The 115,343-nt window shown below is 34.9% G+C and carries 94 protein-coding genes and 1 tRNA gene (2 of these 95 cut by a window edge); 33 read left to right on the forward strand and 62 right to left on the reverse strand.

Annotated elements, in window-relative coordinates:
- From ACRASX_RS09845 to ACRASX_RS09900, 12 genes are all read right to left on the reverse strand, one after another.
- Window positions 1–231, reverse strand: partial view of a hypothetical protein gene (locus tag ACRASX_RS09845; RefSeq protein ID WP_432221078.1) — the start only. Its footprint begins 576 nt before the window's first position; 231 of the gene's 807 nt are visible here — the first part of the coding sequence; its start codon is at window positions 229–231; its stop codon lies beyond the left edge, outside the window.
- Complete coding sequence (locus ACRASX_RS09850) at window positions 231–758, reverse strand: heavy-metal-associated domain-containing protein (RefSeq protein ID WP_432221079.1); 528 nt, start codon at window positions 756–758, stop codon at window positions 231–233. The genes ACRASX_RS09845 and ACRASX_RS09850 overlap by 1 nt, the downstream gene beginning before the upstream one ends.
- A 1-nt stretch (window position 759) precedes the next feature.
- The gene (locus tag ACRASX_RS09855) at window positions 760–1,245 is read right to left on the reverse strand and encodes a TlpA family protein disulfide reductase (protein ID WP_432221080.1); all 486 of its coding nucleotides are present in this window, start codon (window positions 1,243–1,245) and stop codon (window positions 760–762) included.
- Window positions 1,246–1,279: 34 nt separating this feature from the next.
- A complete protein-coding gene (locus ACRASX_RS09860; RefSeq protein ID WP_432221081.1) occupies window positions 1,280–1,639 on the reverse strand; it encodes a heavy-metal-associated domain-containing protein in 360 nt (119 codons plus the stop codon).
- A gap of 157 nt (window positions 1,640–1,796) precedes the next feature.
- Window positions 1,797–2,159 (reverse strand): hypothetical protein, encoded by a 363-nt coding sequence (locus ACRASX_RS09865; RefSeq protein ID WP_066306966.1) that lies wholly within the window; start codon window positions 2,157–2,159, stop codon window positions 1,797–1,799.
- Window positions 2,160–2,287: 128 nt separating this feature from the next.
- On the reverse strand, window positions 2,288–2,782 hold the full coding sequence (locus ACRASX_RS09870; RefSeq protein ID WP_066306964.1) for a 4'-phosphopantetheinyl transferase superfamily protein: 495 nt from the start codon (window positions 2,780–2,782) through the stop codon (window positions 2,288–2,290).
- A complete protein-coding gene (locus tag ACRASX_RS09875) occupies window positions 2,779–3,033 on the reverse strand; it encodes an acyl carrier protein (RefSeq protein ID WP_066306963.1) in 255 nt (84 codons plus the stop codon). Before ACRASX_RS09875 ends, ACRASX_RS09870 begins: the two co-directional genes overlap by 4 nt.
- A complete protein-coding gene (locus tag ACRASX_RS09880) occupies window positions 3,030–4,313 on the reverse strand; it encodes a beta-ketoacyl-[acyl-carrier-protein] synthase family protein (RefSeq protein ID WP_066306962.1) in 1,284 nt (427 codons plus the stop codon). The genes ACRASX_RS09875 and ACRASX_RS09880 overlap by 4 nt, the downstream gene beginning before the upstream one ends.
- Window positions 4,310–4,747 carry a 3-hydroxyacyl-ACP dehydratase FabZ family protein gene (locus ACRASX_RS09885; protein WP_432221082.1) on the reverse strand — a complete coding sequence of 146 codons (438 nt, stop codon included), beginning with the start codon at window positions 4,745–4,747 and terminating at the stop codon, window positions 4,310–4,312. Before ACRASX_RS09885 ends, ACRASX_RS09880 begins: the two co-directional genes overlap by 4 nt.
- 22 nt (window positions 4,748–4,769) lie before the next feature.
- The gene (locus ACRASX_RS09890; RefSeq protein WP_432221083.1) at window positions 4,770–5,822 is read right to left on the reverse strand and encodes a type III polyketide synthase; all 1,053 of its coding nucleotides are present in this window, start codon (window positions 5,820–5,822) and stop codon (window positions 4,770–4,772) included.
- A complete protein-coding gene (locus ACRASX_RS09895; RefSeq protein ID WP_432221084.1) occupies window positions 5,819–6,532 on the reverse strand; it encodes a methyltransferase domain-containing protein in 714 nt (237 codons plus the stop codon). The genes ACRASX_RS09890 and ACRASX_RS09895 overlap by 4 nt, the downstream gene beginning before the upstream one ends.
- On the reverse strand, window positions 6,533–7,660 hold the full coding sequence (locus ACRASX_RS09900; protein WP_432221085.1) for an NAD(P)/FAD-dependent oxidoreductase: 1,128 nt from the start codon (window positions 7,658–7,660) through the stop codon (window positions 6,533–6,535). It abuts the gene before it with no gap.
- Between the two features lie 261 nt (window positions 7,661–7,921).
- Between ACRASX_RS09900 and ACRASX_RS09905 the strand changes: the two genes are divergently transcribed.
- Window positions 7,922–8,266 (forward strand): phosphoribosylpyrophosphate synthetase, encoded by a 345-nt coding sequence (locus ACRASX_RS09905; protein ID WP_432221086.1) that lies wholly within the window; start codon window positions 7,922–7,924, stop codon window positions 8,264–8,266.
- A gap of 84 nt (window positions 8,267–8,350) precedes the next feature.
- Here ACRASX_RS09905 and ACRASX_RS09910 read toward each other — a convergent pair whose 3' ends face one another.
- The 3 genes from ACRASX_RS09910 to ACRASX_RS09920 form a co-directional block, all read right to left on the reverse strand.
- Window positions 8,351–8,731, reverse strand: coding sequence for a response regulator (locus tag ACRASX_RS09910; RefSeq protein WP_432221087.1), 381 nt, complete (start codon window positions 8,729–8,731; stop codon window positions 8,351–8,353).
- A 231-nt stretch (window positions 8,732–8,962) separates the two neighbouring features.
- Window positions 8,963–9,643, reverse strand: coding sequence for an SRPBCC family protein (locus ACRASX_RS09915; protein ID WP_432221088.1), 681 nt, complete (start codon window positions 9,641–9,643; stop codon window positions 8,963–8,965).
- Between the two features lie 85 nt (window positions 9,644–9,728).
- A complete protein-coding gene (locus ACRASX_RS09920; protein WP_432221089.1) occupies window positions 9,729–9,974 on the reverse strand; it encodes a hypothetical protein in 246 nt (81 codons plus the stop codon).
- Between the two features lie 1,097 nt (window positions 9,975–11,071).
- Here ACRASX_RS09920 and ACRASX_RS09925 point away from each other — a divergent pair.
- Window positions 11,072–11,950: an IS3 family transposase gene (locus ACRASX_RS09925; RefSeq protein WP_432221090.1), complete on the forward strand. Its 879-nt coding sequence runs from the start codon at window positions 11,072–11,074 to the stop codon at window positions 11,948–11,950.
- Between the two features lies 1 nt (window position 11,951).
- Here the strand turns inward: ACRASX_RS09925 and ACRASX_RS09930 are convergent, their stop codons facing one another.
- The 17 genes from ACRASX_RS09930 to ACRASX_RS10010 all read right to left on the reverse strand — a co-directional run bounded on the left by ACRASX_RS09930 (window position 11,952) and on the right by ACRASX_RS10010 (window position 31,930).
- Complete coding sequence (locus tag ACRASX_RS09930; protein WP_432221091.1) at window positions 11,952–12,149, reverse strand: heavy-metal-associated domain-containing protein; 198 nt, start codon at window positions 12,147–12,149, stop codon at window positions 11,952–11,954.
- Window positions 12,150–12,358: 209 nt separating this feature from the next.
- The gene (locus ACRASX_RS09935; RefSeq protein WP_432221092.1) at window positions 12,359–14,455 is read right to left on the reverse strand and encodes a copper-translocating P-type ATPase; all 2,097 of its coding nucleotides are present in this window, start codon (window positions 14,453–14,455) and stop codon (window positions 12,359–12,361) included.
- Between the two features lie 753 nt (window positions 14,456–15,208).
- Window positions 15,209–16,051 (reverse strand): restriction endonuclease, encoded by an 843-nt coding sequence (locus tag ACRASX_RS09940; protein WP_432221093.1) that lies wholly within the window; start codon window positions 16,049–16,051, stop codon window positions 15,209–15,211.
- A gap of 160 nt (window positions 16,052–16,211) precedes the next feature.
- On the reverse strand, window positions 16,212–17,273 hold the full coding sequence (locus ACRASX_RS09945; RefSeq protein ID WP_432221094.1) for a class I fructose-bisphosphate aldolase: 1,062 nt from the start codon (window positions 17,271–17,273) through the stop codon (window positions 16,212–16,214).
- A gap of 11 nt (window positions 17,274–17,284) precedes the next feature.
- Window positions 17,285–18,298 (reverse strand): type II glyceraldehyde-3-phosphate dehydrogenase, encoded by a 1,014-nt coding sequence (locus tag ACRASX_RS09950; protein ID WP_432221095.1) that lies wholly within the window; start codon window positions 18,296–18,298, stop codon window positions 17,285–17,287.
- 16 nt (window positions 18,299–18,314) lie between these two features.
- Complete coding sequence (locus ACRASX_RS09955) at window positions 18,315–19,655, reverse strand: APC family permease (RefSeq protein WP_432221096.1); 1,341 nt, start codon at window positions 19,653–19,655, stop codon at window positions 18,315–18,317.
- A 525-nt stretch (window positions 19,656–20,180) separates the two neighbouring features.
- A complete protein-coding gene (locus tag ACRASX_RS09960) occupies window positions 20,181–20,612 on the reverse strand; it encodes a hypothetical protein (RefSeq protein WP_432221097.1) in 432 nt (143 codons plus the stop codon).
- Window positions 20,613–20,836: 224 nt separating this feature from the next.
- The gene (locus ACRASX_RS09965; RefSeq protein WP_066305729.1) at window positions 20,837–21,100 is read right to left on the reverse strand and encodes a heavy-metal-associated domain-containing protein; all 264 of its coding nucleotides are present in this window, start codon (window positions 21,098–21,100) and stop codon (window positions 20,837–20,839) included.
- A gap of 85 nt (window positions 21,101–21,185) precedes the next feature.
- Window positions 21,186–21,701 (reverse strand): helix-turn-helix domain-containing protein, encoded by a 516-nt coding sequence (locus ACRASX_RS09970; protein WP_432221098.1) that lies wholly within the window; start codon window positions 21,699–21,701, stop codon window positions 21,186–21,188.
- A 47-nt stretch (window positions 21,702–21,748) separates the two neighbouring features.
- Window positions 21,749–22,171 (reverse strand): DUF305 domain-containing protein, encoded by a 423-nt coding sequence (locus ACRASX_RS09975; RefSeq protein WP_432221099.1) that lies wholly within the window; start codon window positions 22,169–22,171, stop codon window positions 21,749–21,751.
- A gap of 87 nt (window positions 22,172–22,258) precedes the next feature.
- The gene (locus ACRASX_RS09980) at window positions 22,259–22,708 is read right to left on the reverse strand and encodes a heme-binding domain-containing protein (protein ID WP_432221100.1); all 450 of its coding nucleotides are present in this window, start codon (window positions 22,706–22,708) and stop codon (window positions 22,259–22,261) included.
- The gene (locus ACRASX_RS09985) at window positions 22,709–23,344 is read right to left on the reverse strand and encodes a DUF3347 domain-containing protein (protein ID WP_432221101.1); all 636 of its coding nucleotides are present in this window, start codon (window positions 23,342–23,344) and stop codon (window positions 22,709–22,711) included.
- A gap of 30 nt (window positions 23,345–23,374) precedes the next feature.
- Window positions 23,375–25,150, reverse strand: a complete 1,776-nt coding sequence (locus ACRASX_RS09990) for an efflux RND transporter periplasmic adaptor subunit (RefSeq protein WP_432221102.1) — start codon at window positions 25,148–25,150, stop codon at window positions 23,375–23,377.
- 2 nt (window positions 25,151–25,152) lie between these two features.
- Window positions 25,153–26,352, reverse strand: coding sequence for a TolC family protein (locus ACRASX_RS09995; RefSeq protein WP_432221103.1), 1,200 nt, complete (start codon window positions 26,350–26,352; stop codon window positions 25,153–25,155).
- The gene (locus ACRASX_RS10000) at window positions 26,345–30,169 is read right to left on the reverse strand and encodes an efflux RND transporter permease subunit (RefSeq protein ID WP_432221104.1); all 3,825 of its coding nucleotides are present in this window, start codon (window positions 30,167–30,169) and stop codon (window positions 26,345–26,347) included. Before ACRASX_RS10000 ends, ACRASX_RS09995 begins: the two co-directional genes overlap by 8 nt.
- 369 nt (window positions 30,170–30,538) lie before the next feature.
- Window positions 30,539–31,408 carry a DUF3347 domain-containing protein gene (locus tag ACRASX_RS10005; RefSeq protein WP_066305705.1) on the reverse strand — a complete coding sequence of 290 codons (870 nt, stop codon included), beginning with the start codon at window positions 31,406–31,408 and terminating at the stop codon, window positions 30,539–30,541.
- Between the two features lie 153 nt (window positions 31,409–31,561).
- Window positions 31,562–31,930 (reverse strand): hypothetical protein, encoded by a 369-nt coding sequence (locus ACRASX_RS10010; RefSeq protein ID WP_066305703.1) that lies wholly within the window; start codon window positions 31,928–31,930, stop codon window positions 31,562–31,564.
- A gap of 93 nt (window positions 31,931–32,023) precedes the next feature.
- Here ACRASX_RS10010 and ACRASX_RS10015 point away from each other — a divergent pair, with 93 nt between their 5' ends.
- From ACRASX_RS10015 to ACRASX_RS10125, 23 genes are all read left to right on the forward strand, one after another.
- The gene (locus ACRASX_RS10015) at window positions 32,024–32,206 is read left to right on the forward strand and encodes a hypothetical protein (RefSeq protein WP_432221105.1); all 183 of its coding nucleotides are present in this window, start codon (window positions 32,024–32,026) and stop codon (window positions 32,204–32,206) included.
- A gap of 112 nt (window positions 32,207–32,318) precedes the next feature.
- A complete protein-coding gene (locus tag ACRASX_RS10020) occupies window positions 32,319–33,197 on the forward strand; it encodes an IS3 family transposase (RefSeq protein WP_432221106.1) in 879 nt (292 codons plus the stop codon).
- A 19-nt stretch (window positions 33,198–33,216) separates the two neighbouring features.
- Window positions 33,217–33,441 carry a hypothetical protein gene (locus ACRASX_RS10025; RefSeq protein WP_432221107.1) on the forward strand — a complete coding sequence of 75 codons (225 nt, stop codon included), beginning with the start codon at window positions 33,217–33,219 and terminating at the stop codon, window positions 33,439–33,441.
- A 9-nt stretch (window positions 33,442–33,450) separates the two neighbouring features.
- Complete coding sequence (locus tag ACRASX_RS10030; RefSeq protein ID WP_432221108.1) at window positions 33,451–33,741, forward strand: hypothetical protein; 291 nt, start codon at window positions 33,451–33,453, stop codon at window positions 33,739–33,741.
- Window positions 33,742–34,619: 878 nt separating this feature from the next.
- On the forward strand, window positions 34,620–35,720 hold the full coding sequence (locus ACRASX_RS10035; protein WP_432221109.1) for a GDSL-type esterase/lipase family protein: 1,101 nt from the start codon (window positions 34,620–34,622) through the stop codon (window positions 35,718–35,720).
- A gap of 90 nt (window positions 35,721–35,810) precedes the next feature.
- Complete coding sequence (locus tag ACRASX_RS10040) at window positions 35,811–36,989, forward strand: aldose epimerase family protein (protein WP_432221110.1); 1,179 nt, start codon at window positions 35,811–35,813, stop codon at window positions 36,987–36,989.
- Between the two features lie 442 nt (window positions 36,990–37,431).
- Window positions 37,432–40,548: a SusC/RagA family TonB-linked outer membrane protein gene (locus ACRASX_RS10045; RefSeq protein WP_432221111.1), complete on the forward strand. Its 3,117-nt coding sequence runs from the start codon at window positions 37,432–37,434 to the stop codon at window positions 40,546–40,548.
- Between the two features lie 12 nt (window positions 40,549–40,560).
- Window positions 40,561–42,105, forward strand: coding sequence for a RagB/SusD family nutrient uptake outer membrane protein (locus tag ACRASX_RS10050; RefSeq protein ID WP_432221112.1), 1,545 nt, complete (start codon window positions 40,561–40,563; stop codon window positions 42,103–42,105).
- A gap of 315 nt (window positions 42,106–42,420) precedes the next feature.
- Entirely contained in the window at window positions 42,421–45,207 is a 2,787-nt protein-coding gene (locus ACRASX_RS10055; RefSeq protein WP_432221113.1) for a TIM-barrel domain-containing protein, read from the forward strand.
- Between the two features lie 94 nt (window positions 45,208–45,301).
- Window positions 45,302–46,633: a glycoside hydrolase 5 family protein gene (locus ACRASX_RS10060; protein WP_432221114.1), complete on the forward strand. Its 1,332-nt coding sequence runs from the start codon at window positions 45,302–45,304 to the stop codon at window positions 46,631–46,633.
- A gap of 34 nt (window positions 46,634–46,667) precedes the next feature.
- Window positions 46,668–48,473 (forward strand): glycoside hydrolase family 2 protein, encoded by a 1,806-nt coding sequence (locus ACRASX_RS10065; RefSeq protein WP_432221115.1) that lies wholly within the window; start codon window positions 46,668–46,670, stop codon window positions 48,471–48,473.
- A 40-nt stretch (window positions 48,474–48,513) separates the two neighbouring features.
- A complete protein-coding gene (locus tag ACRASX_RS10070) occupies window positions 48,514–50,094 on the forward strand; it encodes a glycoside hydrolase family 28 protein (protein WP_432221116.1) in 1,581 nt (526 codons plus the stop codon).
- A 68-nt stretch (window positions 50,095–50,162) separates the two neighbouring features.
- On the forward strand, window positions 50,163–51,527 hold the full coding sequence (locus tag ACRASX_RS10075) for a glycosyl hydrolase (protein ID WP_432221117.1): 1,365 nt from the start codon (window positions 50,163–50,165) through the stop codon (window positions 51,525–51,527).
- Window positions 51,528–51,939: 412 nt separating this feature from the next.
- A complete protein-coding gene (locus ACRASX_RS10080) occupies window positions 51,940–53,721 on the forward strand; it encodes a metallophosphoesterase (RefSeq protein WP_432221118.1) in 1,782 nt (593 codons plus the stop codon).
- A 48-nt stretch (window positions 53,722–53,769) separates the two neighbouring features.
- Window positions 53,770–56,070 (forward strand): GH92 family glycosyl hydrolase, encoded by a 2,301-nt coding sequence (locus tag ACRASX_RS10085; protein ID WP_432221119.1) that lies wholly within the window; start codon window positions 53,770–53,772, stop codon window positions 56,068–56,070.
- A gap of 52 nt (window positions 56,071–56,122) precedes the next feature.
- Window positions 56,123–57,568: a family 43 glycosylhydrolase gene (locus ACRASX_RS10090; RefSeq protein WP_432221120.1), complete on the forward strand. Its 1,446-nt coding sequence runs from the start codon at window positions 56,123–56,125 to the stop codon at window positions 57,566–57,568.
- Window positions 57,569–58,361: 793 nt separating this feature from the next.
- Window positions 58,362–61,517 (forward strand): SusC/RagA family TonB-linked outer membrane protein, encoded by a 3,156-nt coding sequence (locus ACRASX_RS10095; RefSeq protein WP_432221121.1) that lies wholly within the window; start codon window positions 58,362–58,364, stop codon window positions 61,515–61,517.
- A gap of 10 nt (window positions 61,518–61,527) precedes the next feature.
- Window positions 61,528–63,213, forward strand: a complete 1,686-nt coding sequence (locus ACRASX_RS10100; protein WP_432221122.1) for a RagB/SusD family nutrient uptake outer membrane protein — start codon at window positions 61,528–61,530, stop codon at window positions 63,211–63,213.
- Between the two features lie 22 nt (window positions 63,214–63,235).
- Window positions 63,236–64,387 (forward strand): glycan-binding surface protein, encoded by a 1,152-nt coding sequence (locus ACRASX_RS10105; RefSeq protein ID WP_432221123.1) that lies wholly within the window; start codon window positions 63,236–63,238, stop codon window positions 64,385–64,387.
- Between the two features lie 25 nt (window positions 64,388–64,412).
- A complete protein-coding gene (locus tag ACRASX_RS10110) occupies window positions 64,413–65,942 on the forward strand; it encodes a hypothetical protein (protein ID WP_432221124.1) in 1,530 nt (509 codons plus the stop codon).
- Between the two features lie 81 nt (window positions 65,943–66,023).
- The gene (locus tag ACRASX_RS10115) at window positions 66,024–67,124 is read left to right on the forward strand and encodes a glycoside hydrolase family 26 protein (protein WP_432221125.1); all 1,101 of its coding nucleotides are present in this window, start codon (window positions 66,024–66,026) and stop codon (window positions 67,122–67,124) included.
- A gap of 257 nt (window positions 67,125–67,381) precedes the next feature.
- Entirely contained in the window at window positions 67,382–69,313 is a 1,932-nt protein-coding gene (locus ACRASX_RS10120; protein ID WP_432221126.1) for a sialate O-acetylesterase, read from the forward strand.
- Between the two features lie 103 nt (window positions 69,314–69,416).
- Window positions 69,417–70,982, forward strand: coding sequence for a glycosyl hydrolase (locus tag ACRASX_RS10125; protein ID WP_432221127.1), 1,566 nt, complete (start codon window positions 69,417–69,419; stop codon window positions 70,980–70,982).
- Window positions 70,983–71,253: 271 nt separating this feature from the next.
- Here the strand turns inward: ACRASX_RS10125 and ACRASX_RS10130 are convergent, their stop codons facing one another.
- The 5 genes from ACRASX_RS10130 to ACRASX_RS10150 form a co-directional block, all read right to left on the reverse strand.
- Entirely contained in the window at window positions 71,254–72,399 is a 1,146-nt protein-coding gene (locus ACRASX_RS10130) for a glycoside hydrolase family 26 protein (RefSeq protein WP_432221128.1), read from the reverse strand.
- A gap of 190 nt (window positions 72,400–72,589) precedes the next feature.
- Entirely contained in the window at window positions 72,590–73,876 is a 1,287-nt protein-coding gene (locus ACRASX_RS10135) for a glycoside hydrolase 5 family protein (protein ID WP_432221129.1), read from the reverse strand.
- A gap of 5 nt (window positions 73,877–73,881) precedes the next feature.
- Window positions 73,882–75,072 carry an AGE family epimerase/isomerase gene (locus ACRASX_RS10140; RefSeq protein ID WP_432221130.1) on the reverse strand — a complete coding sequence of 397 codons (1,191 nt, stop codon included), beginning with the start codon at window positions 75,070–75,072 and terminating at the stop codon, window positions 73,882–73,884.
- Window positions 75,073–75,080: 8 nt separating this feature from the next.
- A complete protein-coding gene (locus ACRASX_RS10145) occupies window positions 75,081–76,271 on the reverse strand; it encodes a glycoside hydrolase family 130 protein (protein ID WP_432221131.1) in 1,191 nt (396 codons plus the stop codon).
- A 25-nt stretch (window positions 76,272–76,296) separates the two neighbouring features.
- Window positions 76,297–77,688, reverse strand: a complete 1,392-nt coding sequence (locus ACRASX_RS10150; RefSeq protein ID WP_432221132.1) for an MFS transporter — start codon at window positions 77,686–77,688, stop codon at window positions 76,297–76,299.
- Window positions 77,689–78,007: 319 nt separating this feature from the next.
- Between ACRASX_RS10150 and ACRASX_RS10155 the strand changes: the two genes are divergently transcribed.
- Entirely contained in the window at window positions 78,008–78,886 is an 879-nt protein-coding gene (locus tag ACRASX_RS10155) for an AraC family transcriptional regulator (RefSeq protein WP_432221133.1), read from the forward strand.
- A 246-nt stretch (window positions 78,887–79,132) separates the two neighbouring features.
- Here ACRASX_RS10155 and ACRASX_RS10160 read toward each other — a convergent pair.
- From ACRASX_RS10160 to ACRASX_RS10205, 10 genes are all read right to left on the reverse strand, one after another.
- A tRNA-Arg gene (locus ACRASX_RS10160) sits at window positions 79,133–79,206 on the reverse strand.
- Between the two features lie 204 nt (window positions 79,207–79,410).
- On the reverse strand, window positions 79,411–80,532 hold the full coding sequence (locus ACRASX_RS10165) for an ABC transporter permease (protein ID WP_432221134.1): 1,122 nt from the start codon (window positions 80,530–80,532) through the stop codon (window positions 79,411–79,413).
- Complete coding sequence (locus ACRASX_RS10170; RefSeq protein WP_432221135.1) at window positions 80,529–81,635, reverse strand: ABC transporter permease; 1,107 nt, start codon at window positions 81,633–81,635, stop codon at window positions 80,529–80,531. The genes ACRASX_RS10165 and ACRASX_RS10170 overlap by 4 nt, the downstream gene beginning before the upstream one ends.
- An 11-nt stretch (window positions 81,636–81,646) precedes the next feature.
- Complete coding sequence (locus ACRASX_RS10175; RefSeq protein WP_432221136.1) at window positions 81,647–82,393, reverse strand: ABC transporter ATP-binding protein; 747 nt, start codon at window positions 82,391–82,393, stop codon at window positions 81,647–81,649.
- Between the two features lies 1 nt (window position 82,394).
- Window positions 82,395–83,312 (reverse strand): ABC transporter ATP-binding protein, encoded by a 918-nt coding sequence (locus ACRASX_RS10180; protein ID WP_432221137.1) that lies wholly within the window; start codon window positions 83,310–83,312, stop codon window positions 82,395–82,397.
- A 4-nt stretch (window positions 83,313–83,316) separates the two neighbouring features.
- A complete protein-coding gene (locus ACRASX_RS10185) occupies window positions 83,317–84,207 on the reverse strand; it encodes an HlyD family secretion protein (protein WP_432221138.1) in 891 nt (296 codons plus the stop codon).
- 11 nt (window positions 84,208–84,218) lie between these two features.
- Window positions 84,219–85,478: a TolC family protein gene (locus ACRASX_RS10190; protein WP_432221139.1), complete on the reverse strand. Its 1,260-nt coding sequence runs from the start codon at window positions 85,476–85,478 to the stop codon at window positions 84,219–84,221.
- A 26-nt stretch (window positions 85,479–85,504) separates the two neighbouring features.
- On the reverse strand, window positions 85,505–86,113 hold the full coding sequence (locus ACRASX_RS10195; RefSeq protein WP_432221140.1) for a TetR/AcrR family transcriptional regulator: 609 nt from the start codon (window positions 86,111–86,113) through the stop codon (window positions 85,505–85,507).
- Between the two features lie 301 nt (window positions 86,114–86,414).
- Window positions 86,415–87,080, reverse strand: a complete 666-nt coding sequence (locus ACRASX_RS10200) for a bifunctional 4-hydroxy-2-oxoglutarate aldolase/2-dehydro-3-deoxy-phosphogluconate aldolase (RefSeq protein ID WP_432221141.1) — start codon at window positions 87,078–87,080, stop codon at window positions 86,415–86,417.
- Window positions 87,081–87,090: 10 nt separating this feature from the next.
- Window positions 87,091–88,113, reverse strand: a complete 1,023-nt coding sequence (locus tag ACRASX_RS10205) for a PfkB family carbohydrate kinase (RefSeq protein WP_432221142.1) — start codon at window positions 88,111–88,113, stop codon at window positions 87,091–87,093.
- 179 nt (window positions 88,114–88,292) lie between these two features.
- Here ACRASX_RS10205 and ACRASX_RS10210 point away from each other — a divergent pair, with 179 nt between their 5' ends.
- Entirely contained in the window at window positions 88,293–89,324 is a 1,032-nt protein-coding gene (locus ACRASX_RS10210) for a LacI family DNA-binding transcriptional regulator (RefSeq protein WP_432221143.1), read from the forward strand.
- 403 nt (window positions 89,325–89,727) lie between these two features.
- Here ACRASX_RS10210 and fumC read toward each other — a convergent pair whose 3' ends face one another.
- Window positions 89,728–91,113 carry a class II fumarate hydratase gene (gene fumC / locus ACRASX_RS10215; protein WP_432221144.1) on the reverse strand — a complete coding sequence of 462 codons (1,386 nt, stop codon included), beginning with the start codon at window positions 91,111–91,113 and terminating at the stop codon, window positions 89,728–89,730.
- Window positions 91,114–91,369: 256 nt separating this feature from the next.
- On the opposite strand from fumC, the gene ACRASX_RS10220 reads away from it, so the two are divergent.
- Entirely contained in the window at window positions 91,370–91,543 is a 174-nt protein-coding gene (locus ACRASX_RS10220) for a hypothetical protein (RefSeq protein WP_157492641.1), read from the forward strand.
- Window positions 91,544–91,613: 70 nt separating this feature from the next.
- On the opposite strand, the gene ACRASX_RS10225 is transcribed toward ACRASX_RS10220, so the two are convergent.
- The gene (locus tag ACRASX_RS10225) at window positions 91,614–94,100 is read right to left on the reverse strand and encodes a TonB-dependent receptor domain-containing protein (protein ID WP_432221145.1); all 2,487 of its coding nucleotides are present in this window, start codon (window positions 94,098–94,100) and stop codon (window positions 91,614–91,616) included.
- Between the two features lie 94 nt (window positions 94,101–94,194).
- The gene (arsC, locus tag ACRASX_RS10230) at window positions 94,195–94,539 is read right to left on the reverse strand and encodes an arsenate reductase (glutaredoxin) (protein WP_432221146.1); all 345 of its coding nucleotides are present in this window, start codon (window positions 94,537–94,539) and stop codon (window positions 94,195–94,197) included.
- 358 nt (window positions 94,540–94,897) lie between these two features.
- Between arsC and ACRASX_RS10235 the strand changes: the two genes are divergently transcribed.
- Together ACRASX_RS10235 and ACRASX_RS10240 are read left to right on the forward strand one after the other, a co-directional pair.
- Window positions 94,898–95,815 carry a CPBP family intramembrane glutamic endopeptidase gene (locus ACRASX_RS10235; protein WP_432221147.1) on the forward strand — a complete coding sequence of 306 codons (918 nt, stop codon included), beginning with the start codon at window positions 94,898–94,900 and terminating at the stop codon, window positions 95,813–95,815.
- A gap of 25 nt (window positions 95,816–95,840) precedes the next feature.
- Window positions 95,841–96,896 carry an AMP-binding protein gene (locus tag ACRASX_RS10240; protein WP_066308695.1) on the forward strand — a complete coding sequence of 352 codons (1,056 nt, stop codon included), beginning with the start codon at window positions 95,841–95,843 and terminating at the stop codon, window positions 96,894–96,896.
- A gap of 222 nt (window positions 96,897–97,118) precedes the next feature.
- Here ACRASX_RS10240 and ACRASX_RS10245 read toward each other — a convergent pair whose 3' ends face one another.
- The 9 genes from ACRASX_RS10245 to dinB form a co-directional block, all read right to left on the reverse strand.
- The gene (locus ACRASX_RS10245) at window positions 97,119–98,096 is read right to left on the reverse strand and encodes a DUF438 domain-containing protein (protein ID WP_432221148.1); all 978 of its coding nucleotides are present in this window, start codon (window positions 98,094–98,096) and stop codon (window positions 97,119–97,121) included.
- 275 nt (window positions 98,097–98,371) lie between these two features.
- Window positions 98,372–100,792 (reverse strand): multicopper oxidase domain-containing protein, encoded by a 2,421-nt coding sequence (locus ACRASX_RS10250; RefSeq protein ID WP_432221149.1) that lies wholly within the window; start codon window positions 100,790–100,792, stop codon window positions 98,372–98,374.
- 6 nt (window positions 100,793–100,798) lie between these two features.
- On the reverse strand, window positions 100,799–103,306 hold the full coding sequence (locus ACRASX_RS10255) for a heavy metal translocating P-type ATPase (protein ID WP_432221150.1): 2,508 nt from the start codon (window positions 103,304–103,306) through the stop codon (window positions 100,799–100,801).
- A 194-nt stretch (window positions 103,307–103,500) separates the two neighbouring features.
- Window positions 103,501–104,061 carry a helix-turn-helix domain-containing protein gene (locus ACRASX_RS10260; RefSeq protein ID WP_432221151.1) on the reverse strand — a complete coding sequence of 187 codons (561 nt, stop codon included), beginning with the start codon at window positions 104,059–104,061 and terminating at the stop codon, window positions 103,501–103,503.
- Between the two features lie 135 nt (window positions 104,062–104,196).
- Window positions 104,197–105,027: a DUF3347 domain-containing protein gene (locus ACRASX_RS10265; protein ID WP_432221152.1), complete on the reverse strand. Its 831-nt coding sequence runs from the start codon at window positions 105,025–105,027 to the stop codon at window positions 104,197–104,199.
- A 94-nt stretch (window positions 105,028–105,121) separates the two neighbouring features.
- A complete protein-coding gene (locus ACRASX_RS10270; protein ID WP_066308678.1) occupies window positions 105,122–105,589 on the reverse strand; it encodes a DUF1810 domain-containing protein in 468 nt (155 codons plus the stop codon).
- Between the two features lie 314 nt (window positions 105,590–105,903).
- Window positions 105,904–106,545, reverse strand: coding sequence for an alpha-ketoglutarate-dependent dioxygenase AlkB family protein (locus ACRASX_RS10275; protein ID WP_432221153.1), 642 nt, complete (start codon window positions 106,543–106,545; stop codon window positions 105,904–105,906).
- A gap of 71 nt (window positions 106,546–106,616) precedes the next feature.
- Entirely contained in the window at window positions 106,617–109,673 is a 3,057-nt protein-coding gene (locus tag ACRASX_RS10280) for a DNA polymerase III subunit alpha (RefSeq protein WP_432221154.1), read from the reverse strand.
- Window positions 109,674–109,688: 15 nt separating this feature from the next.
- Complete coding sequence (gene dinB / locus ACRASX_RS10285) at window positions 109,689–110,870, reverse strand: DNA polymerase IV (protein ID WP_432221155.1); 1,182 nt, start codon at window positions 110,868–110,870, stop codon at window positions 109,689–109,691.
- Window positions 110,871–110,956: 86 nt separating this feature from the next.
- Between dinB and ACRASX_RS10290 the strand changes: the two genes are divergently transcribed.
- Window positions 110,957–111,733: an XRE family transcriptional regulator gene (locus tag ACRASX_RS10290; RefSeq protein WP_066308665.1), complete on the forward strand. Its 777-nt coding sequence runs from the start codon at window positions 110,957–110,959 to the stop codon at window positions 111,731–111,733.
- On the opposite strand, the gene ACRASX_RS10295 is transcribed toward ACRASX_RS10290, so the two are convergent.
- The gene (locus ACRASX_RS10295; protein ID WP_432221156.1) at window positions 111,734–112,495 is read right to left on the reverse strand and encodes a phosphatase PAP2 family protein; all 762 of its coding nucleotides are present in this window, start codon (window positions 112,493–112,495) and stop codon (window positions 111,734–111,736) included.
- 167 nt (window positions 112,496–112,662) lie between these two features.
- A complete protein-coding gene (locus tag ACRASX_RS10300) occupies window positions 112,663–113,535 on the reverse strand; it encodes a lysophospholipid acyltransferase family protein (RefSeq protein WP_066308654.1) in 873 nt (290 codons plus the stop codon).
- A 111-nt stretch (window positions 113,536–113,646) separates the two neighbouring features.
- Here ACRASX_RS10300 and ACRASX_RS10305 point away from each other — a divergent pair, with 111 nt between their 5' ends.
- Complete coding sequence (locus ACRASX_RS10305; RefSeq protein WP_432221157.1) at window positions 113,647–114,285, forward strand: rhomboid family intramembrane serine protease; 639 nt, start codon at window positions 113,647–113,649, stop codon at window positions 114,283–114,285.
- A 50-nt stretch (window positions 114,286–114,335) separates the two neighbouring features.
- Window positions 114,336–115,025: an SIMPL domain-containing protein gene (locus tag ACRASX_RS10310; protein ID WP_432221158.1), complete on the forward strand. Its 690-nt coding sequence runs from the start codon at window positions 114,336–114,338 to the stop codon at window positions 115,023–115,025.
- Window positions 115,026–115,337: 312 nt separating this feature from the next.
- On the opposite strand, the gene hutI is transcribed toward ACRASX_RS10310, so the two are convergent.
- Window positions 115,338–115,343, reverse strand: partial view of an imidazolonepropionase gene (hutI, locus tag ACRASX_RS10315; RefSeq protein ID WP_432221159.1) — the end only. It continues 1,230 nt past the right edge of the window; 6 of the gene's 1,236 nt are visible here — the last part of the coding sequence; the start codon falls outside the window, past its right edge — the gene reads right to left on this strand; its stop codon occupies window positions 115,338–115,340.

Raw genomic sequence — 115,343 nt, forward strand, 5'->3', positions numbered from 1 at the left:
AAAATAGGAAGAAGCGCGAACCATTACATTTTTGTTGATTCCCCAAGTAACTTCTGGCGCTACACTGTAAGTACTACCACCATTTACTTTATTTTTCAATAAAGACTGACCAAGACGCGCTCCAATAGAACCTGCGGGAGCATTACTGGCAGGTTCTGTCATTACAAACAGCTCTTGTGCGTCTATTTGCAGTGAAATAAACAGTATAAAAACGACTGATAAATACCTCATTATTTAATAGATTTTAAATGGTAATCATTTTCGTTTTCGACATTGTATGTATCTTTTTTAGCATAGGTTTTAGCTAATTTTTTATATTCTTTTTGAGTTACAAAACCTTTGTCTAAAACTTGGTACGAAGCTTCCGTAGACGTAATAGGATTTTTAGCATCGATAAAGATAAAAGTTCCAGCATCCGTTTTTACCGAATTATTTTGAATTTTAGAAGGATCTGTTTTCATAGTTACTACCATTGAACCCACAAAAAAGCCTGCTTTTTCGACTGCGTTTTTTAATACTTTAGGCTGCAATACTGTATTTTTTTTAAAGTAGACAGTAAAGGTATTTGTGTTTAAATCGGTGCCTACACTATCAACTTCAGTTATTGATTTTAACTGCTTGTTTATTGCGTTAGAGCACATCGAGCAGGTTAATCCTGTCGCAATGATCTCTGCTTTATTGATTTGTGCATACGATTGGAAGCTTGTTAAGACAACTAAGAGCGTTAATGTTAAGAATTTTATATTTGAGAATTTCATATTAATTATTTTTTTTGATTTGTGCAATGATTTCAACTTCGGTTGGATTGAGAGCTATCAGTGTTCCTGATGCATCAAAAAGGTACGCTGCAGGCAAGGCATCTACGCCAAAAAGTACTGCAGATTTCGAGTCAAATCCATTATTGTCAATTAATTGCGTGTTTTTTAGTTTGTCTTTTTCAATGGCTTTTAGCCATTTGGCTTGATCAGTATCGATCGATATACCTACAATTTCAAATTTTTCAGATTTATAGTTGTCGTAGATTTTTACTAAATTTTTATTTGCTAATCGACAAGGACCACACCAAGAAGCCCAAAAATCTACCAAGACCACTTTCCCTGTAAAGGAATTTAGTTTGACTGTACTATTTTTGTCATTTTGTAATTGAAGATCGGGTAATTGGTCTCCTATCTTCAATTGTGCATTTGCCAATGAAAAGCTAAATAGGAGAACCAATACCGCAAAACTATTTTTTATTGAAAACATAAAGTGTTACTTTTAAATGAAAGAAAAAACGGAATTATTTATCCGTTTCTGTGGCAGGCTCTCTATCGTATTGACAACATCCTGGCAATTTGTTATAGGCAGTAGTTGGCGCTGTAAATTTTTCATTATCATACCCAACATTAGCTACTCGTTTTAAAATTTCATCTAAAGTTGTTTTTTTAGAATCGTAAGTAACCGTAGCAATTTTCGAGTCTACGTCCCAAGTTAAATTTGCTGTTTTATTGTTCGCAGCCGTTTCGATGGTCTTTTTGCACATGCCGCAGTTGCCATTGATTTTTACACTTTCAGTAACATTATTTTTGCTTTGTGCGTTAGTTAAAGTAACAGATAGCAATAGTGTTATTGCCATCAATAATTTATATATTGATTTCATTTTATTTAAATTTAGGTATGAATTGATCCGATTGAACAAGCGCAAAAATAGTATAGTAAACTAATTTTGAAATTGAAACGGATGTATTATTAAGTGATTTTTTTTGCCTAGGTCAGGCATGAATTTGACGCTTTTACAGCAGTCAATGAAATAAATTCTAGCTCAATTTAGGTGGAAGCCAGATCGAATGAAAATCAGAAGAAGCTCCGATTTCTGTATAATAATAATTTGCAGTAGTTTCTGGAAAATCAAAGAGAGATTTATTCTCTTCCTGAAAATTGAAGACCATAGTGAAACCAGAATAAACAACAGGACAAGCACAAGAAGCTCCTGAGCAACTGCTGTCACAATTGTGATTGGTTTCCTTAGATTGCTTTTCGCTACAACATGATTTTCCAGAATCAGTTGATTCCTTTTGACAACAATCCATTACAACCTTACTTTTGTGCGCAAAAGATTGCGTTGGTCCCAAAATCAGACCAAAAGTGAGAATTAATAATATGTAGATGTTTTTTGTCATTTCAATTGCAAAGTTACTATTGTATTTTATTGTTTGTCGTTAATTTTATTATAAAATAGATATTAAATAAATACTAAATCACATTTAGATACTAATTTCGCAAGGGGGCTCTTTGAAAGTTGAATCATCTAGTTGCAAATTACAACCACTTTTTCAAACTTACCATGATGACTAATAGAAACATCCTGAAGAATAGCGGTGGATAAATAAGGAATACCATATTTATCTTTGATGATGTTTTTGTTTTCAATTTCAATTATATTATTTAAATCTTTTAAATAACTGACTGCAATAGTATGAATCACATCATTCATGACCGTCGATTTGGTGTAATACATAGTGCCGAAACAAAGTACTCTCCCCGTTTTAGTAGTAACATTATCTGAAAGGAGACAGCACTCTAGCTTTGTTGGAATAAATGCTCGAATCGTTGTTTGTCGGTTGTAAATTTTATATGCTGCTTCTTTCATACTCCAAAGCAGCCAAACCGTGATTTCAGGCGTGGTACTTTGTGCAATGAGCAACTGTTCATTTGCAGTAAATATTTTTTGTAAAAAACCTTTGCGTTGCCAGTTGCTTTCTTTCCGTGCTTGTACAATATCTACAATATCGTTTCCGATCACTTTGCCGCCAATTTAGTTTCAATAATTGCTACAGATCGTTTTACATCTAGCATTTGTTCCATATCGGTATTATCTATAACGACATCAAAAGCTTCCTCAATATCCAATATAATATCAACAAGGTTTGCTGAATTAATGTTGAGATCGTTTATAAAATCGGTGTCTTCCGTTAGGTTATCATAAGCTTCTATATTGGTAGTGTAGGGCTTTATAATAACTTTTAATTTAGCAATTAGGTCTTCTTTATTCATCTTAGTTCAGTTTCAAATTTTTTAAATATAATACACGCATTTACATCACCAAAACCAAAGCTTGCTTTGGCAATAATGTTTAAATCGATGTTCTTAGTCTTTATTGGTACTCGAGATGCATCTATTAAAGCAGTAATTTCTGGATGAAGATCATCGCAATTTAAGTTGCCAAATAAAAATCCTTCATGCAATTGCAATACAGTTGCCACACTTTCTATACTTCCTGCAGCACTAAGACAGTGGCCCGTCATGCTTTTTAAGGAGTTTATATAAGGAAAGTCAAGACCGCTTCTGTTTAGTGCTTTGGTCCAATTCTCAATCTCCAGCCCGTCTTTTGTTGTAGCAGTTAGATGTCCGTTTATTGCATCAATAGCATCTGCTTCGATACCAGAACTTTGTAGTGCCTGAGTAATGCAACGCTGAACGGCAACACTATTAGGGGCAGTCATACTTCCGCTGCCACGTTGTCCGCCAGAATTTACATGACCACCAAGTATTTCAGCATAAATTGTAGCACCCCGTTTTAAGGCGCTATCCAAATCCTCTATAACTAATGCACCAGCTCCGCTTCCAGGAACAAAACCTGCCGCAGTAGTACTCATTGGGCGAGAGCCTTGTTCCGGATGATCATTGTATTTGGAACTGCAAACTCGCAACGCATCAAAACCAGCCCAAATATACGGTCCGCTATCGCCAGTACTTCCAGCTAATATTCGTTGGGCTTGACCTGATTGTATGCGATCATAAGCCATCATTATAGCTTCGGTGCCCGTTGCACAAGCCGATGAATTGGTAGTTACTTGATTGCCCAATCCTAGTTTACCGCCGAGATAGGCACTAATTCCGCTGTTCATAGTTTGTGCAACGACAGTACTGCCCAATCGTCGCGTTTGCAAATCGTCTATTTTATAAATGCTTTCGCGAAATTTATCAATTCCCGAAGTTCCAGAGCCAAAGATAGTTCCGCTTTCCCAATCGGGGTCAATATTATGCCCTATAGGCAAACCACTGTTCTTCCAAGCTTCCATACCCGCAATAACACCATATAAAATTCCAGTGCTGTTAAAACCTCTAAGTTCTAAATCTGTAAAATAGTTTGATTTGATATCCTCAGTTATTTCAGGTTTACCAGCAATCTGGCAAGAAAACTGTAATTCTTGTAATTGCGAATCATGTCTGATGCCTGAAATACCATTTTTTAGGGCATGAGTAAACGCAGAGACACCGACCCCGTTAGGAGCAGCAACACCTAGTCCTGTAATTACAACTCTTTTACTCATAATTTTGTGGTTATCATTCCTGATAAAACCCCTTTACAAACTTCTTGTCCGGCTTCATTTTTCATCACTACATCGCATTTTAATTTTCCAAATCTAAAAAATGTCTTTTGTGAGGTTACTGTAACTTTTTCTTTCGGATATACGGGTTTTAAAAACTGCACATCGGCTGAAGTAAAAGCGATAACAGTATTTTGTTTTAGGTTATTATTGAGTAAATAAATACCCAAGCAAACCATTCCGATTTGTGCCATTGTTTCGGTTAAAATTACTCCCGGTGTTACCGGATTGTCCTTGAAGTGACCTTTGTAAAAATCTAAATTTTCATCAAAAGTGTAGGTTCCTGTAACTCCGTTTTCATCAGCATGCAGCAACTCATCTACAAATAAAAAGGGTTTGCTGTACGGCAGTTGTTTTAAAATATTGTTTAAATTCATATTACTATTAAGTTTAAGAGTACTACCATTGTAGTAACACACGTTGCGCCGAAAATCCCGGTCCAAAACTAAGCATTAGTCCTTTTTCTCCTGGCTTCGGTTTTTTATCTATAATTTGTTCTAAAACGTATAAGACGGTAGCGCTCGACATATTACCGTATTGCTTCAGTACTTCTTTGGTATCGTCTATGTTTTTCCCTAAACCCGAAAAAAGTGCTTCTACAGTAGTGACAATTTTTTTTCCTCCAGGGTGAAATATCATATGATCAATATCTGCGATTTCTAGATTATTTTTTTGAAGAAATGGATGAATAATATCTCCAAAATTGGAAGCAATTGTGTCGGGAACTTCGATGTCTAAAATCATTTGCAAACCAGTATTGGTAAGCTTAAATCCCATCATATGTTCGGCATCATAAAAATGATACATTTGTTCGTCAACTATTTCTGGCCCTTGATCCTCATTGTGTGAAGACAGTAAGCAACAAGCAGCGCCGTCACCAAAAATGGCCGCGCTAACAATATTCGGCATCGAAAAATCATTGAGTTGAAAAGTTGCCGTGGGGGATTCTACTGCAATTACTGCTGCACGTTTACCGGGATTGGCTTTCAAAAAGTTTTTAGCATATATAATTCCGGATATTCCTGCCGCACAACCCATTTCAGTTACCGGAAGACGCACAATGTCTTGTCGCAATTTCATTTTATTGATTAGGTAAGCATCTAACGAGGGAATCATTATGCCCGTGCAACTTACGGTAATGATATAATCAATAGATTGTGGTTCCCATCCTGATTTAGCAAGCGCTTTTTCTAACACCTGTTCGCCCAAAATAATAACCTCACGACTGTAAATGTCATTTTTATCTTCAAAAGAAGTGGCTGTAAAAACTTCAGCTGGATCCATTATAGAATAGCGTTTGTCTACCGCAGCTCCTTCAAAAATTTTCTTTACTTTTTTTATAAATCGTTCGTCTTGGTCCTGCAGCCATACGTTAAGCAATGGAAGTATATCGGCCGTTGTGCGCGAATATTGGGGTAGTTGCTTTGCAACTGTAACTATTTTTACACTCATATTTTACTAATTATCCATTGGTATCGAAAAGCCCATTTCCAATTTATGGTATCGTTTTTTAAATTTAATTTTTTAGAAAAATCTACGAGTTCTTGTTTTTTAAACCCTCGTAATATCGATACTAATCCGTCTTCGCGAGACATTTTGTTAAGGCTAAAAAGAGTACAGATCACTCCGAAAAGTCGATACGCTGCTTTACTTCGATGCAAATCATTTATCACAATTCCGATCGTAGCATTCTTATTAAAGGTAGTAATTATATTTAATATTTGATCGTTTGTAAAATGGTGCAGCGTAAGCGTACACAAAACAATGTCGTATTTTACAGTGCTAAAATTCTCGCCAAATATATCAACACAACTGTATTCAATATTGGAATACTCAGTAGATAATTTTTTAGCATAATTTATGGTAAAGGCATTGGCGTCGATACCAATGAGTTTAAAAGTAAGATTGTTTTTTTTAGCGTAATTCGCGAGCACACGTAACATATCCCCATTGCCGCAACCTACATCTGCGATAGTTATCGTCTTTGTAGTATCGGCTTTTTTTAAAAGGTGTCGAACGCCATTGACGGTGAGTTTGTTACCGCCTAATAATTGGTTGATGCCTGCAATTTTATCTAAAGCATCACGCAACTCTTCGCCTTGCAGCGAAAAGTCATCCATAATTTCGGTTTCTTGTGTTCTGTATTTAGTGTTTATATTCATTTAATCAATTGCTATTGGTTTGCCGTGCGTTTGTTTAATTAACAATGGAAGTAGTTTTGGAATAGTAGCCACTGTACTAATTATAATAGCAGTTATCGCTTTATTGCGCAAGATCTTTGCTAAAATTCGGCCCATAAACAAGCGTTTCCCAAACTGTTTTTTCCATAATTTGGTATAGCTGTTTTCCAATTCTTCGCGTGAATTAATTGTGCTATTATAAAAGTCTAAAACCAATTCGGACGCGATCTTAGAACTATGTATTGCCATAGCCATACCATTGCCGCATAAAGGATGAATGAGACCTGCAGTATCGCCAATCATTAAAATGTGGTTTTCTACAGGTGATTTTTTTTCAAAACAAATCTGACTTATGGTAAGTGGCTTATCAAAGAGTAGTGTTGCGTTTTCAAAAACTGATTTTAATTCTTTGTTTTTGAAAAGTACATTCTGTTGAAAATCATCAATGTTTTTATATTTTTTGAAAGAGGCATAATCGGCCAGATAACAGATGTTTATCGCATTATTTTCGACTTTCGAAATACCGCAGTAGCCACCATCAAAGTTATGAAGCGCTACCAAATCATCAGGGAAGTCACCCGAAAAGTGCGCTTTAACGGCCAGCCAAGGCGATTTTTTTGCGATAAAATCACGAGATAAAACCTGATCGATGTTCGAGCGCTTGCCGTAAGCGCCTAAAACTAATTTTGTTTCTATAATTTGGCTCGAAACTGTAACGCTAAACCTATCGGCGCCAAAAGTAACATTGCTAACTGTTTCTTTAATCACTCTGCAACCGTTAGCAAGCGCCTTTTGATATAAAAAATGATCCAGTGTAAAGCGACTGATACCAAAACCGCCCAAGGGTAGTTGAGCTTTGGCCGCTTGACCGCTTCTAGACGTAAATCTAAAGTTTTTTATATTAGTTGGTTGCAATTTTGCGATGTCAATATCAAGCCATTGTAAATAAGGTAAGATTTCATTCGAAATATACTCGCCACAGACTTTATGACGGGGATAATCTGATTTTTCGATCAGGGTTACTTTCAATCCTTTTTTGGATAAATGTATTGCCGCTGTTAGTCCAGCCAAGCCACCACCAATTAGTACCACATCAGGATTTGTTTCCATATACTGCAATTTAGGTATAAAATCTGAGATACGTTACGCGATATAAAAATTGATTTTGACCCTAATGTCATTGTAAAAAAGACTATTTGTTTTAGGTTTTTGAAAGTTCAGAAAATAGCTGCTTGATTAATTACTAAATTATGAAATTAAAAAGGGTAGAAGCAAAATAACGAAGTATACTTCGGAAATTAGAAATTAGTATATCTAATTGAGAATTCAAAATGAAACCTCTTATCCAATTTAAAGCCTTATCTTTAAGAAATGAAACAAGATAATTTAAAAGAAAGTTTTGGAACTTTATCTGAAACTATTAATGGGTTAATCCGTGCGGGTTATATTCATGATTTTAATATTCAAGAAGAATGTTTGGTATGCCGTCAAAATAATGTAACGCTAGCTCCCGAGGATTTTCAAATTGATAAAGTATATCGTTTTGAAGGTGCTTCTAATCCAGACGACCAATCTATTTTATATGCTATTTCTTCGCCACATTTTGAACTTAAAGGAACTTTAGTAAATGGCTATGGTATTTCTTCTGATGCAGCAACGTCTAAAATCATAGAGCGATTAGAAACGAATACAACTACCAAACCATTAATTGACTAAAATAGCTCTAGCGAGAAGACTTAATCATACTGAAGAAAATATTAATAATTCTTCTAGCAGCTCGAGTTTAATTATTGACTTGATCTAATAAATCTCTAGTACGCGTTTTAGCATTTTAATTAAATCATTAAAATCACCGGGTTTAGTTAAATATTCTTTTACATCAATTTTTTTAGTTTGATGATGCGCAGCCAAAGGAGAAGTAGAAAATAAAATCACAGGAATTTTTTGGACATTTTCATGTTTTTTAATTTCTTCTAAAAGAGTAGGTCCGTCCATAGTGGGCATATTGATGTCCAAAAATATTAAGTCGGGTTGCAATTCATTTGAAAGCAATTTACGTAATGCCTCTAGTGGATTGTGCTGTGCAGTATATTTCGCTGGTGAAATGGATTCTAGCGCTTCTTTAAAAAACTCGCAATCGTCATAATCGTCATCTATTTGTAAGATATTAGCGTACTTCATGCTGCATATTTTTAATTTTATGTATTTCGCGACTAATAAGTTAAATTGACAAGTACGAAATTTTGTAGCACAAATGTAATAAATTTATTTCATTTTATAAAATTACCATTAAACATTACATATTTACCACTTATTGTTGTTTTGACATTGCGATTACAATTATTCTAAATAAAAAAAGTCTTCATAAGGTTAAATTTATGAAGACTTTGATGTAACCGTGTTTTAGTATCCTTAATGTTGACCAGACTCCATATACGATTTTAAATTCTCAATGTCATCTTGTACCATTTTTTCAAAAATCGGATTTAAAAGTTTGGCCCCCTGTTCGCCAGCTATTCCTAGCGGTGCTTTATACGATATAGTAACATCAATTTCAGTTGCTTGTCCGATTGGTTTAAAGCCAACCTTTCCAAAATTCTCAATGGTAGAACCTGGAAGAGATTTCCAGCTTAAAAATTTATCTTTTTCATCTTTTACGATCTCCGCTTTCCAAGTTACTGTTCCTACTCCAAAAGGTCCTTTGGCTGTCCATTCAGATCTTTTAGTATCAATTGCAGTTACAGACTCTAAATGATTCATGAATTTTGGTAAATTTTCTAAATTGCGCCAAAAAGCGTAGACTTGTAAAATAGGACGATTCACTATTCCTGTCACTCTAATATTGACATTAGAAGTAGACGTGTTTTTATAAGCATCGACTGCTTGGTAAACTGGGCAATATCCAGTTAGTCCTCTTACTAGCATCGATCCAGCCAATGTGGTTTTTGCAGTGCTTTTATCTTTTTTTGACAAAATTTTATACAAAAAGTAAGCTCCCCCAGCCACCATTAAAATTCGTTCTGTCGTGGAAATATTTTTTTTTGGCAGTATACTTTGTAGTGAAAATCCCGATTTGTGTGTAGTTGCTTCCATAATTCGTTTATTAAATTAAAATAATTGTAAATCTGTATTGTTTTCTAATAACTCAGCGTTATTAAAATTTATATTGAATTTTTGCCTAGTGGTTATTAAGAGAATCTTGGTTGTTGTTGTGTTGAATTTCTTGAAGGTATTTAAAATCGAACTCTTCTTTAAGATCTTGACTTGCGTAAGAAGAGGTCTCTTTTGATTGATTGTCCTCTTTTGTAAAATGATGCTCAATCTCCAAAATTGAACTATTAGAATTGGAAGAACTAGCATTATTAGTGTGGTCTATTTCATTTCCTTTATCTGTGATGCTATCGTCATATTTTGAGGTTTCCATGGCATATAAAATTATAATTGTCTACTATAAAATTAGCTAAAGAACACCGCAATTTATTATACGATCCTGGAGGTTAATTACATAATTGTGTTGTAATAAAAAGAGAGGAAAATTTGTGCGGCTTAGAAATAGAAATAAAATTCAAACTGCTGCACGTTTTAAAAATTACTTTTATAATTTTTTATATGAAATCGTTCGAATTCAGATAAATCTTAAAAATAAATTTCTTTTTACAGCGCTACTCTTTATTTCAACAACGTCTAAAGCAAATGATCTTGCGAATAGAAAGGCCTTATATCAGATTGGGCTAGAGTAGAACATTAAAAAAAATGGAAATGTAGTTTTGATCGGTTCAGCTTCTTCTATAACTTTTGAATTTACAGATATATTCAAACTGTTAAACATCAACATATTGAATTTTTATAACATTAAAAATGAAGCATAAAAAAAGCCCAATTCGAAAGAATTGAGCTTTTGCTTTTGTGACCCCAAAAGGACAAATTACGCACCTTTTTATGGAGGATTTAAAGCTATTGGCTTATTTTATGTAGTTACTATCTTTCATTGGCTTTATGAATTTGGTTTGGATGTCTTGTTGGGGATTCATCTGTTTTTCGGAATGTGAATTAGTCAATGAAAAATTTGTACGTACTAATTAAAAAATCATAAAAGGTCAAGAAATAACCTTAAATGTAATCCGTAAAATTTAAGAGAAAGTTTTTAATTAAGTGATGATAGAACAAATGTATCAGAACTGGCAAGAGAGGTGGAAATAACAAGTCCCCAATTACATACAGACCGCAAAAGTTCGAGGAATTTGGAGAAGGAAGTTTTCTAGGGAAAGGAAATTTAAAACTCAATCCCGAGCAAGAAAAAATCCACGAAATGGAGAAAAGACTCAAGGATTCCGAGTTAGAACGTGATATATTAAAAAAACAATCAGCATTTTTTCCAAGAGCGGTCGATGATTTATAGTTTTATTAAAAACAATGAACAAGTATTTATCATTGAATAAATGTGCAAAGTCTTACAAGTGAGCTGCGACATTATTACCGGTGGAAAAAACAAGCAATCAGCATTTTTTCCATGAGCGGTCGATGATTTATAGTTTCATTAAAAACAATGAACAAGTATTCCCGATTGAAAAAATGTGCAAAGTTCTACAAGTGAGTAGTGGAAGTTATTACCGATGGAAAAAACAATCAATTACCGCAAGACGACAGCTAAAAATTATTATAAAAGAACGGATAACATTGATTTATTTTGCAGCGAAACAAAGATATGGAAGTTCTAGAATAAAATTGGAATTACAGCATTTAGGTTATAAAGTTTCACGAATTACAGTTGCAAAATATATGAAAGAACTTGGCTTGCGAAGTAAATTAAGCAAAAGGTTCAAAGTTACAACCAACTCAAATCATAATCATTTAGTTGTCGAAAATGTATTAAATAGAGAGTTTATTGTAAAAATGCCTTCAAAAGTTTGGGTTTCGGATATTACTTATATCCAAACTAAAGAGGGGTTTGTATACCTGACCACTATTATGAATTTATACGACAGAAAAATTATTGGTTGGAGTTTAAGTGACGCAATGAATACAGAAGAAACTACGCTTGGAGCTTGGAAAATGGCGGTTAAAAACCGAGATGTCGATGAAGGTTTGATTTTTCATTCTGACAGAGGTGTCCAATATGCCAGTAAAAAGTTTGTAAATGTTCTTGATTCCTATAAAAAAATAACCCGCAGTATGAGTCGTAAAGGAAATTGCTGGGATAATGCTGTGGCGGAAAGCTTCTTCAAATCTTTGAAAACGGAATTGATTTATGGGAACAAACTGATTTCTAAAGAACAAATGAAACTGGAGATCTTTGAATACATTGAAATTTGGTACAATAGAAAAAGGAGACACTCTGCTTTGAATTATGCAACTATTGAAGAATTTAACAATCAAATTAATTACAAAAATGTAGCTTAACTTATACTGCAAGTTTTATTTGCATATCCACTTTTTGTAAAACAGAAAGTTCTACGTGTTTAGACATTGTTAATATTGCTTGTTTATCGTCTTTAGAAATTTGTACTTCTGTTATATTTTCAACTTTGGATAAATCTTCCTTAACTTTTGCTTCACAACCTGAACAGGTCATTCCATCAAGATGGTATGTGTGTTTCATATTTTTGTGATACAAATTTCGACAACTTGTACTTAAATAGTTTGCATAATTATGATGATGATTTGTGCATTTTTGTAAAGTAATGTATCCGTTTCCCTATATTTCAATTAAATTTTTTTAAATCAAAAGACGTGAAAAAATGTGTTGTTCGGCGATACGTCAATCGTTGATTTACTTTCTACTAATCGAACTACATTCAGGTATCTAATTTACCTTTTATTAATTTGCTTCTTAAGTAATTGTGCATTTATGGCAACGATAATAGTACTCAAACTCATAAATACGGCACCAATTGCAGGACCTAATACAAATCCAGAAGAATATAAAACACCCGCTGCTAATGGAATTGCAACAACATTATAGCCCGTTGCCCATATAAGATTTTGTATCATTTTTTTATAAGTCGCTTTACCGAACAAAATTAAATTGGCAATATCTTGGGGATTACTATTTACTAAAATAATATCAGCGGTTTCAGCAGCTACATCTGTTCCAGAACCTACGGCAATACCTACATTTGCTTGTGCTAATGCGGGTGCATCATTAACACCGTCACCTGTCATTGCAACAAATTCTCCTTCGTCTTGTAGTTTTTTTACAATTTCTACCTTTTGATGCGGTAATACTTCTGAAAAATAACCATCAAGACCCAGTTTATCGCTAACCGCTTTTGCCGTTATTTCATTATCTCCAGTTGCCATTAGTACTTTGATGTTGTTTTCCTTGAATATCTTGATTGCTTCGGCCGATTCAGGTCTTATTTCATCCGCAAGTGCAATATATCCTGCTAGTTTTCCATCCACTAGGAGGAAAACCACCGTTTCTGCTGCGTCACTAAAAGCATCGTCGGGAATCGCTATTTTTTCGTCCCTTAAATAACCAGGACTTACCACTTTAATTTGCTTACTTTCTACGGTAGCTTCAACGCCTTTACCTGTAATTGCTTTAAAGTTTTGCAGGTCTGGAATTTGTATTTTATCTTCTTTGACCTTTTTAATTATTCCTACAGCAATTGGATGTTCTGAGCTTTGTTCTAGGGCACTTGAAAGTCTTAAAATTTCTTCGGATGAATAAACAGCATCGATAGATTCAATTCGGATAACTCCGAAATCCCCTTTGGTTAATGTACCTGTTTTATCAAATAATAGAACGGATATTTTTCGTGACTCTTCAAATGCTGTTCTGTTGCGGATTAATAATCCATTTTGGGCAGAGACAGCGGTAGAAATTGCTACTACAAGTGGAATGGCAAGACCAAGTGCATGAGGACATGCAATAACCATTACCGTCACCATTCGTTCTAATGCATAGACGAAAGGAAAGCCTAAAAGTAGCCAAACTGCTAACGTTCCGAAACCGATTGCCAATGCAATATACGTCAGCCACTTTGCTGCTTTATCTGAAAGATTCTGCATTTTGGACTTGGTCTTTTGCGCGTCCTCCACCATTGTAATAACTTTGTTGAGGTAGCTGTCTTTTCCTGTATGCTCCACCTTTACTTTTATACTGCCGTTCCCGTTTACTGAACCGCCAATAACTTTATCGTTCTCTTCTTTTTTTACAGGTTTGGATTCACCCGTAAGCATAGATTCATTTAAGTAGCTTGAGCCTTCTACGATAATTCCGTCCGCGGGAACTTTCTCTCCCGGCTTTACTAAAATCACATCATCTTTTAGCAAATCTTCGAGAGAAATATCTTCAATAGTTCCATCTTTTACTCTGTGTGCTTCGGCAGGCATCATACTAACTAGAAGCTGTAATGCTTTCGAAGCGCCTAATACACTTTTCATCTCTATCCAATGCCCCACAAGCATTATCGCAATCAGTGTCGCTAGTTCCCAGAAAAAATCGACACCGGGCAATCCAAAAACAGTTGCAGAACTATAAAAATAGGCGACACTAATTGCCATGGCGATTAAAGTCATCATTCCAGGAGCTCCATCCTTAATTTCAGAAACAAAACCTTTTAGGAAAGGCCAACCGCCATAAAAATATACGATTGACGAAAGCGCAAATAGTATGTAGGGATTTCCTGGTAGAAGTATGGTATAGCCTAGAAATCCTTGAATCATCGGAGAAAAAAACAGAATAGGAATAGCGAGTATTGCTGTAATCCAAAATCGTTTTTTAAAATCCTCAATCATCATTTTATGATGGTCATGTCCTTCCATTCCCATGGGTACACTTCTATGGTCCATTTTTGAGTGGTCCATGGTAGCATGTTCCTCTTTGGTCATTTTCATTTTTGAAAGATCAATTTTAGGATGGTCTGTTTCTTTATTCTCGTGTTCTTTATGATTTTGCATAGTTTAATTTTAGGTATTGTTATTTTTATATCACATTATTCATAATTAAGTTTGACAGCTTATCGTGATTTTTTTGGTGTGTTTTATCTTTTTATAAATTATATTTTACTCTTTTTAAAGGAACAACAACAATTGGAAAACCTAAATCGTTATAAACATCGATTATCAAATGGTGAATCTTTATTTTCTGTTGTTCCATAGTGTTTTGTAAAAGATAGTTTATCTATAACAAAAAATTTTTTGTAAGAGGTTTCTTTTATTGCGTTTGTTAATTTTTCATCACAATCTAGTTTTAAAAATTGATAATAGTAAATTACATGGAATAGCTCTATCCATAAAAACAATGTCTTTTGTTTTAATTGAAGCTTCTCCTTCAACTTGCCTATCTAAAATTTCTAATTGAAATTTTCTTTTATTGTTTCAAATGTCTGCAATTGTATGTCCTTTTTTATGCCAAGAATCTATGTAATGTCTGGCATGATCTATTGTATGCTAATTTGTGGAGTAAATTAATTACCGTGCTTTTTCCAGTACTTGGACCTCCTGCAATAACATACCAATTATTGTTAATAGTACTTGAATTCTTATTCATCATCATCTTAAATATTCTTTATAATAATATTTTTTCAATACTATTTATTTCAGGTAAACCATATCATCGCAAGGTTTTAATTATTACTTTTTATTAAACATTTGCAATAACATTTTTCCATAAATGTTAAAAAATTAGTTATTTTTCAGTTGACACTACATTTAAGGGTTACTACATAATTCTGCTGAATCATCTATTATTTTTTTATGCCTCTCTTTTGGTATGCCAATTTGGTCTAGAATATTTGGATTTTCATAAATTTCCTTACAAAGCACAATACCTTTGTCTAATAACTTCGCCTTTTCGGGTTTTGTAAGAGTTGTTAAGGCGGTTAATGGATGTAGCCCTGATTTGTCTATTCGCTCCTTGAGTCCATTTCCTTTTGGGTAATCCCAACCTGCCAGACCTAAACCTACACAAGTTCCATATTGAATTGCATCACTGGTAAATCTAGTGTTTGTGTAAACCCAACCTTTATGTAATTTTAGATTATGTCCGGGTTGTTTTTTCCATTCCATTTCAACATCAATAAATCTAGATTGGATATAAAGAGGAATTTTCACATTGCAAACATTTTGCTGATCTTGATGGTATTTACATTCTATCATATAATGATTATTATCCTTTTGTGCTATGACATCTATTTCATGCTGAACACAATTGCCTTTAACAATGATACCAACTTCTGCTTTAAATCCTTCGTGGGACAATAATTTTCCTATTAATTTTTCGAAAGGAAAACCAGAAGGTCCTAATTCCATTAGTGCTTTTTTTAGATTATATCTTGAAGCACTAACTCTAGATTTACTTTTTAGCATTTTATAGGTCATCTTATAGATTTGCTTGGTGGTCATGCCTTCTTTTAAAGTGCTCTGAATTTCATCCGTGATTTCAAGAATAACGGTTTCATTGGCGTCGGCGCGTCTTAATGAATTTTTCAACTTCTCTAAATCGAATGCTTCAATTGCTCCAGAGTATTTTACAATATTGATTTTGTTTTTCATTTTGACATATGTTTTACTTTTACTGATAGTGGGAATGATTGCGAGTACTAATTAGATGTAAAAAGTGCATTTCATAATACTATTATTAAAACCACTTCTATACCAATTTTCTGATTTTGTGATCTATCCAAAAAAAACGTTAGCAGTGCTGTATTCATGTTTAAGCTACTGTTATTTTCTGTTCCAAATAAACACTTTGTATCGTATTCAATAAAGCAACACCTTCATTAAAAGGCCTTTGAAATGCTTTTCGACCTAAAATTAAACCAGAACCACCGGCTCTTTTATTGATTACGGCTGTTGTAACGGCTTCCATTAAATCAGATTCACCATTTGAACCACCTCCAGAATTAATTAATCCTATTTTGCCCATATAACAGTTAGCTACTTGTAAACGGCACAAATCAATTGGGTGGTTAGTAGTCAATGTTTCATACATTTCGTCGTCATATTTACCAAAGTCAATATTTTTAAATCCAAAATTATTAGTGGGTAATTTTTGTTTGATAATATCTGCTTGAATAGTTACTCCCAAGTGATTGGCTTGAGCAGTTAAATCTGCCGCAGCATGATAATCAACACCGTCTTTTTTAAAGGAATCATTTCGAAGATAACACCATAAAATAGTTGCCATTCCTAAATTGTGAGCTTCTTCAAATGCTTCTGCAATTTCTTTGATTTGTCGGTCACTTTCGGCAGAACCGAAATAAATGGTAGCACCTACGGCAACAGCTCCCATATTCCAAGCAGATTTTACTTTGCCAAATAATGTTTGGTCGTATTTATTGGGATAAGTAAGCAATTCATTATGGTTAATCTTAACAATGAAGGGGATTTTATGAGCATATTTTCTTGCGTTCAAACCCAAAACGCCAAAAGTAGAAGCTACTGCATTACAACCTCCTTCAATAGCTAGTTTTATTATATTTTTGGGGTCAAAATAAGCCGGATTTTTATAGAATGAAAATGCGGCACTATGTTCGATTCCTTGGTCAACAGGCAGTATGCTTAAGTATCCAGTGCCGCCAAGATTTCCATGATTATATAATTGAGAAAGGCTTCGAAGTACTTGGGGATTTCTATTACTATCTACAAATACCTTGTCAAGACTATTTTTACTTGGTGTTTGCAATTGGTCTTTTGTGATTTTCTCGCAAACGTAATCCAAATAATAAGCTGCTTTTTCTCCTAAAATTTCCGATATGTTTTTTTCTATTTTCATTTTAAAAGTATTTAATGAATCCCTAAACTGTGATTTGTTTTGGCAATGGATTTATCGGCATCCATTTCAATTCCGGTAAGTGCTCTAATGGCATCAATAGTTTCCGGTATTACAATAGCTTGGTTATCGACCACATAAGCATAGAATAATTCATCTCCTACAACTTTTAACATATCTTCCCAAAGTGCCACTTCATACATATCACCCCAAGGTCTGCCCATATCCAGAAACATTTCCTTGATGGTATTGTTTGAGACTAAACCTTCGTCGTATTGAATGAGTTTAATACGAGTAGATTTCTTAAAAGTTGCAATTACTTCTTCCTTTGTGGTTTGTTTTTTCAATTTTACATTCCAATAATGCATGTGACTCAAGGTTTCTGGTACTTTTATAGCTGAAGTAATGACATCCAAATCAGGATCAACACTTTTTGCATCTGGACCTTGATGGCTTGGAATATCTCTTTCGGGAACCATCGTATTCATTGTTCCACCTAAATGACTTTCCCAAGGATCAGTAGCTCTTCTTAAAAGTGTACCTCTGGCATATTCTAACAAACCTGCTTTTTTTAAGGCAGTTAATGTTCGTAAGATAGATGTAGTATTGCAGGAAACAACTCTTGTAGCATTTAGATTTAGTGCTGATTTATAATTGTTTTCGGCACTAAAAGAATGACCTGTTGTTTCGTGTTTTTCGCCACCTTGAACAATAAATTTGAGACCTAAATCTGTATAGATTTTTATATTTTGAGCGGCTATGTTTTTTGGTGTACAATCCACTACTAAATCTACATTTTTCAGAAGGTCTTGCATACTTCCTTTTACTGGAATAGCTGCTTTTTTCATTTCCTTTTCGGCTTCGGATGTGGCATAATAGATGTCATATCCTTTTCGTACGGCATTTTGAATACGCCAATCACTAATGATGTCGCATACTCCCGAAAGATTCATATCGTCTTGCTTTTGAATGGCATCTGCTACTCGTTTGCCTATAACTCCATATCCTATAACTGCGATATTTTTCATGTGATTTTATTTTAAATTATTTATTATTAGTTTCCATTCCCATCTGCATATCTCCATCTTCATCTGTGTGCGAATTCATAAAGAAACGTTCCGAAACTATCATTAGGATAATTGCAATTGCTGCAACAATCAGTACCAAAGGATCGCTTATGTATTTGACATAAAGAAATGCTGAAAGAACCACAACGTCCATAACAATTGCCATTAACGGAATAATTGGAAGGAAATCTACCTCTTTTTTAAGGTGACGGAAAAGCCCCCAATGGATTGCAATGTCCATAATAAGATAAAAAATAACTCCAATAGATGCGATTCTGGTTAAGTCGAACGAGATGGTTAGTAGAATTGCGAGAGATACCGTGAAAATGAGTGCTGGATTTTTAAAATTCCCAAGTTTTTTTAAAGAGGGAACTTGTTTCATAGTACTCAACATTCCCAATAAGCGAGAGGATGAAAATACACTTGCAATCACACCTGAGAAGGTGGCAACAATTGCGATAGCTACGGTAATCCAAATACCCCATTTTCCAAAAACAGGTTCTGCGGCTGCCGCTAAAGCGTAATCTTTTGCTTTGATAATTTCAGGTATGCTTAATCCCCCTGCGACAGCAAGTGCTAAAGCAACATAAATAACAGTACAGATAAGTATCGATGCTATTATAGACCTTCCAAGATTTTTGTGTGGATTATCAATATCTCCACCTTGATTTGTTATAGTTGTGAACCCTTTATAGGCAAGAATTGCTAATGCTAATGAAGCTACAAAACCAATTCCAATGGGTAATTCTTCAGCATTTTTTGGAATGTAATTTCCAGTAATATCTGCAAAGCCTGAAATTAGTAAACCGGCAATTGCAAGTAATGCGATACCAAGTACTTTTATGATTGCTGTAAAAGTAGCTGTTGTTTCAATGACTTTATTTCCTAAAATATTCACTATAAATACAATGACTAAAAGAAACACGCCTAGAATGGAAGCATAAGTGGCAAAACGCTCTGGGAATAACCGAAGCGTGTAAGCCCCAAATGTACCCGCTACTAAACTCTGGGAAACCACCATTGAGACATACATCAATAATGAAAACACGCCTGTTATAGTTCCTGGGCCGTAGGATTTATTTAAAAATTTTACAACACCGCCTGAAGAAGGGAACGCATTTGAGAACTTAACGTACGAGTAAGAACTAAAACATACGACAATGGCACCTGCAATAAAAGCAATAGGAAATAAATCGCCCACTAGCTCTGCAATTTGTCCCATAAGTACGAATATTCCAGCGCCAATCATCGCGCCTGTTCCAAGAGAGATTGAACCTATTAATGAAAGCTTATTATTTGTATTGATATGGTTTCTCATAGTAAACTAATTTTTAACGTAATTCGCTGTCACTATAAAAACCAATAGCTCATTTAAAAAAAAAGCTTAATATTAAAGAAAACTTCTTTTAACGGTCATTTATTCTGAGGATATTGGTTGATTCTAAACGGTTTGTATCGCTATAGTAAAAGATAATTGCTACTTTGATCTACTGTTACAAATGAAATCATAAAGCATAAAAATTAAAGAGTCATTCAATTAAAACACCAGGAAATTCGAGATAATTAATTTTTAACTACCATATCTAGTATGGTTTTATATTAGTATCCGCGGTTACAATGTTTTTTGACTCTTCATAATCTTCTTTAGTTATTTCACCATTTGCGAAACGTCTTGTCAAAATGTCTAGTAGACGATCTTTCTTTTTTCTTTCTCCGGGAATACCCCAAGGAGTTGCAAAAATCCATATTAGAAACAACATCCAAACAATCCACCATATTTAGTGCCTTCCACCAAAATGTCTTTTGTAATCATGTATAACTTCAAGTTCTATTTTGTCATTACTTAATGATGTTCCGCATGGTCTGCTTTTGTTGTTCCCTCACTAGTTTTCATATTATCCATATTCTGCATGTTCATTCCTTTTTCTCCCATCATTTTTGTGCAGGATTCCATACAATCTTTGCTCATCATTCCTTTTTCGTTCATCATTTTCATCATTGTACCCATCTTCTTTCCGTCGTTCATCATTCCGTTCATCATGGAATGCATCATTGTACTGTCTTTCATCATCATTTGCATGCCCTCTTCTAGCATCATGGTGCTTTGCATATTCGTTCTGAATTCTGTCCGATATTCCAGGTTTTCTGCAATGATTTTTATGATTTCGCTTCGGGTCGCATCGTTCTGAATCATTGATTTGACGTCGTTCTTTTGACTGCAACTGTTCAAGCCCAATAGGCCGAATACAGCTAAAATAAGTGCTAAATTTTTCATATTATTTGCGTTTTATTAAAGATTACTGCTTGTTTTACGATAAAATTTTTAATTAAAAAATCCGTCAATTTATCAGAAGCGTTGTCGGTTGCTCCTAATTAGATGCATTACGTAACACGAACACTAGTAATAATTAGTGTTCGTGGACATAGTTTTTTATACAATTACTATTTCTAAAAAGTACAATTGTCATTATATCTTGTCTGAAAAGATAATTAGTGCCCTTAACAGCACGATTTTTTTGTGGATTTCTCTTGCGTCTGCGGTTTTGCATCTGAGGGACTTGCTACAGATATTGCGTAATTTCCTGCTTTTGTTAAAGCTTCTTGAAGTAGTTCGGTTGGAATATGATTTTCCATTGTAATTGTTGCAGTTGGTGGGATCAAAGACACTGTTGCCATAATTCCATCAATTGTATTTAAAGCTTTCTCAACAGTTGTACGACATCCATTGCAGCTCATTCCGGTAATTTGATAAGAATGTATCATTTTTATTTTGTTTAATATTAATACCTCAAATATCCGAATGAACTAAGTAATAATGTTGGTTAATATTATCTTTATTTAGTATAATTTACAGATTCTCAATTGGTTCGCGTAATTTAATTTTCAATTTTTTAAAATCTGTTGCTGTTAAACCGGTTACTTTTTTGAATTGTTTACTTAAATGAGCAACACTGCTGTAGTTCAACTGATCAGCAATTTCGCTTAATGAAAGTTCATCGTAGATTAATAATTCTTTTGCACGTTCTATCTTTTGCGCTATCAAATAATGCTCAATGGTTATACCATTCGCTTCTGTAAAGAGATTACTTAAATAGTGGTAATTCTGGTTCAGTTGGCTACTAATGTGATTCGATAAGTTTACTTTTAAAACTGCTTCCGAATGGTGCACTAACTCCAAAATAATCGTTTTTATTTTCTCGATAGTTTGGCTTCTTTTGTCATCTAAAAATTCTAAACCGATTAATTCTAAATTTTTAATCAATTCTTCTTTCTTGTCCTCTATGCAATTTTCTTGAATTGTAATTTCACCTAATTCAATAGAAGTAGGATGAAGCCCAAGTTTTTCTAACTCGAGCTTCACCATAATTTTACAGCGGTTGCAAACCATGTTTTTTATAAAAATTTTCACTGTTATTCTTTGTTTTCTAATCGGTTTATCATTTGTTTCATTTGCTCAATTTCCTTTTCTTGTGCAATGATAATGTCATTGGCTAATTTTTTGAGTTCAGGGTCTTTAAAATCTACATTGCTACTCGTCATAATTGCTGATGAGTGATGCGGAATCATTGCTTTCATATATTGAATGTCTGTAATAAAAGTTTGGGTTCTCAACAGATATAAAGTTCCAGTAAAGGAAATCGCTGCGAAGACTATTATTCCATAGTTCGTTTTATGATTTGGATACATTTTCCACATAAATAACAACATAGTTATTGCCATAGCAGCTATCATTAAAGTAGTCATGTAAAACCGAGTAATACTATTGAATACATGGCTAAATGCTTCAAGATTTAAAAACATGACCGAATACATGATTACGAATGAAACAGCCATTATTACGGCAAATTTCACGTACGGGTTTTCTTTGTGTGCTGGTTATTTTCTTGCATAGTTTTATATTTTAAGTAAGGTTAATTCATATTAATTTATAATCATTTTATTCATCCATTCTATAACTTCCGTCTTTTGTTGCGGACTGAGCTTTGCATCTTGATGCAGTATGGTATAAGATGAAAGAGGCATTTCGTTATCTTCAATTTGACTTACAATTGATTTTAGTTTGCTTTTTTTCCTTCGGTCAGAATAGGTGTCCCATTCGCTAAAGTTTAGTTCTGCTTTGCCTTCCTCAATATGGCTTTCTAAAAACCAAGCTGCCGGTTGGACTTTATTATACCACGGATAATAAGTGTTGTTACTGTGACAGTCGTAGCAGGAGGTTTGCAGGATATTGGAAATGTTTTGAGGAGCAGCGTTAACTACAATAAAATCAGTAGTAGGCACACTAGTACTTTGGTTGCGTTTTGTGGGAATAAACTGGATTCCCACAAACACAACCACTAAAATCAGTAAGATGATTTTAAAAATTTTCATTTAGTTAATTTGCTTTTTCACACTACCACAGGTTAGCATTTTTGAACCATAGTACGGGTTTTTAATTTCTTTTACTTCACTTAACCAAAGCGCACCTTTGTTGTTATTTGCCATTGGACAAAAATCTTGATATATCACTTTGTCTGTTCCAAGAAGTGCTACTAAATCTGTGATGTCAGTACTTAAACCTTCAAAATGTTCTCTTTGGTGGTCGATATCACTTTTTACAATATGTTCTGCATGTTCTTTCGCACTTTCTTGAATTTCTATGTATTCTTTATGTGCTTCTTTTGATAGTTTTGACATATCAAATTTCGACAGTGCAGCTAAAAGAGCGTTTCCACCTTTGGCTGTGTTCGCTTTACTATCTGCAACTAAACCATTTTTGATTTCAAAATAAGCATCTAAAACCGCTGCTGTTTCCCCATTTTTAGTACTGTTTTGGGTAATTTCTCTTTCAGGTGAGGCTGTACCTGCTGAATGGTCGTGTCCTTCGTGTGATTCCGTGTGCATTCCTGCATCCTGCATTGTGTGTTCCACATTCTCATGCGTTTCACTCTCTTGTGTTTTATTCTCTTTACAAGAAATTGTTGTAGTGATTAACGCTACTGCTAAAATTCCGATTACTTTTTTCATGATATTAAAATTTATTGATTACTAATTTATTTATTTAATTGTTTCTTTTATTTCTCCACATTTTAGCATGGATGCACCAAAATACGGGTTTACTACTTTATTTTCTTTGCTCAACCAATTGGCTCCTTTATCGCTATTTGCCATAGGGCAAAACTGAACATAAGCGGTTTCGGTTAATGGATTGAACGCTTTTGTCATCGCTATCATTACATTTGAGATAGGTTCAAAAGGCATTCTTAATTCTTTTATGTCTTTAGAATGTGTAGCATGTAATGTATTTTTTTTAAGTTCTGTCTGGTAACTCATCCATACGTTGTGCGATTCTCCTTTAAAGACGCTCATGTTTATTTTGTCTAACGATTTTTGAAATTCTAATAGCGCTTTTTTAGCGGTATTAAAATCATCTTTAGTCAACGCATCTTTGAAGTCAAAATAGTTTTTATATAAAGGTTGCAGACTTTTTTTAGCTTCTGCATTAATAGCGGTTTTGTCGTCTTTTAAAACCACTTTTTTATCATCACTCATAGTGTTTGTTGTGCTACTGTTGTTTTTTCCTGTACTTCCTGAACCGCTTTCAAGATTCATCATGCTTGGTTTTCCTGCTAACTGTGCGGCTGCATCTACATTGAAAGTTCCATTAGCCACTATTTCTTCTCCAATTTCTAAACCTTCTTCTATGATGTAGTCGTTTCCTAGTAAAGGTCCTAAAGTGACTTCTCTTAATTTGAAAGAAATTCCGTTTTCAGATTCATTTTTTATGTAAACGATAGAGCGTTTCCCCGTCCACATTACAGCGGTCTTGGGTACACTAATAGTTGATTTTTTACTATCTACTTTTGTTTTTACCGTTCCGGATACGAACATTTCAGGTTTGAACTTTAGTCCACTGTTGGCTACTTCAATTCGTGCTTTGGCAACTCGTGTTGTTGGGTTTATAAATGGGTCGATGAAAGCAATTGTTCCTGAAAAAGATTCTCCTGGGAAAGAAGCTATTGTATAGTTTACCGTATTACCTTTTTTAATTAATCCCATATCGGATTCATATATTTCAAAACGCACCCATACTTTTGATAAATCTGCGACTTCATATAAAGTTTGTCCTTTTTCAAGGTAATCGCCTAATTCTACATTTTTTTTGATGATGTAGCCCGAAACATCGGCATAAATAGGAAATTGGTCTTGTTTTTTGCCTGTTGAAATGATTTTGTTGATGGTAGCGTCTGATACTTTCCAATTTTTTAATTTCATTTTCACCGATTCCAACAACTGCGGTTGAATGTCTTTGACACTATATGCCTCAATTAATTCTTGTTGTGCACTTGCTAATTCAGGCGAATAGATATACGCTACGATTTGTCCTTTTTTAACGTATTCGCCAACGAATGAAACAAGGATTCTTTCGATTCGACCGGGAATATGTGAAGACTGACTGTAAAGTGTTTTTTCGTTTACTTCAATTTTACCATTTAGGGCAATTTCTTTAATGCCGTCCGTATTTCCGACTTTGTAAGTGGATATACCTGCAATAATCATTGCTGATTCTGACATGCTGATGGCATCTGGGTCAGCTGCCTCAGTATCGGACTCTAATGGTATCAAATCCATACCACATATTGGGCAATCTCCGGGTTCAGGTTGTCTAATTTGTGGATGCATCGAACACGTCCAAACCTCGGCTTTAGCGCTTACTTCTGTTGTTTGTTCTTCTTTTTCTGTATCACTACCGCTGAAGAACAAAGCGCCTAAAATAAACCCAATCACTAAAGTAATTAAAGCTACTATTTTTGTTTTTTTATCTATGTTCATGATTAAAATTGTTTTGCTGTTAAATAATCCAATTCAGCTAATTTGATGTAAAAAGTACTTGTACTTGACAGCTGCATTTTTTGATACTTCAATAATTCTTGTTGCATCCGCAAGACTTCTTCAAAATCTTTGTTTGAATTGCTGTAATAGGAGAACATCAAGTTTAAACTTTTAGAGAGTGTTGTTACTTGCCCTTCATATAATTTAAGTAAATCACGTTCTTTCTCTAATTCAAAAACAAGTTTGTAGTACGTCCCATTCAGTTTGTTTTCACTGGCTTCTTTTTGAAAAGAATAGCTTTCTTGCATTAATTTAGCTTCGCTCACTGCTGCATTATACTTCTTTCTAAAAATGGGTAAACTGACCGTTAACATTGGCATAATCATGTCTTTTCCTTCATTATTCATACCGCTACCCATAAAAACGTATTCTACTCCAATACCAAAATTTGGTAAACCTTGTTTTCTGGCTATTTCAATTCCTACTTCTGAAGCTCGCTTTTTCAATTCCAACTCTTGCAGCAGCGGGTTTGTCGCGATAGATTCCTTGCGGTATCCAAGAGGTAATTCAATCACATTGAGTTCTTGCGCCATTTCGATTTTTTCATCATACTTTCTGTTGAGTATGCTGTTGAGCCATGATTTAAGAGCAGGTTCTTGTTTGTTTAAAATTTCCAAATTAGTTTGCGATTCCTTAATCATAATATCTACCCGCAAAACATCCACTAATCCTGTAGTTCCATTTTGAAATTTTGCATTAGCAATATTCTTGTAGGATTCTAAAATCTTAATGTTTTCTTGCTCGATGTTTTTCATTTTATTTAGTTCGTACAAAGGATAGTAAACAGTCGCGACTTGATAAAACAACTGGCTTTTTGAGTTCAAAAAAGCTTGGTATTTACTTTCTGCCAATAAGGTTGAAGCATTTTTCTGCGCTTTTAAAGTGCCAAACCAAGGAAACATTTGTGACAAGGTCAGTCGCATGTTTTCAGGAGATGCTGGTGAAACGAGATACTCCATTGTAAGACTTGGGTCAGGTAAGGCGCTTACTTGTGTCACTTTTTGCAGTGAAGCCTCAAACTCTTTGTACTTTGCTTTTAGTTCCGGATTATTTTCCGACGCAATGGTATAAAATTCATTGATAGATTGCGCTTTAACGTTGAAAGCAATAAGTAGCAGTGGTATAATTAGTATTTTACGCATTTCTTTTTTCTTTATTTTTAATAACCGTTTCTCTCCAATACGCCTGTAACACCGGCACTACAAACATGGTCATGATTTGAATGGTCATACCACCGAATGTTGGAATTGCCATGGGTATCATAATGTCAGAACCTTTACCTGTTGAGGTTAAGACTGGAAGTAGGGCAATAATCGTTGTCGCTGCAGTCATTACTGCAGGTCGCACTCGCATTTTACCGGCTTCAACAACGGCGTTACGCACTTCTGTTACCGTTTGTGGATTTTTTTCTTCAAAAACTTGATGAATATAAGAACCCATAATTACACCATCATCTGTTGCAATTCCGAATAATGCAATAAAACCAACCCATACCGCGACACTTAAATTGATGGGATGCATTTGAAATAAATCGCGCATGTTGACGTCTGCAACTGCAAAATTCATAAACCAATCCTGACCGTAGAGCCACAGCATTATAAAACCACCTGCAAAAGCCACAAATACGCCCGAAAAGTGAATGGAAGAAGCGATGATTGTTTTGAACTGGAAATACAGCAATAGGAAAATCACACCTAAACAGATTGGTATTACAATAGAAAGCCTTTTCATTGCACGAATTTGGTTCTCATACGTTCCTGAAAATTTGTAGTTAATCCCTTGAGGAACTTTTAATGCACCCGAATCAATTTTAGCTTGTATTGCTTTTTGTGCATCATTTACAACATCCACTTCTGCATAGCCATCGTTTTTATCAAACAGTACAAATCCTACTAAAAAAGTGTCTTCACTTTTGATGGCTTGTGGTCCTTTTTTGTATTCAAATTGTACCAATTGTCCTAAAGGAATTTGTGCACCTGTAGGAGTAGCTACTAAAATTTTACCCAAAGCTTCTGGACTGTCTCTTAATTCTCGTGGATAACGGACTCTTATTGGATAGCGTTCTCGTCCTTCAACTGTAGAAGCTATTTTCATTCCTCCAATAGCTGTTTCTATGGTTTGCTGGATATCTTCTACATTCAAGCCAAACCGAGCAATTTTTTCGCGGTCGATGTTCAGATGTAAATAAGGTTTTCCTACAATTCTATCTGCAAATACGGCTTCTCTCTTAACGGATGGAACTTCCTTAATAATGGATTCGAGTCGCAATCCAAACTCTTCAATGGTTTTTAAATCTGGACCAAAAACTTTTATCCCCATGGGAGCTCGCATTCCCGTTTGAAGCATTACTAAACGCGTTTCAATAGGTTGCAGTTTTGGAGCGGATGTCACTCCTGGAATTTTTGACGCTTTTACAATTTCATTCCAAATATCATCTGGAGATTTAATGATGTCACGCCAATTTCGATAGAACGTGCCGTCGTCATCTTGGATTAGATTTTTAATTGTAATGGCTTGTTTTAAAGCTTCATCATGCGTCAAACTGTCTCCCGATTTAGTAATAAATCGATTGTCATCGTCTGTTTTGAATCGCATTCGATGGCCTTTATCATCCAAAATATATTCAGGCTTGTAATTGATAATATTCTCATACATAGAAATCGGTGCGGGGTCTAATGCACTTTCCACACGACCTAATTTACCAACAGCCATATCCACTTCGGGAATATGATTTAGAATCATATCGAGTTGGCCAACTACCTTTCTATTTTGTTCCACACCGGCATGTGGCATTGAGGTGGGCATTAATAAATAACTTCCCTCATTCAAAGTTGGCATAAATTCAGAACCTATTCCTGGAAAGGCATGCGAAGGTGTCGACCAAATTTTAGTGTTTCTAATATTGAATCCTAATTTATCAAAACCTTTTGCCACCACTCCAAATGTGCTGTCAAAACCTATCCATATTATAATTCCAAACAGTAATGTAACTAGTGGAAGCATCAAGAATTTTCCTTTGTTTTCAAGACACCATCTTAATACAGGTTCATAATACTTAACAATCGCCAATAGTGCAGAAAGAATAATTCCTAAAAGTACAATTACAAATAGATAATTCCCTATTACACTAATTTGTGGGCCTAAAGGCATCCATTCTTGTGTTAGAAAGAAGGAAATAATGAACAGGACGAGTACTAAATTAAAATGTTTAGTGTAGGACTGATATTTTTGAGGTATTCTGTGATTAAAGAGGTCATAAATACCCATCAAAGTCAGGGCTAGTGGAAGCCAAATCTTAAAGTAGATACTTAATAATATTCCAATGGAAATGAATACGTATCCCCAAAAACGTTTTACTCTTTTTTTATCGAAATCAATTCCAAAAATATAGTTTGCTAAAGAAGGAAGTACTACTAAACCCAAAACAAAAGCACCCAACAACGCGAACGTTTTAGTAAATGCTAAAGGTCTAAATAATTTTCCTTCGGCAGATTCCATCATAAAGACAGGAATAAAACTGACTACTGTTGTGGCTAAAGCAGTTGTAATTGCCGAAACAACTTCGGTAGTGGCTTCATAGATTACCTGCATTAATTTTGCACCACTGACCCCTTTGTTTTCTGGCATCTCTAGGTGCCTAATTATATTTTCAACAAATATAATTCCAACATCAACCATTACTCCAATAGCAATCGCAATTCCTGAAAGCGCAACTACATTGGCATCCACACCAGCATAGCGCATCACTATAAAGGTTAATAGTACACCAACGGGAAGAAGACTTGAAATAATTAAAGAAGCTCTTAAATTAAAAACCAAAAGTAAAACAACTATTATACTGATTAAAACTTCGTGTGAAAGAGCAGTTTCTAACGTGCCAATTGTTTCGTGGATTAATTCTGTACGGTCGTAAAAGGGAATAATAGTGAGTTGACTTACGACACCATTTGCTAAAGTTTTTTTCGGCAATCCGGATGCTATTTCGCTAATTTTTGTTTTGACACCATTAATTACCTCTAATGGATTAGAACCGTAACGTGCAATTACAACACCTCCAACAGCTTCAGCACCACCTTTGTCTAAAATACCTCTTCTCGTTTCTGGGCCTAATGCAACTACACCAATATCTTTAATACGAATAGGCACATTATCTTTCACAGCTACGACTGCTAATTCAATGTCTTCTACCTTTTTGACATACCCTAAACCTCTGACTAAATATTCGGCTTGGTTAATTTCAATTGTTTTTGCACCAACATCTTTGTTTGATTTTTGGACGGCGGTCATTACCTGCATCAAACTTATATTGTAGGCTTTCAATGCATCTGGATTCACATCTACTTGATATTCTTTAACAAATCCACCAATTGATGCGACTTCAGAAACACCTTTCACGGCATTTATACCATATTTTATATAGAAATCCTGTGCCGTTCTAATTTCTTGCAAATCCCAACCACCGGTTGGATTCCCGTCTTTATCTCGACCTTCAACAGTGTACCAGTATACTTGCCCTAAAGCAGTTGCATCTGGACCTAACGATGGTTTTACATTTTCAGGTAAAAGGCTACTAGGTAGTGAGTTTAGTTTTTCAAGTATTCTAGAGCGTGACCAATAAAATTCGATGTCGTCGTCGAATATGATATAAATGCTGGAGAAACCAAAAATAGAATTACTTCGAACCGACTTTACGCCTGGAATGCCCAGCATATAAGTGGCCAAAGGATACGATATTTGGTCTTCGATATCTTGCGGAGAACGACCTTGCCATTGCGTAAACACAATTTGTTGATTTTCTCCAATGTCTGGAATTGCATCAACAGACACTGGGTCAGATGGGATAAATGGAATGTTCCATTTAAAAGGAGCCGTGGCAATACCCCATACAATTACAACTGCAAGAATCAACACAGTTACTAATCTGTTTTCTAGGAAATATTTTATTATTTTATTTAACATATACTTTGTGTTAAAAGCCTACTTATAGGACCTTATTTATGATTACTGTAACTAAACTTAAAATGTCTTTTGTAATAGTAAAGCAGTTCGGCATTACGATTCAAAACAATGAATATCATTAGTAGTAGTAGGCTTTAGACCATATTATTTTGAGTACAGTTTTTGTTGAATTATTTTCACGACTTAGTAATTAATTCATTTCTGCGCTCTTCCTATGGAGAATGGTTAGTCTTATGAGTACTTCCACACTGATGCATTACTTTGTATGGATTTATAATCTCTGTCACGTTGCTTATCCAATAATCCGTTTTACCATTACCATGCAGTTCACAATACTCATACTATTGGTTTTGGTTAGTGCCAAAAGTTTTAATTAATTATAGTTTCTACTGTCTTACCACAGCTTATCATTTGTGAGCCGTAATATGGGTTTTTGATATTGTTTTCTTTGCTTAACCAATTGGCTCCTTTTCCTCCATTTGCCATCGGACAAAATTGATAATAAACTGGAGTTTCATATTTGGAAACTTTTATTAAACTGTACATGTTTTTTGATAGAGAGAGGAACAATGTTCTTTGTTTTTTGATGTCCTGTGTTTCAGAAATACCCTTGGAATCGACCTTTAAATCTTTCAACACTTGCATAAAAGCCATGTGAACATCCATTGATAGCGCGTCCATTTTTACATCACTTAAGGAAGTTAGTATCACTTTTGAAGCATTTGAAGCAGTTTTGCTGTCCGTATTCGTTAATGCATCTTTCAATAAGAAGTAATTGTCGAAAGTTGCCGTTAATGGACTCACTATTTGTTGTTCAGAAGTTGTTGCGCCAGTGTGGTTAGAATGCGCATTTTGGTTCATATCCATTTTAGGTTCTACCACTGTAACTTTAGTTTTGGCCGCTCGGTCGTATTGACAACAACCGTGAAGTGTGTTGTAAGCTGAATCAGGCGCAAGAAATTTTTCACTGTCGTAACCTGCTAGAGCGATACGTTTTAGTATTTCATCTGGATTTGTTTTTTGCGAATCATAAGTTAAAACAGCCAGTTTAGTGTCTTTATTCCAATCCACTTTGGCTACTTTATTAATGTTACCTGCTTTTTCTATTGTGGATTTACACATATCGCAGTTTCCAAATATTTTAGTGGTTTCAGTTTGTGCATTTTTAATTTGCGCATTAGAAATTGTGGCTGACAACAATAGGATTATTGCTGTCACCATTTTTTTTAGTGAGTTCATTGTGAAAATAATTTGAAGTTGAAACAGGCTAGAGCTTAACTAAATAATAGCAATGACGCCAATATTTAATAATTTTAAAAAGCTGAGAAAAAAATGATTTTAAAGGATGATTTGCTTTAATTTTGACGCACTATTGGCTGTCAAAGATTAGATTTATCCTATTTTAGGAATAAGCCAGATTGAAGAGTAACCAGCAGAAGTGAAGGATACTGATTGATGAAATTTTTGTTTTTCAGTAGAAAAATTAAAAATATCATCTTGAATTTCAAATTGTACTGCAGATGTAATTCCAATGTTTACGGAGGTGCTACTACATAAAGCGTGTCCACATTTACCATTACAACCGTTGTGATTTTTACCGTTTGAATGAGAATTATTATCGCAACAATCTTTCTTTTCAATTGAAGACGACATCTCTTTATCGCAGGATTTTTTTGAGGAATTATTTTCACAAGCAATAGTTGAAGTTGGCATCAGTAAGAAGCCAAATAGAACTATTAATAAAATGTGAAATTTTTTCATTTGGAGTTTATATTAATCAAAAGTAATAAAATTTTATCGGACATGCTAACTTAGCCTACACAGAAAGTTAAGAAATAATCTTAATTTTAGCCTATGGAAGAAGTCCGCAAAATTTATGACAAAGCTTTTAAAGAAAAAGCCGTTCAATTGAGTTATGAGAGAACAAATGTATCAGAACTGGCAAGAGAGGTGGAAATAACAAGTCCCCAATTACATACAGACCGCAAAAGTTCGAGGAATTTGGAGAAGGAAGTTTTCCTGGGAAAGGAAATTTAAAACTCACTCCCGAGCAAGAAAAAATCCACGAATTGGAGAAAAGACTCAAAGATGCCGAGTTAGAACGTGATATATTAAAAAAAGCAATCGGCATTTTTTCCATGAGCGGTCGATGATTTATAGTTTCATTAAAAACAATGAACAAGTATACCCGATTAAAAAAATGTGCAAAGTTCTACAAGTGAGTAGTGGAAGTTATTACCGATGGAAAAAACAATCAATTACCGCAAGACGACAGCTAAAAATTATTATAAAAGAACAGATAACATTGATTTATTTTGCAGCGAAACAAAGATATGGAAGTCCTAGAATAACATTGGAATTACAGCATTTAGGTTATAAAGTTTCACGCATTACAGTTGCAAAATATATGAAAGAACTTGGCTTGCGAAGTAAATTAAGCAAAAAGTTCAAAGTTACAACCAACTCAAATCATAATTATTTAGTTGTCGAAAATGTATTAAATAGAGAGTTTATTGTAAAAATGCCTTCAAAAGTTTGGGTTTCGGATATTACTTATATCCAAACTAAAGAGGGGTTTGTATACCTGACCACTATTATGGATTTATACGACAGAAAAATTATTGGTTGGAGTTTAATTCACCCAATGAATACAGAAGAAACTACGCTTGGAGCTTGGAAAATGGCGGTTAAAAACCGAGATGTCGATGAAGGTTTGATTTTTCATTCTGACAGAGGTGTCCAATATGCCAGTAAAAAGTTTGTAAATGTTCTTGATTCCTATAAAAAAATAACCCGCAGTATGAGTCGTAAAGGAAATTGCTGGGATAATGCTGTGGCGAAAAGCTTCTTCAAATCTTTGAAAACGGAATTGATTTATGGGAACAAACTGATTTCTAAAGAACAAATGAAACTGGAGATCTTTGAATACATTGAAATTTGGTGCGATAGAAAAAGGAGACACTCTGCTTTGAATTATGCAACTATTGAAGAATTTAACAATCAAATTAATTACAAAAATGTAGCTTAACTTATACTGCAGGTTTTATTTGCATATCCAGTATCTTATAGAAAATAATCTCGAGCAGCTAGAAAGTGATTTAAAAGAACTAAAACCCTTTGAGCGTATCAAAGTAATTTTAGAGTTAAGTAAGTTCGTACTGCCTACCTTGAAAGCGGTAGAGTTTAAAGGAGAAGAAAGCGAAAACGGATTTAAACCAATTAGCATAAACATAAATATGCCTAATATTCCTGATATTGGAAACAGAAAATAAATATGCCTAATGATGACAATTAATAATATTGAAGAGCTTAAAGATTTTGTACTAAACTCAAAAGTAAGTTTAAAAGACAAAATAGAAATTGTAAACCTTTGTTTAAATGTTATTATAATCGGTAGTATTGAAAGCAAAAAGGAACTTATTATGCTGGTAGATAAAAATAAAAACAATAAAGATAAATTGATTGTTTTAGGCAAAGGAATTAACCCTTTGGATCGAGAGTTGATTTATAGCGAAATGAAGAATCAGCCCGAAATAAAAAGGATATTTGATGAATTAGAAAAGTACTATTAAACCTTTCAATTGAGAGGTTTTTTTATGCTTCAAAACCTGATAATACAAAAATAATATAAATACTAAAACAAAAAATCCTTAAAACGCTGATAATCAACGATATTAGGGATTTAAAAAGTGACCCCAAAAGGACAAATCACGCACCTTTTTATGGAGGATTTAAAGCTATTGGCTTATTATATGTAGTTACTATCTTTCATTGGCTTTATGAATTTGGTTTGGATGTCTTGTTGGGGTTAAAATTTTAAAAACGTTAATTCTTTTAATTTCGATTTTTATAGAGCGTTTAAAAAATGAGTTTTATGAAACTTAAATTTGGTAGATTTTAAAATCGGATTAAAATAACAATAAACAATTATATCTGGTTCTGTCGTGACTAGTAATAACTACATAACAAGAGTAATAAAACATTAATAAAATTAGTTCTAATACTGCCGCTATTAAAGTCTATAATAAGCTTTCTTCCTCAAAGATTATAATCCGACAGTGTAAATATCTCAACACTGTTTTTAGAAAAGGATCATCGTTTTATCAAGTGGCATATAAAAAACGCTTTAGGCTTTAGAAGTTTTGAATCGGACGAACGAATCTTGAGAGGAATTAAAGTTGTGCATGTACTTAGAAAGAATCAGATGGTTAGACCAGGGATCAGTATGATTAAATCATTCTGTGAATTGGTGGCCTAACTTTTAAATTACTTCAATTCTTATATTTGATTCTGACAGATGCGACAGAACCTAATATCCCTATTGTAATCGTTAATCGTTAAATCTACCAAAAATGAGGCTTTTTTATCACAGTTTGATATAATACTATTGCTTTACATTGCAGAAAGAAAATAGATTTGTATAAACAGTTATCAATTAAAATAAATTCAGATGAATCTTAAAAATAAAATTCTCTTTATAGCGCTACTCTTTATCTCAATATCGTCTACAGCAAATGATGTTAGTAAGAAAACGACTTTGTATCAGTATTGGGGTAGAGTAGAACATTTAGAAAATGGAAATGTAGTTTTGATTGGTGCATCTTCTTCTATAACTTTTGAATTCTCAGATGAAAATATCGAAGTTTTTTTGCAAAGTGGCAACGGCAGCGAACATCGTAATTATGTTTCTTTTGAATTGGATGGTGTTAATTTAGGTCGGTTTGTGATACAAAAAGATGGCGTAAATACTATTCCAATAAAAACAACAAAGAAACAAGCTGTTCATCGATTGACGATTTATAAAGCTACCGAAGCGTCAAGTGGTGCGATAGTCTTTTCGGGAACAACGGCACATCTAAAAAAATTTAAAGCTCAAAAAAAGAAGAAAGTCGAATTTATAGGAGATTCAATCACCTGCGGATTTGGAAATGATGCTTCATTATATCCGTGTGGTGAAGGCGAGTGGTACGATCAACACAATGCTTATATGTCTTACGGTCCGCAATTGGCTAGAGATTTGGATTTTGATTATGTGTTGAGTTCTGTTTCTGGAATCGGAATCTATCGCAACTGGAATGAAGAGCAGGAAAACGAAGCAGTAATGTCCGACGTTTACGAAAATTTGCATTTAAATAAAGACAAATCAAAACCATATAATTTTGATTTTCAGCCTGATCTCGTAAGTATATGTTTGGGAACAAATGATTTATCAGATGGAGATGGGAAAAAAGAAAGACGTCCTTTTAATGAAGACAAGTTCGTAAATAATTACATTGAATTTATTAAAACGGTGTATGTTCATGCTCCTAAAAGTCGAATAGTTTTGCTAAATAGTCCGATGATTTCGGGTGATCGTAATGCGATTTTAGTTCGTTGCTTAAACCGTGTCGCAGCTGCTTTTGCAAACGATAAAAAGCATTTACCTATTGCAGTGCATTTATTTACAGAAATGAAACCTGGTGGTTGCGGCTCTCATCCTACTATTGCTGATGATACCGTAATGGCAAATCAACTTACGGCTGTTTTTAAAGAATTGCTACATAAAAAGTAAAGAGTTCTTTCTTGAGTTACAATTCGCAAATATCTTCGAACTACAAAATAAACCATGTTCCATTACGGTACTATTTAAATGTATAAGACAATGAAAAAATTCCAATTAATTCATATTATTTTTTTAGGACTGTTTGTATTAACCGCTTGTCAAAAAAAACAAAAAGAACACGAAGTACACACAAATACTGTCCCAAATCAAACTAATACTATGAAAGTAAGTTCTCTTGATCCAACAAATTTTAAAGAAAAAATTAATGGTAAAGAAGTTAATCTGTATTGGATAAAAAATAAAAATATTCAAGCTGCTTTTACAAATTATGGAGGTCGCTTAGTGAGTTTATATGTAAAAAATAAAAATAACGAATTTGTCGATGTTGTTGTTGGTTTTAAAAGTAACAAGGAATACCAAGAATCTACAGAGCCTTATTTTGGCGCCACAATTGGTCGGGTGGGAAATCGCATTGCAAAAGGAAAATTTACTTTAAACATTGTAGAATATACCATTCCTATTAATAATGGGGAGAATAGTTTGCATGGAGGAACGAAAGGATATCAAGATGTAGTCTGGACTGCGAGTCAGCCCGACGCGCAAACTCTTGTTTTAACTTATCTTTCTCCAGACATGGAGATGGGTTTTCCTGGTAATTTACAGGTAAAAGTTACGTATAGTGTAACAAACGACTCAGAATTAAGGATGGAATATCAAGCTACAACAGATAAGACTACAGTTGTAAATCTTACTAACCACGCCTTTTTTAATTTGAATGGAGAAGGAAGTGGAACAATACTAAACCACATGGTACAATTTAATGCAAAAGAATACACGCCAGTTGATTCGGGTTTAATTCCGACAGGTAAGATAGAATCGGTGATAGGAACTCCGTTCGATTTTATAAAACCACATACTATTGGGGAACGAATTTTAGAAAAAAACAACCAACTGGAAAATGGAGGAGGTTACGATCATAATTTTGTATTAAGCAGTACTAGAAATAATAACATGAATCATGTTGGCTCTATAACTGGAGACTTATCAAAAATAGTACTGAATGTATTTACCGAAGAACCAGGTTTTCAGTTCTATAGTGGAAATTTTATGCAAGGCAAGAATACGTTTAAATCTGGTTCAAAAGATGAGTACAGAACTGCCTTTGCTCTAGAGACTCAGCATTTTCCTGATGCACCAAATCAGCCAAATTTCCCCTCAATAGTGCTGAGAAAAGGCGATTTGTACCGCAGTACTTCAGTTTATAAATTTTCTTTATAGTTTTTCTTCTTTAATTATAAAAACAACTGCTAGGCTAACCTTACAAAATTAAATAAAACCTTTTCTTAAATTCAACTTACCTATTTAAGGTGTCAAACAATGAGAAGCATTCTTTTTCGAATGCTTTTTAATAAAAAAATCTATAACTTATTAGTTGAATCGTTTCTAAATTAGAACGTTACAGAAATTTGCTCAAATTCATTCTTATGTGCTTTTCGTACCTTAGAAATGGTTTTTTTAACATATAAAGGAAAAATTGTATCGGTAACTGACAAAATTTGATTACACACAACACGAGATTCCTGCTTAAATTTGAATTTCGCTATTCTTTCTGTTTTATTTCAATTATTAATAATTTTTATAATGTTTTTTTACATTAATTTTAATATTTGACCAGTTTAGAATAAATGAGCACTAATAACATAACTTTTAAAACCAAACTATGAAAAACAATTTATTTAGAAATTTCCTGCTAATGGGAGTTTTTTTACTCTGTGGCTTTGCTCAAGCACAAAGTATAACGGGAACAGTTTCCGAAACACTGGGACCTTTACCAGGTGCTAGTATATTGGTAAAAGGAACAAATAATAGTACGCAAACCGACTTTGATGGTAGATATAATTTAAGTAATGTGTCAAAAGATGCAGTGTTAGTTATCACCTACATCGGATTTGTAAAGCAAGAGGTTGCAGTGAGTGGAAGAGCAACAATCAATGTAGTATTAAAAGAAGATGCTCAATCTTTAGATGAAGTTGTTGTAGTGGCTTATGGAACTTCGACAAAGAAAGATTTAACAGGTTCGGTTGCAACTATAAAATCAGAACAATTAACTAGTTTTCCAAGTACGACGGTCGATCAGGCATTACAAGGAAAGACTGCAGGAGTTCAAGTTACCCAAAATTCTGGTGCACCTGGAGCTTCTATGTCGGTTAATATTAGAGGTATTGGTTCTTTTGGGAACACGACACCACTTTATGTAATTGATGGTTTTCCTACGCAAGATATATCGTTTTTAAACCCAAATGATATTGCATCGATAACTGTTTTAAAAGATGCTTCTGCTTCTGCTTTATACGGAGTTAGAGCTAGTAATGGTGTAGTGATTATAGAAACAAGAGGTGGTACAAGAAATAATATGGTTGTTTCTGTAGATACTTGGACTGGAGTTCGTGCAAGTCCAAAAAATATTGAAATGCTTAATGTGCAAGAATTTGCAAACTACGCGACACAAATTGGTACGGCTCAAGGTAAAGCATTGTTGCCAGAATGGAGCAATCCTAGCGCATTGCGCAATGTAGATTGGCAAGATTATGCATTTAAAAGTGCGCTAAGTCAAAGTGTAAATGTAAGTGTTCGTGGCGGAAGTGATAAAATGCGCGCTGCTTTTACTGCTGGACTTTTAGATCAAGACGGAATTGCTTTGGCATCATCGTACAAACGTTATAATGTTGGTTTGAATATGGATGCTGATATTACTGATAAATTCAAAGTAAAAACAGATTTAAAATATATTTACAGCGAACAGTTTCAAAACTTAACTCCTGGTTATTATAATTTATTGAAAGTTTTTGCTAATGTACCGTATTTATCAGGTTCTACAGATACAAATGTTCCGTACGATGGAAGAGGAAATTATGGTGCTTTTACAAATTCAGAATTAATTGCTCCAAGCTCAAATGTTTTGGCGGGTGCTTTGCGTCCTGACAATGATAATGGAAAAAATGTAGTATTAGGAAACTTTAGTGCAGAGTACGATATTATTCCTGGGTTAAGTGCAAAAGCTAATTTAAGTTTTCAATCGCAAAATTATGCAGGTTGGAATTTTGCTCCAAGCTATTTTGCAACCACTAACGACAAAAATCCAACGGCTTCTTATAGCATTACTCAAAATACTTCAAATGAATACATTGCTGAAGGAATTTTAGACTATAATAAATTATTTGGAAAACATAAAGTAGGCGTGTTGGCAGGTATTTCATCGCAACAAACAAAATTTAAATCGGTTTACGTAAATGGTCGTGGATTTTTAAATAACGAAATTCGTGACATGTCGCAAGCGGCTACAATTACCGATAGAAGTGGAACTTCGGGAACGAGTACCTTGGCTAGTACATTTGCTAGATTGAATTACAGTTACAACAATAAATATTATGTAACAGCAACGGTTAGACGTGATGGTGTTGGAGATCGCTTTGGTGCAAATAATTTGTACGGAGTTTTTCCATCGTTTGCTGGAGGCTGGAATATAGACGAAGAAGAGTTTATGAAAAATAGCGGTTTCAATGTGCTTAAGCTACGTGGTAGTTGGGGTGAAACAGGTAGTTTTTTAGGAATTGGACCTTTTGAATATTTAGGAAATTACAACAATGGAACAAGTAATGATGATGCAGGTTATGTTTTTGGAGGTAATTTAGCTCAAGGTTTACAACCTGTTTCTTTGGCTAATCCTGACTTAAAATGGGAAACACAAATTCAAACCAACATTGGAATTGATATTGAAGTCCTAAACAAAAGATTGTATTTGACAGCAGATTGGTTTAATAAAGAAGCTTCTGATTTCTTATTTCAACAAGCAATTCCTTCACAAACTGGATTTACTACTAAATCTATTAATGGTGGAAATGTAACCAATAAAGGAATTGAATTGATTGTAGGTTACCGTAAAACAGAAGGCGAATTTACGTGGGATGTTTCGGCTAATTTTACTAAAATCAAAAATAATATTCAAGAATTGGTAGGAAGCAATCCGTACGTAATTTTTGACACTGACTTTGCTCCAGGATTTGTAGACAACTGGCAAGGGGTAACTCGTTCGTATGTTGGTAATAATGTGGGTACTTTTTACGGATACAGAGCAGAAGGGATATTTCAAACAAAAGGAGAAATTGATGCATTAAATGCGGCGGCTCCTGGAGGTTTATATCAAGCGGCGGGAACAGCGCCTGGTGATAGAAAATTTAGAGACTTAAATGGTGATAAAAAAATTACAGGAGAAGATAGAGAAATAATCGGTAGCCCTTTTCCAGATTTTTACGGAGGAGTAAACTTTACAGCACAATACAAAGGTTTTGATTTGGGTATTGAACTTTACGGAAGTTATGGTAATGATATCTTAAATTTTGCTCGTGTAGAATTAGAAACTTTTGGAGGGTACGGACTTACAAATGCGTATAGTAACATTAGTAAAGAGTACAGAAACCAAGCGTGGACACCAGAAAACAAGTCAAACACTTATTCTCGCGCAGTAATCGAAGATGTAAACAAAAACAACCGTGTATCTGATCATTATGTAGAAGATGGTTCTTATTTACGTTTAAGAAACATTAAATTAGGATACAGTTTGCCAAGTGAGTTTATTGCAAATGTTGGCTTAACTGCAGCAAAGTTTTACATCAGTAGTCAAAACCCATTTACGCTTACAAAATATACAGGTTGGGATCCTGAAATTGGTGAAGTTAGAGACAATAACGGAAAAGTGGGGGTTCAAGCAAGAGGAATTGATAATGGAGCTTATCCAATAACGAAGTCATTTACTTTAGGTGTTAATCTACAATTTTAAAAAATTAAAATCATGAAAATTAAAATAAGTAAAAATAAAATAGGGATGGTGGTTGCGTCACTGTCTGCAATTTTCGTGTTGGGTTGTTCAGACGAATTTCTCCAAGATGAAAAAAAAGACGGTCTTACCGATAAAGTAGTATACAGTTCTCCAGAAACAATTATCGCTGTTGTAAACGGTATTTACGATACTTTTCAAGCAGATCAATCCGAGTATATTGTAAAAGGAGTCTTTTATCCAGCGAACTTTTTAACGCAAGATTACATCAACGTTGGTGCTGATACCTTTTTTGAAACTTTTGAGATACCAACGACTTTTGGCGCTTTTAATAAGATGTGGATTCAAAATTACAGAGGAATCGGACGTGCAAATACAGCACTTGCCAATATTGATCCAGCCATTAAAGCAGGAAATATTGACTCAGAATTAGGGAATCGCTTAAAAGGAGAATGCTACGCAATTAGAGGAATTTTATATTCTCTTTCTGCTACAAATTTTGGAGGTATACCTTTAGTATTAGAACCTGCTGGAGGAAAAACAGATGCTTTTGCACCAAGAAATACACAAGATGAGGTTTTTGCTCAAATTGTATTAGACATGGAAGAAGCAGTTAAAGTATTGCCTTGGGAATATGATGCAGCCAACAAAGGGCGTGTGACCAAAGGAACCGCTTATGCTTATATGGGAAGTGCTTATATGTGGTTGAAGAAATACGATAAAGCAATCGAAGCCTTTGAAGCCATGAATGGACATTATCAATTAGAGCAAAACTTTCTTGATATTTTTGCGTACAAAAACAAAAACGGAAAAGAATCAATATTTGAAATTCAATTGTATGATGAAAGTGGAGATTTAAGTTGGGGACGTAATGATAATGTATCTAACATTCAGTCATTTTGTATGCCAAACGAAATTAATGGTGGTGGTTATGCAGGTGCTTCAAAAGCATATTATGATTCATTTGAAGGTGGAGATTTAAGAAAAAGTGCTTCTGTTATAGGACCTGGAGAATCACACCCAGATCCATTAATAAAAATTTCCGACTATCCTAAAATTAAATCTAATTATGGCGGTATGAATACCGTTGGTACCGTTGCTAAGCCGTGGGTTGGTGCTGACGGATTACCAGGAAGACAAGGATATTATAACGTAAAAACATGGAGAAATCCAAACACAGATGGTTGGGGAGGTCCAAATATATTTAGTGGTGCCAATATTATCATCTTACGATATGGAGAAGTTTTATTAGGATTGGCAGAATCGTATCACAAAGTAGGTAACGATGCTAAAGCAATGGCAATAGTAAAAGAAATTCGTAAAAGAGCAGGGCTTACTGCAGTACCAACTGGTAATATGATCGATGTAATTATTGCAGAATACCGTCATGAATTGTCTGGTGAATATTCACTTTGGGGGCTTTTAAGAAGAAGTGGCGAGCAAGTGCGTTACTTAAAAGAAGAGTACAATGTGTCGATTCCTGCAGGAAAAGATTTAATGCCTATTCCGCAAGAGCAGTTAGATTTAAATCCAAACTTGGTTCAAAATCCAGGTTATTAACGATAAGTTTGTTTAGTAAGTTAGTTCCTAAAAAGGGGTTGTCAACAGTAGGCAATCCCTTTTTTTTGTCTCGTACCTATCTGAAGACGAGATTATAAATGGAGTAGACGCGACTTTAAAAGAAGTTTTCAGGTCCATTTTTCTTATAAAGACAAAGATTTTAATGTAAAATAAAATTTAGCATTAGGGATTGATAAAATAGTACCACGCTTAATCGAAATCAAACTATATTTTTACGAATTACTAATTGCCTGTTTGTAGTGATTCTGTTATAAATTGGCTTTTAAATTTTATTAATACCAAAAAAACTCTTCCATGATTACGATTTACAAAAGAAAAGTCTTATTTGCTAGTTTTGCTTTGTTGCTTGTTTTTTTTAGTTGTTCAAAAATTACCACCTACAAAAAAAACGGAAACTACGTTACCTATCCAACAGCAAACGGTCAATTACAAATAGTTGTTTGTAATGAAAACATCATGCAAGTAAAATATACACTTGCAGATAAGTTTGATACTAAAAAAAGCTTAATACTAGACGACAATGCCTTTACTCCAACTGCATTTGATGTAACAGAGACTAGTGATGAAATTACAATTGCAACAAAAAAGATAAAAGCAAAAATAAATAAAGCCACAGCTGCGGTATCTTTTTTTGACGAAAATAATAAAGCGATTCTTAAAGAAGTAGCCACTGGTGGAAAGAAAATTGAACCAAATAGTTTTGAAGGATTTCAAACACATTCGGTTAGTCAAAAATTTGAGTCACCAGACAACGAAGCACTTTATGGATTGGGTCAGCATCAAGATCGATTGTTAAATTTAAAAGGACGCGATTTAGATTTGTATCAGCATAATACAGAAGTATATATGCCTTTTTTTATGTCAACAAGTGGATATGGTTTATTATGGAATAATTATGCACACACGAAGTTTGGAGATCCAGATGAAATTAAAGCAATTCCTGCGAATAATTTATTGGCTTCAGATCAAAAAGAAGGCGGTTTAGATGTAGTCTTTTATAGTGACAATGCCTTTAAAGAAAAAATAAATACCGAAGATTCAAAAACAAATACACTTGCAATTAAGAAAGAGAATCCCGTACAATCAGCACGATACTCTGGTTATTTGGTAGCTGAGAAATCGGGTGAGCATGCGTTTTACAGTTATGCAGATGGAACCTTCAGATTAAAAGTAAATGGTTCTTTGGTTTTAGACAATTGGGCTCCTTATGCGAACGCACGTGATATGGGACTTATTCAATTAGAAAAAGGAAAAAAATATAAAATTGAAATCGAGTGGGAGCGCTTTCATAAAAACAACTCTTTTCAATTAAAGTGGAGAGAGCCTCATCCTACTTCCGAAACGTCTTTATGGTCGGCTTCGGGTAACGAAATTAATTATTTTGTTATTGCGGGTAAAAGTATGGATACCTTAATATCGGGTTACAGAACTTTAACTGGAAAAGCAACACTTTTACCAAAATGGGCAATGGGCCTTTGGCAAAGTAAAGAACGCTACAAAACACAAGATGAAGTGTTAAATGTGGTGCGTGAATATCGAAAAAGACAAGTTCCGCTGGACATTATTGTACAAGATTGGCAGTATTGGAAAACTCATCAATGGGGATCGGCGACTTTCGAGCCAGCTCGTTTTCCTAATCCAACCGCAATGATCGATACCTTGCACAAAGAATTAAATACTAAATTTATTATTTCTGTCTGGGGTAAATTTTACCGAGATAGCGATAATTTCAGAGAATTACATAAAGCCGGATTTTTATATCCTAAGCCACTTGAAGAAGGGCTTGTTGATTTTTTACAATTCAATTTTTCATATTATGATGCTTTTAATCCTGAGGCTCGAAAAATGTATTGGAAACAGCTTAATGAAAAGTTATATGCTAAAGGTGTAGACGGTTGGTGGATGGATGCCGCTGAACCAGAAATGCCAGATCATGATGCAACACCAGATAATATGGCGCATTTTATGAATCCGACTTACGAAGGTCCTGGATTTGCAAATCTAAACGCTTTTCCTTTACAGCATAGTAAAGGTGTTTTTGAAGGGCAGATGGAAGTTGACCCCGATAAGCGATTGGCTATTTTAACGCGCTCATCTTTTGCTGGTCAACAAAAATATTCAACAATTGTTTGGTCTGGAGATATAGCTGGAGAGTGGAATAATTTAAAAGCGTCAATTCCTGCTGGTTTAAGTTTCTCCATGTCAGGTATTCCGTATTGGACAACCGATACAGGCGGATTTTGGGTAAAATACAAAGGCGGAAATCAAAATCCAGAATACCGCGAATTGTTTACAAGATGGTATCAGTTTAGTGCATTTTGTCCCATATTTAGAGTTCACGGTTCCGATACACCGCGAGAAATATGGTTTTTTGGAGATGAAAAATCAGATACATATCAAACACAGTTAAAGTTTAATAAATTACGTTATCGTTTGATGCCCTATATTTATACGTTAAATGGAATGCTTAATACCCACGATTACACCATGATGCGTGCGTTGGTAATGGATTTTGCAAATGACACAAAAGTACATGATATTAAGGACCAGTACATGTTTGGACCTTCGTTTATGGCTTGCCCAGTTACCGATTATAAAGCAACTAAAAGAGATGTTTACTTACCGAAAGAAACCAAATGGGTTGATTTCTGGACAGGAAAAACCTTTGATGGTGGACAAACAATTAGCACGGTTGCTCCATTAAATGAAATGCCTTTGTACCTAAAAGCAGGTTCTATCGTTCCGTTTGGTCCTGATGTACAATATGCTTTAGAAAAACCAGCAGATACAATTGAACTTCGAGTGTACACTGGTGCAGACGGTTCGTTTTCTTTGTATGAAGATGAAAATACCAACAACAATTATTTAAAAGGAAAATCAAGTTCGATTCCGTTTCAGTGGAATGAAACTACTCAAACCTTGACTATTGCTAAACGAATTGGTTCATTTGACGGAATGCTAAAACAAAGAACTTTCAATATTGTTTTTGTAAATGAAACGAATGGAAAAGGAAGTTTAGTGAGTTCAAAAATTGACAAAAAAGTAACCTATTTAGGAGAAGAGATTCAAATTAAAAAATAACCTACTGAAATAATTTTTGACTGAAAGTTGTGGTTAAGCTTAAACCTTCAGCATAAAATTTCATCACAATCATAAAAATTATAAATACTTCACTATGAAAATAAGAGTAATTAAAAGCACTTTACTAATAACGTTTTGTTCGTTGTTCTTGACCTGTCAATCGCAACAAGAATTTGTAAAAGTAAAAGATACTAATTTTACAATTGACGGTAAAACCCATCATTTTGTGGGTGCTAATTTTTGGTTTGGTGCCTATTTAGGAGCTGATACTGATTATGGAAATAGACCGCGTTTAATTCGAGAATTAGATCAATTAAAAAAGAATGGAATAACCAATTTACGTGTCGTTGCAGCTTCTGAAGAATCGGATTATGGACTTCCTTTAAGTCCGCCTTTCCAATATAAAAACGGAACCTATAATGAAAAGCTGTTAGAAGGTCTTGATTTTTTACTTGATGAAATGGGCAAGCGAGATATGCACGCCGTGATGGTTTTAAATAACAACTGGGATTGGTCTGGCGGAATGGGGCAATATGTTTCGTGGATTAATAAAACGCCTGTTATTGACCCTTCGGTAAATAAAAACGAAACTTGGAATGATTATTTAAAAGAAGCAGGTAAATTTTATGAGTTGCAAGAAGCACAAGATATTTACAGAAAGTACATTAAAATGATCGTAAATCGTACCAATACTTTTTCAAAAAAAATGTACAACAACGATCCTGCAATTATGTCATGGCAATTGGCAAATGAACCACGTCCTTCTGTTGATGGCGATCCTGAGGGAAAAATGAAAATTTTTACCAAATGGGTTGATGGAACAGCAGCTTATATCAAGTCAATGGCACCTAAGCAATTGGTCTCAACTGGTAGTGAAGGAAGTCAAGGAACATTAAATAGTTTAGAGTTTACCTATCGAGCGCACAGTGGTAAAAACATCGATTACGTCACTTTTCACATGTGGCCAAAAAACTGGGCTTGGTACAAAGCAGAAGCACCAGATATGGAGAATGCGAAGAAAAAAACAGTTGCCTACTTTGATGAACATTTGGCACTTGCAAAAAAACTAAATAAACCAATTGTTATGGAAGAATTTGGTTTTGTGAGAGACGGTGAGAAATTTTCGCCTGATAGTCCAACTACTGCAAGAGATGAATACTACACATTTGTGCTGGACCTTTTAAAAAATTCTGTAAAAAATAATGGAACTCTTGGAGGTCTTAACTTTTGGGGATGGGGCGGAGAAGGTCGTGGTCAACAAAAGGACTATATGTGGAAAAAAGGAGATATTTCCTTTACTGCAGATCCATACAGTGAAGCGCAAGGATTAAATTCTATTTATAATACAGACAAAAGCACCATAGAGCTAATTAATAAAAGCGCAAAAGAGATTCAAGAATTATCTAGAAAATCAGATCAGAAATAAAGCTAATACAAACCAAAATATTAAATTATTTACCATGACCAAACAGCTCTTTACATTTTTAGCACTTTTTGTACTGTTGCCTGTCGTAGCACAATGGAAACCGGCTGGCGATAAAATTAAAACGGACTGGGGTGTGAAAATTGATCCTACAAAAGTTTTACAAGAATATCCAAGACCTAACATGGCGCGTACAGAATGGAAAAATTTAAATGGTTTATGGGATTACGCAATTACGAATGTAGGTGAAGTACCGACTCAATTTTCAGCTAAGATTTTGGTGCCATTTGCGGTCGAGTCAAGTTTATCTGGAGTAATGAAAGAAGTGGGTTATAAAAAAGAATTATGGTATAATACTACGTTCTCTGTACCCAATAACTGGAATGGCAAAGATGTTTTATTGCACTTTGGCGCTGTAGACTGGAAGACTGAAATTTGGATAAATGATATTAAAGTAGGAACTCACACGGGAGGATTTACACCTTTTTCATTTAATATTACGCCTTTTTTAAACAAAGGAGATCAAAAAATTACGGTAAAAGTTTGGGATCCAACAACTGAAGGCCCGCAACCAAGAGGAAAGCAAGCTACAAAACCAGAAAGTATTTGGTACACTCCTGTAACCGGAATTTGGCAAACGGTTTGGTTAGAACCAGTGGCAGAAAAACACATAGAATCTATTAAAAGCATTCCTAATATTGATTCGAATACTTTAAAAATTTCGGCAGATGTAGTGAATGCTTCATATGGTGATATCATTGAAGTAACTGTTTTAGAAAAAGGCAAAGTGATTGCGACTGCAAAAGTGGTGGCTACAGAATTTGTAGATATTGCAATACCGAATGCTAAATTATGGTCTCCAGAATCACCTTATTTATATCAAACCACTATCAAATTAATTAGTAATGGAAAAGTTTCTGATGAAGTAAAAAGTTATTTTGCCATGCGAAAAATTTCGACCAAAAGAGACTCAAATGGTATTGTGCGTTTGCAATTAAATAACCAAGATTATTTTCAGTTTGGTCCTTTAGATCAAGGTTGGTGGCCTGACGGATTGTATACAGCACCTTCAGATGAGGCTCTAAAATATGATATTATAAAAACAAAAGAGCTTGGATTTAATATGATTCGCAAACATATAAAAGTGGAGCCGGCACGCTGGTATACGCATTGTGATGAATTAGGAATTTTGGTTTGGCAAGATATGCCGAGCGGTGATGGACAAACGAATTGGCAAGGAAGAGGTTATTTTAATGGTTCTGAGTTTCAACGTTCGGCAGAGTCGGAGGCGATCTATAGAAAAGAATGGAAGGAGATTATGGACTATCTGTATTCGTATCCAAGCATTGCAGTTTGGGTGCCGTTTAACGAAGCTTGGGGACAATTTAAAACCGAAGAAATCGCTGATTGGACCAAAGCATACGATCCGAGTAGATTGGTAAATCCTGCAAGTGGAGGAAATCATTACAGAACAGGAGATATGTTAGACTTGCACAATTATCCCGGACCTAGTTTAGGAATGTATGATGCAGATCGCGCTACTGTTTTGGGAGAATATGGCGGAATTGGCTATGCAATTGAAGGTCATTTATGGAATACCGATAAAAATTGGGGTTACATTCAATTTAAAAGTTCAAAAGAGACGACCGATGAGTATGTAAAATATGCAAATGAATTAAAGAAAATGGTTAAAGCAGGTTTTTCTGCAGCCGTATACACACAAACAACAGATGTGGAAGGTGAAGTGAACGGATTTATGACGTACGATCGAAAAATTGATAAAATGAATTTTCCAGAAGTACAAAAGATTAACAAAGAGGTAATTGGTGTTTTAAAACAGTAACTGTTTGTAGAAGATCTTTTTAATTTTTAAAATAATAAGTATGAATTGTATTAAAATAATACTGTTTACAATTTTGGCAATGGTATTTTCATTTTCAAATGCTACGGCTAGCAATTTTAATAGTGAGCCGCCAGCCAAAAAAGAATTTAATATTTTAAAATATGGTGCTATTTCTGACGGAAAGACCTTAAATACCAAAGCAATTCAACGCGCGATCAATGCCGCAAATAACGTTAAGTCGGGCGGAACAGTTGTTTTTCCAAAAGGGAATTTTTTAAGTGGAAGTATTGAGATGAAAAGTAATGTTGATTTGTACTTTTCTGAAGGAGCAGTCTTGCTAGGGAGTACTGATCCAAATCAATACATGGCGATGGACAGCAAAGGAAGACCACATTCACCCAAAAACGACGATAATTCGCAACTCGCTTTGCTATTGGCAAGCAAAGCAAACAATATTAAAATTTATGGAAAAGGAACAATCGACGGTCAAGGGCGCGCACTGGCCTTAAATATTGATAGTTTGCACCATGCAGGTATTAAAATCGATCCCAATTATGGCTATCAAGTCATGCGTCCCAATGAAACGGTTCGTCCCAAATTGTTTCGTTTTTCACAATGCAATCAAGTAAAAATTGAAGGTTTAAACATCCAGAGCAGTGCCAGTTGGGGACTTTCTTTTGAGCTTTGTGATGATTTAATAATTGATAAAATTAAATTAACAAATCGTGCGTATTGGAACAACGACGGTATGGATATTACCGACTGTACCAATGTCAAAATAACCAATTGTGAGGTGGATTCTGCAGATGATGGAATTTGTCTAAAATCTTATTATCCAGGTTATGCAAACGATAATATTTACATTGCCAATTGTACCATTCGATCAAGTGCCAGCGCCATAAAATTTGGAACGGCATCTTATGGCGGTTTTAAAAATGTTACCATCGAGAATATTCAAATTTTTGACACTTTTCGTTCTGCGATCGCTATTGAATCTGTGGATGGCGGAATTATCGAGAATATCAAAGTGCAAAATATTACGGCAAAGAATACGGGAAATGCCATATTTATTCGCCTAGGACACCGTGGTGGGGACAAACCAGGAAGTATTAAAAATGTGCTAATTAAAGACATGAAAGTCGAAGTTCCGTTTGGACGTCCCGACATTGATTATGATTTACGAGGTCCAGAAGTTCCTTATTTTCACAATCCTTTTCCGGCTTCTATTACAGGTATTCCAGAGCATTATGTTGAAAATGTGGTGATAGAAAATCTTCAAGTAACGCATCCCGGAAGAGCTTCGAAAGGAATGGCTTACGTATCACTTAGTCGTTTAGAACAGGTTCCTGAAAAAATAAAAAATTATCCTGAGTTTGATATGTTTGGCGAATTGCCAGCATGGGCTTTTTATGTACGTCATGCAAGAGGCCTAGCATTCAAAAATGTTACTCTTAAATTAGAAAATCCTGATTTTCGTCCTGCTTTTATCTTTGATGATGTCGATGGTTTAAAAATGCATCTGATGGAGTTGCCTAAGTCGAACAAGAAAGAGATAATTTTAAATAATTCAAAAAACATAGAAATGGATAATGATGCAAATTCTGTAAAAATGGAATTGTAATTGCACCTCTTCTTAAAAGTATTTTCTTTCCATTTTAAATAGTTTACAACATTTATAATTTTAGAATTGTGTTTATAAAAAAGACCACTGTATTATTTTTCGTCTTTGCAATGCTGATTTTTCAAGGTTGTAAGACTGCTGAATTATCCTCTTCGAAAGCAAAAGTTAATGAGAGTCAAACCCTTGCTCATTATTTAAAAAACCTACAATATTCTGAAGACGGTAAACATTTATTTGGACACGAAAGCACAATTATGATGGGTGTTGGCGGTGATAAAGACTGGGAACTAAAGAATAGCACCGAAATAGGAAACACGATTGCAGATCAAAAATCAGATGTGAAAGAAATTACGGGGCAACTTCCGGCTATTATGGGGTATGATGCGTTCAAATTAATTTTAGATGTTACTGATGGTCCGAATCGGATGGAAGAAGTAAAAGGCAGTGTAAAGGCACTAAAAATCTATAGAGATAATGGCGGATTACTAGCATTCAATTGGCACATGCAACCTGTATTATTACCTAGTTATAAGGAAAGAGCCTATCGCATGGATGAGTTTAATAACAATCCGCACATTGAATTAATGAAGAAAGAACAGCCTTTTTATCATATTGCCAATGGCTTTGAATCGAAAGATAAATGGTGGACGGCGTATGAAACACAAAGACTTAAACCAATGGCAGAGCGATTAAAATGCATATCTGCAGATGGATCGGGAATTATTTTTAGACCTTTTCATGAAGCAGATGGCGATTGGTTTTGGTGGGGACTTAAATATCTGCAAGGCGATCAACCACTGAACGGTAAAGAAGCATTAATGAAAGTTTTTGTTGAAACGGCGCGGTATTTAAAACAAGAACTTCCTGGGATATTGATCGCATTTTCAACCGATAAATTAGATCATGTAAGTCACGAAAATGCGAAGAATGAGAATGAAATCGCCGACAGGTATAAGGACGAATTTAACACTTATTTACCAAAAAATCGAACTGATTTGGCTTTGATAGATATGTACGGAATGGATTTGTATACCAGTAAAGACAATCCTTTAGAAAGTTTAGATCGGTGCAGAATAAAATTGCAAGGGTTATCATTACTTGCCAAGGAACATGATAAAATAGCAGCTATTACAGAAGCGGGAAATCGAGGCCTTCCCTCTGAAGAAGATGAGAGACAACCAACCATTAATTATTACAATGATTATTTGTCCTCTTGGATATCTGACAAGAACGTTCATGTAGCTTTGGTTGTAATTTGGCAAAATTGGAGTAATAATAGAGATAGAAAAGCTTTGGATCCCGATGATGGATACTTTATTCCCATTTATAAAACCTCGGCTGCAGGAAAGGATTTTATTAATTATGTCGATAAGAAGCAGACAATTATGTTGCCTAATTTTAAAGCAGCATTCAATCAATATAAAAAACCTTAAAGTTTATTTGGAGAGCCAATTGCATCTCAAAACATTTAGATTTTCTTAGAAATAAATAGTAGTAAAATCATTTAAAGATATTCTCTGTAGTCTTCTACTGCTTTCTTTTTTTAGTCAATCGATTGCGCAGAAAAATAAAGATTTAAGACTCCTTATTGAAAAATAAAATTCATTTGTTTGAATTCAAAAGTACCGATAGGTTTACCATTCAAAATTCAAAAAATCTAAGAGGATTGCAATTTATTGAAACAGTATCATGTTAACGATGCATACATGATTTTTTTGCTGTATTCAACCAACTTTGCAACCGACTGGAATGGAGCACATGATAGAAAACCCATTAAGAAGTAATTGTGGAATGGTGTTTCAAAAAATAGAATTGCCGCCTAGTAATTTTAAAATTTAAAAAAAAATGAAAATAATAGTAAAAATATTTTTCATCATCTCTTTAAGCTTAGCTCTCAATAGAGCCAATGCTCAAATACAAGTAACTAAAAAGGAAATAAATAATAGTGACAGTATTTTGCGTTTTGCCATTGTAAGTGATCGAACTGGCGGAATGGAAGCCGACATTTTTGATAAAGCCATTGATAAACTCAATTTGATGCAACCGGAGTTTGTAATTTCTGTTGGCGATTTAATTGACGGTTATACCGAAGACCCAAAAATTTGGAATGCGCAGTGGGATGAGTTTGATAGTATGGTCAATCGTTTGGATATGCCTTTTTATTACGTTCCGGGAAATCATGATGTCAGTAACGAATTGCTAACGGATGTTTGGAGAAAACGTCATGGCAAGGATTATTATTCCTTCGTTTATAAAAATGTACTTTTTATTTCTTTGAATACCGATGAGATAAAAAATGGAGGGATAAGCGACCAGCAAATTGATTATGTAGTAAATAGTTTGAAAGACAACCAGGCTGTAAAATGGACCTTATTATTCATGCATAGACCGCTTTGGTCGTATGGAGACCAAGCAGGTTATGAATCTATAGAAAAGGCCCTTATTGGTAGAAAATACACCGTTTTTTCTGGACATCATCACAATTACCAATATCAAGTAAAAAATGGTATGGATCATTATGTATTGGCAACGACAGGTGGCGGAAGCTGGAGACGTGGTGCTGATGTTGGCGAATTTGATCACATTACATGGGTCACCATCAAAGACAAAGAACCCGAAGTTGCACTTATTGATGTGAATGGTATTTATGATAAAAATCTAATTCTTCCAACCGATTATGAGGATATCGAAAGTTTGCGACGTGGCAATTGGTTGAATATTGAGCCTGTGATTAGTGAATTAGAAAATTTTACAGCAACAAAAATAAATGTTTTGGTTAAAAATGAAATGAAACGTCCTATGATTATTTCGGGAGAACTATCAGAAAAGGAAGGTATTGTTTTTGAACCAAATACTATTTTAGAAAAAATAGCTGCTGGTCAACATAAAATTATACAATTTAATGCTAAAAGTGCATCAGGCAAACCGATTGCTGTAGCTGACATAAATAATAATCCGATCAACTTAGAATTGAAAGCAGGATTTGAAAGAAAAGAAAGAAATAATATCAGTTTGGCTGCTTCCAAAAGACTTTTTATGGATTGGAAACATCCACTAAAAAATACTACTGCGCCAATTACGATTGATGGTAAAGTAGCCGATTGGAAAAAAGAAGATTTAATAGATGTAACGAATCCACAATTTTTATTAGAAGATTGGGATTGGAAGAATTCTGATGATGGTCAATTTTCGTTCAATGTCGTTACAGATAAAACACATCTTTATGTAATTGTTCAATTTAAAGATAATCTTATCATATCCAACACAAAAAAATTAGAGGCGCTGCAAGATAAATTTTATGTCCATTTAAATACTAAACCAAATGCAAAGGAATATTATCAATTGGAATTTGCTGCTGGAGATAAAATAAATACTCCACTGATGAATGCTGAAGCAAAAAAAATTAAAGGTTTGAAAGCAGCCATTACAAAAAGTGCAGCGGGAGAAGTTTTAGAAATTTCTATTCCATTAGAGAGTATTGATGCTGTTACGGCAGATAGTATTCGAGTAAACATTGGTATTATGGATCATGATCGACCTGAAAACACAAAACCATCTGTAATTTGGTGGCGACCAATGTGGGACAGCAAGAGTACGTTTGACAATTCAGGTACTTTTTATAAATAAAACTATATAATACCACACTTTATAATATTGAAAATTAAATTTTAAAAAATGAAAAAAATAGTCTTATCCTTACTTATCATTCTCAGTACAGGTATTATTTCTGCACAGAAAAAACCAGCTGATTACGTGAATGTTTTTGCAGGAACTTCCAATTCAAGATGGATGCTTTTTCCAGGACCGAGCCAGCCTTTCGGAATGGTAAAATTGAGTCCAGACAACCAAGGAAATGTATGGAATGCGGGTTACGAATATTCGGTAAATAGTATTTCAGGTTTTAGTCATTTACATGGATACAGTTTGTCAGGGGTAAGTTATATGCCCTTTGTAGGTGATTTGTATTTTGGAGAAGAATACGCTAAATTATTTCCTGGGCCGCCAGACGGACCGTTTGGTCATATGTGGACCGCAGGATATCGTTCTCGTTACGAGAAAGAAAGCGAAAAAGGAAGTGCAGGATATTATTCGGTGCATTTAACGGATGCAAAATCTACCGTAGAATTGACAGCGACAGATCGTTGTGGAATGATTCGTACTACGTTTCCAAAATCGGATAAAAGTGCATTATTATTAGATTTTAATCCTCCAACAGAAGAATCTTCAGAAATTGTTGATGTTAAATTTTCTAAAGTTAGCGCTACTGTTATTCAAGGTTCTATCACTTTTAAAAATGGAAATACAGATGAAACTATCGTTCATTTTCAGTCACAATTTAGTAAGCCCGTAAAAAGTATTGACAGTTGGCAATATGGCAAATATACAGGTGATCAAACCAATTACGGAACCGATTGGAGAAGAAAAGCTAAAATAGAAAAAAACGTTACTTCTTTTAACGGAAAAGGACAATGTGGTGTTATTATGCATTTTGAAACTGCCGAAGGCGAGCAAGTGATTACTTCGACAGGACTTTCGTTTGTAAGTGTAGAAAATGCTGGTTTAAATTTAAAAACGGAACTAGGAGCGCTTAACTATGATTTTGATAAGGTAGTAGCGAACTCAAAACAAGTTTGGAATGATCTTTTGAGTCACGTAGAAGTAAAAGGAAAAGAAGAAGATGTAGAAAAGTTTTATACCAACTTCTATCGCTCCTTTACAGGAAAAAATTTGATGAGCGATGTAAACGGTGAATATGTTGACATGTGCGAAAAAGTGCAAAAAGTACAAGCACCTGCTGATGCGGTCTATAGCAGCGATGCAATGTGGGGAACTCAATGGAACCTTACACCATTATGGACATTAGTAGCGCCAAAATATGCCAACTCGTTTGCCAACTCGCTTATCGAACTGCAACGAGTGGGAGGCTGGATTCCACAGTCACCAGTAGGACTGGAATATGCTTTGGTCATGGCGGCACAGCATCAAAATTCTTTGTTGATTAGTGCGTATCAAAAAGGAATTGCGGAGTTTGATCCTAACAAAGTCTACGAAATGATCAAACATGATTATACCACTCCAGGCGAGAAACACCCTTGTGGGGGATTTGTTGGAAATATCTATTTGAAAGAATATATGGAATATGGGTACGTTCCCGAAGAAACAGGAACTACGTCACATACTATGGAATATGCCTTTGATGATTGGTGTATGTCTGAATTTGCCACGGCATTGAACAAAAAGAAAGATGCCAAATACTTTTTGAATCGTTCTAAAAATTATGAAAATATTTTTGACAAAGAAATAGGATATATTAGAAGAAAGCATAAAGACGGAACTTGGTATGCTGATTCAAATCCGCTTACAATGGGAACTGAAGGCGGATGGAACGGTAAAGGTTTTATGGAAGGAAATGCTTGGCAATATACTTGGTTTGTACCTCAAGATTTGCCAAATCTTGTAAAGTTAATCGGTAAAGACGAATTCAATCGTCGTCTAGAAGAAGGTTTTGAAAAAGGCTATGTTGATTTGACCAATCAACCGAATTTAGAGGCTCCATTTTTATTCAATTATTCAGGAAAACCTTGGTTAACACAAAAATATTCTAGAATGGTAGCCAATAAATATTACAGTACTTCTCCCTATACAGCTTGGTTGGGTGAAGAAGATGAAGGACAAATGGGTGCTTTATATTGCTTGTTTTCGATGGGAATTTTCGAAATGAAAAGTGGCGCTTCTGTAAAACCATATTATGATATTAGTACACCAGTTTTTGACGAAATAAAAATTAATTTGGATAAAAAATATTATTCAGGTGGCACTTTTACGATCAAAACGGTAAATAACAAATCTGAGAATGATTATATTCAATCTATGTCGTTAAATGGTAAAAAGTTTGAAGGATTCCAATTGCTTCACAAAGATGTTGTGAAAGGTGGAGAACTTCACATTCAACTCGGACCTTTACCAAAAAAATAATAAGGTTTGAGCAATGATTTCTCATCGATTTACAATTTAAAAAACTACTATTATGATTAAAAAAACAGCTCTAATTTTGATTGTTTTATTTTGGAGTATTCCAAAAATATACAGTCAATATCCAAACAATACGACCTTACAAAATTGGGTTGTAAAAGACTCTGCTTATAATGCTCCTAAAAATGCCAATCCTGTTTTAGCGGGTTATTTTGCTGATCCAACAATAATTGAAGACAATGGGATTTTTTATATGTATGCGACAAGTGATATGAAATCATGGGATTCTATCACTAAAATGGCAGTTTGGAGTTCTACCGATTTAAAGAATTGGACATGCTCTTATCTCAATTGGCCTTTACGTGAAGAAATTAAAAGTGATACAGGTAAACAAGATGGTGTTTGGGCACCAAGTGTGGTAAAAGGGGGTGACGGAAAATTCTATATGTATATAACCATTGGTCGCGAAATATATGTTGGTGTTGCCAATCATCCATTAGGACCGTGGAAAAATGGACGTAAGGATAACACGCCATTAATAAGACATAAAGAATTTTATTATGTGGAGACAATTGATGCCGAATGTTTTATTGATGATGATGGACAAGCCTATTTGTATTGGGGTTCTTCGGACTCAGGGATGAGTATCGAGGGCAGATGTCTTGCCGTAAAATTAAATAAAGACATGGTTTCATTCAGTGACAAACCAGTAGATGTAACACCTCCGTATTTTTTTGAAGCACCTTATATGCTTAAAAAAGATGGAACGTATTATTTTATGTATTCTTTTGGAAAAACATGGGATCAAACGTATCAAGTTCGTTATGCAACAGGAAAAACTCCTTTTGGACCGTGGACCGAAGGAATGGTTAGACCACTTTTGATTGGGAACGAAGCAACTAAAAGAATTACTTCTACTGGGCATCATACCATGTTTAAGTATAAAGATAAAAATTACATTGTTTATCACGCTTTTAATACTTTAAACAACTATGATGTTTCGGCAAAATTGAGACAAGTTTCAATAGATGAGTTAATTATTACTCCTGATGGCGAAATGCAGCATGTAATTGCAACACACAAAGGAACTTTGCCACCAGTACAAGATAAAAATAAAAATTTAGCCTTTGGTGCAAAAGTAGCAACTTCTTCAGACCTTGATGAAGTATGTAAAGCCAGTTATGTTAATGATGAAAACAATGGTACACTTTGGATTTCAAAAGAAAAAGAAGCAGCATGGGTGTCATTGGATTTTGGAAAAGAAATCAGTTTTAGCAAAGTCGAAATTTATTTTGAATACCCAATATATCCGTACAGCTACACCATTGAAGTGTCGAATGATGGAAAAACTTGGAAAATGGTAGACAATCAAATTACTAATGTCAAAATTGGTTCCCCAATGGTAATAGATAAAAAGTCAAAAGCCAAGTTTCTTCGCGTCAATTTAAAAGATAATAAGTCTGCCGAGCGGTTGGGCATTTGGGAAATAAAAGTGTATTAAAGCAATATTTTAGTTGAGATTTGTTAGAACTTAGCTCGATTTATAATTATGTGGTTTGCTGCAAATAAATAAAATTATTGCGACAGCAAAATCCATAAAAACGGATACTTATTAAAAGTATTAAATCATTCCATCTAAATTTTATTTACAATATAGTACGGTTGCTTTTCGTAAAAGCAACCGTACTTTTTTTTGAGTATACCTCATCTCAAAATATTTTTTTTCAGGTAGTAATGCGCAAATCCGTTGCGAAGTCTTTTAAAAATGTTCATTTATAAATTTTGAAGCAATGAGTAGAAAATTTAAAGTTGATAAAATAGTATTATAAATTAAAGTTCAAATAAGAAGATTTTAGTTTTAGTATACTTTTTTTAAGCGAATTTATAATACGTCGCTATTACTTTTTAAAGAGACGCTATTTTTAATTATTTAATAATTTATGCAAATTTTTTTATTACCCATAAAAAAAATCAATTAAACTTTTAAGGCCGGCAAATTACTTTACAACTCTATTTTTTACCTCTTTTTTAAAACGGTACGTTTTTTTTGTGCAAGGTTATAGTTTTAGATAAGAGAATGACAAAATAGTACTATAGGTAAATATGTTTATGCTGTAGTTTTAACAAATAATTAATACCAAACTCAAAAACCAATTAATGAAAGAAAACTAACCAAAACAAACGGAAAAGAGAATAGTAAATCAGCGCTCAATGTTGCTACTAATCTACTTTAATCGTTAGGTGGATTTTAAAATTTTCCACAAAACGAAATGACTAATAAAAAACCAAACCTTATGAAAAAATTTTTATTTACCAGCCTATTTTGGCTTTTACTTGTCCCAGCAGCGTTTGCCCAGCAGCAAATATCTGGTACAGTTACAGATGACCTTTCTGGAGAACCACTTCCGGGCGTTAATATTCGTCTAGACGGAAGCAGAGAAGCAGTCATGACCGACTTTAATGGAGGATTTTCTATTACTGCAACCAAATCATCGGTTCTCTCTTTTTCTTATATTGGTTACAAGACCAAAAAAGTTACGGTTGCTGATGATAAAACATTAAATGTTGCATTAACCTCTGAATCAGAATCACTTCAAGAAATTGTAGTTACGGGTTATACTAAAGTTCGAAAAACGGACTTGACCAGTGCACAATCTACAATTTCGGCTAAAGGAATAAGCGAAACAATAAATACCACGGTAGAGCAAGCCATACAAGGTAGAGCGGCTGGTGTATTAGTAACTCAAAATTCTGGAGAGCCCGGTGGAGCTATTTCAGTAAATATTAGAGGTATTAGTTCGCTTAACGGATCCAATCAGCCTTTATATGTAATTGATGGAGTTCAAATAGCTGTACAAGAATTTTCTGGAGGAAGAGCGATTTCTTTAAGTCCTTTGTCTGGTTTAAATCCGGCAGATATTGAGACGATGAATATCTTGCAAGGACCATCTGCAACTGCTTTGTACGGTTCTAGAGGAACGAATGGTGTAATTGTTATTACTACTAAAAGAGGTAAAGCAGGAAAAGTAAAAATAGGATACAATTATACGTATTCTTTACAAGCTCCTCCAAAAAATATTAATGTAATGAACTTAAGACAGTACGCGCAAATTGTAGGCGAGTACCACGATATTGCTGGAGGAAAAATACCTCTAGAATTTTTGGATCCTTCAATTTTAGGTGACGGTACCGATTGGCAAAAAGAGTTGTATCGCTTGGCACCATTGACGAAACACGAAATGAACATAAGTGGAGGTAGCGAAAATACAACCTATTACTTGTCTGGTGAATACTTTAAGCAAGAAGGTATCTCGCAAGGGTCTAATTTCGACCGTTATGCAATGCGCTTAAATTTAGACAATAAAGCAAATGACTGGTTAAGTTTAGGAGCTAATGTGAGTTTTAACCAAACGCTAAATGAGCAATCTGCTTCTTCAGAATCGGTAATTAGAAATGCAACACGATTGAGTCCTAATATTCCAGTTAAAAATTTCGACGGAACGTATGGCGGAGGAAGCACAGATCCTACGTCTCCAGAAAGATACAGTGCCCCTAACCCAATTGCTATGGCAAATTTAAACACCAACGAAACGTTGAATAGACAATTTCTTGGAGGTTTAAATTTAAAAATAGACATCATAGAAGGTCTTGCTTTTAAGACGTCAATGAATACCAACATTAATTACGGTAGTGGAACTTATTTTTTGCCTAAATATAAATTTGGCGTAAGCGAACGAATTAATTCGCAATTGACTAAAGTCGAAAATAATTCGACGTACTGGAAATTTGATCAGTTTTTAAATTACGATAAAAGTTTTGGTGACCATAATGTAACGGCTATTTTTGGTCATGAAGCACAAAGTGGCGCCTGGAAAAATTTGGAAGGAATTAGACAAGATTTTCCGATTGATATTATTGATTTAAATGTAGGAGATGTGAAAACATCTATTGCAAACGGTGGTCAAAATGACTGGTCGTTAGAATCGTATTTAGGAAGTGCTAGTTACAATTACAAAAACAAATATTTTATTCAAGGAGCTATAAGAGCCGATGGATCTTCAAACTTTGGTCCAGAAAATAAATGGGGTTATTTTCCGTCAGCGTCAGCGGCATGGAGAGTTACCGAAGAATCATTTTTTGATGTAAAAGCGATCAGTGAGCTTAAGTTTCGTTTCGAAACCGGTGTGACAGGAAGCAATGGTCCAGGAGGAGTTATTTATGGAGCATTGAACAGTGGGCCAACTTCTTGGGGAACTGGATTTTTACCGGGTAAATATGCAAATCCTAACTTAAAATGGGAAGAAACAACTACGAATAATATCGGTATTAATATTGGTTTGTTTAATAATAGAATCACGCTAGAAGCAGATTACTTTGACAAACAAACGGATAATTTAATTATGGATTTACCATTGCCATTGTATTACGGTGTTGATGGTGCTGGTAGAATGAGTCCGCCAACGGTTAATATTGGAGCATTGTCTAATAAAGGTTGGAGCATTGCTTTAAACACAATTAATATTAAAAATAGTGAGTTCTCTTGGTCCACCAATTTTAATATTTCGCATTTTGATGCAAAAATTAAAAAATTCTATACTAAATCAGCAATTGTGGATCGTTTTAATCGTGAGTTCGGAGAATGGACACAGCGCTCAGTTGTGGGAGGAACGCCTTGGCAATTTTATGGTTATATAGAAGAAGGTTTGTTTCAATCACTTGATGAAATTAACAATAGTGCTTTGCCTGTTGATAATAAAGGAGATGAATTGGCGGTTGAAAAAGAAAAAGGAATCTGGGTTGGCGATGTGAAATATAGAGATATTAGCGGACCAGATGGAGTGCCAGATGGTATAATTGATGAAAGAGATCAAACCTTTATTGGTAATCCGTACCCAAAATTATTTGGAGGTATGACAAATACTTTTACATATAAAGGATTTACGTTAGGAATTTTATTAACGGGTTCTTACGGTAACGATGTGTACAATTATTCGAAACTGGTTAACTCAAATCCAAACAACATCAATATTGGAAGAAATTTACTTGTTGATGCGTTGGATTATGCAAAGGTTATAGACGATGGCGCCGGAAATCCAATTTTGGCAAATCCAGGAACAAATGTAGCTCGAATTTCAAATTCTTTAAATGGTAACTACAACAGGCAAACTAGTAAATGGGTAGAAGACGGTTCATATATCCGACTTAAAAATATTTCTTTGAATTACGATTTTGGATCAAAAATATTAAAAGATTTAAAAATTATTCAAGGGTTTAGAGTTGGAGTAGGCGTACAAAATATTGCCACTTTTACCAAATACAGCGGTTACGATCCTGAAGTTGGTTCGTACGTAGGAAACGCATCATATCAAGGATCTCAACCAATCGGTTTTGATTATGGACGCTATCCAATAACACCGATGTACTCATTTAACTTAGGACTTAACTTTTAAAAATAGCGAGATGAAAAATATATATAAAATTTGTTTTACAGTATCCAGTCTGTTTTTACTTGCACTTACAAGTTGTACCGATGACTTTTTAGAAAGACCTCCGTTGGATGTACCGGTGGATGCGAATTTCTACAAAACAGATCAGCAAGTTTTAGCTGGTTCGGCGTTATTGTACAACCAAGTTTGGTTTCAGTACAACTCAAATGCATCATGGAGTCTAGGAGATTTTAGAGGTGGGTCAGCAGTGTCATTGTACAACCACAAAGACATGGTTCGTTTTAATACAACTGCCAATACACAAGTGAATTACGATACTTGGAAGGCCTTTTTTAACGTAATTGCTCAAAGTAATACATTTATTGTTAACGTTCAAAAATATGCCGGACCAGATGTTAATCCTACTTTAATTAAGCAAACCGTTGCTGAAGCACGATTTATGAGAGCTGCAGCTTATAGTATGTTGACGATGAATTACGGTGCAGTACCTATTATTACCAATAATTTTACTTTGGTTGGAGACACTACTCAAGTTCGTAATACATCAGAAAGTGTATGGAAATTTATAACCAAAGACCTGCGTGCCGCAGCCGAAGATTTACCAGAAGCTGGACTACAAAAAGGAAGAGTAAGTAAATGGGCTGCCGAAGGAATGTTAGCCAGAACCTATTTAACTAGAGCGGGAATTGGTAAGACAGAAGGTTCGCGCAATCAAGTGTTTTTAGATTCAACTAAATACTATGCAGATCGCGTAATCAACCAAAGTGGTGCCAAGTTACAGCCTAAATATGCTGATTTATTTTTAACTAAAAATGAAAATAATTCTGAATCACTTTTTGCGTTGCAATGGGTATTTACAGGAAAATGGAGTTCAAGTACCAATACAACTGTTTCAGATCTAGCCTACAGTCCTTCGATTGCAAATGGAGATGGTTTTGGAGGAGATTTTACAGCGAGTTGGTGGATGCTTAGCAAATATGAAGGCATTGAGAAAGTTTCAGGAGAACCAAGCATTATGAAAGGGCGTACTATTGATCAACGTCTAAAAGCAAGTTATATGCTGCCGGGAGCTCATTATCCAGAAATAACCCAGACTTTAGAAACGGGAGATCAAGAATTGCGATTTCCGTATAACTCAGGAGATAAAATTAGTTACGCCTCTATTAAGAAATATGTAGTGGGTAAAACCCAAGACAATGATGGCTTAGCAGCATATCAAAGTTACGAGATAAATACGTACATGTTGCGTTTTGCCGAAATGTACTTGTTGTATGCAGAGGCTGCATTAGGTAATCAAACGAGCACGTCCGATGCAAAAGCGATGTCTTATTTTAATATGGTGCACACCAGAGCGGGATTAAATGCAGTTACAGATCCATTAACCTGGCAAAAAATATTTGACGAAAGAATTATCGAGTTTTCAATGGAAGGACAATCGTGGTATGACTTAGTTCGTCTGCACTATTACAATCCTCAAAAAGCGTATGATATTATTAGTAATCAAGATAGAGCAGCTTTTTATATTACACCAGACCGAATTCCAGATCCTAATTCATGGACGTTTACAAAAACTTCTTATGAAACGGTACGTAATTATCCAGCCAATGCGGGTAACTTCTTAATTCCTATTCCAGCAACTGAGTTGAGCCAAGCGCCTAATTTACGCAAACAGCCAGTAGATTATTATGCTGGAAAATAATTCCAATCTAAAAAAAGTAAGTATGAAAAATATAATAAAAACAACAATCGCTTTTTTAGTTATTCTTACGGCCACCATGGTTTCGTGTTCGTCTGAAGAAGCTGCAGTAAGCAGATCGCCTTACATTAGTTATGTACGTGTAACAGATCCAGTTTCTTCTGATTCCTTAATTGCATCAGCAGGACAAGGACAATTATTAGCTTTAATAGGAGGAAATTTGGCAAACACAGTCGAAGTTTGGTTTAACAACCGACAATCTTATCTTAAGCCTACTTTGGTGAGCAATAATTCAATTATTACCAACGTACCAAATAAAATTCCGACCGAAATTAATAACGAAATTAGATTGGTAGATAAATTTGGAGGCGTTTATACCTACAATTTTAAAGTAGATATTGGCAAACCATATCTAAAAGAAATGTTGAGCGAATACGTTCAGGTGGGTAAAATTGCTACTATAAAAGGAGATTACTTTTATGCACCTCTTACGGTTACTTTTACAGGAGGCGTATCGGTTAACCTAACTAGTATTGAAGATGAGAAAATTTTAAATGTAGAAGTTCCTGCAGGAGCGATGCCTGGACCAATAACGGTTACTAGCAATTTTGGTTCTACAATTTCAGATTTCTGGTTCCGTGACAATCGTAATATTTTTGTTAGTAGCGATCCTTTTAAGGGATATAGCGGCGCAGAATACGTGGTAACTACTCCGGGTTCTGATGCTCCAGTAGCAATTAACGGAAACTACATTCGCATCAACAAGGCGATTGGAGATTTTCAATGGACTCCTTTTGCCGAAGGTTCTCCACAAGATTTTGGTGCCGAAGGTAAAGCGATTCCTGATGCGGCGATTTTACATCCGGAAGATTATTATTTGAAATTTGAAATTAACACTCAGAAACCGTTTAACAACAATGGTATTAAACTGCAGGTTGCCATGGCAGACGGCATCGTTGCTGATAATCTTGCGTACTTTTGGAACCCTCCTTTTGATACTAAAGGTAAATGGGAAACAGTTGTCATTTCTTTTGATGAGGTTTTAAAGAAAATAACGCCAAAGGTAAGTGCACAAGGATATTTTGTTCGCTTATTAGTTCACGGTAAGGGTTCATTAGATGCAGATATGTCTTTTGATAATTTTAGAGTAGTACCAAAAAACTTGAATTTGAACTAATTAATTTTATCTAAAATAAAGAAACATGAAAAAATTAAATAAAAATAGTACCCTATTTATGGTAGTGGTTTTACTCATGACTGTAGTCTTTTTTGCTTCTTGCAGCAGTGATGATTCTAATGCAACAAGTGATGAAGTAACACTTTTAAGTTTTGGACCATCGGGTCAATTGCATGGTGCGAAAATCGAATTTATAGGTCATAATCTTGATCGTGTAACTTCGATAAAATTAGAAGGTGCTGAGGTTGCCAAAGCTAATTTTATAAGACAAAGCAGTGAGAAAATTGAATTGATCATTCCGATCGAAACTGTAGAAGGCAAAGCCATTTTAGTTTATGATGGAGGAGAAATTGTATCTAAAACAATTATAAGTTTTGATGTGCCTTTCATGATAAGCACTATCACACCCCAAGCAAAACCGGGTGAAAACATTACAATTACCGGAGAATATTTGAATTGGGTAAAATCCATAGTTTTTGCAGATGGTATTGAAGTTATCGAATTTGTCAGTAAAACGATGAATCAGTTGGTTGTAACAGTACCTTCGGATGCAAGAACAGGACCGATTCAAATTATTGGTGGAGGTACAGAATCGTACATGTTTAAATCTGAAAGTGATATAAAAATAACACTTCCAATGGTAACTTCGCTAAGTCCAGAAGCAGTTAAGCATACGGAAATGTTAACCATTTTGGGAACCGATTTAAATTTAGTAAAAAGCATACAGTTTGCAAACAGTGACGCAAGTGCTGCTTTCGAGAGTCAGTCTGCTACTAAAATTGTGGTAAAAGTACCCGTTATGGCAAAAGATGGTACACTTAAAATTACAGCATTTTCTGGCGTTGCTACAGAAACAGTACAAACAGTCAAAATTATTTTGCCTGTAATTACTAAGGCAGCACCGCAAGCGATTAGTGTAGGAGCAGAGTGGACACTCACAGGAACAGATTTGGACTTGGTGAAAGAAGTAATTATTCCTGGAGCTGCTGCTCCGACTACAGTTTTTGTAAGCCAATCGGCCACTAAAATTGTATTAAAAGTCCCAGAAGGTTCTTTTAATGGCGCGATTAAATTAAAAACGATCAATGGCTTTTTGATTGAAACGACCACCAAAATTGAAATTGCGGGTTTAACTGATATTCCTTTAGCGCGTGTCATTTTTGATGATGCGTACAAAAACGGATTCGGAGACTGGAGCTGGAACGAAAAAGCAATTCTATATACTACAGAAGTTAAAGAAGGCTCAAAATCGCTCCGTAAAAATTTCGCTAAAGATGGTTTGCGTTTTGGTGGTGGTAAAGTTTCAACCGAAGGAATGACTGAACTGGTGTTTTCTATTTATGGAGGAGAAGGACTCGCAAGTGATGGTAAATTAAGTGTCATGATTAACGAAAAATGGGGCATAACATCCGTTACAATTAAAACAGGACAGTGGACAGAGTTTGTTATTCCGTTATCAAGTCTTAAAGACCTTCCAAAACCAAATGAAATCAATGACTTAGCTTTTCAAAATGATTCGGGCTATATCATCATTGATAAAGTAGGTTTGAGATAATTAATTATTTAATAAAAATACATGAAGAAGAAAAGCAATACAAACGCTTTTCTTCTTTATCATTTTAAAATTTTATGTAAAATGAAGAATTTTAGTGTGTTGATTCTTGCAATTGTGCTTTTCGCATCTTGCAAAGACAAAAAAAGTGATGCAGTTTCTAATGAGTTGGCTCAAGCCGATGTGCTTTTAGAAAATTTAAAAAGCTTAACAAAAAAAGGAGTTTTATTTGGTCATCAAGACGACTTAGCGTACGGAAATGGTTGGGCTTACGAAGACGGTAATTCAGATGTTAAACGTGTTGTTGGCGATTATCCTGCAGTTTACGGCTGGGATTTAGGCCATATCGAATTAGGTGATACCATCAATCTTGATGGAGTTCCATTTAGTAAAATGAAGCAGTACGCTCTTGAAGTATACAAAAGAGGTGGAATTAATACATTCAGTTGGCACGGTACAAGCCCGTACAACAGAAAAACGGCTTGGGACACCACAGCAACGATCAAACACTTGCTAAAAGAGCCAAAATTTATGGCAGAATACCATAAGGACTTAGATAAGGTTGCAGAATTTTTAATTAGTTTAAAAGATGAAAATGGCAACACGATTCCAGTAATTTATCGCCCATTGCACGAACTAACAGGAAGCTGGTTTTGGTGGGGTAAAAAACAAACAAGTCCAGAAGATTTCAAGAAATTTTGGTGTCTTACTTTAGATTACTTAAAAAGTAAAGGAGTTACAAATGCTTTGTACGCCTTTTCAACTTCTGAAGTTAAAACTAAAGGAGAGTTTTTAGAGCGCTATCCAGGAGATCGTTATGTTGATATTATTGGTGTAGATGCCTATCACATGAGTTCTGTAGACGGAGCAACTTTTTCTCAAGGATTAAAAAAGACTTTAGCCATATTAAATGAAGTGGGTAAGGAACACAACAAATTAATGGCGTTAACTGAAATTGGTAGCGAGCAAATTCCTGATCCAAAATGGTGGACAGAAGTATTGTTTCCAACTATTGAAGAGGCAAATTTATCGTATGTTTTATTATGGAGAAACGGTCGACCAGACCATTATTACGTGCCGTATCCAGGACAAACTAGCGCCAAGGATTTTGAAGAATTTTATAAAAATCCGAAAGTATTATTTCAGAAAGAATTAACCGCCGAAAAAATTTACCAAAAGAAATAAGCGATTATGTGTTTGCAGCTGATTTGAAAGGATGCAGCATTTCATGCAGTTTATATTCAAACCACGAAAAATTCGAGAAAGCTATCCAACAGTTTATCGCTGGATTAGTTGAAATTAAATGATGGTGATACCCTTTCTTTTCAAAAAAGATAAAAACCAATATCAATGGAGAGCTTCTAAAAAAAGATAAGCTACGCTCGAACTTTCCTGCAAAATTATGAATCAAAAGATTTACCTGAAGTAAAAAATAACACAACATGAAACGACTTCTTCTCACAATTGTCATCCTTTGTTTTCTCACACCAAAACTAAGTAGCGCCGCTATAAAATTACCCAATCTAGTAAGTGATTATATGGTGTTGCAACGCGATGTTAAAATTCCTATTTGGGGTTGGGCGGATGTAGGAGAAAATGTTACGGTACAATTTTTAGGCGCCAAATATGAAACTAAAACAGGAAAAGATGGTAAATGGAAGTTAGAATTAAAGGCAGTTCCAGCTGGTGGACCTTTTGTTATGACGTTGGAAGGCAAGAATAAAATTACGTTGAATAACATTTTAATTGGCGATGTTTTTTTGGCAAGTGGCCAATCCAATATGGAATTTACGAACAACTCTTTAGAAAATAGTACTTCAGAGATTAGTAAAGCCCATTTTCCAAACATTCATTATTTTAAAGTTCCTATAAATGTGTCAAACACTGCAGTAGAGGATGTTGAAGGAAAATGGACTGCTGTAAGTCCAGAAAGTGCTGGAAATTTTTCGGCAGTCGCTTATTTCTTTGCGAAAGATTTATATCAAAAAAATAAAATTCCGATAGGAGTGATCGTATCATCATGGGGCGGTTCTAGTGCAGAAGGATGGACAGATCCAGAATCTTTACAACAGTTTCCAGAATTTAAAGAAGCTGTAGCCGATTTAAAAACGGGTAAGGATTGGCATAAAAGTTATATTGAGTACCAGAATAATATTAAGGCTTTTAAACAAAGCAATCGAGGAGTTGAATTGGGCGTGAACTTAAACCAGTATGCAGACGAAAGCTGGAGTATTACCGATTTTCCGTTTGAATTACAGAAAGTCGGCAGAGGTGATAAATATGGCAATTCGATTTGGTTTCGAAAAAAAATAGAACTGGATTCTAGCTTTGCTACAGAACAAATTTCATCTCTTTTTTTGGGAAAATTGAATGTTGATGTAAAGGTGTATGTAAATGGTACTGAAATTACAAACAGAGAAAATTCAGACGAAGGCACTACTTTTTTAATTCCTAAATATGTTTTAAAAAAAGGAAGCAATCAAATCGCAATTAAATTTTTTCAAATGTGGAGTGGCTTTATTGGCATGCCAGGGCAAGTAATTACTCTTAAAAACGAACTAGGTTTTAAAAAAGAGATTGTTGGCGATTGGAAATTTAATACTACAATTGAAAAAGAAACTCCAGCTCACATTTCCTTTAATTCTGTTCCAAGTACAATTTATAGCGCGATGATTGCTCCTTTGATTCCATATCCTTTGAAAGGAATTATTTGGTACCAAGGAGAATCAAATGCAGACAAACCCGAGCAATATCGTTCACTTTTTCCTGCGATGATAAAAGGTTGGCGTTCTAAGTGGAAATCAGAAATTCCGTTTCTTTTTGTACAGCTTGCCAACTACATGGAAAACCAAAAACAACCTGCTGATTATCAGTGGGCTGCTTTACGAGAAGCACAGAGTTTAGCCTTGCAATTGCCTAAAACAGGTATGGCAGTTACCATAGACATTGGCGATGTACATGACATTCATCCAAAAAACAAAAAGGATGTTGGTCAAAGATTAGCTTTAGCTGCTCAAAAAGTAATTTACAATGATCCAAAGATCATTTATTCTGGTCCGACTTTTTATAAAAAGCATATTGAAAATAATCAAATTAAAATAGAATTTAAGAATATCGGATCAGGTTTGCTGGTAAAAGATGACAAGCAAGAAGTAAAAGGTTTTGCGATTGCCGGAGAAGATAAAGTGTTTTATTGGGCAAAAGGCATTCAAAAAGGAAACACACTGCTTTTATATAGCGAAAGCGTAAAAAATCCAACGGAAGTTCGATACAATTGGGCCAACAGTCCAGACGGAAATATTTACAATAAAGAAGGTCTGCCTGCTGCGCCTTTTCGAACAGATAATTATCCGCTACATTTCGAAAAAAAGTAAAGACGCAATAGATTGATTAGAAATTGCTGGGCTTAAAATGTTCTTTTTTCCGAATGAATTGGCTGATTTAATTTTAATATAGACCAAACTAAATAACAAAGAAATGAAAAATTATTTAAAATCTTTAGGATTGTGTGCTGCCTTATTGGTGTTCTACAATTGTTCATCAAGTGGAGATGAACCTGTTGCACCGCCTGCAACGCAAAAAGCAATGGCTAGTATTGTTGCCACACTTGCAACGGCGATGGAGCCTGCGACAAATGGAGAGTTTACACTTAAATTATCTAAATCGGTTGCGACAGAAACAATTTTAAATTTAAAATTATCGGGTACTGCTAAAAATGGGGAAGATTATAAACTAATTGGAAGTACAATACTGATTCCAGCCAAAAGTACTTTAGTTGTGCTTCCGATAGAAATTTTAGCAGATCAAATTGTCGAAGGAGACGAGACGGTTGTAGCAACTATTAGCATCGATAATAATGCGAATGTTTTGCTTGGTACTGAAACCTCAGCAGTTATTACCATTAAAGATGGTGCTATCATTGTAGACTTAAAACCGGGAGAAACGAGATCGTATATGGTAGATAAAAATGCTACCGATGAGACCGTTGCTCTTTTTTATAATCTCAAAAAAATAGCAAAAACTTCTTTTATTTTAGGACAGCAAGATGCTATGATCAGTAACTATCAAACTGCTACTCCTGGAAATACAGATATTAAAAAGATTACTGGAAATGATCCTGGTTTAAACGGATTAGATTTTATGTTTATAACGGATGATCAAAATACGGGTGAAGAAGGAAATTGGTATTATGGTCAAGAAAAAATGATTATCGAAGGGGCAGTTAGAGCATATGATCGCGGAATGATCAACACCTTTAGCTGGCACATTAGAGAACCTTATGAAGGAAAAGTTTTTTCTACAGAAACAATGTCAGCAACTATCAAAAGTAAGGCTTTTAAAAGCATCTTGGTAGGCGGCGAGAATCATGAATATTACAAAAAGAAATTAGATAAAGTAGGTCAAGTTTTTAAAAATTTAAAAGGCTCTGATGGAAAATTGATTCCAGTAATTTTTAGACCATGGCACGAATTTGATGGGAATTGGTTTTGGTGGGGAGCAGCTTATTGTACACCAGCAGAATTTAAACAAAACTATCAATTTACGGTTACCTATTTGCGTGATGTTTTAGGAGTTAAGAATTTATTATTTGCTTTTTCTCCTGATCAAGGATGGAATTCTGAAAGTGAATATTTAAGTAGATATCCGGGAGATGCTTTTGTTGATGTATTAGGTTTTGATGATTATGAAGATTTTAAAAATAAAGGAGAATCAGGAGTTAATAATGCAAATAAAAAATTGCAAATCATTTCTAAATTAGCAAAAGAACGCGTTAAAATTGCTGCTTTAACGGAGACAGGATACATAATAAAACCTTCGGCACCTGCGACCTTTATTAGCAATTTATACACTAATAATTATTACAGAGCAATGACTGATAATAATATTGAGATTTCATATATGGCTTTCTGGAACAATGGTAGCGATTCCTATTCTACCCCAATTTCTAGTAGTCCGTATGAAAATGATTTTGTGCAATTTACTAGAAAGGACAAGGTTGTTTTACTAAACAAACTACCTAATATGTATAAACTACCGCAATAACGCAGATCAGTAATTAATTTTAAAAAGCCATTTCGTTTAGCGAAATGGCTTTTTTATTATGTCATCAATTAGGATTTTTTTCTACGATGTTTAAGCGACTTCTAGCACTTTTTATGAGAAATGAAACTAGTTGTAGCACTGATTTTACGCTATTTAAAAGTAGTTAATTTAGTGTCAAATGTATTTATGTTTTAAAGTTTCGTCATAAAAAAAACTTTATTGAAACGCATTTCAATAAAGTTTTAGTTTAAAAAATAATGATAGAAAAATTCTATTTGGAATCTTTTTTTAGCGCGTTGCTTTTTGCTGTAGTCCACTTTGATTGGTCATACATATTTCGTTTAGCTGCTTCTGGTTGCATTAAAATGGTCGAACTATTTACAAAGTTGTTCAATCCTTTTTTAGCTTCTTCTGAGCTCGCTCCATGCGCAACATACGGTGGGTTTCCCCAAGGTTGATTAATCCACGTTAACATCCACGCAATTTTGAAAGCGCGATCACTAGCCTGAATTTTTTCATCTATGTCTGACCACCAGTTTGGCTTTTGATCTGGACTGGTGATGCGATTACCTACTTCTGAAAATACAGGAATTTTATCATGTTTTAATGAGAAGTCACTCATTTCTTCCAACTGACTTACCATGTCATCAAAAGATCTGTAGCCTTCATTTCCTTGGTCGTACATATCTACTCCAACTACATCAACATATTTATCTCCTGGATAATATTTTTCTGTAAACGGCAAATTTGGCGACCATTCCCACAAAACATTATTAGTTCTCGCATTTACATAATCTACTGTAAACTGATACATTTTTATGTACGATTCAGCTCCACCATCTGCTTTGCTACCCCACCAAAACCAATTGCCGTTCATTTCGTGAAAAGGACGAAAAACAATAGGCATATTTAAGTCGTTGATAATCTTAATTGCTTTGTCCAATTCGGCTTTTAACCAAGTAACTTCGCCATTGCTATCATTCTGCTCACCAATATTATACATCAACAATTTATCTGATTCTTCAAATAGGGTAGAAGCATGATTTTTACTGTGCATGTGATAGTCGAATGTAATTACACAACCCAATTCGTAGGCTCTTTTTACAGCTTTGGTATGTCTTTCAACTTCCTCGGCGGTCTTCTGATTGTAATAGTCAAAGTCCTGCCCCAAAACAGCTGGGTGCTGCCCGGTGACCGTCTTTACATCCGATACATTTGGATCATCAAAATTGTTTTCGGGCCAACGGTAGCTATTAAAAAATTCTTGACCAAAAAGGACTTCTTTAGAGTCCCATGCTATTTCTTTTAAATTACCGTAAAGATTTTTTACTTTTTGAGTGGCCTTTGGATTAACTTGAGAGTTTGTTATTGTTGACAATGCTATGGCCGTAAACGATAATAGTATTTTATTTTTCATCTTTTAAATTAATTAGTTAGTTTTGTTTGCTACAGAAAATATAGACATGAATACTCATTAAAAAAAAATGATGGAGTTAAAAACGCCATCATTTTTTAGTTTGAATTTTTATCTATCGTCAATAGCTTGTATGAGTCGCTGTTGCTTTTGAAACTCTTAAAGAACGTTGGTCTGTGGGAGTAATTTTACACTATTTTTTAAGGAAATCATTGTGCTTTTTAATGATTTTTAAAGTAGAGGTATCACCCGAAAAAACGGAGTTAAAGCCTTGTGGCTCTTGTGGTGGATCTGTAGTTAAAGGATCTCCAGGATTCCATTTTCCTTCGGGATTAACAGCTTTTCCTTCTCCGCCAAATCCCCAAAAGTTTGCTCCTTGTAAGGGTCCATTATTATTTTTGCTTTCTAAAACTCTGCTAAAAACATAATCGTAAAAAATATCTCTGTATTTAACAGCTGTACCTACGGTTAATTTTTCGTGGTCTCTTGGCAAACCAAACTCTTCCACAATAATTGGTCGGTTGAGCGTAGTAGCAACTTCAATGTGCTCATCAATATATTTCTTAGCATTTTCTAGTGCCACAGGCATTGTTTTTTCAGCATCATTAGCATCAAACCATCTCCAGTTTTTTGGCCAGATGTGCATGGTTAAATAATCGATATTAGGATTTAAATGACTTTTCTCAAATACGTCAATACTGTCATTAGAGCCCGCTTTTCCTTCAGAACCTGTAGAAACTAAATGATTAGGATCTAAAGTTTTAATTAAATCTACAATAGTATTTATCCAAGTATTAAATTTAACTTCATTTTTTTGAGATAAGGGACGCGGTTCGTTTGCAACTTGCCAAGCCATAATAGTATTATCGTCGATATATTTTTTATTAGTATACGTATTTGTTCTTGCAATAATAAAACGAACGTAGTTGTTCAATGATTCCATGCAAGGCTCGCAGCTATGAAACTGTTCGGTATAGTTCATGAATTCAGACCATTTCACTCCATTGACATTGGGCACAGGAACGACGCCTTTTCCATTCCATTCTAGATATTGTGCTAATCCGCCGGACCATTCCCAGTTATTAGTTAAGTATAATACGGCGTACATTTTACGTTTGCCCATTTCTGCCAATAAAAAGTCTAAACCGTCAAGTAAGTCTTCGTCATATTTTCCTTCCTCGTATTGTAGCGCTGGACGAGCAGTCATATCATATTTTCCACCTTCTGCACCTACTAAAATTCGCAAATTATCAATGCCGTTTTTTTGCATTAAATCCAATTCACGAAGCAATCTTTTACGATCGCCTATTTTTTTAGAAGCCAGCATACTTCCGTACCAATAATTGGTTCCAATGTAAGCGTATTGTTTATCTCCCTTATAAAATTGAGTACCTTTTACCGTGATTTTTTCTTGTGCTTGACAAGAAATCATGATTGATAGTAAAAAAAGTCCACTTAATTTAAGCAATCCGTTTTTCATAATTTTTAATTTTTTATACGATTAATTAATTCGAGACAGGCTCGACTATTATGATACGGACATTTCCAGAAGCCCGCTTTGTCTTTTTTGATAAGCGAGTAGTCGCCGTTTATTCCCCAAAACCATTCTCCGTTTTTAGCGTCTAAAATATATTTTTTAATGAAATTCCAATTATTCAGAACAAGGTCTAGGTATTTTTGGTCATTAGTTAATTGATACGCATTGTAAAAACCGATCAAGGCTTCTGCTTGAACCCACCAATGTTTCTCTGCAATTAATTCGTTAGCTTCTGGATCAAATTCATACCATAAGCCACCATCAGTATCAATTCCTTCTTGGGTCGCCTCTGCCATTTTAAGGGCATGTTGCGTATAGGATTTAATTAGCTCTTTATTTTCAGTAATTTCGGAACATTGCAGCAAAAGCCACGCTGCTTCTATATCATGGCCGTATGAAATAACATCTGGTTTCTCGATCCAATTTTCATCAAAAAACAAATGTAAGTGACCCGTTTCTCTGTTGATAAAATGGGTTTCGATTGTGTTTAATAGTTCGACGGTGTCATTTCTAAGCGTCTCATCTTGCCAGACTTGGTACAAATTTGCATACGCTTCTACAATATGCAAATGAGTGTTCATGGTTTTTTTCTCGTTGGCATCTTTATCGCTCAAACGCAAGTCGTCTATGGGTTGCCAATCTCTTGTAAAAGCTTCCAGATAACCGCTGTTTATTGGATCATAACTGTATTTTTGAATTTTTAAATACAAATTTTTAGCAATGGATAATGCTTTTTCATTTGAACTAATCTTATAATATTCAGATAGTCCATAAATGGCAAACGCCAAGGCGTATATCTGATTTTTGGTATCTTTTGGACTGCAATCGGCATTGATACTCCAAAATAAACCGCCAAATTCTGCGTCATAAAAATAAGTTGACAGAAACTCAAAAGCTCGAGTGGCTAGTTCTTTGTGTTCTTTGTTATTGGTAGTCTGAAAAGCAGCTGAAAAGGTCCACAAAATACGAGCATGTAAAACAGAACCTTTTTCGGTTGCAAACAACTGGTTTTCGTCAGCATCGATTTGACCTATAAAGCCTCCATTTTTAGTATCAATGGTTTTTGTCGACCAATACTTTAATATGGAATTAAGTTCAAGTGATAGTTCTGATTTTAGTTGTATGGTTTTTTCTGACACAGTTATAATTATATAGCGTTATTTTTTTCAATTAAATTGATGATGGTCTGAACTGATCCAGCCGAAGTAAAAGTGTCTTCGGGTGCACTTGTCACGTAATCTAGTAATTGCTTAACAGAAGAAACGGCGACGTGCATTCTGGTATCTGATGACGCATAATAAATAAATACTTTTCCGTCATTGTCTACAATCCATCCATTCGAAAACAAGACATTCGAGACATCTCCAACTCTTTCAATTTCTTCAGGGGCCATAAAGTGCCCAGCAGGAACGTGAGTTACTTTTGTAATGTCTTTTAAATCAGTCATAAACATATACAAAGTGTAACGCAATCCAGCAGCAGTATTTCGAACACCGTGCGCTAGGTGCAACCAACCTTTATCTGTTTTAATTGGAGCAGGACCTAGCCCATTTTTTAGCTCATAAATAGTATGATATTGTTTGCTGAAAATAATTTTTTCTTCATTAACCACAGGGTTTGTCATATCTTCAATATACCCCAAACCAATTCCACCACCGTTACCTACATCGATAAAACCATCTTGTGGACGTGTATATAGTGCATATTTTCCGTTTACAAACTCTGGATGTAATACCACATTACGCTGCTGTCCAGTTTTCGAAATTAAATCGGGCAATCGTTCCCACTGTACCAAATCTTTCGAACGTACAATTCCGGCATTTGCAATTGCGGCACTAGTATCGCCTTTTGGTGCGTTTGGATCTTTGCGTTCGGTACAAAAAATACCGTAAATCCATCCATCTTCATGCTGAATCAAACGCATGTCGTACACGTTGGTATCGGGTTCGTTAGTTTGCGGAATCACACATGGCTTTTCCCAGAATTTAAAATTATCTATTCCGTTTGGACTTTCAGCAATCGCAAAAAATGATTTTCTGTCAATTCCTTCTACTCTTACGGCAAGAATATATTTGTCTTTCCATTTTAAAGCTCCAGCGTTAAAAGTGGCATTTATGCCAATTCGTTCTTCAAAAAACGGATTAGTAGTTTGATTAAAATCAAAACGCCAATCTAAAGGAATGTGACTTGCAGTGATCACGGGGTTAGTGTAACGCTCAAAGATTCCGTTTCCTACACATTTTTGCGGAGAATTTTTTTGCTCAACAAGTGCTGTGTGCTCTTTTTCTAATGCGACTTTTCTATCATGAAAAGCGGTTGTAGTAGTCATTGTTGTCATATCAATTGATTTCTATATCTCTTAATTAATTTGTTTGATTTCTTCTTTCATTTAGATCCTGCTCGATTACTTGTAGTTTTTCTTCGGATAAAGGATAAAATAAAATGAATAATACTGAAAATACTGCAGCAATTGCAGGTAATATGCTAAGCATAAGTTGAATACCGTTTTGAGTAAAAGCGCTTTGTTCTACATTGGCTTGAAAACCATAATAAGCTAAAAGCCAGCCTGTTCCAGCACCACCAATAGTCCAGCCAAATTTTTGTGACATCGATGAAGCCGAGAAAACCAAACCAGTTGCTCGTCGGCCTTGCTTCCATTCAGAATAATCGGCGCTATCGGCATACATAGACCAAATAAGCGGGAATATACTACCGGCACAAATGCTTATTAAAACCTGAAAAATCATAATTAGCATTACATCTTGTCTTCCAAAAAAGTAGAAAATCACACTTAGTATTGCCGCAAGTACCATCGCTACAAAAAAGGTTTTTTTCTTTCCAATTTTGTTTGCAATTGGGGTGGCAATAATTACTCCGATGATGTTTGCTGCTTGACCTAAAACCAAGTATATTGATGTAGGTGTCATGTGAAAATCGCTTCCAAATAAGTTGAAATCAAAATTTTCAGCACTATTGATAAAATATTTAAAGTAGTAAATTGCCGCACCATCTCGTATCGAATTAAATACTAATGCTGCGATTCCTGCTCCCAATAAAATCCACCATGGTTTGTTTGCTAATAAATCTTTTAAATCTTGTTTTAAGTTATTTTCTTCGTTTGCAATTGGTTTAACTCGTTCTTTTGTGAAGAAAAAACAGCCCCAAAAAAATACAGTTGTTATTACTCCAAAAATACTTATTGCAGCTAACCACCCTGTTTTCGAATTAAGACTTCCGCCAAAATAAGTAACCAAAGGTTCGATAAGCCAAAGCGCTAATAGACTTCCTCCAAATGCAAATACCATTCGGTACGATGAAAGCGTGTTTCTTTCCTTTCGATCCGAAGACATAACTCCTAATAATGATGCATAAGGCACGTTAATCAAAGAATAAATCATCATCATAGCAGAATAGGTGATGTAGGCATAAATGATTTTTCCTTTTTCATCAAAATCAGGAGTATAAAAAGTAAGCACTCCAATAATGGCAAATGGAATAGCAGTCCACAAAAGATACGGTCTAAATTTTCCCCATTTTGTTTTGGTACGATCGGCAATAATACCCACCACAGGATCAAAACATGAATCCCAAATACGTGTAATTAAAAACATTGTACCTACAACAGCCGGCGCTAGGCCAAAAACGTCTGTGTAAAAAAACAAAAGATACATGCTAAATATTTTCCAAAACATTGAAGATGCAGCATCTCCAAGACCGTAGCCAATTTTTTCTTTTAATGTAATTTTGTTTTCCATTTTTTAATTTTTGGGTTTTAAGCAGGTTGGTATTTTATTTTGATTGAAGCTCTATAAAAGAGATAAAAATTGCAATAATATTTTTTTGTCAAAATTCAGTCATGTACATTATAAACGGCTATACTTTGTTAAAAATCAATATTAACTTTTTAACATTTCTTTTATTATTGTCATTTTTTTTACGAGACTAGTAATTAAATTCTTTATACTTTAAGTTTTCAAAGATAATAGTATGTTAGTTTAGCGATTAATATTAAATTATCAATTATATATCATATTATTGCAAAACGTATACTTTCATTAATAAAATAATTATAAGATGACTAAATCTGAGAATTTTTACCGAGAAATTGCACCACTTTCTTCTGAAGATAGTTTTTTGGTTTTTGATCGAATAAAAGATAGTTTTGATTTTCCGGTGCACTATCATCCTGAGTTCGAAATAAATTTTATCTTAAATGCAAAAGGAGTAAAGCGAGTAGTAGGAGATCATATTGATGAGATTGGCGAAATTGAACTAGTTCTTATCGGCCCAAATTTGTACCACGGTTGGCAACTTCATAAATGTAAGAGCGAAAAAGTTCATGAAATAACGATTCAATTTCATAATGATCTATTTCCAGAAAAATTGCTGTCGCGCCGAATCTTGGCACCAATTAATGAAATGTTTAATCGTTCGATTCATGGAATTTTGTTCTCTGAGAAAACAGCACAAGACTTAATGCCACGCTTGATCAAACTGTCTAAGATGGACGGAATGGATTACTTTTTAGAAATTACTTCCATTCTATACGATTTAGCCATTTCAAGAAATCAGCAATTACTGTCAAGCTACACTGTAGATTATGATAAGTTTGAAGATTATGATAAAATGAAAATAATCTACGAATACGTTCAAGAGAATTTTTCTGAAAAAATTACGCTCGAAGACATATCTAAAATAGCCAACATGTCTACTATTTCTTTCAATCGATTTATCAAAAAACGAACTGGTAAAACGTTAGTTAATTACTTAAATGAAATTCGTATAGGTTATGCTGCGCGCTGGTTGGTAGAAAACGACATGAGTATTTCTGAAGTAGCATACAAGTCTGGATTTAATAATATTGCTAATTTTAATAGAACATTCAAATCCATTAAAAAATGTACGCCAAGTCAGTACAAAGAGGAGTTTTTTGGAGTGAAAAGAATTTTATAGCATTATATTTTTATTTAAAACTCTAATCAGAATTTTTAGATATTGTTTTAATAAAGAAGCCTATAAAGTCCGCTTAAGAAGTTTTTTAATTGAATATTTAAAATTTATTTTCTATGCGGTTTGAATCCGGTCAAGTCACCCTAACAAGACAAACAAACTACGTGTATTTATAGGTTTAAATTTATAAATTATACGGAAAAGGCATAAAAAAATCCCATTTCGTAATGAAATGGGATTTTAGTTTTGTGACCTTGACTGGATTCAAACCAGTAACCTCTTGAGCCGTAATCAAGTGCGCTATTCAGTTGCGCCACAAGGCCTTAATGCGGGTGCAAATATAGGGATAATTATGTGATTTCAAAGAATAAATTTGAATTATTATCAAAAAAGTTACGCTTTTTTTATATTGATTTGAAAGTCAGTATTTTGTATAAATGAATTTTCTGGTAATTATTTTATTTTTAAGATCCTTTACGCGTGAAACCATCTTATACTAATATGTTTGGTAATTACGTGCGTTTTTTTTAATTGGTCTTTTTGTAATTTAAAACGGCCCAAGTATTAAAAAAGAGTGCAAAACAAAACATAATTAAAAAATGTTTCTTTAAGTCAGCAAATTGACTTCCTTTAAGAACAACCATTCGCATTACTTCGATAAAGTAAGTTACTGGATTTAAATTTGCAATTATCTTAGCCCATTCAGGCATACTTTCGATAGGCGTAAACAAGCCACCCATTAACATAAATACCATCATACAAAAAAAAGCGAGTGACATGGCTTGTTGCTGCGTTTCAGAATAGGTTGAGATTAAAAGACCAATTCCTAAAATATCGACTAAAAATACTGCCAAATATCCGTATAGTAACAACACACTGCCCAGCGGAACAATGCCGTAAATGAGACGAGCGACGATAAATAGACCAACGGTAAAAACCACGTTTCCAATGATCCAAAACGGAATTAATTTTCCTAGAATAAAGTAGATTTTCTTGATTGGTGTAACGTTTATTTGCTCAATGGTGCCAATCTCTTTTTCTTTTACAATGTTTAGCGCGCACATATAAACCGCAATCATCGTTACCAAGGTCGCGAGGATTCCCGGAACCATAAAATAACTGTAGTTCAATAATGGGTTGTACCAATTGGATGGCACAATTTCTATAATTTGCGTGTTTGAAGGTATCGATTGTTGTCGCCAGTCCAAACGAATTTCAGCATTAAAGTCTGCAATAATTCGGGCCAAATATGCGCCGCCCAAATTGGCTTTGGTTCCGTTGATCGCATTGACCGCAATGAATAATTTTTGACTTCCTTCTCGACTCAACTCTTTTTCGAAATTTTTTGGTATTTCTAAAATTAAATCGGCTTTGTCACTTTCAATTTGCTCAAAAGCACCGTTGAATGAATTGCCGTAATCAGACAATACAAAATAGCCTGAAGCCGTTATTTTATTTATTAGTTTTTGAGAATAAGTCGAATGCTCGTGATCAACAATAGCAATATTGATGTTCTTAATTTCGTAATCTGCCGCCAAAGGCATCACCAAAAGCTGAATGATAGGCGCCAAAAAAATCATCGGTAATAAGGCTTTATCCCGAAAAATTTGTTTGAATTCTTTTTGCAATAAAAAAAACAATACTCTCATTCTAGTCTGATTTTAAATTTTTTAAAACTCACAAATAATAAAAACACCGTCATGCCGATCAAGATCAATGTTTCTTTCCATATCGCCGTAATTCCCAATCCCTTAATCATAATCGATTTTACGATGATGTAATACCATTTGGACGGAATTATATTGGTCATAAACTGCAAAGGCAGTGGCATATTCTCGATAGGAAACATAAAACCAGTCAATAGCATCGTCGGAATTAACATGCCCATCAGCGAAATAAGCATCGCCGACTGTTGCGAATTGGTCAAAGTCGAAATTAGCAATCCGAGTGACAAGGCGCACAGTATAAATAAGCTACTTTCAAAGATCAATAAAATAATGCTGCCGTTGATGGGCATTTCTAGCAAGTAAACGCTCATTATTAAAATGATAATCAAGTTTAAAACGGATAATAGAAAATAAGGCACCGCTTTTGAAATTATAATCAAAAATGGATTGAGCGGAGAAACGAGTAAAACTTCCATAGTGCCCATTTCTTTTTCGCGAACTATAGAAACAGAAGTCATCAATACGCAAACCAACAACAATACTAATGCCATCACGCCAGGAACAAAATTAGGAGCACCTTTTAATTCCGGATTGTACAACATGCGCATTTCTGGAATGATTTGAAACGGTATTTTCTGATTCGAATTAATCTCTTGCTGATAATTGATAATTATTTGCGAAGCGTAATTGGTTAAAGCGGTTGCTGTATTTGGGTCAGAAGCGTCAGCAATGATCTGAATTTGTGCTTTATTGAGATGCGATAAATCCCTGTTGAAGTTGGCTGGAAAAATAATGGCTAATTTAATCTCACCGGTTTTAAAGGCATCTTCAACCTCCCGGTGCGACATTATTGATTGTTCCACAATAAAGCTCGAATTGGCTGCGAGTTTGTTAGTTATGGCTCGCGAAGCCACATCATTTGCATAATCGCAAACTACAATTTTAGAATTTTTAATTTCGTTGGTTAAGGCAAATCCAAACAGTGTAATCATGGTGATTGGCAATCCAAAAAGCATGATCAATGTTTTGCTGTCCCGAAAAACGTGGTGAAATTCTTTTTTTATAAAAATAATAAACTCTTTCATATCGCTATTATTTAATCGGCTTTTCGTTGTGCGCCTCTGGCAAGTTCAAAAAAAACATCGTCCATTGACGTCGCATTGTATTCTTTTTTTAAATTTTCTGGCGTGTCAAGCGCAACAATTACTCCATCTACCATCATCGAAATCCGGTTGCAATATTCAGCTTCATCCATATAGTGCGTGGTTACAAAAACGGTTATCCCACGATCTGCCGCTTCATAAATTAAATCCCAAAACTGCCGTCTAGTTACTGGATCTACGCCGCCAGTGGGTTCGTCTAAAAACACAATTTGAGGCTCGTGCAATATCGCTACCGAAAAAGCCAATTTCTGTTTCCAACCCAACGGTAATTCGCGTACGAGTTTTTTAGATTCAGAGGTTAGACCTAATTTTGCAATTAATTCTTTACTTTTTTCTCTAATTTGTTTGAACGACAGACCATATATTCCACCAAAAAATCGAATATTTTCTATCACGGTCAAATCTTCATAAAGCGAAAATTTCTGACTCATGTAGCCAATGTTTTTTTTAATTGATTCGGTTTCTTTATAAATATCAAATCCTGCAATAGTAGCTTGACCAGACGAAGGCTTAGATAAGCCACAAAGCATTCTAATCGCCGTTGTTTTTCCCGCACCATTTGCACCCAAAAACCCAAAAATTTCGCCTTTGTAAACATCAAAACTAATTTCATTTGTAGCAATAAAATCACCAAAGCGTTTGGTCAGTTTTTCAGTATGCAGTACAACTTCGTTTGTCATTTTACGCTTGCATTAGTTTGATGAAACAATCTTCGATAGTTGGTTCAATTTGTTTTATTTCAATTGAATTGTAATCACTTCTTTCTAAATGCTGCCTTAATATTTCAACATTATTTAGCGCTTCATTCTTAAAAATAACATGATGAAATTCACCAAACGAATAGCAACTTAGAACTATTTCGTGTGCCTTTAACTCTTTTAACAAAGCACTCATTTGAGAACCTTTTACGGCAAATATTTCTTCAGAAAATTGTTTAATAATAGTATTGGGCGTGTCAATCGACATTATTTTTCCAGATTGTAGTAATGCAATTCGGTCGCATAATGTCGCTTCGTCCATGTAAGGCGTCGACACCAATATGGTAATTCCTTGTTGCTTCAAACGTTGCAACATTTCCCAGAATTCCTTCCTAGAAACTGCATCAACGCCTGTGGTTGGTTCATCCAGAAATAAAACAGTTGGCTTATGAATTAAAGCGCAACACAGGGCTAATTTTTGCTTCATTCCGCCTGATAAATTGCCGGCCCGTCGGTGTTTGAAAGGTGCTATTTGGACGTATATTTCTTCAATTAATTCATAATTTTCTTCAATTGAAGTATTGAAAATAGTAGCAAAAAATTTTAAATTCTCTTCGACGGTGAGATCTTGATACAAAGAGAATTTCCCTGGCATGTAACCGACTCTTTTTCTAATTTCTTTGTAATCTGTAGTAGTATCTAATCCATTGATAGTTGCTGATCCATGATCTGGAAGTAATAAAGTTGTTAAGATTCTAAAAATGCTTGTTTTGCCGGCACCATCTGGACCAATTAGTCCAAAAAGCTCTCCTTTTTTTACAGAAAAAGAAACCGAATCAACCGCTAGAACCGATTGCTTGTTGTACGTTTTTGTAATGCCATTTACAATTACATCATCCATGGGATTAAAATTTAATTTCGCCGTACATACCAATTTTATAGCGCCCGTCATTTTTTACTTTGACTTTAATGGCATAAACTAAATTCGCCCTTTCATTTTTGGTTTGAATGGTTTTTGGCGTAAACTCTGCCTTGTCATTTATCCAAATAATTTTGCCTTCGGTTTGATGAAACCCACCATTTCCATCGTCCGTGCTCACCGTTACTACTTGATTCAATTTTACGATAGGAAGTTGGTTGCCAGTTATGTAAACGCGCAAGATAATGGTGGATAGATCGGCTATTTTGTACAACTGTTTTCCAGGAGTGGCCATTTCATTTACCTCGGTATATTTGCTCAAAACGGTACCATTTACTTCATTAATAATTTGGCACTTTTGCAGTTGGTCATTCAGTTGATCAATCTGAATGCGCAGCGGGTTTGCATCTTGATCCATTCCGCTTCTCGTTATGTTCAAAGTCGATTTTTGGGCTTCAATTTGCTTGTTAATAACTGAAATTATTGCTTTGCTGTCATCTACTTGTTTGGCAGTTGCTGCGCCAGCTTCATACAAATTGGCAACCCTGTTTTTTTCGTATACCGCAGTTCTCAGCTGCTCGTTATAAGCTGCCAATTGCGCATTAATATTTGGTTTTTTTTCTAATAAGGCGGAAATCTGCTTTTGAAGTTGTACTTTTTTCAAGTATAATTGTGTGCTGTCAATAAACCCAATATATTGGTTTACTTTTAATTCTTGTCCTTCTTCCAACTGTAATTCTTTGATAACGCCAGTCGCTTGCGCTGAGATTATAGTTTCTTCGGCCTCAAATGTTCCCGAAGCATCAAATTCTGGCGCGTTGTTTTTACAACTCGTTACAAGGACAAAAAATATAATAAGAGAAAATAACTTTTTCATTGCATTTGGATTTAGTTTCCAGTTAAATTTTGAATTTCATGTTGAGTAGCAATCAGCTGTACTTCATGTATTTTCAGTGCTTGCTTGGCTTGTGTTTCTGCGTTTTTCTCAATTAGATAAGTTGTTGCAGTTGCAATTCCGTTGTCTAATTCTACCGCAGCTACTTTTGAAATGCTGTTTCTTAAAAGAACAATTTGCTTGTCTTTTTCAATCATTTCAGTTAATTGAGAAACAGTCGCATCCAAGCTTAGTTTTTGCGCTTGCAGGTTTGTCGTCAATACTTTTTTTTGCACTTCAATGCTTTCTGTCGCATACTCAGTTGTTTTTTTATCTTTATTTAAGGTGTAAAAACTAGAAATATCCCAATTGACGCGCGCTCCCACAATATAAAAAGTGTCAAAGTCGTCATTGAGCATATTAAGTCCTGGTCTTCCGTAACCGCCTTGACCAAACAAACTGAGCTTTGGTAATGTGCCATTTGTGGATAACTGTTCTTTTTTATTTAAGCTGTTTTTCTGAATTTCATAATTTTGAAATTCTAATCTTTTTGAAAAATCGTTTTCGATTGCATTTATTGCGGCAGGCGTTTCTAAGTCGGTATTGTCATTAATTTCAAGTCCAGAAAATAATGAAATTACTGCTAAAGCCGCTTTTTTATTGTAGTGATTCTGAATTAAATTTTGATCTAGTTTTAGCAGTTCCACTTTCAAAATATCGATTTGACTTTGCCTTACTGTGCCAAATTTCAGTCCCGCTTCTTGTACTTTAATGCGTTCGCTAATTTCTGCTTTACTGGTTTCTAAAACGCTTGCATTCTCTTGTGCTAACAATGCAGTAAAGAAAAATTTTTGGGTTTGAAGTCGAATCTTCCTGATTTCAATTTCAACTGCATTTGTATTTACTTGCATTGACAACTCTTGCATGTCGTTTTTAATATTGGTCATTCCGCCATCGTACAACGTCTGATTCAGATCAAGATATGCTTTGTATTGGTCTTTGCTAATGGGACTCATTCCGAAACCAGCTACGCCCGAATTAAAAGAAGTTACATCAGATTGGTAAGAAGCCTGCCCTTTTACCGAAATTTGCGGCAACCATTGTGCATTGTTGCGGGTTATGGCAATCGAATTAATTTCTTTTTCAATGTCTTTTTGTTTCAATAAAGGATAATTTTTATTGACGTTTGCCAGACAGGTTTGTAAATCAAGTTGCTGTGCAGTAGCGTTAAAAGCAAGGTTGAAAAGGAATACAATTGTTATTATTTTTCTCATAATTGAAAGTGCTTCAATAATAAATATTATCTTTTTAAACCGTTTAATAAAAGTCGTACAACCTCTGTTTTTCGTTCTTCAATTAGTCTTAGGAATTCTTGTTCTTCGACATGCGAAATAAAGATTAGTAAAGGCTTGGCCAAAAAAGGAAAGGCACAAAGAGAAATTGTGTGTATGTAGATCTGCATCGGGTCAATGTCTACAATATTTCCAGCCTTTATCTCTGCTCTAACGTGATTTAAAAATGGATCGATATTGGGCACATTTCCTTCTAATAATTCGGTAAAAAAAGCAGGACCCAAATTGTTCATTTCAGAAATAGCGAACTGCGGTATAAAAGGATTTTCTATACCAAGATCGATGTAAGTAGCAACGAAACTTTTTATCTTATCATCAAAGCTCAAACCGCTATTTAAAATACTAAGCATGTTTGGCAATGCTTGTTTGATAATGGATTTGGCTATTTTTTGATACAGTATATGTTTGCTTCGAAAATAATAATTCAAAACCGTTCTGCTAATTCCTGCGGCATCTGCAATCTCTTGCATTTTAGCGCGCTCGTATCCTTTTTCTATAAAAACAGAAAACGCGGCTGTACTTATTTGCTCTTCAATCGATTTTGTATTTGTTTTCATAAACGTCTGACGTTAATGTCAGACGCAAATGTCAGCAATTTATTTAGAATGACAAAATGATGCGTAAATTTCTTTGTAGATTGTTGTTAGAGTTTATTAAATCGTTGCGTAAAGAATCTTTTCGCCATAGATTGAAAGGATTAAAAGGATCTTTTTAGAGAATATATAAGCTGTGAGAATCATTTTAATCTGTGGTTATTTGTTTTAATTGATTTTCTATTCCAGCGTATTAACTGCACTGCTTTTAGACAAAAAAAAATCCTCATAAAGAGGATTTTTAACTACAAATTCAATAAATAAATTATTTAAACTTGGCAATAATATCATAAACTTCTTTCACTTTTTGAGTCAATGCACTGTAATTTTTTTGAGCGATAATTTCTTTAGTAATCAATTGCGAACCCATACCTACGCAAGTAACACCAGCAGTGAACCACTCTTTCAAATTTTCTTCAGTCGGATTTACGCCGCCTGTCGGCATAATTGATGTCCATGGTTGCGGACCTTTAATGCCTTTTACAAAATCTGGACCATATAAATCGCCCGGAAAAAGTTTAACAATTTCACAACCCAGTTCCTCAGCTTTTGCAATTTCAGTTAAGGTTCCGCAACCTGACGACCACAACACTTTTCTTCGATTGCATACAATAGCAATATCTTCTCTTAAAACAGGTGTCACGATAAAGTTAGCACCTAATTGCATATATAAAGAAGCCGCAGCAGCATCGGTTACAGAACCAACTCCCATAATCATTCCGGGTAATTCTTTGATGGCATATTTCGTTAATTCGCCAAATATTTCGTGCGCAAAATCACCGCGCGATGTAAATTCCATTAAACGTGAGCCACCATCGTAACACGCTTTTAAAATGTTTTTACTTAATTCAATATCATTGCTGTAAAACAACGGAATCATTCCGCTATCTTTCATTGCTTGCGCTACTTCTATTCGTGTAAATTGTGCCATTTTTTATTTTTTAACGTGATACTTTTCCTGAAAAATCACCTCCAATTAATTTTTCAATTTCCTCCTTGGTCACTAAATTATAATCTCCCGAAATAGTATGTTTCAAGCAACAAGCTGCCACCGCAAAATTTAGTGCGCGTTGCTCGTTTAGTGGTTTTTCATTCAATCCATAAATTAATCCACCCATAAAAGCATCGCCGCTGCCTACGCGATCAACTACCGGAGTTACCTCTTGGGCCTCAGCATTATATAGTTTTTTTCCATCGTATAAAATACCCCCAATGCGCTGATGTGAAGCGCTCAAGGAATAACGCAATGTAGTCGCTGCGTATTTTAAGTTAGGACAATGCACAAAAAGAGCTTGATATAATTGAGGTAAAGAGTCTAAATTTGAATAATCTGGATTTACATCGGGCAAACCTAACATAAAATTAGCGGTAGTGAGATCACCGAGAATTACAGTACTATATTGTAGCATTTTCGGCATTATTTCATTCGGATTTTTACCGTATTTCCATAATTTAGAGCGGTAATTTAAGTCGGTTGAAATGGTAATTCCCATCTCATGTGCTATCTCAATTGCTTCCAAACAGGCTTCTGCTGTAGATTCAGATAGGGCGGGAGTGATGCCGCTCCAATGAAACCAAGAGGCTTCTTTTAAGATTGTTTTCCAATCGAACATTCCTTTTTGCAACGTGGCCATGGAACTATTGGCACGGTCGTAAACGATATTACTTGCACGCGTACTCGTTCCTGTTTCGAGAAAATAAATTCCCATTCGATCCCCTTCTAATAATACATTGATGTGGCTCACATTTAATTTTCGCATTTCTTTTATCGCACAATTTCCAATTTCATTATCCGGAATTCGCGTCACATATTCGATGTTCATTCCATAATTTGCCAAAGAAACTGCCACGTTAAATTCGCCACCACCATAAGTTGCCTTGAAGGAGTCTGCTTGAGAAAATCGCAAATGTCTTTCTGTCGAAAGGCGGAGTAATATTTCTCCAAATGTGACTATTTTTTTCATTTTATTTCAATTTCAAATTTGTACTTGGCTTTATCGATACATCGTTTCAAAAAAAGAAAGAATTTATTAATTCTCTTCAATTAAATTGCAATGCTGTAATCACTTTATTTTGAATTGCTTAAATTTTTAAAAAAAAGAAATTACATTTGTTCCATCGATTGAACAAATGTAAAAAATAATTGGAAAAAAAGAAGAAAACAACTATAAAAGATATTGCAAACTTGTTAGGAATAACTCCTTCTGCAGTTTCTAAAGCCTTAAGTAACCACCCAAGAATAAGCGATAAAACAAAATTAGCAGTTCAAGAAGCGGTGGTATCTCTTAATTATCAACCCAATTATTTGTCTAGCGCGTTACGAAAAGGGAAAAGCAACTTGGTTGGTTTAATTGTACCTCGCGTTAATACTCATTTTTATGCATCGGTTATCGAGAACATCGAAGCCGTTTTAAATTTGAGTGGTTATAATGTAATTATGGCGCAAACCAATGAATCGTATGATAAAGAATGTAAAAGTATTAATGCGCTGCTCAATATTCAAGTTGACGGTATCATAGCTTCAATAGCTAATGAAACTGTAGATTTTAGTTATTATGAAAAGATAAAAGAAAATGGTGTCCCATTAGTACTTTTTGATCGTGGAGAAAATGATTTGGAGGTAGATTATGTTGGTATTGATGATTATCACTGCAGTTATATCATCATCGAACATTTAGTAAAACAAGGATACAAGCAAATTGCGCACATAACTGGCCCCAGTCACACCCGAATTTATAACAATAGAATTAGAGGTTTTAAGGACGCACTGCAAAAATTTAATTTGTCTTTTGAACCCGATTTAATTATTGAAAGTAATTTACAAATTGAAGATGGTAGACGCATAATGACCGATTTATTGAAGAGAGACAATAGGCCAGATGCTGTTTATGCTGCCAGCGATAATGCGGCTTTAGGCGCCTTGCAAGTTTTGTTAGAGAATGGAATAAAAGTGCCAGAAGAAATAGCATTGGTTGGTTTTGGCAACGAGCCTTTCAGTTCGATTATGAGGCCTTCTATTTCGACTATTAATCAGTTCAGCGCCGAAATAGGGAAACAAGCTGCTTTGGCTTTTTTGGATCGAATTAATTTTCCAGAGAAAAAAGTAACGCTGAATAAAATTATTCTGGAAGCGGAGTTTTTAATTCGTAATTCTTCGCTACGGAAAGTTTTTTAAGAGTATTGGCTTAAAGCTTTAAAGTTTCAGAGGGATAAAGCTTCAAAGTTTAGAGCAGTAAACTTTTCTATTTCTTGCTAGGTTTTTTTTAATCTTGTGCGTATAAAATATAGATTGAGAAAAATAATGTTACGCAGTTCTAGCAAATTTCACAGAATTATCTTAGCATACTTAAAACTAGTTTAGCTTATCTCTAAAACTGAAATACGAACAAGTCTAAAAATGCTTGCACTGTTGTTAGAAAACTTATTTATTCAATCTTTTAGTCGGCTTAATCTACGTTATAAATTAGTTCTCGTGGATTAAAAATTAAAGATTTTTTATTTTATCTATAAATGTAATACCTGCAAGGTTTATAAAAACCTTGCAGGATTGTTGTAGTTCATTTTTAGAGAAGGTGTTTCTAAACCATATCTTCGGGTTTTACCCATTCGTCAAATTGTTCTGCTGTTACGTAACCCAAACGAACGGCTTCTTCTTTTAGTGTGGTTCCGTTTTTGTGCGCAGTTTGTGCTATTTCGGCTGATTTATAATACCCAATTTTGGTGTTTAAAGCGGTAACCAACATTAAGGAATTGGAAACCAATTCTTTAATTCGTTTTTCATTCGGTTCGATGCCGCTGGCGCAATGCTCGTTGAAAGAGTTGCAGGCATCGGCTAACAATTCTGCCGACTGTAAAAAATTGGCTGCCATAACGGGCTTAAAAACATTGAGTTCGTATTGTCCTTGCATTCCGCCAACCGTTATTGCCATATCGTTGCCTATTACCTGCGCACAAACCATAGTTAAAGCTTCGCATTGCGTGGGATTTACTTTGCCGGGCATGATGGAAGATCCAGGTTCATTTTCGGGAATGTGAAGCTCTCCAATTCCAGATCTTGGTCCAGACGCTAACATTCGAATATCATTGGCAATTTTGTTAAGCGAGACCGCCAATTGTTTTAAGGCACCGTGCGATTCTACAATTGCATCGTGGGCGGCTAATGCTTCAAATTTATTTTCGGCAGTTATAAAAGGATGATTGGTAAATGTAGCAATGTACTCGGCTACTTTTACTGCATAGCCTTTGGGTGTGTTTAAACCCGTACCAACGGCGGTTCCGCCCAAAGCGATTTCGGATAAATGGGGTAAAGTGTTTTTTATGGCTTTTATGCCGTGCGTCAGTTGTGCGGCATAACCAGAAAGTTCTTGTCCTAATGTTATTGGCGTTGCATCCATTAAATGCGTGCGGCCAATTTTGACAATGTCTTTGTACGCTATTGCTTTTGAATGCAACGTATCTCGTAATTGTTCGGCGGCAGGAATCGTATGTTCGACAAGTGATTGATAGGCTGCAATGTGCATGGCTGTCGGAAAAGTATCGTTGGACGATTGTGATTTGTTCACATCGTCATTGGCTTTGATAAAGGGTTCGCCTTCGCCAATTTTGAATCCTTTTAAGACTTGTGCACGATTGGCAACTACTTCGTTGACATTCATATTGCTTTGCGTTCCCGAACCGGTTTGCCAAATGACCAAAGGAAATTGATCGTCGAGTTGTCCTGCTAGAATTTCGTCGCAAACTTCGGCTATTGCATCTCGTTTTTCGGCTGATAAAACACCCATATCACAATTGGTGTAGGCTGCCGCTTTTTTGAGAATGGCAAAACCTGCTATGATTTTTTTGGGCATGGATGCCGATGGTCCTATTTTGAAATTGTTTCGAGAGCGTTGGGTTTGCGCGCCCCAATATTTATCGGCTGGGACTTGTACGTCGCCCATGGTATCTTTTTCTATTCTGTAGTTCATGATGGTTTTTATTAGATGATTTTTAGAAAAATAGTTCCTATGAAAATTGCTGCCCTAGCCCTGATGGGAGCGGCATCCTTTTGTGCCTTTCTTTAAGGCACAAAAGATACAGTGGACAGCAGGAATAGCTTCTAAAAATTAAAATGTATTTAAATGTACGAATAAATAGATTTTTATGAAAATTGATTAACATTTTAATTGCTAAGAAAAAAATTAACAGCTACATTTGTAGCTACATTCAAAAATTCCGGAAAACATGTTTGAATTTTCACAGTATTTAGGCTTTTTACTTTTCTTAACCATCCTAACAATGGGATTTTGGTTGATGTTTTTCTTAGTAGGTTTCGTATCGTATTGGGTAGGAGGAGCTACTTGGGAAATGTACAAAGAGAAAAGAGCAAAAAAGCAAGCAGAAAGAGAATCAATTTAATTTGATTTTTATTTGTACAAAAAAAGGACCCGTTTTACGAGTCCTTTTTTTTGTGCCTTATGGTGATTAATTATCCTGGGAAACCACCACCATCTTCATTATTTTCTTTCGGAGCATTTTTATCTCTGTCCGTTTTCTTTTTGTTCAATCGGTACGTAAACGATAAGTTAAATTGTCTTTTGCGCCACTGAAATTCGCTGTACGACTCTACACTTGGTAAATACGTTTCGTTTTTCATTTTTCGTGAATTAAAAATATCACTTACGTTAAAAGCAATTGTAGCATTGTCTTTTAGAATGTCTTTACTTAGCGCAGTGTTGACCATGTATTGACCTAAACTTTTACCTTGTGCAGTGTTGCGTGGCCCAAAATACATAGCAGTCGTTTGCCAGTCAATTTTGTACGGAAGTGTTACGCGAGAGCTTACACGAGTGTACCAAGAAAAAGTTTCGTTGTTTAAGTTTTGCGTGATAACCATACCTTGCGCATCTGTATACGTGTTCTCTCCGGTTGTTTTAGATTGTGATAAATTAAAGCTTCCGTTGATTTTCCATACTTTAAATGGGTTGTAGTTGGCGTTAAATTCAAAACCAATTTGATCTTGTTCTGCCAAGTTTATTGGCGTACTCATAATTACTGGTGTACCATTTACAAATTCTCCCGTTTCTAAACGTACAAATGAGAATACATCTTTGGTGTACTCATAGTAAATAGAACTGCTTAGCGTCAATTTTTCCCAACGCATTAAATAGCCTAAGTCAAATTTATCGCTAAAAGAAGGATCTAAGTCTGGATTACCTCTAAAAAAGTTAATGTTACTCGAGTAATTAGTAGCTGGATTTAAAAAATGTCCTCTTGGTCTTGACAGACGTTTACTGTAACTTAATGATAAATTACTTTTATCCGTTATCTCATAATTTACAAAAGCACTAGGAAAAAAGTTGTTGTATTTTTTACTGTTGTAATCTTTTGTGTCCAATAAATTTACATCGATGTTGGTGTCTTCGTAACGCAAACCAAACAAATACGAGAATTTATTCACTTTAAAACCATACTGAGCATAAACCGCATGAACACGTTCAATATATTCGAGCGTGTTTGATAAATAGCCATCGATTGCGTTTCCGCTTTGATCGGTTGTTATGCTGTACTGATTGTCAAGATTAGAGTAACTTCCTTTGTAACCCGCCTCAAACTGACTTCCTTTACCAATTGGTAATACATAGTCTGCTTGAACTTGTACTTGCTTTTGATTTTCTTTATTGAAAGTATTATCGAATGTTGCAGCAACACCGCTATTTATAATTTCGTCTGTAATAATAGAATTTTGATTGCTGTCATTTCCTGATACCGATGCATCAATAGTTAATTTATGACCTTGATCGTCAAAATTTTTCAAGAAATTAGAGTTGTATTCAAAATCCTGACCGCTATCAGCACCGTCGCTTAAACGGTATTGGGTGTTAGCAAAAACATTGTTTGCATCAAAATTATTGTAGGTAACCAAATCGTTACCTGAACCACGATTGTCACGAAAACTAATCGAGTTCGTCCAATACGTATTGGGAGCAACTGTCCATTCGAAACCAGTTTTTGTAGAAAGGCCTTTACGAAGTCTTTCGGTATCCCTTTCTTCGTTAATGTATTTTTTTATAGAGCCGTCTGCATTAAAATATTTAGAATTTGTTGCGCCACCGCCTTCACTCGTGCGGTAATTGTATCCTGTGGTGGTAAAAAAGTTGAACTTTTCGGTTTTGTAGTTTACATTGGCACTCAAACCATAGGTTTCAGGTATTCCTGTAGAAGCAATGAAACTTCCGTTTAAACCTAAATTTTTTCCTTTTTTCAAGATAATATTTAAAATTCCTGCACCACCTTCTGCATCATAACGTGCCGATGGATTAGTAATAACTTCTACTTTATCAATCGCGTCTGCTGGAATTTGACGTAAAGCTTCCGCCATATTTAAAGCGTTTGACGGACGACCATCAATAAAAATACGTACGTTTTCGTTTCCGCGTAAGCTCACATTTCCTTCAACATCTACAGAAACAGAAGGGACATTTTCTAGAACATCACTTACCGTTCCGCCTTTTACCAACATGTCTTGACCTACGTTGTATACTTTTTTGTCTAATTTAATTTCTACTGTCGATTTTTCGGCACGAATAACAACTTCATTCAGTTCATTTGCATCTTCAGATAAACCGATGTTTCCTAAATTAGTATTTTCTTTAATTTGCTTTTGTTTGATTTCGGTGGCTTTAAACGAAATAAACTCGACTTTTATATCGTAGATTCCAGGAGTAGCATCTACAGAAAATTTACCATTTTCATCGGTTATTCCGCCTGTAAGTACTTTCGGATTTTTAGTGTCTGTTAATGTGATTGTGGCATAACCTAAAGGTTGCTTCGAAGATTTTTCGACAACAACACCGGTAACTTTTACTTTAGCTTGTTGGTTTCCTGCTCCTTGTCCGCCTGGTCGCTGTTGCGCGAAGGATAAGAATAAAGCAAAAAACGCAAGAAAGGTTAAAGCTAATTTGGATTTTCTCATTTGATGGTCTTTTATGTTTGACTGTTAGACTGCAAATGTAGCTTTGGGTTTAATGCCGTTTGTCACAAAAAAATGTTAATGCTTCGTTTTATATTTATTCTAAAAAGTTTGCTACTTTTTCTAAGTCGCGGCCAATTATCGCTATTCCATCTTTAACAACAATTGGTCTTTCGATTAATATGGGATTATCTGCCAGTGCTTGAATGATTTGCTCGTCATTTAAAGTCTGATCTTTGTACTTTTCGATCCAAATTTTTTCTTTAGTTCGGACTAATTCAAGCGGACTCAAATTTAATTTTAGAAGTAGTTGTTGCAGTTCTTCTGCAGAAGGTACATTTGATAAATACGAAATAACTTCAAACTCCTCATTTTTTTCTTGTAGGAAAGTTACGCAGCTTCTTGATTTTCCGCATCTTGGATTGTGATAAATTTGTATCATATTTTTATTTAAAAATTTAGTTAGAGATTTCTTTAAAAAAGAACTAATTTAGGCATTAAATAGACCATAATAAGGTTCTTTTTTTGCAATTTAATTCAAAAATAGCGACTATAAAAATAGCATTTATCTACTATTTTATAAAGAAAATATAATTTTTATTATTCTGATATTCGTTTTTAAAAATTGATAAAAAAATTTTTAGAAGGAATTAAAAAGGAATTTAAAGACATCATTCTCTTATAGTTTAGATAAAGTAAAATAGAATTATGGATGAAAAAAAAGTTGGCAATACTATTTAAAAAATAAAACTCAACCCTAAAGAGGTACCACTTGGTTCGTCTTTTAAATACAATTATTTATGTTTTTAGAACAAGGTGTAAAACCTAAAAATAAATTTTGGAAATACATTATAGGCTCGGTAATAATTATTGCGGCCACCACTTTTGGACAGATTCCGTTGTATATCGCAATTTTGTACGAAACAAAAGTAAACGGTAAGCCAGAACCTGTTACCCAAGTCGATATTATGAATATGTTTGATTCTAATTTCACGTTAGTTTTAGCTTTATTGTCGTTTGTGTTTGCTTTATTCTGTCTTTTTGAAGTGGTAAAAAATCTGCACAGCCAAACTGTTTTATCAGTTACAACGACCAGAACAAAAATAGATTGGAATCGCATCTTTTTTTCATTCACTATTTGGGCAGCATTTACCATTGTCTCTATTTTGGTTTTTTACTATTTAAATCCGAATTCGTTCATTATTAATTTTAAACCGATTCCTTTTGCGATTTTGGTTGTAGTTGGTGCTATTTTAATTCCGATTCAAACTAGTACTGAAGAATATGTTTTTAGGGGATATTTGATGCAAGGTTTTGCCAATTTAGCTCGAAATAGATGGTTTCCGTTACTGATGACTTCTTTAATTTTTGGAGGATTACACTTTTTTAATCCAGAGGTAGCTAAAATGGGAAATATCGTAATGGTTTTTTATATAGGAACTGGACTATTTTTAGGGATCGTTACTTTAATGGATGAAGGTATGGAATTGGCTTTAGGATTTCATGCAGCCAATAATTTAATTAGCGCGTTGCTAATCACTTCAGATTGGTCGGCTTTTCAAACGCATTCGATTTTGAAGGACGCTTCAGATCCAAATCCGATTAGCGATATTTTGATTCCTATTTTTGTTATTTATCCAATTTTGTTGTACATTTTTAGTGTCAAATACGAGTGGACAAACTGGAAAGAAAAATTAACAGGTAAAATAATTACTTAGTAATCAAATACTTAAAATAAAACACATGAATGATTTAGAAATAACCAATAAAAATGTGCACAATAAGTTTAAGTTAAATGGCGATCATTTTACCGCAAGCGATTTGTCTCGTGTGGGCTACAGTTACGTGAAAGAAGGTGATGATTTTGAGCAATCAATAGGTGAGTTTTTGTTGGATTGGCTAGACAATAAGCCGTACGTAAGCATTATGACTTCTGGAACGACAGGAGCGCCAAAAGAAATAAGATTGTCCAAAAAAGCAATGATTGCGTCCGCTTTAGCGACGGGCAATTTTTTTGAGTTAGAACCGGGCAATAAAGCTTTACTTTGTCTGTCCAGCGATTTTATTGCAGGTAAAATGATGCTTGTTCGCAGTCTGATTTTAGGATTGGAATTGGATATTGTACTTCCTAGTTCAAAGCCTTTACATAACAATACAACGGTTTATGATTTTGTAGCAATGGTTCCTTTGCAAGTTGAAAACTCACTCGACGAGCTTAAAAATGTTAAAAAATTAATTATTGGTGGTGCAGCAATGAGTCCCGAGTTAATTGAAAAAACAAAAGGACTGAAGATTAAAATATTCGAAACGTACGGTATGACCGAGACGATTACTCACATTGCTGCTCGTGCCCTATCTGAAACTTATTTTACGGTTTTACAGCATGCTACTATTAAGGCAGACGAGCGTGGTTGTATGGTGATTTCTGCACCTTCGATCAGCGATGAAGTCATTGTAACTAATGATCTAGTTGAAATTACCAATGGAAATCAATTTGTATTTTTAGGCCGTATTGATAATATTATTAATAGCGGTGGTGTAAAACTTATTCCTGAAGTAATTGAAGCGAAGTTATCTGGAAAAATAGATGCGCGATTCTTTGTAGCAGGTGTTTCTGATGTAACTTTAGGAGAAAAATTAATTTTAATAATCGAGGGAAACAAACAGATCATTGATCCTACTATTTTTGATGGTTTAGATAAGTATTATAAGCCAAAGGAAATTCGATTTGTTTGTAAATTTATTGAAACAGAAAGCGGCAAACTCAAACGCAGTGAGACCGTTTTAGCGGCAACTTAAAATTGAACGTAAATTTTGGGTTTGCAATATTATAAAAATTTAACTACTATTTTAAAAAAGGCTATTTCACGACAAGTGAAACAGCCTTTTTTGTATTTTATACGTTCGCACACTGTTTAAAAGCATTAATGTGAAGTTGTGACAGCCATTTAATAGTATATATTCGCTTGCTTGTAATTAAAAAGCGGACTGTTTTTGAAGCTCCTGACATGGCTCATCATTTTAATCCCAGTCTAACAATCTTTTTTGACCTTCAATTTTTTTAATTTCAGTAATATCTTGAGACATTTCCAGTACTCCTTTGTATATTTTGTTATGGTCTCGAATGGCAAAGTACCTAATGTAAATAATACGTCCTTTAAAATCGAACCAAAAGTCAGCCATATCTTTATGGCCAGCCTTGAACTCATCTATAATTTTTATGACGGTATCGACGCTTTTGGGAGGATGACAAAATTTTACTTCTCTACCAATAACTCCTTTGCTTCTAGGGAACACGCGATCTTCTCCTCGATTATAAAAAATAACTTTATCGTTTTCATCCACATAGGTAATGTCTAACGGAAGAAAGCGCAGTAATAAATTGACCTGTTCTGGTGTCATGTAACCTTCGTCGTAGTGAAAGGTATTTTCTAATGAAAAAGACAAATCTCTATTTGCAGTATCTTGACTCGGATGAATGTATTCTTCTGTTATACGCGCAGGATACGGAGTAGGTTTGTGTGCTAGCATCCAACCCACTTCTTCATCACCTTCGTAAAATTCTTTCCAATCTTCATCGGTTAAAATCTCCATAGCTGTTGGAAATAATCGGACGTCTTCGACGTTCATTAAACGACGAATACCATCAATTAAATATGTTTTATTTTCATTTATTTTTGAAAATTCTTTTTTATAATTATACGTATTCAATAATCTAATTTGATCGCGTAACGTATCATGAAACGACCACATTCCTTTGGTAGGACCATCCCAACCTCGTTTTTCTAAGTACGGAAACAGCTGGTTTTCCTTACGTATAAATCTTTTTTCGATTGTCGCTAATTGATTAAATATATTGTAATACCGCTGAAAATCCTCTTCTGGATTAGCATCATGTAGTTCTTGTAGAATAGAATCTAATAATTCGGCTTCTTCATAGTACACTTTTACCGGATGTCCTTGTGGTAGTATACTAACGGTTGGCATAAATGATTTCATAAAGTAATTTTTAAAAACAATAAAAGACAAGTTTATCTTTTATCGCGCAAATATACTTTGTTTTTCAAAATGACAAACTATTTTAGCATTAATTTTTGAATTTAAATAAATGACAAGAATGTAATTGTAACGGGAAAATTGATAATGGAAGTAACACAGAAAATGTTTTTTTTATTACTATTTCAAAAAAGTAATGCTATTTAAAAATACAGTGACTAGTGCGCAAAAAAAAAATGCCATTTAAAACAACTCGTTCTAAATGGCATTGGTATGATTTAATAATTCAGATTGATTCCCAATCCCCAACCCATATCACTATCGTAATGGGTAGATAAAGCACTGTTTTTGGTTAAGATATATTTTAGTCCGCCCATATATTCTTTATCGGTATTGACCATAAAGGCCATTCGCACGCGCGGTGTAATGGCAATGTCTTCTCTTAAAAGTTGCATTCTAAATTTTCCATCCTGATACACTTCGGCCTGAGCTGTTACTAACCAAGGCAAAGTATAGTTGGCACCAACACTAAAAACCGCTCTACTGTCTTTGTTGCTTGATTGTCCAAAAACATTTGTTTCTGTCTCGCCAACGTCTAATTTTCGGTGTCTCCAATCAAAACCAATAAAAGGCATAAACCATTGATTTTTTCCAATGTAGCGTCCCAAATGTGTTTCTGTTTCGTATCCATCTTTATTATTGTAACCCAAACGCCATTCGGTTCCTAAGCTCCATCTTGCATTTTCAAGTGCTATTTTACCATCATTTCCGTTGGTTGCAAAATCATTTTCTGCGCTCAAATAAAGCATGTTACTTTCTTTTTGTAGCTTTTTGTATGCCCATTCTTTGTCTGGTACAAGTTCGTTTGGTGCCGAATTCTCATAGCTAAATACGCGATTCATTCCGGACATCATGTGGTATAAGATGTGACAGTGAAAAAACCAGTCTCCATCTGCATTGCCATGAAACTCAATCGTATCGGTTTCCATTGGCATAATATCGATGACATTTTTCAATGGTGCATATTCTCCTTTTCCGTTCAAGACTCTAAAATCATGACCGTGAAGATGCATCGGGTGGCGCATCATCGAGTTGTTGTACAAAGTGATTCGCACATTTTCTCCTTTTTTTATCAGTATTTTATCTGATTCAGACAGCACTTTGTTGTCCATTGACCAAACATAGCGATTCATATTTCCGGTCAATTCAAAACGAATTTCTCGCAAAGGAGCACCTTCAGGTAGCGAAGTAACTGTTGGCGACTGCAACATTCCGTAGTTCAGCGTCACCATGCCTTTTTTTGACGTTGATTGATCACCGTGAGATTTGTGACTGTCCGAACTCATGTCCATTTTTTTATTCATGTCCTTTTCCGCCATCTTCATTCCATCCATTTTCATGGTGTCCATTTTCGTATCATTCATCGGCATGTCGTCCATGTCTTTGTGGTTCATGTTTTTGTGATCCATTTTCATTTCGGGCATCTTATGGTCATCCATTTTCATTCCTTCCATCTTCATCGCTGCCTTTTTAGAAAGTTCAGGATACATAACCGCATTCATGTCCATTTTTTGCAAGCTCATCTGCATCCCCATGTCGTTCATGTTTCCATTCATGTCCATCATGCCATTCATCATTTTCATGCCTTCAAAATACTTTAAACTTGGCAATTTTTCGGCCAACTGTTTTGTTCCGTGACCCAGAAATAACGAGGCAGAACCCGATCGATCTTCTGGCGTAGCTAAAAATTCAAACGCTTTTCCATCTTCGGGAATTGTTACCACAACGTCGTAAGTTTCTGATGTACCAATAATTAAGCGATCCACTTCTACAGGAACAACGTCATTTCCATCGTTGGCAACAACTGTTATTTTGCCTGCGGCGTAAGTAAGCCAGAAATACGAAGAGGAACCTCCGTTGGCAATTCGCAAACGAACTTTATCTCCAGCTTTAAATCGACTTTTGTCTAAATTCTCTAATGGAGTAACAACTTCCGGCTCACTTTTACCATTAATTAAAAACTTGTTATAATAAATATCACTCACATCCATTGCCAACATTCGTTTCCATTCGTTGTTGAATTTCGTTTTAAAATGGCCCGCTTTGATGGCTTCTGAGTAACTTTGTGTACTTCCTTTCTTGATCGCAAACCAATCGGATGCATTGTGCAACATTCGGGTTACATTCATTGGGTTGTAATCCGTCCATTCACTTAAAATCACTGGAATTTGAAGCAAATCATCAATTTCTTTTCTAAAGGTGACATCGTCTTTTTTCTTTTTCAAAATCATCATCCCGTACATTCCAATTTGTTCCTGCAAACCACTATGGCTGTGGTACCAATGAGTTCCATGTTGAATAATAGGAAAACGATAAATATGCGTTGTCTTTGGCGCTATAGGCATTTGCGTCATATACGGAACGCCATCTTCTTTATTGGGCAAGTGCAAACCATGCCAGTGCAAAGATGTTCCCACCTTTAATTCATTGTGTACATGAATTTCGGCAATATCACCTTGAGTAAAAGTTAAGGTTGGCATTGGAATTTGGCCATTTACAGCTATTGCTTTTTTCTGTTTTCCCGAAAAATTAACCACAGTATCGCGGACATATAAATCGTATCGAACGACATTTTGAGCCACAGCCATTTGACAAGCTACTAGTGCAAAAGTCATCGTTAATAGGAGGTTTTTTTTCATATTTTTTTAAATTTTAGCTGAACGCAAACGCAAAGCATTAACAATTACTGAAACCGAACTGAAACTCATGGCAACGGCAGCAATCATTGGAGATAATAAAATTCCGAAAAACGGATATAAAATTCCCGCTGCAATAGGTACGCCCAAAATATTGTATATAAAGGCAAAAAATAAGTTTTGCTTGATGTTTTTCATCACTGCATGACTTAGGTTTTTGGCTTTCACAATTCCTTGCAAGTCACCTTTGACCAAAGTTATTTTGGCACTTTCTATGGCAACGTCTGTTCCTGTTCCCATTGCTATTCCTATATCGGCTTGCGCAAGGGCAGGAGCATCGTTTATTCCGTCACCAGCCATCGCGACAACTTTTCCTTCAGCTTGTAATTTTTTAATAAACTCCAATTTATCTTGCGGTAGAAATCCTGCTTTAAAGTCGGTCAAATGCAATTGATCTGCCACGGCTTTGGCCGTATTTTCATTATCACCCGTTAGCATAATAACTTCGACACCTTGATCTTGTAATGTTTTTATCGCAGCTACGCTGGTCTTTTTAATAGCATCCGTAATGGTTACAAAACCAACTGCAGTAGCATTAATACCTATATATGAAACCGTTTTACCTTGTTTTTGCTCTGCGGCAACTTGTTCTTTTTGCTCAGCTGTTAGTGAAATTTGCAACTGTTCCATCAATTTATCATTTCCAAGAGCAATTTTTTCATTGGCAATTGTACCGACAACACCTTTGCCAGAAAAATTTTCAAAATTCTGAACATCGGTTAACTCCATTTTTTTGTCTTTGGCAAAATTAACCACGGCTTCCGCCAAAGGATGCTCGCTTGATTGATTGAGCGATGCAATTTTATGAAGCAAGTCATCAGTTGGACCTTCCTGAAAGGCAACTACCTTTTCTACAGAAGGCTTTCCTTCGGTGATAGTTCCCGTTTTATCCGTGATCAAAACATCTACTTTATTCATGTTTTCTAAGGCCTCTGCATTTTTGATCAGCACACCAGATTGTGCGCCCTTACCAACACCAACCATAACCGACATAGGTGTGGCAAGACCTAATGCACAAGGACAAGCAATAATTAATACCGCAACTGCATTTATAAAACCATAAACCATACTTGGAGCAGGTCCGAATAAGTACCATATAAAAAAGGTAAGTATTGAAATTAAAATGACAATGGGTACAAAATATTTAGCAATGGTATCGGCTAATTTTTGAATCGGTGCACGTGAACGACTTGCATCAGTAACCATTTGTACAATTTGGGCAAGCAACGTATCTGAACCTACTTTTTCTGCAACCATCACAAATGATTTATTGCCATTTATCGTTCCCGCACTTACTGAGTCTCCTTCCGCTTTATCTACAGGAATTGGTTCTCCCGTAATCATTGATTCATCAACGTGACTGCTTCCAGTTTTTATTTTTCCATCAACCGGAATTTTTTCACCTGGTTTTACACGCAATAAATCGTCTTTTTTGATATCGTGAATAGAGATCGTTTGGTCTTTTCCATCTTGTACTAAAGTGGCATCTGTTGGCGCTAATTTCAAAAGTGCTTTTATGGCGCCACTGGTTTGACTGTGTGCTTTCGCTTCCATCAATTGACCCAATAAAACAAGCGTCAAAATAACGGTTGCTGCTTCAAAATATAAGTGGATCGTGCCGTGATGGGTTTTAAATTCGTCTGGAAAAAGCTCTGGAAAGAACATTCCGATTACGCTAAAAATAAAAGCCACACTTGTTCCAATTCCGATAAGGGTAAACATATTTAAGTTGAGCGTCACAATCGATTTCCATGCGCGTCTAAAAAACATCCAACCCGCATAAAAAACAACAGGAATAGATAATACAAATTGTACCCAATTCCAGTTCGGAATAGATAGTAATTTTTCCAGAGGATTGTTCGGAATCATTTCGCTCATCGCAATAATAAAAATTGGGAGCGTAAATAATACGGCAATTTTAAACTTCTTCAGTAAATCTTTGTATGTTTTATTGTCTTCGCTAGCCGACGGTTGCATGGGAACCAAATCCATTCCGCAAATCGGGCAACTTCCGGGAGCATCAGTTATAATTTCAGGATGCATTGGGCAAGTATACTGTTGGGTTTGATTCAGAACAGGTTGTTGCACTAAATCCATTCCGCAAATTGGACAATCTCCAGCTTTGTCATATACTTTGTCCCCTTCACAAAACATAGGGCAGTAATATTTGCCTTCTGCTACTTTGTGTTTTGTAGTTTTTGCGGGAGCGTGATCATGCTTAGTCGAGCAACATGATTTTTTAGGTTTTTCGTGTTCTGAAGTTATCGTATAATCTCCAACTGCCGAGAGCGCTTCTTGAAAATCGTCAATGGGAATGTGTTTGTCCATCGTGATTGTGGCTGCAGGCGGGTCTAGAGTAACCGTTGCTTGAACTCCTTCAATCGTGTTCAATGTTTTCTCTACTTTAGTTCGGCAGCCGTTGCAGGACATGCCGCTTATTTCATAGTGATGTGTCATTACTTTTCTTATTTTAAGATTAGTAACGCGAATAAAACGTTTAAAATTTCAAATAGTTTATTTGTTGGTTTAAAACGTTGCAGGTCTTTTTGATAATTAAGATTGATTTTTACCTTTAATTCACATTAGTAGCACAAATTTAACTAATAAACACAGGTAAAATATTGTAAAATTTTGGCTATGAGTTGTAAGATTTACAAGCTGTCTATTTGCAACCTGTTTTTCTTTTTGAGATTCTTAAAGTGTGTTGGAGAAAAACCAGTGACTTTTTTGAATTGATTGCTTAAATGAGAAACATTACTGTAATGCAATTGAAAAGCAATTTGACTTAAGGTAAGCTCGTCGTATACCAATAGTTCTTTTACTTTTTCTATTTTTTGAGCTATCAAAAACTTTTCTATTGTTGTTCCTTCAACTTCCGAAAAAAGGGCAGTTAAGGTGCTGTAGTCTTGCTGAATTTCGTCAGCTAAAAATTGAGATAAGTTAGTTGATAGTTGGTCTTTTTTATGGTGAACCAAATCTATTATCAACGTTTTTATTTTATCAATGGTTTTACTTTTTTTATCATCCAATAATTCAAAACCCAGCGTACTTAAAGTATGTATTAATTCTGATTTTACAGTTTCAATGGTTTCTTCTTTTAATTCTATTTCTCCCAATTCAACCAAAATAGGATGCAATCCGAGTTTTTCTAACTCCGATTGTACCGCCGTTTTGCAGCGGTCGCACACCATATTTTTAATAAATAGTTTCATGTACTGGAGATTTTATTTATAATTTAAAAATTAGAAAATGTGTAGTAAGAAGACACTTAAAAAAAATAGCTTTTAATTGCCGCTATTAAAATTGTAATAACAGCAACTAAAAGCTACTACTTTATTAATAAAAATTTACTGAATAACCTCATTTACACCACCACAACTCATCATTTTAGAACCGTAGTATGGATTTTTGATCGCTTTTTCGGTGCTCAACCAATTGCCACCTTTATTATTATTTGCCATTGGACAATATTGGTAATAAACCGGTGCAGTGTTTTTAGTCACTTTCATCAAGTTGTACATGTTTGGAGACAAAGTAGTAAAGGCAACACGTTGTTTCTCGACATCTTTGGTAGCTGCAATTTTCTCAGCATCCGATTTTAAAGCTTTCATTACTTTCATCCAAACGGCGTGTACGTCTTTTGAAAGTGCATCCATTTTTACACCGTCGATTGCTGTTACTAAATTTTTAGCTTTCGCCGAAGAAGTTGCAGCGTCTGTTTGTACCAGGGCATCTTTTACCTCAAAATATGAACTATAAACGCTAGCCAACGGATTATCTTTTGCAAGCACGTCAATAGGCATTATTGCAGCAGTTTCTGTTTCTGTCACTGCTTTTGGATTACGGTCATAATGACAACAATCAGCCAATTTGTTATATGCTTCTGCAGTTGCCAAATGATCTTCGCTATCGTAACCAGACATTGCAATGCGTTTTAAAACATCTTCTTTATTGGTTAAAGTTGAATCGAAAGTAATGCTTGCCATTTTGGTATCCGAATTCCAATCTACTTTGGCAATTTGATCTAAATTTCCTGCCTTTTCAATTGTTTTTTCGCACTTCTCGCAGTTGCCATAAATTTTGGCAGTTTCTGTTTTGGCATTATTTATTTTTGCATCGCAAGCGGCAAGAGTAAAAAATAAAGTAATTGCCATGCATGTTTGGAAAAATGATTTCATAAGAGTGATATTTTAAACTAATTAGTATTTTTTTTATAAAAATAAAGATAGTGACTTTTAACGATCGTTTTATGTTTAAGACAGAATCTATGTTTTAAAATTCGGCAGTTTCGGTCGGAATAGCTTCGGTTTGTTCACTTTCGATTATTGACAAAGTTTTAGAGTCTAGATTACCAGAGAAAAATGCATCTAAGATTTCCTGAAAAATAGGATGCGTATTTTCTAAAACACTAAAAAGTGTCATAGAAGAACGTAACTTTCGAGCATTTAAATCTCCAAAAATACCTTCTGCTGATTTTCTTTTTAAAGTCAATAGTAATTCTGAAATCTCTATAAAATGCTTGCCTAAAATAGGGTGTGCTAAAAATGCTTCTGCTTCTTTTACGTTTGCAATAGCGTAAAGAACAGAAGTATCGCTCGATCCCAGTCCTTTGATTTGAGGAAAGATAAACCACATCCAATGCGTTTCTTTTTTTCCTTTGGTAAGTTCTGCCAAAGCATTAAGATACATTTTGTTTTGAGCCTCTAAAAATCGCGTTAAATCTGTATTTGAGTATGCCATTGTAGTAATAAATTGGTGTGAAAAAGTTTTCAAAAGTAGTGAAAAAGAAAGCTGCTGCCTACGGAAAAGAATCAACAACAATTCCTTTTCTCCGTTAAGGGTTATTTATCAAGTCATTTTTGTGTTTAAAAAGTTTATTTTAATGTTTTTTTTAAAGTTTTAGAAGGAAGTCTTTGTTACTTTAACTCCTAGTTCTAATTTTATTTATAACCTAGTTTTAGCGATATAAAGCTTTGATTCGCAAAATTAAACTTACTTTATTAAAATTTATAATGGACTAAATTTTAGTATAACTTCATGGTTTGATCTAAATATTACATTTTTGATTGCTGTAAATTTCTATTGGTTTGTCTAAATGTTAAATTAATTCTTGGTAAGACTTCTCGCGCTGTTTTGGGAACTTGATGCTGCCAAAAACTGTTTGTTGTTCCCGACATTAAAAGAAAAGAACCGTGATGCAACGGAATTTCAACTTGTTTTTGGTCTTTGTTAAATTTATGCCGCAAACGAAACAGCCGTGTTTCTCCAAAAGTCACCGATGCAATTGTGGGGTTTTTGCCCGAATTGTGTTCTTTGTCGCTGTGCCAAGCCACGCCATCGTTACCATCTCTGTACAAATTTAGCAGTACACTATTGAACGCAACTGCCGTTTGGTCTTCGACCCGTTTTCTAATAGTGAGCAATTCGGGAGTCCAATCGGAAACTTCGGTATTGCAATCTATATTATTCTTGTCTTCGTACCACGCAATCATTCTGGGAGCTGTTACGTTTTTTTCGAATAGCGTCATTTCGTATGCTTTCCATTTGGTTTGATGTAGCATTTGTTCGTAATAATAATCCGCTTCGTCTTTACTAAAAAAATTATCGATCAATAGTAACTCAGCATCTGGCAAATCAAATGTTACTGTACCTTTTGTACCTGAAGTAAAAAGTGCTGTATCGTTAAATAATTGCATTACTTTTTTCTTTAAAGATTAATTTTAAACACTTACGATTTCTGTATAAAATAATTTAGCTAGAAGTACATCTATACTTTCATTTTATATCTTGGCAATCCAATTTCATGCTCTTGCGGATACGGCGCTCTTTGTGTATTACTTACATCTTCTTTTAGTTTTTGTTGGGTTTTAAATTGATGGTCTTCAGAATTACTGTACCTCGGATCGGCAATAAAAGGCATTTTCGCCATTTTATTTATAGTAACCGTTGGAAAATGATAATCAACTTCGACTGTTCCCAGAAGCAAATAACAGCCACCTCCTTGAAATGGATAATGCACTAAATTATCTGGAAAATGGACAGTGTCAAAATATGAACCTTCATGATCGATCCAAGTGCCAAAATACATCGCACCCCTTTTGGTAGGAACGTGTTTTCTAGAAATAAGATAAGCCAGCATGCGCACTTGTTTTTTATGGTGTAAAATCAAATCTTTTGCCATAATATCGCCGCGATGTGTGGTTTGTAATAGATCAAAAGGACTACAAGAAACAGGAAAACTCAAAAGTTCTATTTCATCAAAAGCATCTTCAAAAAAAGAACGTTCTAGGGTAGGGAGTTTATAGTCTTTTACGGGTTCTTGCATCAATAATAAACTGCGATTCTCAGGTTTAAAATTGTTCAACAGTAAACTAGCGATTACTAAAAGTTGGTTTTTGGTTTTGGTTGTAAAACGAAAAGCGCCGATAAAAATTAAAACTTTGATTCCTTCAATTCCCATCGGTATCCGATTGATGAAATCTTCTAAAGAAATAAAAAGTCCGTTTTTAGCACGATCCGAAACGATAAACGAGGTCATTTTAGAATCTAAACCCATCAATTGCATAAACCCTAAATAAATAAGAGTTCCACTAACTGTGGTTTCTAAATCACTATTATTCACACATGGATTTTCAATTTTTCCTCCCGCCATTCTTGCTTCGTGTACATAGACTTCGGTTCTGTAAAAACCACCTTGATTGTTGATCACAGCGACCATAAACTCTATAGGATAGTGGACTTTTAGATACAAACTTTGGTAACTTTCTACCGCATAAGAAGCCGAATGCGCTTTGCAAAAAGAATAGCCCGCAAAAGATTCAATCTGACGGTAAATTTCTTCACTAAGTTTTACAGGATGCCCTTTTTGGGCACAACTCGCAAAAAAGTTATCTTTTACATTTTGTAAAGCTTGCAAAGAACGGCCCTTGCCACTCATCGCCCGACGCAGAATATCACCATCGGCAGCGGGAAGACCACCATAATGCAAGGCAATTTTGATCACATCTTCCTGATAAACCATAATGCCGTAAGTTTCGCCCAGTTGTTCTTCGAATACTTTATGAAAATATTCAAATTTTGTGGGATGGTTGTGTCTGAAAATGTATTCTTTCATCATGCCGGATTGCGCTACTCCAGGACGAATTATCGAAGAAGCGGCAACCAAAACTTTGTAATTGTCACAACTCAAACGGCGCAACAAACCACGCATCGCAGGACTTTCGATATAAAAACAACCAATCGTTTTGCCTTGTGCTAAAAAAATATTGCACAAAGCTTCATTTTTAGAAAGCGAAGTATCCCGAATATTGACGCGAATCCCCCTGTTTTTCTCGATTAGTTTTACGGTGTCATCAATATGTCCAATACCGCGTTGGCTTAAAATATCGAACTTTTCAAAACCAATATCTTCAGCGACGTGCATGTCAAAAAGCACAATAGGAAACCCTTTTGGCGGCATTTCTAAAGGCGTGTAGTTGGTGATTGGTTCTTCAGAAATGATAATACCACAGGAGTGCATGCTCCGTTGGTTGGGATATTTCTCTAATAACATGCCGTATTCTTGCACGTATTTTACAACCGAATTACTTTCGTGTAAATTCATGGGATTTTTGGCCAATTTGTCGAGTTCCTCTTTCGGAAGTCCGAATACTTTGCCTACTTCTCTAAAGATCGAACGGTATTTAAATTCGACATTGGTGCCGCAAAAAGCCACATTTTCATAGCCGTAACGGTTAAAAATATATTCTAAAATAGTATCACGCTCTTTCCAACTCCAATCAATATCAAAATCGGGCGGACTTTTGCGATTAATATTCAAGAATCGTTCAAAATACAAGTCGAGTTCTAGCGGGCAAATATCAGTAATGCCCAAACAATAAGCGATGATGCTATTGGCGCCGCTACCACGTCCAATGTGCATGAATCCACGGCTGTTGCTGTAGCGAATAATATCCCAAGTGATTAAAAAATAACCGCTAAACTGCAGTTCATCAATTACTTTTAACTCTTTTTCAACTCTTTCTTGAGCAGGAATATTATTGGCGCCATAACGCCAAATCAATCCTTGATGCGCCAAAGTAGTTAACAATGCCAAGTCAGTTTTGCGATTGGCAGTATAAAATTTTTTGTTTTTGGGTGTTTTAAAATCGTAGTTAAAATTGCATTCCGCACTAATTCGTTCGGTATTGGCAATCAGTTCAGGATAATTTTCGTAGGTTTCTAAAAGCGAAGGTATTGGGACCATCACTTCAGAAAGTTTGCAGTAATCGCTTTCGGTAAGTTTAGACAAAAGAGAATTGGTGTCAATCGCTCGTAATATTTTATGCAAATTGTACTCCTTTTTAGTTCTAAAAGTGACTGGTTTTAGAACCACCATTTTTGCTTTTCTACTTTGGTATTTCAGATGAAAAAGTTTGGGTAAATCTTCGGGTGTCATTCCTATAAATTCATTTTCCCGTAATGTTTCAGGTGCTTTTTCTAAAGGATAAATGATAAAAACCGACTCAAATTCGGGAGCAATTATCGGCAAAGAGGCTCCGCTAAAATTGTGTTTGGTCAAGAACCGATTCATTTCGGCTAATCCGCTGGCATTTTTAGCCAAACCAATGTAACGCAATTGCTGTTCAGAACGAAATTCTATTCCTACCAGAGGTTTTATTCCCACTAGTTCGCAACCTTTTATAAAATCATATATTCCGGTTACGGTATTAATATCAGTCAACGCCATTGTTTTTACGCCACAATTTACCGCTTGACTGATGAGGTCTTGAAGCGGAATAGTGCCGTAGCGCAACGAATGAAAAGAATGACAATTGAGGTACATGATACTGGAATTATTTTAGAGTTTGCGTTTTAAAATTTCATTTTTAGTATTGGGTTTAAAGGATGCGCCAGCGCAACGCATTACGGCGTCAAAACCATACCGACTTTTCATTTTATCCATTGCGGCATAGAGCGATAGCATTTCTTGCGTGTCTTCAAAAAGGTCAATTTGATAAGTCCCGCGCACCAATCCGCTAAAGCGAATACCAATTAATCGCAACCGCATGCGACGCTGGTAGAGTTTGTCAAAAAGATCAGTTACATTTTTGGTCAATAAATGGTCGGCAGAGGTATAGGCAATTTTAGCTTGTTTGGTCTCGGTGTCAAAGTTGGCGTATCGTATTTTTACCACAACAGTCGAGGTCAACCATTCTTCTGAGCGAAGTTGAAAGGCTAGTTTTTCGACCATTCCTACTAATATTGATTTCAGTTTGGCAATGTCTATCGTGTCTTGAGAAAATGTATGTTCAGTAGAAATAGATTTTCTTTCGGTATAAGGTTGTACTGGATTCAGGTCAATTCCGTTGGCTTTTTTCCACAATTCTAGGCCATTTTTCCCAATCATTCTTTGGAGCACTTCGGCTGGCATTTCAGACAAAGTTTGTATGTTTCGAATGCCAATTCTAGACAACAATTGAAAAGTAACAGTTCCCACCATAGGTATTTTTTGGATGGACAACGGATTCAAAAAAGCTTGTACATTGGGTTCTAGAATTTCCAGATTTCCTCTGGGTTTTCCTTCTCCCGTAGCAATTTTAGAAACTGTTTTATTGACTGATAAAGCAAAACTAATTGGCAATCCTGTTTCTTTAATTACCGCTTCTGCGAGTTCATTGGTCCATTTGTAACTTCCGTGAAAACGATCCATTCCTGTAATGTCCAGATAGAATTCGTCGATACTCGCTTTTTCCATAATCGGTGCTTTTTCTTGAATAACCTGAGTAACATCATGGGACAATTTGGAGTACAATTCCATATCGCCTTTGATAATTTTAGCTTGTGGACACAATTTCATCGCCATTTGTATGGGCATTGCCGAGCGGACTCCAAAACGGCGTGCTTCATAGGAGCAAGAAGCCACCACGCCACGATCGCCACCTCCTATAATTAAAGGAATGCCGTCTAGTTGCGAGTTGGTGCGTCTTTCGCAGGATACAAAAAAAGTATCCAAATCCATGTGTACAATTGCACGTGCCATTTTAGTTGTTTTTGTAAACGACAAAACTAGTACAGATTATAACAAAATTGATTACATTTGCTGTTATAAATTGTAACAAAATAGTTATGTCATTATTTTCAGACAATATCAGAGCACTGCGTTTAAAGGATAAAGTATCACAGGAAAAGCTAGCCGAAAGCCTCTTGATTACTCGGGGTAGGTATGTAAAATATGAAGATGGAACTTCGGAAGCGCCATATGATATTTTAAAGAAAATCGCCTTTTATTACCACATTAGTATCGACTTATTATTATCGGTTGATGTGCGTAAAATTGACATGCAAGATTTGTTGAAACTCGAAAACAACCGACTTGTTTTGCCCATACAGGTGGATCAAGAAGGAGAAAATTGCATAGAAGTCGTTACCCAAAAAGTAAAAGCGGGTTATTTAAATGGCTATGCCGATCCTGAATATATTGAAAATTTACAGCAGATTTCGTTACCGTTTTTAGGAGCGGGTAAATACAGAGGGTTTCCGGTAGAAGGCGATTCGATGCCGCCGCATGCAGAAGGGAGTATTATTATTGGTCGTTACATTGAAAGTTTAGGAGAGGTAATGGATGGTAAAACCTATATTTTGATTACTAAAAATGAAGGAATGGTTTACAAACGACTCAATAAAAATAAAAAAAATGCTTTGGTTTTAGAATCGGACAATCGTTTTTATCCAAATTATGAAGTTAGAGCTTCTGATATTATTGAGATATGGGAATACCATTGCAATATTGGTCGCAGCGACAAACGTCAAGAATTAAACGAAACGCAAAGTGTGAAAGAATTGTTGATGGAAGTAAAAAGAGATGTTATGGAGATTAAAAATACCGTTCGAGGAATTTCATAATTAAAAAGTTTTGACAAAACTCAAGCCATACTGCTGACCGTTGTAAAAAGGAGCAATTATCGAAGTTGAATTGGCATCTGTAGATTTGAATAGTTTTTGAGTCAAATACGGATTAACCCAATAAGCAATTTTGGTACTTATGATTCCAATTCCAGCACCAGCGGCAACATCAGTTAGCCAATGGCGATCGTTATAAATTCGGAATAAACCCGTCCCAGTGGCAACGGCATATCCTGCAATTCCGTACCAAATTGATTGGTCTTTGTATTCTTGGTACAAAAATTCGGCACCTGCAAAAGCAGTGGCTGTATGTCCCGATGGAAAAGAGTTGTTGGAGCTTCCGTCAGGTCTTGTTACATGAGTAACTGATTTTAAAGCTAAAATTGTAGAAGCCATAATTAGATAGGAAGTGGCAAAAATCACACTTCGATCACGCAAATCATTTTTACCTTTTACACCAAATGCATTCAGGACATATACAGAAGCAGCAGGTGCATATTGAGAAAAGTCATCAACACTTATTTTAGTATCAATATGTTCATTTACTTCTGTCTTAATTTGGTCATTAAAATCTTTAATTTGATCGCTTTCTATACCAATAACACCGTACCCAATTAAAATACTCGGAACAATAAGTTGTTTATAATTGAATTTTAAAAAACTAATGGTATCTACTTTTACAGTATCAACCACCGCACTTTGTGCGATTGTCTTTATAGAAATAAAAAGAATACAGATCGAAATTACAATTTTTTGAAGCATAGTACTGCTTTTAGGTTATCTGTTTATAACGTACTAAAATAAGACCTATTTTGTTAGCATAATCAACTTAAGCAAATCTTAATTTTAGTGTTTTGTATAATTTAAATAAAAAAACGAATACTTCTCGATTTGAGCAGTATTCGTTTTTCTATTTATGTCAATTGAAATTAACGTCGGTGTTTAAAACGCTTGTGTGTCCATAAGTAATATTCGGGTGCTTCTATAATTTGTTGCTCCACCATTTTTGTGTAGGTGTCTGTAATTTCATGCTCTGCTGCTTCTCTTGGATTATCGCAAACAGGAACAAAAGTAGCTTCGTAATAACCTCGTTTAACTTTTTTTACTTTTATAAATATAGAGTCCAAATCATATCTTTTGGCTAACATTTCGGCTCCAGTATGAATAGGAACTTCGATACCTAAAAATTTATTCCAGTACACTGCTTTATCTAGTTTTGGCGATTGGTCACTTACTAAACCGTATGCGTACATGATTTCGGTTTGTTTGGCATTTTTAGCCATCATCGGAATGGCATGTCGGGTTTCGGCTAAATCAGTACCATATTCTGAGCGAATTTTTCGCACTAATTTATCAAAATAAGGATTGGCTATTTTTTTATAAACCCCAACTCCTTTAAATTTAGTTTGTGAGTTCAAGGTCAGCAACCATTCAAAACTAGCATAGTGCGAGGCAAATAAAATAATACTTTTACCTCGATTTTCATATTCTTTTACCACTTCGATATTCATCAATTTAAAGCGTTTGCTCATTTCCTCGTGAGAAATAGTCATCGTTTTAATCATTTCTAAAAACATATCACACATGTGTTGGTAGAATTTTTTCTCGATAACCAAAAGTTCTTTATCTGAAAGATGCGGTAATGCTAATACCAAATTTTCACGAACTACTTTTTTTCTATATCCTACAACATAATAAATGAGAAAGTAAACAAAGTCAGAAAATAAATAAAATATAGGAAATGGAAGTATCGAAATAAGCCATAAAAAAGGATAGGCAATAAGGTAAACTAGAAATTGCATAAAGCGTTTTTTTTACAAATATAATTTAAAAAAGCAAAGCAGACTCTCTTTTATAATGTTCCGCATTGTTTATTGGAATGATTATCTTTACCCTTAAAATTTATTAAAAATATGAATACTATTTTGATCGGAATAATTGTAGCCAACGTATTAATTAGTTACAAAGGTTTTAATGATCTTGCTTTTTTTAGAAAATATGAGTTCCATGTAGGTAGCATACGAGCAGGTGAACAAATCCGAATGTTTTCGTCTGGTTTTTTACACGTAGACATGATGCATCTTTTTTTTAATATGCTAACGCTTTGGTTTTTTGCACCCGTAGTTATTAATTATTTAGGTAATTTTTCTTTTGGATTGATTTACATTGCAAGTTTGATTTTTGGAAGTTTATTGACGATGATGTTTCATAAAAACGACTACAATTATAGAGCAGTTGGTGCATCTGGAGCAGTAACCGGAATTTTGTATTCGGCTATTTTGTTGCAACCCGATATGATGTTGGGAATCTTCTTTATTATTCCGATGCCAGCGTATTTATTCGGAATAGGATATTTATTATATTCTATTTACGGAATGAGAGCTAAAAATGATAATATTGGGCATACCGCTCACTTTGGTGGAGCAATTGGTGGTTATCTTATCACTTTGCTAAAAGAACCATCTATGTTAACCACAAACACTCTTATGGTGGTTTTGTTAGCCATACCCATCGTAATTTTGTTTGTAATGGCAAAAGCAGGAAAGCTATAATGGCATAACTTTTGGTTTAAAACAACTATAACATTAAAAATTAAATTAACATGAAAAAAGTACTACCTGCATTATTGATATTATTTGCTACAATGACTTACGCTCAAGAAACCAAACAAGTTCCGCAAATTAGCGTGAGTGGAGAAGGAAAAGTAAAAGTTATTCCAGATGAAGCAACTATTGTAGCAACAGTTGAAACCAAAGGAAATGACGCTAAAACAATTAAGAAAGAAAACGATAGAAAAATTGAAGCCGTTTTAAAATTCATTAAAAAGATGAATATTCCTGCGACTGATTTTAAAACGCAGCGAGTTGCTTTGAATCCACAATATGATTACGAAAAAAAGAAACATAGCTATAATGCTACTCAGACTATTGAAATTTCATTGAAAGATTTGAATAAATACGATGAATTGATGGAAGGATTAGTAAATGAAGGAATCAATAGAATTGACAATGTAACTTTTGAATCTTCAGAATTAGCCAAACACGAATCGCAAGCTCGTAAATTAGCGATGAAAGATGCTAAATTAAAGGCAGAAGATTATGTATCTGTTTTGGGTCAAAAAATAGGTAAAGCCTTGTTGATTTCAGACAATTCACAAGTATACAGACCACAACCAATATTTATGGCTGCAATGGCAAAAAGAGAGATGAGCGACGTGGCACCAAGAGAAACTTTGGCACTTGGTGAAATCGAAATCACATCAAACGTGACAGTTAGTTTTATTTTAGATTAAGTTATTTGTATCACTAAAAAAATCCCATCATTTGTAAAGTGGTGGGATTTTTTTATGTTTTATAAGGAACTATTTTTTTTTATTGTAATTGAAAAGTTTCTTTAAATATGAACTATAGAATGCAGTTCTTAATATAGTAATTACCATATAGAAACACATTTCATCGCATACAATAGTATGTATATTTTAGAAAAAAAGTAGTGTTTATTGTAAGCTTACAAAATCTATGTATTAGATAGCACTATAAATATTTTAGTAACTCTCTTTTTTAAATGGTGATTAAAATGAAAAAGGATCAACCTTAGAAGAGAATTAAAT

This window comes from Flavobacterium sp. TMP13, assembly GCF_050847115.1.
Classification (GTDB): domain Bacteria; phylum Bacteroidota; class Bacteroidia; order Flavobacteriales; family Flavobacteriaceae; genus Flavobacterium.

Coding starts and splice junctions, on each gene's coding strand:
- ACRASX_RS10065 (WP_432221115.1), top strand. CDS start 46,668: ATGACCAAACAGCTCTTTACATTTTTAGCACTTTTTGTACTGTTGCCT.
- ACRASX_RS09895 (WP_432221084.1), bottom strand. CDS start 6,532: ATGAATATAAACACTAAATACAGAACACAAGAAACCGAAATTATGGAT.
- ACRASX_RS10145 (WP_432221131.1), bottom strand. CDS start 76,271: ATGACAACAATGACTACTACAACCGCTTTTCATGATAGAAAAGTCGCA.
- ACRASX_RS10060 (WP_432221114.1), top strand. CDS start 45,302: ATGAAAATAAGAGTAATTAAAAGCACTTTACTAATAACGTTTTGTTCG.
- ACRASX_RS09985 (WP_432221101.1), bottom strand. CDS start 23,344: ATGAAAAAAGTAATCGGAATTTTAGCAGTAGCGTTAATCACTACAACA.
- ACRASX_RS09965 (WP_066305729.1), bottom strand. CDS start 21,100: ATGATACATTCTTATCAAATTACCGGAATGAGCTGCAATGGATGTCGT.
- ACRASX_RS10260 (WP_432221151.1), bottom strand. CDS start 104,061: ATGAAACTATTTATTAAAAATATGGTGTGCGACCGCTGCAAAACGGCG.
- ACRASX_RS10185 (WP_432221138.1), bottom strand. CDS start 84,207: ATGAAAAAGTTATTTTCTCTTATTATATTTTTTGTCCTTGTAACGAGT.
- ACRASX_RS10205 (WP_432221142.1), bottom strand. CDS start 88,113: ATGAAAAAAATAGTCACATTTGGAGAAATATTACTCCGCCTTTCGACA.
- ACRASX_RS10080 (WP_432221118.1), top strand. CDS start 51,940: ATGAAAATAATAGTAAAAATATTTTTCATCATCTCTTTAAGCTTAGCT.
- fumC (WP_432221144.1), bottom strand. CDS start 91,113: ATGAACTACAGAATAGAAAAAGATACCATGGGCGACGTACAAGTCCCA.
- ACRASX_RS10240 (WP_066308695.1), top strand. CDS start 95,841: ATGAATGATTTAGAAATAACCAATAAAAATGTGCACAATAAGTTTAAG.
- ACRASX_RS10180 (WP_432221137.1), bottom strand. CDS start 83,312: ATGGATGATGTAATTGTAAATGGCATTACAAAAACGTACAACAAGCAA.
- ACRASX_RS10105 (WP_432221123.1), top strand. CDS start 63,236: ATGAAAAATATAATAAAAACAACAATCGCTTTTTTAGTTATTCTTACG.
- ACRASX_RS09855 (WP_432221080.1), bottom strand. CDS start 1,245: ATGTTTTCAATAAAAAATAGTTTTGCGGTATTGGTTCTCCTATTTAGC.
- ACRASX_RS10300 (WP_066308654.1), bottom strand. CDS start 113,535: ATGCAATTTCTAGTTTACCTTATTGCCTATCCTTTTTTATGGCTTATT.
- ACRASX_RS09995 (WP_432221103.1), bottom strand. CDS start 26,352: ATGCGTAAAATACTAATTATACCACTGCTACTTATTGCTTTCAACGTT.
- ACRASX_RS10090 (WP_432221120.1), top strand. CDS start 56,123: ATGATTAAAAAAACAGCTCTAATTTTGATTGTTTTATTTTGGAGTATT.
- ACRASX_RS10175 (WP_432221136.1), bottom strand. CDS start 82,393: ATGACAAACGAAGTTGTACTGCATACTGAAAAACTGACCAAACGCTTT.
- ACRASX_RS10095 (WP_432221121.1), top strand. CDS start 58,362: ATGAAAAAATTTTTATTTACCAGCCTATTTTGGCTTTTACTTGTCCCA.
- ACRASX_RS09875 (WP_066306963.1), bottom strand. CDS start 3,033: ATGAATAAAGAAGACCTAATTGCTAAATTAAAAGTTATTATAAAGCCC.
- ACRASX_RS10220 (WP_157492641.1), top strand. CDS start 91,370: ATGTTTGAATTTTCACAGTATTTAGGCTTTTTACTTTTCTTAACCATC.
- ACRASX_RS09865 (WP_066306966.1), bottom strand. CDS start 2,159: ATGACAAAAAACATCTACATATTATTAATTCTCACTTTTGGTCTGATT.
- ACRASX_RS10200 (WP_432221141.1), bottom strand. CDS start 87,080: ATGGCACAATTTACACGAATAGAAGTAGCGCAAGCAATGAAAGATAGC.
- ACRASX_RS10085 (WP_432221119.1), top strand. CDS start 53,770: ATGAAAAAAATAGTCTTATCCTTACTTATCATTCTCAGTACAGGTATT.
- ACRASX_RS10290 (WP_066308665.1), top strand. CDS start 110,957: ATGTCATTATTTTCAGACAATATCAGAGCACTGCGTTTAAAGGATAAA.
- ACRASX_RS10235 (WP_432221147.1), top strand. CDS start 94,898: ATGTTTTTAGAACAAGGTGTAAAACCTAAAAATAAATTTTGGAAATAC.
- ACRASX_RS10275 (WP_432221153.1), bottom strand. CDS start 106,545: ATGCAATTATTTAACGATACAGCACTTTTTACTTCAGGTACAAAAGGT.
- ACRASX_RS10050 (WP_432221112.1), top strand. CDS start 40,561: ATGAAAATTAAAATAAGTAAAAATAAAATAGGGATGGTGGTTGCGTCA.
- ACRASX_RS09955 (WP_432221096.1), bottom strand. CDS start 19,655: ATGAGAAACCATATCAATACAAATAATAAGCTTTCATTAATAGGTTCA.
- ACRASX_RS09860 (WP_432221081.1), bottom strand. CDS start 1,639: ATGAAATCAATATATAAATTATTGATGGCAATAACACTATTGCTATCT.
- ACRASX_RS10255 (WP_432221150.1), bottom strand. CDS start 103,306: ATGACACATCACTATGAAATAAGCGGCATGTCCTGCAACGGCTGCCGA.
- ACRASX_RS09920 (WP_432221089.1), bottom strand. CDS start 9,974: ATGGAAACCTCAAAATATGACGATAGCATCACAGATAAAGGAAATGAA.
- ACRASX_RS10225 (WP_432221145.1), bottom strand. CDS start 94,100: ATGAGAAAATCCAAATTAGCTTTAACCTTTCTTGCGTTTTTTGCTTTA.
- ACRASX_RS10250 (WP_432221149.1), bottom strand. CDS start 100,792: ATGAAAAAAAACCTCCTATTAACGATGACTTTTGCACTAGTAGCTTGT.
- ACRASX_RS10150 (WP_432221132.1), bottom strand. CDS start 77,688: ATGGAAAACAAAATTACATTAAAAGAAAAAATTGGCTACGGTCTTGGA.
- ACRASX_RS09945 (WP_432221094.1), bottom strand. CDS start 17,273: ATGAAAATAGAAAAAAACATATCGGAAATTTTAGGAGAAAAAGCAGCT.
- ACRASX_RS09940 (WP_432221093.1), bottom strand. CDS start 16,051: ATGAAAAACAAAATCAATATTGTAAAATACTCTGGAGCAATTGAAGCA.
- ACRASX_RS10265 (WP_432221152.1), bottom strand. CDS start 105,027: ATGAAATCATTTTTCCAAACATGCATGGCAATTACTTTATTTTTTACT.
- ACRASX_RS10305 (WP_432221157.1), top strand. CDS start 113,647: ATGAATACTATTTTGATCGGAATAATTGTAGCCAACGTATTAATTAGT.
- ACRASX_RS10130 (WP_432221128.1), bottom strand. CDS start 72,399: ATGAAAAATAAAATACTATTATCGTTTACGGCCATAGCATTGTCAACA.
- ACRASX_RS10135 (WP_432221129.1), bottom strand. CDS start 73,876: ATGAAAAACGGATTGCTTAAATTAAGTGGACTTTTTTTACTATCAATC.
- ACRASX_RS09850 (WP_432221079.1), bottom strand. CDS start 758: ATGAAATTCTCAAATATAAAATTCTTAACATTAACGCTCTTAGTTGTC.
- ACRASX_RS09890 (WP_432221083.1), bottom strand. CDS start 5,822: ATGAGTGTAAAAATAGTTACAGTTGCAAAGCAACTACCCCAATATTCG.
- ACRASX_RS10270 (WP_066308678.1), bottom strand. CDS start 105,589: ATGGCATACTCAAATACAGATTTAACGCGATTTTTAGAGGCTCAAAAC.
- ACRASX_RS10110 (WP_432221124.1), top strand. CDS start 64,413: ATGAAAAAATTAAATAAAAATAGTACCCTATTTATGGTAGTGGTTTTA.
- ACRASX_RS10005 (WP_066305705.1), bottom strand. CDS start 31,408: ATGAACTCACTAAAAAAAATGGTGACAGCAATAATCCTATTGTTGTCA.
- dinB (WP_432221155.1), bottom strand. CDS start 110,870: ATGGCACGTGCAATTGTACACATGGATTTGGATACTTTTTTTGTATCC.
- ACRASX_RS10100 (WP_432221122.1), top strand. CDS start 61,528: ATGAAAAATATATATAAAATTTGTTTTACAGTATCCAGTCTGTTTTTA.
- ACRASX_RS09990 (WP_432221102.1), bottom strand. CDS start 25,150: ATGAACATAGATAAAAAAACAAAAATAGTAGCTTTAATTACTTTAGTG.
- ACRASX_RS09935 (WP_432221092.1), bottom strand. CDS start 14,455: ATGCAAAATCATAAAGAACACGAGAATAAAGAAACAGACCATCCTAAA.
- ACRASX_RS10035 (WP_432221109.1), top strand. CDS start 34,620: ATGAATCTTAAAAATAAAATTCTCTTTATAGCGCTACTCTTTATCTCA.
- ACRASX_RS10045 (WP_432221111.1), top strand. CDS start 37,432: ATGAAAAACAATTTATTTAGAAATTTCCTGCTAATGGGAGTTTTTTTA.
- ACRASX_RS10020 (WP_432221106.1), top strand. CDS start 32,319: ATGATTTATAGTTTCATTAAAAACAATGAACAAGTATACCCGATTAAA.
- ACRASX_RS10015 (WP_432221105.1), top strand. CDS start 32,024: ATGGAAGAAGTCCGCAAAATTTATGACAAAGCTTTTAAAGAAAAAGCC.
- ACRASX_RS09970 (WP_432221098.1), bottom strand. CDS start 21,701: ATGGTGAAGCTCGAGTTAGAAAAACTTGGGCTTCATCCTACTTCTATT.
- ACRASX_RS09975 (WP_432221099.1), bottom strand. CDS start 22,171: ATGGCTGTTTCATTCGTAATCATGTATTCGGTCATGTTTTTAAATCTT.
- ACRASX_RS10070 (WP_432221116.1), top strand. CDS start 48,514: ATGAATTGTATTAAAATAATACTGTTTACAATTTTGGCAATGGTATTT.
- ACRASX_RS10170 (WP_432221135.1), bottom strand. CDS start 81,635: ATGAAAGAGTTTATTATTTTTATAAAAAAAGAATTTCACCACGTTTTT.
- ACRASX_RS10195 (WP_432221140.1), bottom strand. CDS start 86,113: ATGAAAACAAATACAAAATCGATTGAAGAGCAAATAAGTACAGCCGCG.
- ACRASX_RS10280 (WP_432221154.1), bottom strand. CDS start 109,673: ATGTACCTCAATTGTCATTCTTTTCATTCGTTGCGCTACGGCACTATT.
- ACRASX_RS10295 (WP_432221156.1), bottom strand. CDS start 112,495: ATGCTTCAAAAAATTGTAATTTCGATCTGTATTCTTTTTATTTCTATA.
- ACRASX_RS09900 (WP_432221085.1), bottom strand. CDS start 7,660: ATGGAAACAAATCCTGATGTGGTACTAATTGGTGGTGGCTTGGCTGGA.
- ACRASX_RS10165 (WP_432221134.1), bottom strand. CDS start 80,532: ATGAGAGTATTGTTTTTTTTATTGCAAAAAGAATTCAAACAAATTTTT.
- ACRASX_RS09905 (WP_432221086.1), top strand. CDS start 7,922: ATGAAACAAGATAATTTAAAAGAAAGTTTTGGAACTTTATCTGAAACT.
- ACRASX_RS09930 (WP_432221091.1), bottom strand. CDS start 12,149: ATGAAACACACATACCATCTTGATGGAATGACCTGTTCAGGTTGTGAA.
- ACRASX_RS10190 (WP_432221139.1), bottom strand. CDS start 85,478: ATGAGAAAAATAATAACAATTGTATTCCTTTTCAACCTTGCTTTTAAC.
- ACRASX_RS09915 (WP_432221088.1), bottom strand. CDS start 9,643: ATGGAAGCAACTACACACAAATCGGGATTTTCACTACAAAGTATACTG.
- ACRASX_RS10115 (WP_432221125.1), top strand. CDS start 66,024: ATGAAGAATTTTAGTGTGTTGATTCTTGCAATTGTGCTTTTCGCATCT.
- ACRASX_RS10155 (WP_432221133.1), top strand. CDS start 78,008: ATGACTAAATCTGAGAATTTTTACCGAGAAATTGCACCACTTTCTTCT.
- ACRASX_RS10245 (WP_432221148.1), bottom strand. CDS start 98,096: ATGAAATCATTTATGCCAACCGTTAGTATACTACCACAAGGACATCCG.
- ACRASX_RS10310 (WP_432221158.1), top strand. CDS start 114,336: ATGAAAAAAGTACTACCTGCATTATTGATATTATTTGCTACAATGACT.
- ACRASX_RS09910 (WP_432221087.1), bottom strand. CDS start 8,731: ATGAAGTACGCTAATATCTTACAAATAGATGACGATTATGACGATTGC.
- arsC (WP_432221146.1), bottom strand. CDS start 94,539: ATGATACAAATTTATCACAATCCAAGATGCGGAAAATCAAGAAGCTGC.
- ACRASX_RS09980 (WP_432221100.1), bottom strand. CDS start 22,708: ATGAAAATTTTTAAAATCATCTTACTGATTTTAGTGGTTGTGTTTGTG.
- ACRASX_RS09960 (WP_432221097.1), bottom strand. CDS start 20,612: ATGAAAAATTTAGCACTTATTTTAGCTGTATTCGGCCTATTGGGCTTG.
- ACRASX_RS10010 (WP_066305703.1), bottom strand. CDS start 31,930: ATGAAAAAATTTCACATTTTATTAATAGTTCTATTTGGCTTCTTACTG.
- ACRASX_RS09885 (WP_432221082.1), bottom strand. CDS start 4,747: ATGAATTTAAACAATATTTTAAAACAACTGCCGTACAGCAAACCCTTT.
- ACRASX_RS10000 (WP_432221104.1), bottom strand. CDS start 30,169: ATGTTAAATAAAATAATAAAATATTTCCTAGAAAACAGATTAGTAACT.
- ACRASX_RS10125 (WP_432221127.1), top strand. CDS start 69,417: ATGAAAAATTATTTAAAATCTTTAGGATTGTGTGCTGCCTTATTGGTG.
- ACRASX_RS09925 (WP_432221090.1), top strand. CDS start 11,072: ATGATTTATAGTTTCATTAAAAACAATGAACAAGTATTCCCGATTGAA.
- ACRASX_RS10030 (WP_432221108.1), top strand. CDS start 33,451: ATGATGACAATTAATAATATTGAAGAGCTTAAAGATTTTGTACTAAAC.
- ACRASX_RS10055 (WP_432221113.1), top strand. CDS start 42,421: ATGATTACGATTTACAAAAGAAAAGTCTTATTTGCTAGTTTTGCTTTG.
- ACRASX_RS10120 (WP_432221126.1), top strand. CDS start 67,382: ATGAAACGACTTCTTCTCACAATTGTCATCCTTTGTTTTCTCACACCA.
- ACRASX_RS09880 (WP_066306962.1), bottom strand. CDS start 4,313: ATGAGTAAAAGAGTTGTAATTACAGGACTAGGTGTTGCTGCTCCTAAC.
- ACRASX_RS10040 (WP_432221110.1), top strand. CDS start 35,811: ATGAAAAAATTCCAATTAATTCATATTATTTTTTTAGGACTGTTTGTA.
- ACRASX_RS09950 (WP_432221095.1), bottom strand. CDS start 18,298: ATGAAAAATATCGCAGTTATAGGATATGGAGTTATAGGCAAACGAGTA.